This is a genomic window from Mucilaginibacter sp. cycad4, assembly GCF_034263275.1.
Lineage (GTDB): Bacteria > Bacteroidota > Bacteroidia > Sphingobacteriales > Sphingobacteriaceae > Mucilaginibacter.
This window is the reverse complement of record NZ_CP139559.1, coordinates 2,940,078-3,055,420: the sequence shown is the minus strand read 5'-3', so window position 1 is coordinate 3,055,420 and position 115,343 is coordinate 2,940,078. Positions and strand designations below refer to the sequence as shown.

Here is a 115,343-nt window from a genome sequence, read left to right as displayed (position 1 = left end):
TGATGACGACGGCAAGGAAAATATCATTGACGACTATTGTGCCCTGATGGCTGCTACCGAATTGTGGATAGCTACTGACAGTATGCTTTACCGAGATGAGGCCCGTAAACGCGCACAAAACCTTAACAAGCGGATGAGCCCCGCAGGTTATTTTATTGCTGATAACGGCGACAGGCCGTTCTGGCACGCATCTGACGCCGGCTTACCCGTTATTGCACTGTGCAGGTATTTAGATAAGGAAAAAGAAACTAATGACCGGATGGCTGCCTTATCCACCGTAAAAAAAGCTTTGGATTATAACCTGAAGGTAACCGGTAATGTAGCTAACCCGTTTGGATATGCGCGGCAGTCGTTTAAATTCAGGGGTGCTGTAAAAGATGGTTTCTTTGTCCCGCATGAAAATGAAACCGGCTGGTGGTGGCAGGGCGAAAACGCCCGATTGGGTTCGCTGGCTACGGCGGCATTAGTAGGGGGACGATTGGTATATCCCGAGAAGGGTGGCTGGGGAGTAAAAAAGCAACTTGCCGAATATGCATCGCACCAGATAGCCTGGATTTTAGGCTGTAATCCTTACCAAATGTGCTTTATGTACCAGTACGGTAAAAATAATGTGCCGTATATGAGCTCGAACTTTGGGCATGGATCGGGTAAGGGCGGTATCTCCAACGGGGTTACCGGAAAAAAGGAAAATGCTGATGGCAGCGGTATCGATTTTAAAATGAAAGACGACGGCAACGAATGGCGCTGGACAGAACAATGGTTACCACATGCTGCCTGGTATCTGCAGGCGGTTACTGCTATGGCTGTAGAGCAGTAATTGGGAGCTGTCATTTTTTATACCTGAAATTGTCATATTTACTACCCGGTGCCTTATCTTCATACTGCTAAGTTTGTATTGAAATTAAAACCTATGGATATGACACAAATAAATGTTGCCGGTAACTATGCCACCGTTAACGGCCTGAAAATGTATTATGAAATTCATGGCGAAGGCTTCCCGCTGGTATTGATCCACGGAGGAGGTTCTGATATCGGCGTTACCTTTGGCAGGGTATTATCCGCCTTTGCACAAAATCATCAGGTTATAGGGGTAGATCTGCAGGCACATGGCCGGACCCCTGACAGGGGCGTACCTACCTCATTTGAACAGGATGCTGATGATGTTGCAGCTTTGCTTAAACATTTGGATATAAAACAGGCCGATATTATGGGCTTCAGCAACGGCGGTAACACGGCCATGCAAGTAGCTATCAGGCACCCGCAATTGGTTCATAAAATTGTGATCGCTTCTTCGTTTTATAAACGCAGCGGTTTCGACTCCTGGTTTTGGGATTTTATGCCAAATGCCACTTTAGCGAATATGCCCAAACCTTTACAGGAGGCTTTCCTTAAAATAAATAATGATCCTGCTGCCCTGGAATTAATGCATAATCGTGATCGTGACCGCATGCTTGCTTTTCAAGACTGGAGCGACGATGCTATCCGTTCTATCACCATGCCGGCATTGGTTATAGCAGGGGATAAAGACGTAATCAGGCCCGAGCATACACTGGAGCTATATCGAATGTTGCCTGATGCGGAGCTTTGTATTTTACCAGCAGGCCATGGCGATTACATAGGTGAGATTGAAGATATTGGCAGGGATGGAAATTATCCTGCTGTAGCTATTATTGAGGAATTTTTAACCAAGGCAAAAGCTTAAGCTTTTGCCTTGGTTTCTTTGCGTACAACAGGCGCCACTTTTGTACCGTAAAGCTCAATTGCTTTTAAAATATCCTTGTGTTTGGTAAAGCCGGTAACCAGTTGGGCTACGAAACGGGTATTGCCAAAAAGCTCATATTGCTGCATGATCTTGTCAATGGCCTGCTGTGGGTCTCCAACTACCAATGGCCCAAAATCGCGCAGGTACTCAAATTGTTCCCTCGTCATGGGCGACCAGCCCCTGTCTTTGCCAACACGGGTCATGAGGGCTTCGTAGCTTGGATAAAACTCGTCGGCTGCCTGTTGTGAGTTTTCGGCAATATAAAATTGCGAACTGATGGCCAATTGCAGCTTGCTTATATCATGCCCGGCTTTGGCTGCCGATTCGCGGTAAAGCTCAACAAAGGGCACAAAATGTTTTGGTGCGCTGCCCAAAATAGCAATGATCATAGGGAGGTTAAGTGCTCCTGCCCGTTTAGCTGAGGCAGGAGTGCCTCCAACACCAATCCAAACCGGAATTTCCTGTTGCAGCGGACGAGGATATACACCCTGGTTCCTGATTGGTGCCCGGAAATTACCCTGCCATGAAACTACTTCCTGTTTGTTGATCTGTAAAAACAGTTCCAGCTTTTCGGTAAATAATGCATCATAATCATTCAGGTCGAAACCAAAAAGCGGGAAAGATTCAATAAAGGAACCCCGGCCGGCTATCATCTCAACGCGACCGCCTGATACCAGATCGGCAGTGGCGAAGTTTTGAAATGTACGCACAGGGTCGGCCGAACTCAATACGGTAACCGAGCTTGACAGCCGGATGTTTCTGGTAATGGCCGCTGCTGCTGATATCAATATTTCGGGTGCCGAAATCACAAAATCGGGCCGGTGGTGTTCGCCGAAGGCATAAACATCCAAACCAACCTCATCGGCCAGTTTTACTTCTTCCAATAATTCCTGAACCCGCTTGTGGGCGTTTACGGCGTTGCCGCTCGTCCCGTCGGGATGGATCTCACCAAAGGTGCTTATACCTAATTCCATGTATCAATAGTAAAGATCGGCTGCGTTAAGCTCCTTCTTTTCAAAACTTCCGGGTGCGGTAACATATACTTTAAGTGGTGCTACACGTGGCCTGTACCTGCCGGTTGGCGGAGGCGGCGCATTGTATATATACTTTACCTTTATTTGATGAAAACCTTTCGCCAGCGGCAGCGCGTATTCAGCTTCTGTTAGTTGTACGCCATCAATAAATAACTGGCTGGCGGCATAACTTGCAAGGGTAAAGTTATAAGTACCGTCGGCTAAAACGTTCACATAACCGTCATAAACCACGCCGAAGTTAGGATTGTCTTTTTTCAGAGGTTCGACATCCAGTTTATTGGTGGTTGATGAATCCTGTGCGGTAGCGTAACTAAGCTGATCGGGTGAGGTGAACGTGTTTTTTGCCCATTTATATTTAAGCCCCGGCTTATTGGCTGTATAATTTACAGCAGGCATCGGCGCTTTATTATACATTAAAGTGCGGGTGGCTATGCTCCGGCGACCAGATGGTGTGATCACCCTTGTTCTTAATTCCCGCTTTTCATTTTGCGGAATGGAGAAGGTGATTGGTTCGTCATACTGCAGGTCGGTATCCAGGGGATCGCGCCCGTTCAGGGTATAATAGATCTTAGTACCGGGCACCACCGATTTTAGCGTGTAAACAAATTTAGGGCCTACTACCATGGTGTCAATAGTAGTTAAGGCAGTTGGTACACGGTAATTGTAATTCATTGCATCAAGCCTTGCGAAATGTTTGGCCAGCCTTATTTCGGAAAAATTTGTATAGTCTTTGTTCTCCGGCTTACTCCAGGCTACTTCTGAAAGGGCGAATACCCTTGGCATGATCTGGTATTGAAGCTTGGCTACTGTTGGCACATATTCTGTCCAGAGGTTACCCTGGGTACCAATTACATATTTCTGCTCATCAGGTGTTAATTGTTTTGAAACCGGATCGTAGTTGTAAGTTTCTTCCAATGTTGCATAACGGCCAAATGATACCGGCTCCTGAGGCGAACTGCTTTGGTAATGATCAAAATAATTGCCGGTGGTTTGCGGCGTCATGATCACGTTATGCTTTTGACGGGCGGCGTTAATACCGCCTTCTTCGCCCTGCCAGCTCATTACTGTGGCATTGGGGGCGAGGCCGCCTTCTAAAATCTCATCCCAGCCTATAATACTGCGGCCTTTGGAATTGATGAATTTTTCTATTCGCTGGATAAAATAGCTTTGCAGCTCCTTTTCATCTTTCAGCCCTTTTTCTTTCATCAAAGCCTGGCAAAATGCCGATTGCTTCCAGGGGTCTTTACCAGCCTCGTCACCGCCTATGTGGATGTATTTGCTTGGGAATAAAGCCATCACTTCGGTAAGCACATCCTCTAAAAAGGTAAACGTTTGCTCGGTAGGGCAGTAAATGTTGTTGATATCGCGCGGGGCTTTCTGGCCGGCTACAGTATCGCATTTAAACTCCGGGTAAGCACGCAAGGCTGCCTCGGAATGGGCAGGCATTTCAATTTCGGGGATAACGTTGATATACCGGTCGGCAGCAAATTTTACTACCTCTTTAATTTGCTCCTGGGTATAATAGCCGCCATAACTAAGCGAGTCGGGCCAGTCGCGGTTACTGCCAAACATAGTTTGCTGGCGGAATGCGCCCACCTGGGTAAGTTTGGGATATTTTTTGATCTCGATACGCCATCCCTGGCCATCAACCAAATGCCAGTGAAAGGTATTGAGTTTATAGGAGGCTATAAGCTCGATCACCTTTTTTACCTGTGGGATAGTGAAGAAATGGCGCGATACATCCAGCATCATACCCCGGTATCCAAAACGAGGCGAATCTTCAATTACCGCGCAAGGCAATTTGTAAGCAGCCGCATTTTCAACCGGGAAAAGCTGTAATAAGGATTGGATGCCATAAAACAGTCCTGCATCCTTACCAACTATGATGATATTACGCGGGGTGATGGTTAGTTTATAACCTTCCCCGGGCAATTTATTGGCTCCCTTTGCAGTTAAGATCAGCCCCCTGCTTTTTGCGGCTTTAAGCTTTGAATTGTATTTAGCTACTTTAATATTCAGGTGCCGGTTATCCTGCAGATAGCTTTTGAGCCATAAAACAGCTTTATCTTTCGGATTATCAGCCTTGATTGCTGTAAGTTGGCTAAACGTAAACATGCCGCTATTTTTGGTAACGGAAGCAGGGGCAGGGATAATACCCAAATGTGGATCGTCGGTAGTGGCCTGGGCCGATACTTTGTTGGTTTGCCCTGAAAAGATAAAAAAGCTTGCAAGCGTGATGAGTTTTGTTAAATAGTGCGGTTTAAAATTCATACAGGCGTGGGTGATGATGAAAGGATAAATTTAACCATTATCCCATGCTGTAATGATGCTAAAGCTTATGTAACAAACAATTGACGTTTAATCGTAATCCGCGTAGTCCCAGGCGCTTTGATAACCGTTTAATTGCTCTGCATAACTGATCATGTCTGCATAAAAAGCCGAAGATGCCAGGGTTGAACTATCGCCAATCACTACCAGCTTTTTGCGGGCGCGGGTCATGGCCACGTTCATGCGGCGGATATCATTGAGGAAACCTATTTCGCCTTCGGTATTGCTGCGGGTAAGGCTGATGTAAACCACATCGCGTTCCTGCCCCTGGAAACTGTCGATAGTGTTGACTGCAATTTTATCAGCATAAATCAACAACTCCGGTGAATCCAGCAACAATTGATTTAAAATCCTGATCTGCTCTTTGTATGGGGAAATAACTGCTATAGTTGGGAAGTTTTCTGTTGAATAAGATCCTGTGAGTTCGCTAACCAGCTTATGAAGGTGTTTGAGCAGAAATGCGGCCTCTTCAGGATTTGCCGTGCTGGTGCCTTCCTGTTTTTCATCGTAACCACAGCCCGCGGTATCAATAAAGCTTACAGGCAAATCGCCGGGAAATAACAGCTGACGGGCAACAGTGGAGTGCGCCTTTAACCTGCTGTCATAAAACTCTTTTGATGAAAAGCCCATGACGGCTTCATTCATCCGGTACTGTTCTTCGAGCAATATCACCGATTCGGGGTGGAGGGCAGCACATTTTTCGAGCAGGGTAGTGCTAAGGCCATCTTTGGCGGCCTGTTGCGATTTGATGGTAGGCGGGAGCTGCAAATGATCTCCGGCGAAGATCACTTTTTGCGCCTTCGATATCGGGATCCAGCAGGCGGGTTCAAGCGCCTGACCGGCTTCGTCAATAACTACCGTATGGAATTTTAAATTGCGGATGGTATAATGGTTGGCGCCTACAAGGGTTGCCGTAATTATCTGTGCTTTACCAAGCAGGTCCTCCGTAATAAATTGTTCGGTTTTATCCACTTCTTTAATGAGCTGGTGGGCTGCATCAAAAAGTGCTTTGCGCTGGTCGCGTTCGGCTTTGCCAAAATTGCGCTTGTATTTGTGCGCCATGTTCTTATACTCCGAAGCTTGCTTTTTAAGCTTTTTAATCTCTTTCATATCGCTATGGGCACTTATCCTGCTGTCTAAGGTTAAGGCCATCAGCCTTTCGGATACTCTTGCCGGGTTACCTATACGCAGTACATTCAGACCTTCATTGCTCAGCTTTTCGCTTAGCAAATCAACCGCCGTATTACTTGGCGCTACAACCAGGATCTGTTGCTTGTTTTGCTTTATCAGCGCTTTGATAGCCTGTACAAGCGTGGTGGTTTTACCAGTGCCCGGAGGGCCGTGAACTATGGCAAGCTCCTGTGCCTCAATTATTTTTTGAACAGCCTGCTGTTGTGAAGCATTTAAGCTATTAAGCGGGTAATAAATTGTTTCTGGGATAAAAGCCGGCGTACTTTGCCCGGTTAACACCCGCGTGAGGTGGCCTTCTTTATGATCATCAACAAGCCTGGCAGATAGTTTGAGCGCTTTCTGCATCTCGTCATAACTGTTGTCATCAAACAGCAGGTCGATGCCAAGCTTACCATTCCGGCTCCAGTCGGGCAGTTCGTCGGTGTTCAAAGTTAATTTTAGCCGGTTGCCGCCCTGGTATGATACTGTGCCGTTTATACGATCGGCTTTGGGGTCATGGTTGGAGAACAATGCAACTGAAGCGCCGAACCTGAACTGGTGACTAAGGTCCTGGTGAGAAGGCCGTTCTACCTCAACAGTAAGGTAATCGCCGCGGCCTATTTCGGTGCCCTTTATCGCTATGGGGTACCATGTAAGCCCTGCTGCCCGGCGTTCGGCAGTTGAAGATGTTTCAGTTAGTTTGAGATAAGCCTGGCGGTCTTCGTTCTGTTCAGTTTGTAATAAGCTGAGCAGCTTTTTAAAATAGTCCATTTTGCAAAGGTAAAGCTTAACCCCGGTTTTTGCGTAATCACATAAAACACAAAAGGGAACTTGAATGTCCCCTTTTTCATATCCTGATTAACAATTTATTGCTGCCAGTTAGGTGCCGGTTTTAGTTCAAGAGTAACTGCATTTCTTGAAAGTTCTTCATTTATCTTGCCCAAAAAATGCCTTGTTAATGGTTTTGAAATAAAGCTTTTAACAAAGGGGTATGCTTTAGCCCGTTTCTGATCGGCAGGATCAACAGAGTTTGAAATAATATAAACCGAAACAGGTTTTACTAATGAGCTGTAAATATTATTGAACAATTTTAAAAATTCCCACCCATCCATTACCGGCATATCGAGGTCAAGAAAAATAATGTTGGGTATTTCTGCATGTTTATTCTGGTTGTTATATAATGCTTTGTAAACAGGTTCCGGATCCATATAAAAGCTTGCATTTAACCAATTATCTTTCAATATGATTTTAACCGTTTCATGAAAAATAATGTCATCATCAATGATGGCTACCGAACGGTGCTGATCGTCTTTAATAAGATTGAGTATATCTTTTTTGATTTCGATAAGTAACGGAGACAAAAGTTCGGTGCCGCATTCAATACAATTCAGGGTACGTGACAATACAACCTCAAGCGGTACTTGTATCGATAGGCAGGTGGCGTCATGATATATAGAGTTAGCACAATCTTTATTAAAGCAATAACATGTGATTTTTTCGGTGCTGGTCATAGTGTAAAGGTTTTGTTTAGTGTTCATTTTAAATTGCCTCAACATTGATGCCCTTTTGCTGATTTGTAGTTAAATAATTACAAAGTAGCTTCGAATTGTTAAGGTTATAAAATTCAATTCCCTAATGCTGAGTTGATTATAATCATGAATTAAAAATAGTTGTATTTTTAAGCCTTTATAACTGCAGTTGTTAAGCGAATTAATTTAAATATAAAAAAGATTAACTATAAATACAAGTGTGTTTTTTATAACCCATGTGTATGTTTAAACTGACAATCCGTTTCTTTTTGTAGCCGCCATCGCCAGTAAAATATTAACTTTAAATGCCTGTGAACGAGCTGTTTTAAACGATGATTATATTTTGAATTTAGACGAAATAAGGATAAAAAACCACAGCGACTTTTTTTTGTTATATTGAAATATTAAACTATTAACATGAGCCGATTAACCAGCGTTTTATTATTCCTGTTTGCTTTGGTGATGGCACAATCCTGCCAAAGTAACCGGCATGCCAATAATTATAACAAGGCCCTGGTTGATGATAACGGTTTATTGTTCATTAAAAGTGGGGAAGAATCGACCCTCGCATCTGTAAAAGCATCCGGTTTGGCAATCGCTAACTCAAAAAATCAACGCGTTATTCAGTTTGCCAAGCTCATGATTGATGACCATACCATGCTTGCCGACGACTTTAAGAAGCTCAGGACTGATAATTTTATTGCGGATTCGGTTGTTATAAGCCCTATGCATCAACAAATTATCGATGATCTTGACCTGAAGAAAGCGGGGGCGTTTGACAGGGCCTATATCCAATTGGTAATAAATGATCATACCGAACAAATAGCCCTATACAAAACCACGGCAAAAGACAGGAAAAACACAAGCCTCGCCGATTTTGCTGCTAAAATGCTGCCCGGTTTACAGGCCCATTTAGATACCGCAAAGTTTATCAGCACTACCTTAAAATAGTTTTAATTGTTGCTGTACAGGTGGTTGAGCCTTGCCAAAAACGGTACGGCCCCCATATTTCCACGAATCGTTGCGTTCCTTTTCAATAACTTTATCAAAGTTGGCATTAGGCGTGAAATCTTTTTCAGCTCTTTCGGCTATTTGGGAAAGGCGTTTGATGGCTTCGTTTTTATCAGTATTACCCATTTTTGCTCTGTGAATAGCCGTTTGCAGGGTGTTTAATGTTTCGTCATAAACTTTAACAGGCACCGGAAAGGGGGCGCCATCCTTACCGCCATGTGCAAAGGAAAACCTCGCAGGATCCTTGAACCGGGATGGTGTGCCATGGATCACCTCGCTCACTAAAGCCAGTGATTGTAATGTACGTGGCCCTAAACCTTGAAGCAATAGCAGGTCTTCAAAATCTTTGGGCTGTTTTTCATGGGCCAGCCAAAGTACAGCACCGAGGCGTTTAAGGTCGACATCTTTGGCGTACACCTCATGATGGCTGGGCATCACCAGCTTGCTGATCTCCCTGATCATGATACCGGGGTTTTCGGCGGCGATCTGCATAACGCCATTGCGTGAAACATCTGCTTCCTTATCTGTCATGTTCAGGATATAGCCGTTGTTCTTACCATAGATAAAAGTATGCGGATCATCCACAAAGGAGCTTAACTGCTCCGAATGCCAGTGGTACCTTCGGGCGGTGCTGCTGGCATCGCTCATGCCCTGCTGTACCACGGCCCATTTGCCGGTATCGCTTAAAATAAAATTATGGGTATAAAGCTGGAAGCCGTCCTGAATGGCGGTATTATCAACCTTGGCACTCAGTTTACTGCATTTCACCAGGTAATTACCGTCAAGCCCGGTAGTTTCGCCTACTTTTAAAAGCTCGGCCGGGGTTTGTTTGGAGTGTTTACCTTTCCCACCGCAAATATAAATGCCCAATTCGCGGCTGTGCGGGTTAATAGATTTTTTTAAAGCACCCATCACGGAGGTTGTTATGCCGGATGAATGCCAGTCCATCCCCATAACAGCACCTAAACTCTGAAACCAAAAAGGATCGCTCAAACGGCGAAGTACTTCATCCTTACCGTAATCCATCACGATGGTTTCCACCACAGCAAGGCCAAGCTTGGCCATCCGTTCGGCAAGCCACTGTGGCACATAGCCATAATGTAACGGTAAGTCAGCACTGCCTGATCGCTTCATGCTAACAAAGTTAGTAAAAAAAACTAAACCCTGATGCGCTTGATTTTAGGATTTCCTGATGTTGAGTTCAACCAGGCTGAAAGGACTTCTCGACTGCATCACGCTATCAAGAAATCCTTTAATCCTAAAAATCATGGTTCTTAGTCTTCCTCAGTCTCGCCAACATACAATTCATCAATATCGGCAGCGTATTTCTTTTCGATGACCTTGCGTTTGGCTTTCATGGTGGGGGTAATCTCACCTTCATCCATGCTGAAAGGGTTGCGTTTTATCTTGAATGATTTGATACGTTCAAACTTGGCCAGCTCATTGCTGTATTTACGGATGTCGGCGCCTACCCAGTCAACTATTTCTTTATCATCAATAAATACTTCAGGGCGTTCAAAGAAATCATTTTGAAGGTTAAAGGTTTCCTGCAGGGTTTCGCGTGCCGGCACAATAATGGCAGCAATGTATTCGCGTTTATCGCCTACTAAAAACACCTGTTCAATTTTAGGGCTTTTGAGGTAAGTGTTCTCTACCGGCGTTGGGTAGATATTTTTGCCGTAAGCATTCACCAGCATGTTTTTAAGGCGGTCGGTAATTTGGAGGTTGCCGCGGAAAAACCTGCCGATATCGCCGGTATGGAACCAGCCGTGCGAATCAATAACAGTAGCCGTTTCTTCGGGCTTGTTCCAGTAGCCTTTCATTACACAATGCCCGCGAACAATGATCTCGCCTTCTTCGGTCAGGGTGTCTTCTTTAAAGTTATCGTGTGTTTGGATACTATAGATCTGTTTGGTATCGACATTCTGGATAGCCACTTCAATACCGGGAATAATACGGCCAACGGTACCATAAATTACCCTGTGGCGCTCTGTAACTGCCATTACGGGCGAGGTTTCAGTTAAGCCAAAACCCTCTAAAATTACAATGCCCAGGTCGCCAAAAAATTCACCGATGTTTTTAGGTAACGCGCCACCACCCGATACCATGAATTTCAATTGTCCGCCTGTTTTTTCCTTGATCTTGCTGAATACCAGTTTTTCGGCAATGCCATGTTGTGCTTTTAGGACAACATTAGGCGATTTACCGGCTTCCTGCACCAGACGTACTTTTTTACCGATCTCAAATGCCCAAAGAAAGATCTTGGTTTTAAGGCCGCCGGCCGATGTGCCGCTTTTGATGGCTTTGTCGTGGATACGTTCCAATAACCGGGGTACACAGCAAAGTATAGTAGGTTTAACCTCGCCCATGTTTTTCGCCAGCAGTTCAAGACTTTGGGCAAAGGCGATTTGTGATCCCCGGTAAATGGCTATATGGTAAATGGTGCGCTCAAATACGTGCGATAGCGGGAGGAATGATAAAAACCTGTCTGTTTTTTCAACAAACGGAATCTGGATGAGGCTGTTGATGGTATTCTGTGTAAGGTTATGATGTGTTAACACAACCCCTTTAGGTACACCAGTGGTACCCGATGTATAAATAAGGCATGAAGTATCTGTTGTTAAGATGGCTTCGCGCGCTGCGTTAATAGCATGGCGATATTGCTCCACCAGCGTGCGGCCTTCGGCAATTACCTGTTCAAAGCTTACAACCCCGGCATTTAAACTTATCTTGTCACTAAATTTTTCAAAATCATCAAATGCCGGGATCAGGCGGATCAGCTCCGGGCAGTTGTTAGCCACTTTTAAAACCTTTCTGAACAGGAATGGGTTACCACAGATAATGGCACGGGCCCCCGAATCATTCAGAATATATTCGATTTCATTTTCGGTAAGGGTAGGGTATATGGAGGTATTAACTGCACCAATCTGTTGCAGGGCCTGATCGTAATAAACGTAATTTGGACCGTTTTCGATAATCAGCGACAGCCTGTCGCCTTTCCTGATACCAATATGCAGAAACCAGGCCGAAATAGCATCTATTTTTTCCAACGCCTCACCATAACTGATCTCAACCCAGGTGTCTTTAACTTTATGGAGCAGGAACGTATGATCTAAGGAATGAATATTAGCAACGGTATTGCGAATGAAACTCGGAACAGTTGAAAGCTCGGTATTTTTACTCATTTATGTAATTGGATGTTGGAAACAAAGCTAATTCTATTTTGCAAAATAACGAATGAAGCATAAAGCAGTTTTAAACTTCGTTAGCATGATATTTTCAAATTTTCTTTATCTTCACTTTATAATCATTATATCCACATATAAAACAAGGGTCGCTTAAGGCCACGGCCTGTTAATACAGGTTCGGAAACACGCTGCTATTTGCGGCAGTGTTTAGTATTGTCTGAAAATTTCTGATCAATTTATTTAACAGTAATGAAAATTACTCCAGTATTGGCATTGGGCGCATGCTGTATTTTAATATGCTCTGCCCAGGCCGCAAAATCACGTACCTATATGGATACCATAACTAATAAACAAAGAGTACTGTCTTTTTATAAGCAGATAGTAGGGCAGCGTAAAACCGAGCTGATCCCCGAATTTATAGTTGAAGATTATAAACAACATAACCCTACCGTTAAACAGGGGAGGGCAGGCATAATCGAAATGATCAATTACCTGAAAACTCTGCCGCCGCCTCCCGAGGGTGCGAAATCACCAATTGTAAGGTCAATACAGGAAGGCGATTTTGTAGTAACCCACCTTGATGTTCAGTTTATGGGGAAACACATGGCTGTGGTCGACCTGTTTAAGTTAAAAGATGGTATGCTGATTGAACATTGGGATGCTATACAACCTTTGCCGGATGAAAGTGGGAAAACGGTAACCTCAACTAATGGTACAGCCGAAATTGATCATAGTGCTTTGGCGGAAAATAGCAAACTTGTAGTTGCTCAATTTTACAAAGCGATTATAGCTAAGCAATCTGCTAATCAGTTTATCGATACCGCGTATGTTGAGCATGATGGTTCTGTGTTCGCTTCAGGAGGTGGATTAGTTAAATACCTTTCGCAACCTGAACGGGCTATTAAAATTTACAGGCTTATTGCCGAAGGCGATTTCGTTGTAGTTCAGTCACAGTTTAACAGAACGCATAAAACGTTTGTGTTTTATGAAATATTCAGGGTGGCTGAAGATAAAATAGCCGAGCATTGGAGTGTGGAGCAGGCGATACCTGATAGAATACAACCGGAGGATATGTTTTAGGTAATTCAGCTGAAAGCTGAAACCACGTTTAACCGCGGGCTGAAAGCCCGCGGCAGCATACTTTAAACAAAAAGAGGCGCTTATGGCGCCTCTTTTCAATTATTTTAAGGTTGAATTATACCGAAAAACTTTCGCCGCAACCGCAGGTACGGCTGGCGTTAGGGTTGTGGAAATTGAAGCCCTTGCCGTTAAGGCCGTCAGAAAAATCAAGTTCGGTACCGGCAAGGTACAGGAACGATTTCATGTCGAGCGCCATGCGGACACCCTGGTCTTCAAAAAACTGATCGCCTTTTTTCTCTTCGTTATCAAAATCAAGATTGTATGATAAGCCAGAGCAACCACCGCCCTGAACAGATACACGCAGAAAGTACGAGGCGTCAAGGCCTGCATCCTGCATCAGGTGTTCTATTTTGCTTTTTGCTTTATCAGTTACAGTTACCATTTTTAAAAGAGTCAAGATTATTAGATTCAAGAGTCAAGATTTTTCACTCGTCTCTCGTACGCCAATTACTAAAAATTAAGATACAGGGAAAAAGTCTTGTTTTCTTGCCTCCTGCATCTTAAAGTCTTTTTAGTGGTGTACTTTTTCGCTTTCAATTGGCGCTAAGCCGTTTTTAACGCGGAAATCATTGATCGCTGCTTTGATAGCGTCTTCTGCTAATACCGAGCAGTGAATTTTTACCGGTGGAAGGGCAAGCTCTTCAACGATGTCCATGTTATCTATTTTCATAGCGTCGTCAATGCTTTTGCCTTTAAGCCACTCAGTAGCCAATGATGAAGAAGCGATTGCCGAACCGCAACCGAAAGTTTTGAATTTTGCATCGGTGATAACATTGTTATCATCAACCTGGATCTGCAGGCGCATTACGTCGCCGCATTCAGGTGCACCAACTAAGCCTGTACCTACTTTGTGGCTGCTTTTATCCAAAGTGCCCACATTGCGGGGGTTAGTGTAGTGATCGATTACTTTATCTGAATATGCCATTGTTCTTTTAATTATTGAATTAGTGAGTTAGTGAATTATTGAATAATTTAAACTCGTAATATTTATTTTTTTAGTATCTGAAATGAAAAATCCGAAATCGAACCTTCCAAATCCGAAATCAAATTAATGTTCTGCCCACTCAATTGAGTTAAGGTCGATACCTTCTTTAAACATTTCCCATAGTGGTGAAAGCTCGCGCAGGTGGGTAACCGCTTTTTTGGTTACTTCAACGGCGTAATCAACTTCTTCTTCGGTAGTGAAACGGCCCAGGCCAAAACGGATAGAAGAGTGTGCCAAATCATCAGACAGGCCTAAGCTTTTCAATACGTATGATGGCTCCAATGAAGCGGAAGTACAAGCCGAACCTGATGATACGGCCAGATCTTTCATAGCCATCATCAAGCCTTCGCCTTCAACGTATTTGAACGAAATGTTGGCCACATGCGGTAAGCGGTGTTCAACGTTACCATTTACATAGCTTTCTTCCAATACTGTTAAGGCCGATTGCAATTTATCGCGTAAAGCTGAAAGGCGTTTTGCTTCACTTTCCATTTCCTGGCCGCAAAGCTCACAAGCTTTACCCAAACCAACAATACCCGGTACGTTAAGGGTGCCTGAACGCATACCACGCTCGTGACCGCCACCGTCCATCTGGGCAGTAACTTTAACCCTTGGTCCTTTACGGCGTACGTATAAAGCACCAACGCCTTTAGGGCCGTATATTTTGTGAGCTGATAAAGCTAACAAGTCAATACCATCAGCGTTAACGTCAACAGGGATCTTACCAACTGCCTGTACCGCATCGGTCATAAATAATGCACCATGTTTGTGGGCAATAGCCGAAATTTCTTTAATTGGCTGAATAACGCCTATCTCGTTATTGCCATACATGATAGATACCAGGATAGTTTCTGGGGTCATTGCTGCTTCAAGTTCAGCAAGGTCAACAAGACCGTCTTCTTTAACCGGTAAATAAGTTACTTTACCGCCCAGTTTTTCTACATGTTTACAGGCGTCAAGCACAGCTTTATGCTCAGTAACGGCAGTTATGATGTGGTTACCTTTGTCTTTGTACATTTCAAACACCCCTTTAATAGCAAGGTTATCTGATTCTGTAGCACCAGAGGTAAAGATGATCTCTTTTTCAGATGCGCCTATCAATTTGGCAACCTGTTCGCGTGCGTAATCAACCGCCTCCTCTGCAACCCAGCCAAACGCATGGTTACGGCTCGCCGCATTACCAAATTTTTCGTTAAAATATGGTAACATAGCCTCCAGTACCCGTGGGTCCATCGGTGTAGTTGCATTGTTATCTAAATAAATTGGGATATTCATAGTCCTTTTTGAAATATATTAACAAAACAAAGATACGCAAGTTTTTATTGAAATTCAGCTAAAATACTTCGCAAATAACCAAAGCTGACCAATAATTTACAATATTTGGACATGAACAAAGTGGAGCACATTGGCATAGCAGTTAACAGTGTTAAATTAGCAGGGGAAATCTACTCCAAATTGCTGAATACACCTGTATATAAAATCGAAACTGTAGAGAGCGAACATGTGGTTACGGCTTTTCTGCAAAGCGGGCCAAATAAAATTGAATTGCTCGAGGCGCTGAATGATGATAGCGCTATAGCTAAGTTTATAGCAAAAAAAGGCGAGGGGATTCATCATATAGCTTTTGAGGTGGATGATATTGAAGCTGAAATGAAACGCCTTAAAAACGAAGACTTTGTTTTATTAAATGATGAACCTAAGCAAGGGGCAGATAATAAACTGGTTTGCTTCGTACATCCAAAGAGCGCTAATGGCGTTTTGATAGAACTTTGCCAGGAAGTTAGAGATTAAAGATTAGAAAGCAGAGATTAGTTAAGTTATTTTTATTCTAACACATTTATAGTCAATTCCTTCAACTGCTGTTTTTACCCGGCTATAAACCATGAACTATCATCCATGAACAATAATAAACTATTTTTAATTTGCTTTTCCAGTTTTCACTTTTATTATTACATTTGCACCTCTTTTAAGTAAAGTACAGAAGGTAAGTTTATATAATATAATGAAAAAAGATCTGCATCCATCAAACTATAGGTTAGTTGTATTTAAAGATATGTCAAACGACTATTCTTTTATCACTAAATCTTGCATCGATACCCGCGAAACCGTTAAATGGGAAGATGGTAACGAATATCCATTGGTTAAATTAGAGATTTCTCACACTTCGCACCCTTTCTACACCGGTAAAATGAAACTGGTTGATACTGCAGGTCGTATTGACAAATTCCGCTCACGTTACAACAAAAAGTAATTTTTGTTCAATTAATATTTACAAGTCCCGGCTTTGCAGTCGGGACTTTTTTTATTTTTGCGCCATGGCAATTATCCTTTTTGACGATAACGCACACCATTCGCTGCTGCCCCTTACGTATACCCGGCCAGTTGCCGATCTTCGTATCGGGATACTCACCATTGCCGAAAAATGGGCGAAGCATTTAAACAGCGCTTATTCCTTTCATACGCTTGACTACTTAAAAGTAAAGTTCCCGATAAATATTGAGGCCGATAACGTTTTTATCAATGGGGCTGTATGTCCTGACGAAAACCTGGTTGAAGCAATTGACAAATTGCAAACCGGGCAGGCGTTAAAGTATAATGACCAGTTGGTTGCTGTTAAGCTTAATGCCACGGATGCCGAAAGTTTTGATGCAGGCGCTGATTTTGGCGATGTGGTAAACTACCCCAACCTTTTTGTATCGATCAAATACCCGGAAGATATTTTCAGGAAGAATGACATTGAGCTTCGTAAAGATTTTCAGTTGCTTACTAAGGGGCGGACAAGCGCAGCGATTAGTTCGACCAACGTTATTATAGGTGATGATTTTTTTGCTGAAGAAGGTGCTGTTGCCGAATGTTCAACATTTAACACTACCAACGGTCCTATCTACCTTTCGGCTAATACCGAAGTTTGGGAAGGTACCCATATCCGCGGGCCATTTGCTATTTGCGAACATTCGCAGGTAAAAATGGGGACTAAGATTTATGGCGCTACCACCATTGGGCCATATTGCCGGGTTGGCGGCGAGATAAACAATTCGGTGATCTGGGGATATTCGTCAAAAGGTCACGAAGGTTACCTTGGTAACTCGGTATTGGGCGAATGGTGCAATATAGGTGCCGATACCAATAACTCGAACCTAAAGAATAACTATGCCGAAGTAAAACTTTGGGATTACAGTACACAGCGTTTCCGTAAAACGGGCCTTCAATTCTGTGGTCTCATTATGGCCGACCATGCTAAAAGCGGGATTAATACCATGTTTAATACCGGTACGGTAGTGGGGGTAGGCGCCAACGTTTTTGGAGCAGGTTTTCCGCGTAACTTTGTGCCCGACTTTTCATGGGGAGGCGCGCAGGGCTTTGAAGTTTATTTGATCAATAAAATGTTTGAAACTGCGCAGAAAGTATTCGACCGCCGCGATCACCGGGATTTTGACGAAACCGAACAAAATATATTAACATCCATATTTGAACTAACCGAGGAGTATCGCCGGTTTTGACTTTAGGTGAGTAGTTGATTGGCTTAATTAGGTGAGTGGTTAATATCACCATTTAATTGAACACGCAAACTACTCTCTTAATCAACCATTCAAAATAGAATAAAACAACTAAAAATAAAATCATGAGAAAGAAAATCGTTGCCGGAAACTGGAAAATGAACCTTGATTACAATGAAGGTTTAGCTTTATTTTCAGAGATCATCAACATGGTGAAAGATGAGATAACCGGCACGCAGGAAGCAGTGATCTGTAGTCCGTTCATCCACATTCATAGCCTGGTGCAATTGTCAAAAGGTTACAGCAAAATTGCTGTTGGTGCACAAAATGCCCACCAGGAAGAAAAAGGCGCTTACACAGGTGAGATCTCTGCTAAGATGATCAAATCGACTGGTGCGGCCTATGTGATCCTTGGCCACTCAGAGCGCCGCCAGTATTTTGGCGAAACCAATGCGCTGCTTGCCAAGAAAACTGATACCGCTTTAAAAAATGATCTTCGCCCTATCTTTTGCATCGGCGAAACCCTGCAGGAGCGTGAAGCCAATACACATTTTGATGTAATCAAAACGCAACTGGTAGAAGGTATCTTCCACCTCGACGCAGAACAGTTTGCAAAGCTGGTTATTGCCTATGAGCCTGTTTGGGCTATCGGTACCGGTGTAACTGCTTCATCTGCACAGGCACAGGAAATTCATGAGTTTATCCGCAAAGAAATTGCCGTTAAATACAGCCAGGAAGTTGCTGATGCTACTACCATTTTATATGGCGGCAGTTGCAACCCAACTAATGCTGCAGAATTGTTTGCCCAGGCAGATATTGACGGCGGCCTTATTGGCGGTGCTTCCCTGAAATCGCGCGATTTTACGGATATCGTTAAAACATTTAATTAATTTTAGATGTGAGATTTTAGATATGAGATCTGAGACAATGTTCAAACTTAATTTCAAACAGAAAGAAGGTTTGTGCTGTTTATGAAAAATAAACTCTCAACTCTCATATCTCAGGTCTCAAATTAATAAGATATGAGACGTGAGATTTGAGACAGTCTCGGGCTTAATTCCAAACATAATGAGCGTATGTGATGTTTATTGAAAAAATAAAATCTCATATCTCAAATCTCATGTCTCAAATCTAAAAAGCATGAAGCTTTTAAAAGTTCTTTTACCGGTTTTGATCGACTTTGGCGTATTTTGGACAGTTGTGTATTTCAATATGCCCGATCACCCTATGCGCATTGGCGAAATTGGTAATGGTAACCTGTATAGCCTCATGGCCTACTTCAGCCTTTTTTGGGCCTTATTGCTTGCAGATGGAATCCTCACCCAGTACCTGATCATTATACCACTTTGGAATTGGGTTAAACATAAAGGAGCGAGGGCTCGCTTTATTGCCGGCGTTTGCATCGCCATGGTTTGCATATTATTTGCAGGAGCTCTTAGCTACATTATATGGCTGCCCGAAGAAGGTTATAGCCCTTTGTTAAGCTTTTGGTGGTATATGACCGAAATACAGGCTGTTTACTGGATGGTTAACTTTGTTGTACTGTATTTGCTTGACAGGAAACGAACAAATACAGAGAGCGAGCAGATTGAAGTTGAAGTTGCCGGTTAAAACCCCAGTTGGCGGGATATCCGTTGAAAGTTAATGACGAAAAAATCAAAATGAACTATTACGAACTGTTTTTTACTACCATCACTACCGAAGATTATCAGCAGGACCTGCTGATAAATGCTTTGGGCGAGATAGGTTTTGATACTTTTGAAGAGCTTGAGCTTGGTTTTAAAGCTTATATTCCCGAAGATGTTTTTGACCAGCAGGCGCTTGATGAGCAATTATTACCCTATAAAGATCTGTTCACGTTTAGTTATGAGGTAACACTTATCCCGCAAAAAAACTGGAACGAGGTATGGGAAAGCAATTTTGAACCGATAGAAATAGGGAACAAGATTTATGTACGGGCAACTTTTCATGATCCTAAACCCGAGTTTCAATATGAGATAGTAATTGATCCCAAAATGGCATTTGGTACCGGGCACCATCAAACCACGGCCATGATGTTAGGCCTCATGCTGGAGAATGAATTTGCAGGTAAAAAGGTATTGGATATGGGTTGCGGTACGGGGATCCTGGCCATTATGGCTGCCAAATTAGGTGCCGGTGATATAACAGCCATTGATTACGACCCGGTTTGCTACGAAAGTACCATCGAAAATTCGGCTTTGAATAATGCAGACAGTATCAAACCGCTTTGTGGTTCAAAAGAGGTTATCCCTGATGAGCAATATGATACCATCCTGGCCAACATCAACCGCAACATCCTTATCGACCAGATGCAGCGTTATGCCGAAGTATTAAAAACTGATGGTGAGATCTACTTCAGCGGTTTTTATGAATCACCTGATCTGGATATCATTACCGACGAAGCACGGAAGTATGGTTTGAAATATATTACCCATAAAAAAGATAAAGAATGGGTAGCTGCTAAGTTCATAAAGTAAACCTTGATTTTTAGGATTTTAGGATGACATGATGAAAGGAAACTTACGAAGTTTTTAAAACTTCGTAAGTTTTGACAGGTCTCGCCCAACTCATGGTAATCCTGTAATCCCAAAAATCATGGTTCTGACTAATACCCCACAGTAAACCTTCTCTTCACAAACTGGTTGTTTTCCAGCTCATCCAGTATGGCAACCGCTAAGTCTTCTACAGAAATTTCGTGTTCGTGCTTGTCGTTAAATACAGGTTCATCTGTGCCGGTGCGGTATACGCCTGTGCGGGTGCCGGGATGCAGGTGTATGGCAGGGCTCAGGAAGGTCCAGTCTAACCCTTCTTCTTTTTTAATGATATTCAGATAGTCGCGGGCTGCCGTAGCGCCGGTTTTCCACTCGGCAGGGAATTGAGGGCTGTCAACCAGTTGTACTCCTGGAGCAATATAAAGGCTTCCAGCGCCGCCAACAACTAATAAACGTTTTACACCGGCCTGTTTAGTTGCCTGTTGTATTGCTTCAGAACCTTTTATAAAATCATTATATAAGTTGGGGTTTGCCCAGCCTGCATTGAATGAGTTTACTACAGCGTCATGGCCTTTCAATGCTTCGGTTAACTCATCCACATTATATACGTCGGCAGTTTTGAGTGTTAATTTGGAATTTTCAATATCAGTTTTCGGGTTGCGGGCTATGGCGGTTACTTCGTATCCGCGTTGTAATGCTTCGTTTAAAACGGCTTTGCCTACAAAGCCTGTGGCTCCAATTAATGCGATTTTCATTTTTTTTAGTTTTTATATTGTAATTAAATTTGTTACAGTTTGTTTTAAATTTTTTTAATCGAATTGATTTACAAAATCAAAAATGGTTATGGTGCTTAGTTTTTTGATAATGGCTGCTTCAACCTCATCGGCCAAATGATCAAGGTGAGCGCCAATTTGCTTGCCGACAGGGCAGGCAGGGTTGGGCTTATTTTTAGCCTGTCCCAAAGCTGGCGGCAGTTTTACAGCTTTATAAACATCGGCAAGGGTTATTTTTTGCGGAGGGAGGGCAAGGCTATAACCGCCGGTTTTACCTTCCTTGCTTTCAATAAGGCCGCAGGCGCGTAATTTGCGCATTTCTTTACGTACCAGCACGGGGTTCACATTCATGCTGCCGGCTACATAATCAGACGATAACAGCTCGCCCGGTTGCTTGCAAAGCAGGGTTAATACATGGGTCGCTATTTGAAATTGTCCGTTCATTTAATCTGTAATAAAAAATATTACAGTACAAAAATGAAATATAAATTTTAAAAAGAAGAATTTTTTACGCTTTTTTGCGCACTAAATTACAATGGGATGAAAATCCGGGCCTAAATTACTCGAAAAAATACCCTGTAGTAGGTATGTTTTAGGATGATTTATTTGCTTTAATTTAATGGATTTGCCAATCGCAACAATTAACTACACTTCTAAATAAAATATTACGCAAATTAGTTGATAATTAGCGTGATAATAAATATTATTGTAAAGTAATTAACTTTTGCGAAACCTACACTATTAATTTAACCACATGAAAACTCTCGGAAAAAAAATCAGATTATTACGTCATCAAAAGGGGTGGAGCCAGGAGGATGTTGCAAAGAGATTAGATATTTCAATTCCTGCTTTCTCAAAGATCGAAACAGGGATCACAGATATAAATTTGTCAAGGCTTGAGCAAATAGCAAATTTGTTTGAAATGTCGGTAGTTCAGTTGCTTACATTTAATGATACCGAACAGGATCAGAAATTTGTTAACGAACTGGAAACTGTTAACAAACGCCTGATGGACCGCGAGACTGAAGTAATTGATTTGCAGAAAAAAGTAATTGAGCTATTTGAAGAACTTCGACATTCAAAAGTAACCGCATAATTTTTGAGGCCCGGTTTGGCCGGGCTAATCAAAAATGTAACGCATTGTTAAATGCCTTTTGCCAAATGTAGCACCAACTGCTTCATGGATGGCTATCATTTTGTCGTTAAAATCGCCCACCCAGGATAGCTCAAGCTCGTCATAACGCTTGAGAGGCAATACGTATTCCTTTAATTTTATAAACATTGCCGACTCCAGGCCGTGCTTTTGGTACTTTTGTTTGGTGCCCATCACAATAGCGCGCATCCGGGACACGCCTTTCCATCGGTAGTATAAAAATTTGAGCTTACCTATCAGGTTAAGTTTGCCGTTAAGCGGTTTAAGCATTTGATTGGCATCGGGTAAAATGATCATGAAGGATGCCGGTTCATCATCAACGTAAGCAAACCAGATCAATTTTTCATCCATCAGGGGCTTCATTTTTTCAAAGCTTTCCATGATGGTGTTATATGTAATTGGAACAAAGTTTTCAAAATCTTTCCATCCATCATTATAAACCTCGATAAAATCGGCTGCAAATTTCTCTATCTTTTTTATTTCAAAATGCCTGAAATCATAACCCGGTTTTTTGGCTACCCAGTTGGCAATTTTTGTAAACCGCTCGGGGAAAGGCTTATGCGCGTCAACGTGGTTGGTAATTTGCGCATATTGGGTTTTAAAGCCATAGTCCTCAAAAAAAGCCTGGTAATATGGATGATTATAGTTCATGCCGTAGGATGGCGGTGTAAAACCTTCAACCAGCAAGCCCCAAAAATTGTCATTTTCGCCAAAGTTTATGGGGCCGTCCATGGCTTTCATGCCGTTTTTTTTGAGCCAGTCTTTTGCGGTATCAAATAACAGAAAAGCGGCCTCTTTGTTATTGATACACTCAAAAAAGCCCATGCCGCCGGTAGGCTGTTCATAATTGTATGCCTTTTTTTCATTTATAAAAGCAGCAACACGGCCAATCAGCCGGCCATTATCATTGGTCAGGATCCAGCGGGTACATTTACCATGTTGATGAAAGTTGTTTTTTGCCGGGTTAAATACAGCTTCAATATCATTATCAAGCGGGCAAACCCAGTTATCATCATCTTTATAAATGGTACGGACCACATCCAAAAACGCCTTTTTTGTTGCTTTGTCCTTTACTTCTGTTACTTTCATTTATTGTAAGCTACCGGTAGATAATAAAAAAAGCATCCAGAGGCATAGTCTGAATGCTTTATGAAATGTTATGTATTAAAAGAATTAATAATCGTCTTCGTCGTCGTCATCGAATGACTCGTAACCCCTGCCCAGATCATCATCTAATGGTCCGTCAAAATCATCATCATCGTCATCAACTGCCTTCTTTTTCACTTTTGGGTCAAACTCATCATCATCAGGATCATTATCTGAGTTTTCGATCTTTTTAGTGTTCGGTTTCTTTGGCGCTCCCATTGTAATGGATTTTATAAATTAAACTTTGTCAATAATAATAATTAAAATCAGATAAAGAAAAGCGTTTTTAAAATCTTTTACCCTATTGATTCAATAGTAAAAATAATGAAAAATGGTTTTTTTTAAAACAGAAATTAAAATTATTCTGATTGCTCGCCAATGGTAGCGGTATTGTTCGTAAAGTCCTTAAGTTGAGGTAATTCCTCAATACTGTTAATGCCAAAATAATCCATAAACAAAGCACTTGTGCCATAAAGGATAGGTTTTCCAAGCCCTTCTGATTTGCCAATTATAGCTATTAGCTCTTTTTCGAGTAATTTTTGGATGGAATAATCGCAGTTAACCCCCCTGATCTGCTCTATATCGGGCTTGGTTACGGGTTGTTTGTAGGCGATAATGGCCAGGGTTTCCAAAGCGGCCTGGCTCAGTTTTTTCTTTGATCGCTGCAGCTGCAAAAGGTTAATAACAGCGTGATATTCCTTTTTAGTAAGGAATTGATAGCCATTGCCAATTTTAACCAGTTCAATAGCTAAACTATGATGCTGATATTTTTCATGGATCCTGCCTATGGCGTCGGTTACTTCTTCAATATTAAAATCGCGCTCAAAAGCCGCCTGGAGGCAATACATGATCTCTTCCAACCGGATTGCCTGCTCAGATGCAAAAATTAGTGCCTCTATGTATTGTTCCATTTTTTTAAGCCTTAAGTCGAAATTCTATAGTTATAAGTTGAAAGCTTAAGTTTTTAAATATGTGGACTTTGAACTTAAGACTACGGCTTCAGACTCAAGACCTCCGACTTAATACTAATAATTAATAACCTGTTCTTCAATTTCAACGGGGATTTCGCGCCACTCGTATCGCTGGGTACGAAGCTGCGGCTCAAAGCCGGCTTCTTTTATCGATTCCTGGATGCCTTTGGCTGTAAACCTGTGTGGTGCACCTGCGGCCGAAACTACGTTTTCTTCAATCATGATGGAACCAAAATCGTTAGCACCGGCATGTAAACAAATTTGAGCAACCTGCTTGCCCACAGTAAGCCAGGAAGCCTGGATGTTTTTAACGTTAGGCAGCATAATGCGACTCAGCGCAATCATGCGGATATATTCGTCGCCGGTAACATTGTTGGTGATACCGCGTACTTTACGTAAAAGGGTACCATCATCCTGGAAAGGCCATGGAATAAATGCTATAAAGCCATAATGGCCCTCAGGTTTTTCGGCCTGTACCTCGCGGATCCAAACCAAATGCTCAAAGCGCTCTTCAATAGTTTCGATATGGCCAAACATCATCGTGGCCGATGTTGGCAGGTTAAGCTGGTGAGCGGCGCGCATTACGTCGAGCCATTCTTTACCGCCGCATTTGCCTTTTGATATCAGGCGGCGTACGCGGTCATTCAGGATCTCGGCACCTGCACCCGGTAACGAATCCAGGCCTGCTTCCTTCATCGCCCTTAATACCTCAATATGCGGCATGCCCTCTAATTTGGAAACGTGCGCAATTTCCGGCGGGCCTAATGAATGCAGTTTTAATTTCGGATAAAGTTGTTTCAGTTCACGAAACAGGTCGGTATAAAACTTCAGTCCCAGATCTGGATGATGCCCGCCCTGTAACAGCAACTGATCACCGCCGTAACGAAACGTTTCTTCGATCTTCTTTTTATAAGTTTCGATATCAGTAATATAACTTTCCTCATGACCCGGGCGGCGAAAGAAATTACAAAACTTGCAATTGGCTATACAAACGTTGGTGGTGTTAACATTACGGTCTATTTGCCAGGTAACCTTACCATGCGGAACCTGTATTTTACGAAGTTCGTTGGCAGTGTACATCAACTCGGCAGTAGAGGCGTTGTTATACAGGTAAACGCCTTCTTCAAGCGTTAAAAAATCAAACCGCAACGCGCGCTGCAACAGATCGGCTGTATTCATATCAGGCAAATATACGCAAGTTGGTAATTTGATTTTAGCGCCTGTTAAATAATTGACAAATAAATGTAGTGGTTAAAACAATAGGTTACTTAAAGCACTTCCTTTTAACCTTTAACCTTTAACCTCAAGAAACCACTTTCCCCTTATCCAACCGCAAAACCTTGTCAACGCTGTTGGGTATTTCGTGCTGATAGTGCGTTACATATATAAGTGCAACATTACCCAGGCTGCAGATGGTATCAACCAGGTTTTTAAAATGCAGTTGCTGATGATCGTCCATTCCCTGGCAGGGTTCATCAAAAATTAATAGCGCCGGGTTTTTGATGAGCGCACGGGCCAGCAGGCAGAGGCGTTGCGCACTTGCCGGGATATTTTTGAGCAGCACACGGGCATACTTTTCAATCTCTAAAGCCTTCATCCATCGCAAAGCAATTTCTGCACGGCCCTTATTACTCGGTCTGAACAGGCCGAGCGTATCATAATACCCGGATTCAATTACCTGTAAACAGCTATTATCGGTGGGGAAGTACTGGTGCAGCTCGGGGGATACGAAGCCGATCTTTTTTTTGATATCCCAGATGCTTTCGCCTGTCCCGCGTTTTTTATCAAATAAAATGATGTTGTTAGCATAAGCCTGCGGGTTATCTCCGTTGATTAAACTTAGCAATGTTGATTTGCCGGCCCCGTTAGGCCCCAGCAAAGCCCAATGCTCTCCGGGATTGATCTGCCAGTTTACATCATCCAGGATCACTTTATCACCATATTGAATACGTACCTTCTCCATTTTTACAATCTGGTTGTAAGCGGCAGGGTTTTTATCGATGTTGAGTAAGGCACTCAATTCACTTTTATCAATCGTATCACTTTTATCCTGCTCAAAAAGTTCTGCCTTAAAATCTTGTTTTGTGCTTTCATGGATAATAGCCCCTTTGCTTAATACGGCAACATGGGTAATGGCTGTTGGGATTTCATGGATGGAGGTAGCTATTATGATGTTAATGCCCGATGCTACGATTTGTTCAATAATGCCGTTAAATTCTTCGCGGGTTTTAACATCCAGGCCGGTTAGGGGGCTGTCGAGCATTAACAGTACCGGATTTTTAAACAGGGCGGCTGCCAGCATCAGGCGTTTGGTTTCACCATTTGATAGTTTGATGATCTGTTTATTAAGCAGTGCTTCGAGCCTTAATAATGAAATTACTCTTTCAAATGGCCAGGATGTATTGATGCCTGAAAATTGATGTACCGTGTTAAGATAGTTCGCAACAGTAAGTGCATCTTCCGAATCGGAAGAATTATAGCGTTGCTGATAGTAGAAATCAGTAGTGTTTGAAAGGTTGCGGAAATGATGTTTAGGCTCAACCAGGGCAATAAGCTTATGTGGTGTGGCAATATCATTGACATTGAAAAGCTGAGCGTAATCATTCCAGAAATGATAGTCTATTTCACCGCCCGTGATATTAAAACGTCCGGCTATGGTTTGTAACAGGGCACTTTTCCCCGATCCGCTTTCGCCGATAAGGGCCCAGCTTTCGCCTTTTTTTATACTAAAGCTTAAGCCGGTAAATAATGTTGTGTTTAAAAAACGTACAGTCGCTTTATTTATTGATAGAAGTGCATTTGTCATAGCTTAACCAGTAGAGTAGCGCGTAAATGTACTCATCTGAGTTAAAGCCATAAAAATTTTTTGCGGATTTATGGAATTTCCTATTCTTCTCCTTTCAATTAAGCGGTACGTTTTAATGTTTCAGTTGTAGCCGGTATTTCATTGGCCTTTTTGTTGAGCTGGTTCCAGGTGGCAAAGTCGATAGTGAGCGCTTTTACAAAATTTTTGCAGCTCTTGTTAGGGCATGTAAGTACCCAATATTTTTTATGCTGTTCAACATGAGGCCTGTTACCGCATTTAATGCAGTTTTCACATTGAATGTTTGGTTGTACCTGTATTATCATAGTTGGTTGGAGATAAATTGTTAATAAATTATTTTATAATAAAACACAACACCTAACTGCGGTCAGCCGGTATAAACATGTAATCTTCAAGAAGTTGTTGGTACGTTAAATTGGTTTATAACTAATTATGTAATGAACGATTAATAGCAGGGTTTGTTTTTATAATTCAGGGATTATTTAGAAATTATTTCGATGATCAGATTCTGTTTTAAAAACGCCAATTTATTTATTACCAGGCGGGCATGATTGTATACATACCTATACAATTAATTAACTTAAATACTCCGCTATCTAAACAGGTTCCGTTAGCTTAGCCTGATGTTAAAAAGGCCTGATTATTGCATTCCTCCTACCATAAATAATGACGGGATAAGCCGATCATTCTATTAAACATTAACCATGAAAAAATCACACCTTTTATTATTCGTTTTTAGCTTATTAACTATGAGCGGATGCTCGGTTATAGGCGATATTTTTAAGGCCGGTGCAGTAACCGGGATTATAGCTGTAATAATTGTTATCGTCATTATTATTTGGTTGATCTCTGTATTTAGAGGTAAAAATTAATTTTCATTTTGAAATAATTTTTATATAATTAATTAAACAATTTAATTTAAAAAGGGTTGATCATTATATAAAAACATCTAATCATGGAAAATACACAAGCAACCGTACAGATTTTAAATGATCTGATACAGATCAACAATGACAGGATTGAGGGTTATCAACGTGCCTCAAAAGATTTGAAAGATGGCGACACCGAACTGAAGTCGCTTTTCACAAGGCTTATTGGCCAAAGCCAGGGTTACAGACTTGCTTTGGGTACAGAGGTTAGTGCTTTTGGAAAGGATATTGAAACAGGTACAACCACCAGCGGTAAAATACACAGGGCCTGGCTTGATGTCAAAGCTGCGTTTACCGGGCATGATACCCATAATGTATTAGAGGAATGCGAATTTGGTGAAGATGCTATTTTAAAAGCATACCGTACCGCGCTTGAAGACGAAAATTTACCGGCCTACCTGCGCGAAACGATCAGTCAGCAGGAAAGTGAGCTGCTTGATGCTCATGACGAAATCAAAGCCCTGCGTGATATTGTTCACTAAATACTTATTATTCAATTACCATTATAGGGGCAGTTTTATAACTGCTCCTTTTTTATGATTATTTATTAGAGGATAGTTTTTATGGTTTAGGGACAATGTCAATATTTTCAACCTGCCAACTATTTTTATCTGCCCAGTCACCATCCGTATACAACATTTTAACTTCCCAGGCCGATTGTTCCATTTTGCCGCTATCATTCTCAATTTTTAGTGTTGATTGTACCTGGTAACTATTAGTTATTGTATCAATAACCGATTTAAAAGCGGTGTTTGGAAAAACTGCTTTTTGGGGTTGTTTCAGCTTTTCTTTTACAAATAATTTTGCCATGATAAAAGCTTCCTTTGCAGTTGGTTTTCGGTTAAGATGAATCGTGCTGTTTTTGCTTATACCAAGCACTACAATAATAAATGTTATTGCAAAGACCATGGCAAAAAGGGTAGCAGTGCGTATGTGAGGGTGACGATGCCAGCCAACGCTTCTTCGCTCATCGGTACTAAGCGTTTTCCATTCAGAATATTTCATATTTTATTACTTATCACATTAAGCAATACCAATAGAAATTGTTTGGCGATTATTGAGCAAAAAAAAACGCCCTGGAAACCAGGGCGTTTTTTAACATAAAAAGTTAAATTACTTTTTAGTAGTGTCAACTTTAGTAGTGTCAGCTTTAGTAGTATCAGCTTTAGTAGTGTCAGCTTTAGTAGTGTCAGCAGCCATTTTAGAAGAATCAGCAGCAGTTGAATCAGAACCTGAAGCTGAAGAAGAACCTTTACAAGCAGCGAAAGAAACAGCGATAGCTAAAGCTAAAAAGCCTAATTTGAAATTTTTCATGTTTAATTTTTTTAATAAGTGATTTAATAGTTTACAGCTTAATACCAGAAACAAAAAAAGGTAACCCATAATTTTTAAAAAAAAATTACAAGTCACCTTTTTTATTGATGGATAACTAAAAAATCAATAGAAAAAGATTAAAAATGATATTTAACTGCTTTTCTATTTTATCAGAAATAATTATTTCTTAGTGGTGTCTTTTTTAGTAGTATCAGTAACAGCTTTAGTAGTATCAGCAGAAACTTTAGTTGAATCGGTAACAACTTTAGTTGAATCAACTACAGTTGTAGAAGTATCGCCTTCAGTTTTTTTGGCATCACCATTACAAGCTGAAAAAGAAGCTGCAAGAACTAAAGCTACGAATGCTAATTTGAATGTGTTTTTCATTTTCTTAATTTTTAAAATGTTAACGTTTTGTGATCGTTTGTTACTTAATACGCATTAGTGGAAAAGGTAACCCATAAAAATTAAATCTTTGTAAATTCCATAGGATTTATAGTTTATGTGCCGGTTTTTGCAAGCGGTTTTTTTATTGCAGATTTGCCTGTATAGTTTTTAACATTGGGTTACTTTGCTTATGCGCCGGTATTAAACATTAATTTTAACGCAGTACACAATTGTTACAGGCCATGAAATGTAATGCTAATGTTATTAATTTATTTTAGTTTGATTTTTTTTGATAATAGTGGGTTACAATTTGACCTAAATAGTATTAAGAGTGAATAAAGACTTAAAAGCTTCGGCTCCAACAGATAGTGAAATAGTTCTTGGGATACTTAATAACTCGGAAATAGTGCTGAAGAGGCTCTATACAACCTACTTTCCGATGATATTACAGTTGATCATCAACAACAATGGCGATGAGGATGATGCGAAGGATATTTACCAGGAAGCCATTATAGTTCTTTATAATAAGATTAAAGCGGGTGATTTTGAGCTGAACAGTAAGCTTAAAACATACATATACTCAGTTTGCAGGCGGCTTTGGCTTAAAAGGCTTAGCCAAATGAACCGATATGGTGGTGATATCAGGGATTTTGAAGAACACCTGCCCGTTGAAGAAGAAGTTGATAACCATAATGACAGGGATATCCAGTTTGGTAAAATGGAAAGTGCGCTCCAGCTATTAGGCGAACCCTGTAAAACCATTATGGAAGATTTTTATATTAAAAACAGATCGATGCAGGAGATCTGTGAGCGGTTTGGCTACACCAACGCGGATAATGCCAAAACGCAGAAATACAAATGCCTGCAAAGGCTGAAGAAATTATTTTTTCAGCAGAAATAAGGAGATCAAGAGATGAGTGATAACCAACTTACGGAATTTATTGAACGGTACCTTGACGGTAGTATGACCGCCGAAGAACGCGTTCAATTTGAGTTGCTCCGCAAAAACGACGCGGCTGTTGAAAGTAAAGTTACCGAGCACATTAAATTTATAGGCTTGCTTAAGCAATATGGCGAACGCCTTGAGCTTGAAAATCGCTTAAATGCTATTCATGATGAAATTGATGTTCATGCGTTAAAAGAAGAAGTAATGATCCACCCGGTGTGGGTTGTGCGCATGTGGCGTAATCACCATTCAAAAATATCGGTTGCGGCTTCAATTGCTATTTTTGGTGTTTTAACTATCTTAATCCTCACTGGCAAGCTAAATAACGATAGGTCTAAATACGAACGATTGAGCGAAAAGATCAATAAGGTGGAGCAGACGGTAGCCCAGATAGGACATGGCCGTACACCTGTAAAGCCTAAAGTAAACAGGGCGCCGGCCAATTTCAGGGGTACCGGTTTCGCGCTTACATCAAACGGTTACCTGGCTACAGATTATCATGTGATCAAAAATGCTGATTCGGTTTATGTACAAAATTCAGCAGGCGAATCATTCCATGCCAAGGTTATCTATACCGAGCCCCAGTATGACCTGGCTATATTACAGATCAATGATCCATCATTTAAAAATCTTGGCCCTATACCATACAATGTTAAACGATCAGAAGGCGACTTGGGTGAAAATGTATATACACTCGGTTACCCGGCAGATAATTTGGTTTATGGTGCAGGGTATTTAGCTTCTGCGGCAAATTATTCAAATGATACTACAGAGTATGTGACTTCTGTTCCGGTAAACCCGGGTAATTCAGGAGGCCCATTGCTCGACGAGAAGGGAAACGTGATTGGCGTTATCACCGCAAGGCAAACCCAGGTTGCAGGTGCCTATTTTGCAAAAAAATCAATGTACCTGTTAAAAACGATACAAAATATTCCAACAGATTCATTGTCCAAAACACTTAATCTGAATACCAAGAATAAATTAGCTGGCTTAAGCAGCACTCAACAGAGCAAAAAGCTTAAGAACTATGTGTTTATGGTTAAAGTATATAACCAATAAGTATTAGCCCACTCAATAAAAATTAATATATTAAAATGAAAAGAGACGCCGTGAGGGGTCTCTTTTTTGTTTGTCTGAACCGGGATTTGGGTGGGTTTTTGGGATGAGTAGGAAAATGTTTCTGACTCGGATTAAACAGGATTAACAGAATGCAAGGAGAGGTCGATTAATCCGAATAATTTGTTTAATTCCGATTCATCAGACAATATCAGGATATAAAATCCCGTCCATCCCAAAAATCAGCTCAAATCCCGGTTCAGCTTACCTGTCCACCTCGCCCAAAACAAAGTCGATAGAACCAACTATGGCGATTAAATCTGCAATTAATACGCCCTTGGATAGCTCGGGCAGTACCGAAAGATTGTTAAAGCTCGGTCCGCGGGATTTTACGCGGGTTGGGATCTCTGATTTGCCGTCTGTCATAAAATAAAAGCCAAGCTCACCTTTGGCGCCTTCGCAGCGTACATAGTAATCCTGTGCTTTGGGAATGGTTTTGCGGGGCATTTTAGCGCGGGGATCAAAATCGGGCGTACGCTTCAGTTCTTTTTGCAAACGGTCAAGGCATTGTTCAACTATTCTTACTGACTGCTCAATTTCATCAACGCGCACTTTATACCTGTCCCAGCAATCGCCAACTTTGCCCATCAGGCCCTTGCCAACCGGAATTTCAAAATCAATTTCAGGGTAGGCAGAGTAATTGTCAATCCGGCGCAGGTCCCATTTTAAACCCGATGCACGTAACATTGGGCCCGAGCAGCCATAGTTAATAGCTACATCAAGCGGCAAAACGCCTACATTTGCTGTGCGCGAAATAAATACCTGGTTGTCGGTAAGTAATTGGTTTAGCTCAACCATTTTAGGTTTAAAGTACTCAACAAAATCACGGCAGCGTTCTTCAAAACCAACCGGCAGGTCATAAAATAAACCGCCCACCCAAATGTAATTGTATAGCATACGTGAGCCCGATGCCCACTCCAGCATCCCCATAATATGCTCCCTATCCCTGAAACACCACAGGAAGGGGGTAAAGGCGCCTATATCAATGCCGTAAGTGCCAATGGCTATCAGGTGCGATGCTATACGGTTTAGTTCGCAAACCAGCACACGGATGTACTCAACACGTTTAGGGATATCCTTATCAATACCCATCATACGTTCAACACCCATTACAAAAGCGTGGCTGTTGTTCATAGAGGCCAGGTAATCCATCCTGTCGGTAAAAGGAATGGTTTGCTGATAAGTTAATGATTCGGCATGTTTTTCAAAGCAGCGGTGCAGGTAGCCAATATGTGGGATCACCTCTTTTACTATTTCGCCATCGGTAATCAATTCCAGGCGTAAAACCCCATGAGTTGAGGGGTGCTGCGGGCCTACGTTAAGTACCATATCCTCAACGCTGGCCTCGGCTATCTTTTTATTGTACCTGAGGAGGGCTTCTTCGTATTTTGGGTTTGTGATGACCAATTTTATATCCGGTTAAATTTATATCCGGTCACATTCTTTGAGATGTATAGCCGGATACCAAAAATCAGCTTTTTTTTTCATTTATCGGGCCACTTTCGTTGTAAAAATGAAGTAAATAAAGCTGTTATTTACCTGTTTAAATGTCGGTCATTTTGCTCTGTTAATACCACGAAAGTTTATTTGCGATTAATCTATCCTGATGCCTTTATAAAATTCGGCGTTCTGGTAATCTTTACGTAAAGGGAAACCTTCCCAATCATCGGGCAGTAAAATCCGGCGAAGGTCAGGATGCCCTTCAAAGTAAATCCCCAGCATATCATAGGCTTCGCGCTCATGCCAGTCGGCGGTGCGGTAAACGGAAGTTATGCTTTTAAACTCCGGCAGTTCAGGGCTTTCTTTTGGGTGAGGTTTACTAACTTTTAAGGTGAGCTGTGTTTGATAAGGGATTGATGCCAGGTGATAAACTACCCCAAAACGGTTTGCCTCATCATTATAATGTACCCCGCTTAAGTTCGACAGGAAATCGAAATAAGTTTTTGGGTTATTACGCAGCTCCAGGCACACAGCTGTAATATTATCCGGATTAATGAACAGGGCGGGTTGCAGGCCGCCGGTTTCTTCGCCGGCAATTACAGTATCACCAAATTTTTCGATGAGCAATTGTTTAATATCGTCAAAACTCATGGTGCAAGGCGTACTTTTTTCCAGGTTTTTTTATCGGTTTTTTTATACAGGATGCGGTCGTGCATACGGCTTGGCCTGCCTTGCCAAAACTCAACCAACTGCGGGTTTAAGATATATCCGCCCCAATATGATGGTTTAGGCACTTCTTTATCGGCATATTCTGCTTCCAGTTCGTTCCATTTTTGCTCCAGCAATTCCCTGCTTTCAATTTCCTGGCTTTGGGGCGATACTACCGCGCCAACCTGGCTGCCTTTAGGGCGCGAATGGAAATATTTTTCAGATTCTTCCTTGCTTACTTTTTCGATAGTGCCTTCAATGCGTACCTGCCGTTCAAGGCCTCCCCAGAAAAAGGTTAATGCACCCTGCGGGTTTTTGGCTATCTCTTTGCCTTTACGGCTTAAGTAGTTGGTAAAGAATATAAAACCGCCTGTATGAAAACCTTTTAAAAGTACAATACGTGCCGAAGGCTTGCCGTTTATGGTGGCAGTTGAAAGCGTCATGGCATTGGGTTCATGCAATTTTGCCTCCAAAGCTTCGTTAAACCATTGTTCAAACTGTTTAATAGGATCACCTTTAGTGCTGTTTTCTGAAAGGGTGGATGCACTATAATCCTGCCTTAAATTTTGTATTTCCTGCTGATTCATTTTTATGCAAACTTACAAATTAATTAAGCCGTATATAATGATGTAAATCATTATTCATAATTGAACATATTTTTACTATGCTTGTTATGTATTTAAACGCTAAACTTTATGCTTAGTCCTATAGCGGCCGCGGCAGGCCATTTACTTATTTCGGAGCCATTTATGATGGACCCGAATTTTAAGAGATCCGTAATAATTTTAACAGAATACTCTGAGGAAGGGGCTATGGGCTTTATTCTGAACCATCAAAGCGAATATTTATTGGGCGATGTACTGCCCGATGTTTCCTATTCGGAGATGCCTGTTTATGAGGGGGGGCCGGTAGCAAAGAATACATTGCACTTTATTCATTGTGCTCCCGATAAAATAGAGGGAGGAATTGAAATAGCCGATGGTCTTTATTGGGGCGGCGATTTTGAACAAGTGAAATATTTGGTATCCAATTACCAGTTAAGCACCGAAGAAATTAAATTTTTTGCCGGATACTCTGGCTGGACACCGCAACAGCTTGACGAAGAAATAAAAGACGATAGCTGGATAGTAACCAATAAATTTGATATTGAGTCATTGTTCACTCTTGATGAACAAAACCTGTGGCGCCAGGTAGTGATCAGTCTCGGCCAGCGTTATGCCCACATAGCTAATTTTCCGGAAAATCCGGCTCTTAATTAGTGATTAGAGGTTGGAGATTAGAGGTTAGTCGGGAAGAAAGCAAACTGTTAGAAAAACAAAGAAGGCCATGGTTTATCCATGGCCTTCTTGAGTATATGAAGCTAATCTCTAATCTCCAACCTCTAATCACTATCCTCCATTTCCCTGGCCGATTCTTCAACTTTCTTTTTAAGGTTTTCTTTAAAGTCGATAAGGTTTTTTACAAGGTATTCATCTCCTGTTGAGAGGATCTGGGCTGCAAGGATCCCGGCATTTTTGGCTGCATTTAAAGCTACTGTTGCTACCGGGATGCCGTTTGGCATTTGCAATATGGATAGGATAGAGTCCCAGCCATCAATAGAGTTGCTTGATTTTACCGGTACGCCAATCACCGGCAGGTGTGTTAATGAGGCTACCATGCCTGGTAAGTGCGCTGCACCGCCGGCACCGGCTATAATCACTTTTATGCCACGGTCTGCAGCGGCACGCGCATAGCTGAACATCCTATCCGGTGTACGATGTGCCGATACTACGGTTATTTCATATTCAACGCCTAATTCGGCTAAAACATCTGCAGCGTCCTGCATTACATTCAGATCGGATTTGCTGCCCATTATAATGGCGACTTTTGTAGTACTCATGATTTTATTTTATAAGCGTCATTGCGAGGTACGAAGCAATCCCCGATTAGCTGGTTCGCCCTGTATAGTTCGCGATTGCTTCGTACCTCGCAATGACGGGTGGTTATCTCTGTATTAACTAATTACTTTTAGCGTTTTCTGCACAAACCGTGCCTTTTCAATAGCCTTCTCTCTGTCAGCGTCAACAATAGTAACATGCCCCATTTTCCGGAAAGGTTTAGTTAATGCTTTACCGTAAAGGTGGATATATACTCCCGGCACTTTCAGTATTTTTTCAATTCCCTGGTAAATAGCTGGGCCTTCATAACCGGCTTCGCCTAAAACGTTTACCATAATAGCATTGTTAAGGCAGGCGGTATTGCCCAGTGGCTGGTTAAATATCGCCCTTAAATGTTGCTCAAACTGCGATACCACATTACCCTCAATGGTTTGGTGGCCGCTGTTGTGCGGACGAGGGGCGAGCTCATTCACCAGGATGCGGCCGTGTTTATCTAAAAACATTTCAACCGCCAGCAGGCCTACAATTTTAAGGCTGTCGGCAATCTTTTTGGCTATCTGCTCTGCTTTTTGCTGTATGGCGAATGGGAGGGTAGATGGGGCAATCAAAAACTCCACCAGGTTAGCTTTAGGGTTAAACTCCATTTCAACCATCGGGAAGGTGCTGATCTCACCGTTTTCATTACGGGCAACTATTACGGCAATCTCCTTTTCAAAATCTATCCATTGCTCAATCAGGCTTGGCTCTTTAAAAGCTCCGGCAAGGTAACTTTCGTCAATTACTTTATATACGCCTTTGCCGTCATAACCATCTTTACGTAGTTTTTGAATATAAGGAAAAGGGATCAGGCTTTGTTGTAGCTGTTGCGGTGATGATATGATCTGGAAATCTGCAGTAGGGATATCATTTTCTTTGAAAAACTGCTTTTGCAGGCCTTTGTCCTGGATCAGCCGGATAATGCGCGATTGGGGATAAACCAGTACGCCCTCTTTTTCAAGCTGTTCAAGGGCATCAACGTTAACCTTTTCTATTTCAATGGTAAGCAGGTCGACAGTTTTCCCAAAGTTATAAACGGTTTCATAATCACCCAATGAACCTACGGTAAACTCATCACACAGTTTACGGCACGGCGCTTCGCGATCGGGATCAAGTATTTTAACAGTAACATTATAGTTTATGGCTTGCTGTATCAGCATACGGCCTAACTGTCCGCCGCCTAAAATACCCAGTTTTAAATCTCCGTAAAATGCTTTCATATTTTGCAACTGCAAGTTTAGCCTAAATCTTTCAAAAAGCCTATAAATGCTTTAAACAACAATGGTTCAACGCCGTTTTTTGGTCATCAGGTAATAAAAAACGCTGTGTACTACTATAAAACTAATGGCCGTAATAAAGTAAAGCGTTTTGTTTTCGGGGTTTAGCTGTAAACGGAAAGCAGTAATAACAAATACAACAGCGCCTGAAAAATAAAGCACCAATCTTATAGAAAGATTGTTGTAGTAAGCCGGGTTGGCTAAAAACAACATGGGTAAAGTCATTATTAAAATAAAGATGTTGAGCAAAGCCACACTTTCGGATAACGAAGGGAGTATCCCGTTCAGGTCCTGGCTTACACCTTTGTGCTGCAGTGAGTAATAAACCGCACTTGCTACTATAGATATGATTACCGAAAAAAGAAAAGTTTTGAAAAGTTGCCTGGCGAGTGCCTTCATAGTGATATTTATTGATATGGATTACCGCCGATGATGCGGTGTATTATGAATGCAAAGTAACGCATCCGCAGGCAAAATGCCTTAATCCCAATGTCACAAATTGATAGTGCCCGCTGAGGGATGTCCTGAATCTTGCATCTGCAAGTCTCGATTCTATCCGCAAATCTTGATTCTCTTAGCTATCTTTACGCCGCTTATGAAAGTATCCGGTTTTACCTTTATCAGGAACGCTGTACGTAATGATTATCCCGTTGTTGAAGCCATTACATCCATATTGCCGCTTTGCGATGAGTTTATAGTAGTAGTAGGTAACTCTGACGACGGCACCCGGGGATTAATTGAAGCTATTAACTCGCCGGTTATAAAAATCATTGATTCTGTTTGGGACGAATCATTGAAGGAGGGAGGAAAGGTTTTCGCTGCCGAAACAGATAAGGCTTTCGCAGCTATATCGCCCGATGCCGACTGGTGTTTCTATATTCAGGGCGATGAAGCGGTGCATGAAAAATATCATCCGCTTATCAAAAAGGAAATGCAGGACGCTTTAAATAAACCCAACATTGAAGGCCTGCTGTTTAAATACCTGCATTTTTATGGCTCGTATGACTATTACGGGCATTCAAGACGCTGGTACCGCCGCGAGATCCGTTTGCTCAAAAATATTAACGGCATCCATGCTTATCGTGACGCTCAAGGCTTCAGGCTTAACGATCGTAAAATAAACGTAAAGCTTATTGACGCCTACATTTATCATTACGGCTGGGCAAAACCGCCACAGGGACTGAATAACAAAGTGCGCAACTTTAACCAGTTTTATCATGATGAAAACTGGATGGCACAAAACCTGCCCGAAACTTATGAGTTTGACTACAGCAATGCCGACCGCCTCATCCGATTTACCGGAACGCATCCGGCGCCAATGCAAAAACGAATTGCAGCCACCAACTGGAATATCGATTTCGATTCTAAAAAGCTGAGGGCCGGCATGGATTTCCGCCGTAAGGCACTGCAAAAAATTGAAGACGTTACAGGCTGGCGAGTTGGCGAGTACAGGAATTATAAGATAGTGGAGCGGTAGATAATTAAATGCTGTTCAGAAAATAATTATCCATGCGGCGACCCGGCTTTAGCCGGGTCGCCGCATGCAAGATCGGTATTTACGCTCATAGTTTTGGTGGTATTATTTTGTCAGCGCCATTCATTGCCGATGGGATCAATTTCAAAAAAATCAAAAAAAGCTTAAAAATAGAACGAAATAAACAAGGTGTTTTAACCCGCCTGTGAAACGGATAGTTTTTACTCCTAATGGTTTTAATTGTTGATAATCAGATGTTTAATAGTGTTTCACGCAGAAGGTGATGTATTTGATAATCAGCGTGTTTCATTTTTAAGGTGTTCCGCGTTTTCACTCTCAAAAAATGGAACAATCCTCTTTTTACAAAAAAGAACAGCGGGAGTTTTTCCAATTTTTTTTTGAGAATCAAAAAATTGGGACACCCGATTTGTTACAATTGAGGAGAGGATTTTATTGGAAGATTTTTTAATTCCCTCCTTGGGGAGGGGTGCGGCGGGAGTTGTGTAGTGGCAGGGAGGGGTTTATGCACCATTTTAACGAATAGCCCTATCGGTGAAACCCCTCCCTGCACCCTCCCAGGGGAGGGAATCGCACAATCCCGCGCTTTTCCATTTCTCCCGAACACCTGTGGGCTGGATTTAAGCGACGGCAAATGGACGATAGGAGGATGATTACTTGGTTGACAATATCATCAACGAAATCAACGTAATCAAAAAAATCAACGGTCATATGTTTTGCGCAATAACAAAGCCGCTTGCCCAGGCCCATTGAAAGTTATAGCCGCCGAGCCATCCGGTAACATCTACACACTCGCCGCCAAAATATAAGCCGGGTACCTTTTTAGCTTCCAGTGTTTTGGACGACAGCTCATCGGTAGCTACGCCGCCGCGCATTACTTCAGCCTTATCATAACCTTTATCGCCGGCAGGTTTTACCTTAAAATCATGAATGAGGGTACTGATGTTTTCGATATCGGTTTTGGTGAGTGATGCCATGTTTTTTTCGGCGGGGAGTTTATCGCTCAAAGCCTCGGCAAACTTGCGGGTATATAAAGATGCTATGTATGCAAGCAGCATTTTTTTGCCGTTAGTTTCTTTTTCCTGCTGAATAAGGTCGGCTATATTTTGATTGGGGAGGAGATCGATGTTAATGGTTTCGCCGGGTTTCCAGTAGGAGGAGATCTGTAATATGGCTGGTCCGCTGAGGCCCCAGTGGGTAAACAGGATATTTTCTTCAAAACTGGCCTTATCATTCCAAACCCTGCAAAAAATACTGTTACCCGATAATTGCTCATACCAGGGCTGATCTTTGCCGGTAATGGTTAGTGGTACAAGGGCAGGGGCAGTATCGGTAACTTTTAAGCCGAAATTACGCGCCGTTCGTAAGCCGAAATCGGTTGCACCCATTTTGGGGATGGGTAAACCACCGGCAGCCATCACTACGCTGGCGGCGCTTATATACTCCTGTTTGCCATTTACTTCGGCGCGCACTGTAAAACCATCGTCAGTTTTTTCAACTATTTTAACTTCAGCATTAACCCAGATCTCCTGCCCAAGATCATCGCACAGGTTAGTAAATACTTCAACTACATCTTTCGCTTTATCACTTATCGGGAAAAGCTGGCCTAACGTTTTCTCTTTACCAGTAATGCCATACGTTTCAAAAAAGCTTAGGGTATCATCAACAGTCCATTGCGAAAAGGCTGATTTACAGAAATGTGGATTTTGCGAAATGAATTGCTGATCGGTAGCGTAAAGATTGGTATAGTTGCAACGCCCGCCGCCGCTGATGAGGATCTTAGCGCCAACACGGTCGTTTTTTTCAAGTACCAATACCCGCTTGCCTAAAAAGCCCGCCTGTACGGCGCACATGAGGCCGCATGCACCTCCGCCAATTATTATAGCGTCAAAATCTGTTTGTTTTACTAAATTTGTACTCATGACGGATGTTTCGCAAATATCAGAATTTGGAAAGATACTCATCTTTATTATTACGGGGATAATAATGGTGTGCGTGATATTTTTTATCAACAAACTTTTGGCCCCCAACAATCCCAACGCCGAAAAATTGAGCTCGTACGAATGCGGTGAAGAACCTACCGGCAATGCCTGGTTGCCATTCAATCCGCGTTTTTATGTAATAGCCCTGGTTTTCCTGCTGTTTGATGTGGAGATGGTATTTATTTTTCCATGGGCAACGGTATTTGGCAGTCATGAACTTGCAGCGCAGGACGCGCGCTGGGGCTGGGTTTCACTTACCGAGATGTTTATGTTTTTAGGTATCCTGATTATAGGTTTGATATACGTTTGGCGCAAAGGCGACCTGGACTGGATCAAGCCTACACCTGTTGTACCGCATACCGATGTACATATCCCGCCATCTTTGTACCAACAGTTGAACCAGGAACAAAGCATGTTTACAGTAAAAGCGTTCAACGCTGATGTTGTATCAACTGCTGCTGCAACTGCTATTGCTCCTGCAACTGCCGCTCCATCAACAGAGCCCGCCCGCAAACCTATGTTTAAGCCAACTTTTAAAAAGCCTGCAAATGAGTAACGATATAACAAGCGAGAATGGTGGTGTAGTGGTAACCAAAATGAACGATTTGCTCAACTGGGCTCGTTTATCGTCTTTGTGGCCGCTAAGTTTTGGCATAGCCTGCTGCGCCATTGAAATGATGGGCTCTATGGCCTCCACTTATGACCTGGACCGTTTTGGTGTTTTCCCGCGCCCTTCCGCCCGCCAGGCCGATGTGATCATTATTGCCGGTACAGTTACCTTTAAAATGGCCGAACGTATTAAACGTCTGTACGAGCAAATGCCTGAGCCTAAATATGTGATCTCGATGGGGTCATGCTCCAACTGTGGCGGCCCGTACTGGCAATATGGTTACCATGTGGTAAAAGGGGTTGACAGGGTAATCCCGGTTGATGTATACGTACAAGGCTGCCCGCCACGACCTGAAGCGCTTATTGGCGCCATTTTAGAATTACAGAAAAAGATTGAAGGGGAGCAATTGATAAAAGCCTGATACCCGATATTTATTTTAATCCTTATGAAAGTCCTGCTCGTTCTCATCATAAGCTTTATTCTTACTGCCATGGTCTCCCGCCTTTTTATGGGCGACTGGAATCTCATGCTCTGCGGTAATGTTGCCATGATGCTGATGCTTTGGTTTGCATCGTTAGGGCATTTTATGTTTACCAAAGGCATGGTCATGATGATGCCAACATTTATTCCGTTTAAAGGGACGCTGGTTTACTTAACCGGCGTGATGGAGATAGTGCTCGGACCTTTATTGATTATCAACGCTACAAGGCATATCGCCGGGATCATTTTACTCATCATGTTTGTAATAATGCTGCCTGCCAATATCAATGCCGCCATTAAACATGTTGATTTTGAAAAAGCCACTTATAACGGCAGTGGTACCGGCTACCTGTGGTTTCGTATTCCTTTACAAGTGTTATTTATAGCCTGGGTTTTATATTTTTCAATCGGGATTTAATTGTTGATTTTTAAGGATATAGATTATCTTTAAACAATTAACCAATTATGAAAAACACAGCCTATCCTATACTTATCGCTTTGATCTGTATGATCTCCTTATCAGCAAAAGCGCAAACCTCATCCCCTAAACAGCCATTTTTTCCAAAGGGCACCATATTGTATGGTGATATAAATTATGCCGGTGATACCTTAAAAAAGCACTTGTTAGATGTTTATCTGCCGCCGGCTGTAAAAGAAAGCTACCCGGTTATTATCTGGATCCATGGCGGCGCCTGGATGATGAATGACAAGTATGCCGATATGGGTTATATGCAGAAAACCGTTCAGGGTTTTATCGATAATGGTTATGCCGTCGCCTCTATCGATTATCGCTGGAGCACCACCGCACCCTTCCCGGCGCAGATCCAGGATTGTAACCAGGCCATTGAATTCCTGTATCAAAACGCTTCGAAATATAAGCTTAATAAGGATAAGTTTGGGGTAATAGGTTTTTCGGCCGGTGGACATTTGGCATCGTTGCTGGCGCTGTCCAATAACAACAATATTAAAGAGTTTTATCAGGGAGGAAACAAGCCTCATTTTAAAATAAAACTGGCGCTTGACTTTTATGGGCCATCAAATTTCCTGTCGCTCAAAGGTACTGATGTTAATGATCCTAAGAGCCCGGTTAACCTGCTGCTTGGCGCTTATGCTGTTGAGCGGCCCGATCTGGCCAACATAGCCAGCCCGGTTACCTATGTTGATAAAAACGACCCGCCATTTCTCATCGTGCAGGGCGAAAAGGATGAATCGGTAAATTATACCCAATCGGTTTTGCTAAGCTCATACCTTAAGCTTGCAGGTGTTAAAAATGAACTTATCATTGTACCCAACGCACCTCACTACGGGGTGATGTTTGATGCCGAAGAGATCAGGAAAAGGGTGATTTATTTTATGGACGAGTATTTGAAGTAATAATCTGATTGCAGAATGCCTATATTGAAGTTTTTTTGGTAATCAAGCTGTGTAGGTAAAAAATATGTTTCACACATCGTTTATCAAGCCATAAAACTATAAATTTATCCTCTTGTAATTTCTACCCATGCTAACAAAAGTAAACCCGAAGAAGAAAAGTAAACTTATCAATATCCTTTTTGCAGGGTTTATAACGGGTACGCTCGATGGCTTTGCAGCCATGATCCTGAATTATAAAGTAAATCCGGGCGTTATTTTTAAGTTTATTGCCAGTGGCGCATTTGGCCCGGCAGCCTTTGCAGGCGGGGCAGAAATTATAGTTGCCGGGGTGATTTTTCACTATGTGATTGCCTTTTTATTCAGCGCGGCATTTTTTTTGCTTTATCCCTTTTTTTATAACGGGTTACGCAATAAATATTTTGTGGCGGTTATATACGGAATAGCGGCATGGCTCATTATGAATTTAGGTGTAGTGCCCCTGAGTAAAATAACCATGAAGCCCGGATATCATATTCCTGTTAGCACTATCCTTATTGGGATGCTTACACTGGTTATCTGTATTGGTTTACCTGTGGTTTTCATTGCCGACAGGGAAAATAAGAAAATTGTATAGCCATGCATATATCTGAACTGCCTTTGCTCACTACCGACCGTTTACGCTTACGCGGATTGCTTGATTCGGATGCCCCGCAGATCCTGGCTATCCGCTCCAATGCTGAAGTAAACAAATATCTGGACCGGCCAAATAATACTACCATTGATGAAGCATTATCATTTATTAAGAAGATAAAAGAAATAGTAAGTGGGGGCGAAGGGTTTTACTGGGGTATAACATTAACAGATAAAGAGGAACTGATTGGAACTATTTGTTACTGGAACCTTGAACCTACCGATAAAAAGGCAGAAATAGGCTATGAACTTCACCCGGATTATCATAGGCAGGGCTTTATGCAGGAGGCCATTTCTTCAGTGTTAGCTTTTGGTTTTAATGACCAAAATTTTGAATTGGTAACCGCTTGCCCGAAACAGGGGAACGAAAGTTCGGTAAAGCTGTTAAAAAAGACAGGCTTTTCACTTGCCGGAGATTTTACTGACGAGGAAACTAAAAGTAAATATCTTGATTTTAGATTGACCAAAGCCGATTATTTAACAAGATCATCTTAAATGAAAAACCCGGCCTTAACAGCCGGGTTTTTCATTGATTTAAAATTAAACTAAGTATTTTGTGATTAAGGCATCATGATGCCATTAATGCCATGTACAACACCGTTGCTGGCCTCGGTGTCAAATGCGGTAACCAACACAGCATTGCCTTTGGCATCTGTGATCTGCAGGTTGCTTTTATCATTTACAGATAAATGCAATGTTTGCCCATCGATGGTTTTCAGGTCGGCCTTGCCTTTGCCGGCACCTAAGGCCTTAATGATATCGGCTTTAGTGTATTTGCCTGCTACCACGTGATATTTCAGTATAGGGGCAAATTTAGCCGGATCTTTCATCAGGGCATCAAACTGTGCTTTTGGCAATTTGCTGAAAGCAACATCATTTGGAGCAAATATGGTGAACGGGCCGGGTGCCTGCAATGTTGGCTCAAGCTGAGCTGATTTTATTGCAAGGGCCATTGGCGCGTAGTTAGTTGAGGTTGACATCACACCAACCACATCGCCTGATGCGGCAGCTGTTGATGTTGCAGGAGCGGCAGTTGCTTTAGTAGTATCTTTTTTGGTTGTATCCTGTGTTTGGGCTATTGCCTTGTTTGATAAAAAACCAATAGCTAATGAAGCAACGGCTATTAAAACTGACTTTTTCATGTTCATCTTTCTTTCTGTTTTTGTTAGTGAATTAAAGTGTAATGAGTAGCCGTTTTTGTCGATATAAATTAATTAAAAGTTATTTATTTGGTGAATTACTATAGTTTAATAACTTTTAATTATGCTAAATAGTTTTGATTTATTAACATTTGTGGTTAAACACGTGATGTTCAGGAGGAAAAAAAAGAGCGAGATAACAGATTTGGGACGTGAGAGTTGAGACAAATCGTTACGGGAAAAGTAAATTATACGTCTTTATAAACGGAAATGACTATCTGAATGTATCAGGTAGTCATCGATCGTTTTTTGCTTGATAAAGAGATTTATTGCCTTGCTTTTTGCAGTTCATCAAATTTAGCAATGAGCTTATCGATATTCTTAAGATTGAATTTATGCTCGTGGATCTGATCGACCAGGTCGGGTTCATCGCCCATGATATCGCTCATAATATCTTCAAAGTTTTCATCGGTGAGGCGTTTCATACCGGCAGTGGTTTCACCATAATAATAGGTTGTTTTTGAACTGCCGCCCCGGCCGCCGCCACCGCCAAGGTTAATACCGATGCCGCCGCCAATTCCGCCGCCGTAACCACCGCTTCCGTAGCCTGCTGATATCCCCGGTGTAATGCCAAAACCACTGCCGCCGCCGCCTTTGCCGCCCTTTGCCATGAATAATTTCACCGGCTCATCAAGCACCACTTTTACAAAGTCGGTTTCTTCCTTGCTCCATGACTCATTTGCCGGGGCATGTGCCACAACAAAGCTGTCCTGGCCAACAACAAATGATCTTAAATCGCTGGCGCTTAGTTTGTATGGATTAGTTTTTTCGTTCTCCTTAAACTCAATGAAACCTTCGCCTTTTATTGGCCCCTTTCCCGAAGGATTAGTGCGGATCAGGCCAGTTTCCCGGTTACCCTTTACATCGGTAAAGCTACCTTGCTGCCATTTTTGCGATTTTGCTGATACAAAACACAGCATAAAAAATAAAATGATTAAAATTGAGCGCATAACATGTTCAGAATACTGATACAAAGAACGCAAATTTTATAACTTTAATATGACGACTGTTGATTTCCGAAGCGATACTGTAACCAAACCAACGCCCGGCATGCTCGAAGCCATGTGGAGCGCCAGGGTAGGGGATGATGTTTTTGGCGAAGACGAAACTATAAATGCCCTTGAAGCTAAAGCCGCTGCTATGTTTGGTATGGAGGCTGCTATCTTTTGCCCATCGGGCACCATGACCAACCAGATAGCTATTAAATGTTTTACCCAGCCGCTTGATGAGCTTATTGCCGACCAAACCGCGCATGTTTACAGGTACGAGGGCGGTGGCATTGCTTTTAATTCGGGCGTATCAACCAGGTTACTGAATGGTTATAGAGGTATTCTTACGCCCGAAATGATAGAGCCTGAAATCAATGCTGAAAATATCCATTACCCGCACACCAGTTTGGTAGTGCTGGAAAATACAGTTAACAAGGGTGGTGGCAGTTGCTATACACTTGAACATATCAAACCCATTACCGGCTTGTGCCGGGAGAAAGGATTAAAGCTTCACCTTGATGGCGCCCGGATCTTTAACGCGCTTACCCATACAGGTGATGCAGCTGTTGATTACGGCCAGTATTTTAATGGGATCTCGGTTTGCCTTTCTAAAGGATTAGGTGCACCTGTAGGCTCGGTTTTATTAGCTGATAAGGAAACTATCAAATATGCCCGCCGTATCCGCAAGGTACTGGGTGGCGGTATGCGCCAGGCTGGGTTTTTGGCCGCTGCGGGAATCTACGCGCTTGATCATCATGTTGAACGCCTGAAAATAGACCATGCCCACGCCCGTATCCTGGGTGAAGAGCTGAGCCGCCTGCAATGGGTAAGCAATGTAATCCCGGTTGAAACTAATATTGTTTTGTTTGATACAGTTGAACCTGCTGCTACCGTGCTTGCCAAACTTACAGAAAAAGGCATCAGGGCCAGCGATACAGATAAAAACCGGATCCGTTTTGTAACTCATTTAGATGTGCATGCCGAACAGGTGGAATATACGATAGAGGTGTTGAAGAGATTGTAAATTTCTTCCAAAATGCACTGTCACGAAAGTTTGAAAGTATGGTGAACCCGCGAAAAAATGAATGCGTAACCGGGGACTTCAGCCTAAATATTCCATCGGAATTTTGGTTAAAGCACCTTGTTTCTCAAAATGCTAAAACGATTATGCTTATATTTGAGTATCGTTAATTAAAACCTTTCATTATGGGTAAGTTTTTTAATGAGATACTCGATCATCACAAGGATTTTATAGCTCATCAAAAGATATTTTTTGTGGCAACGGCCCCGTTAAGTCCCAACGGGCATGTAAATCTTTCGCCAAAGGATAATGCCAGTTTTCGTATTCTTTCCAATAATCGTGTAGCATATATGGATATTATTGGCAGTGGTAATGAAACTGCTGCCCATCTGCTCGAAAACCAACGCATAACCTTTATGTTCTGCGCTTTTGACGGGCCACCTAATATCCTGCGGCTATACGGAAAAGGCTACAGTATTTTACCCGATGCCGATAATGAAGAGTGGAACGGGCTTTCGTCGTATTTCAACATCCATATGGCCACCCGGCAAATTATAGTGGGAGATATTGATATGATACAAACCTCGTGCGGCTTTAGCGTACCGCTTTATGAATATTTAGGCGAGCGGGATTATGCTATAAAATGGGCTGAGAAAAAAGGCGAGCAGGGTTTGGCTGATTATAAGCAGGAAAAAAACAGGGTTAGCTTAGATGGTTTGCCAACGCCACTGTATTGATAGTCTTTTATTTAATACATACTTAATAGTTAAACAACTTTAAGAAATGTGAGCGTTTTGCATTTTTTCAAACATTTTCAATTTCTTTACAGTTATACGTTGGTTTCATCGATATAATTATTAATGCTGCAAATACTGCGAATTTTATAATATTTGCAGCACCATACATTAGCCTATGTTTGAATTTACTCAATCAAATGAGAAGGAACTGCTTATGCAAGTGGCTCAGGGTAATGAGTTTGCTTTCCGGCAATTGTTTTCAGCCTATCACCAGCGTTTAGGTGTTCATATTTTGCGTATAACCCATTCTGTCGAACTGGCTGAAGAGGTTGTGCAGGACGTTTTTATGAAGATCTGGATGACCCGTGAAACGCTTACCGGTGTTGATAATTTCAAAGCTTACCTGTTTGTAATTTCAAAAAACCACGCTTTAAATTGTTTACGTAAAGTTGCCCGCGAGCAAATGCAGCTTAAAAAATTGGAGGAAACCCGCATTGTACCTTTTATCGCCGAAGCGCAGGAAACAGACCATTATTATAATTTGATTGATGAGGCCATTGATCAGTTGCCGCCCCAGCAGCAAAAAGTTTACCTCATGAGCAGGCATAACCGTTTAAAGTATCATGAAATTGCCGATGAGCTGGAGCTATCCCGCGAAACCGTCAAAAAATACCTTCAAATTGCCACCACATCTATAAAAGATTACGTGCATGAACATATGGAGGCTATAGCATTGGTAACGGCGTTGATTCAATTTTTTATTTTTTTTAAAAAGTAATACCCCCTTTTTTAATCTGGCAGGTGTCATGTATATGAGATCTGCCCCAACTCACTGTAGCCAATTACAGTTATACCGAAAAACATTTACTATGAGCGAACTTTACGCCCGGCTTGATTATCTGTTTAGCACTTATTATAACGGCACCGCCACCCGGGCCGAGCGTGATGAGCTATTTGAGATCATCAACTCATCGGCAACAGATGCAGAGCTTGCCTCGCTCATACATCATGCCTGGGATAAGCTTGACGATAATGGGCCGCTTTTTGACCGCTCAAAAAGTGAGGATATGCTCACGCAGATTTTAAGGACTAATATTGAACAACCTGTTGCTGCACCGGTAAAGAATAATAACTTACCCTGGAGAAGGTTAGGGGTTGCCGCTTCATTTTTATTCCTTGTTGGGTTTGGCGCTTACATTTATAATCAAAAAAAGCAGGTTGTTACAAAAAAAAGTATAGTCAAAACTCATCCTAAAAATGATGCTTTACCAGGTGGCAACAAAGCTATTTTAACCCTGGCCAACGGTAAAACCATTACACTTGATAGTGCCCAAAACGGTTTGCTGGCACAACAGGGTACCACCAGGATCAATAAAACCCGCAACGGTCAACTGGTTTATGAAGCTGGCAACAATTCTGATGCTCAGGCTTCGGTTATAAATACTATTTCAACTCCTCGTGGCGGCCAATATCAGCTGGTTTTGTCGGATGGGAGCAAGGTTTGTCTAAATTCGGCATCATCAATAAGTTTTCCAACCAGGTTTACAGGCAAAACGCGTGAGGTCACCATTACAGGTGAAGCTTACTTTGAGGTTGCTAAAAATCCGCAGATGCCTTTCAGGGTTAAATCCGATAACACAACAGTTGAGGTTTTAGGTACGCATTTTAATGTCATGGCTTATAATGATGAAGCCGAAATGAAAACTACCTTATTGGAAGGCTCTGTAAAAATAAGCAACGGCACTGTAAACGGCATTTTAAAGCCGGGACAGCAGGCTGTACTCAATAAAGCGGGCAGGCTGAAAGTACTTGACGATGTTGATGTAGATGATGAAATAGCCTGGAAAGATGGCATTTTTCAATTCAGAGATGCGGGAATAGATGCCATTATGAGGCAGGCGGCCCGGTGGTATGATGTGGAAGTAACCTACGAAGGTAAGGTACCGCAGCGCGAATTTACAGGCCGGATCTCCCGAAATGTAAAAGCATCGCAATTAATGAACATGCTTGGCTACGCCGGGGTGAAATTTAAGATTGAAGCTAAGCGCATAACCATACAGCAATAGCATAATTATTATACCTACTATATTAAACAACCAATTGTTAACAATTTAAACAACCCTATGATGGAAGAAATACCTGAGATAAGTTAGCCGCCGTACAGGAGCCTTATTGGTAAAACGGTTTATCATGCGTTTAAACATGTATACAACCTCAAAAATTACCATATAAAAAACCGGGAAGTATTCGCAGTACTTTCCCGGCTTAAACATCTGGGCCCCAAAAAAGTACAATCGATGAATTGAAAGTTAATGTTTAACCCAAACTCTACAAACTTATGAATTTTAATTCTAAGGCCACGCCTTTGGCATGGCCTCAATTACGCAAATTTATATTGGCCATGAAGCTAACTGCCTTTATTATAATTGCGGCCCTTACCAATGTAAGCGCCAAAAGTTATAGCCAGATAGTTACTTTGCACCAAAAAAACACTACCGTTGAAAAAGTACTCCGCTCAATTGAAAAACAAACAGGCTATCATTTCATGTATGATAAGCAGGATGTATCAAAAGCCGGAGCAATCAACATTGAAGTTGCAAACGTATCTATAGAAAATGCGCTTGATCAGTGCTTTAAAGATCAGCCGCTTACCTACAAAATTTTTGATCAAACCATTGTTGTAAAAAAGAAGGATGAACCGGTTGTCTCGCAGGTAGCCGTCGCCCCGATTAAGGTAACTGGCACAGTAAGCGATGCCAAAGGTCCCCTTCCGGGTGTTACTGTTAAGGTAAAAGGTACCAATGTTGGTGTACAAACCGATATTAACGGTAAATACAACATTAATGCGCCTGATGGTAATGGCACGCTGGTATTTACTTTTATAGGATATACCACCAAGGAAGTACCTATTGGCGGTAAAAGCCAGATTGATGTTGTTTTGACAGAAGAGCCAAAAGCATTGAGCGAGGTGGTTGTGGTTGGTTACGGTACTGCAAAAAAGGTCGATCTTACCGGTTCGGTAGGTAGCGTAGGTGCAAAACAATTACAGGAGCGCCCGCAAACCAATCTTGAGCAGGAATTGTCTGGCAAAATTGCCGGTGTGAACGTATCAAGCAACTCCGGTGCGCCAGGCGGTGCAACCAAGATCAGGATCCGTGGTTACAGCTCTATCAACACCAATACCGATCCGTTATATGTTGTAGACGGTGTGGTTTGGACAGAAGGCGGTAACGCAATCAACCCGAACGATATCGAATCTATCGACGTTTTGAAGGATGCTTCATCAACAGCTATTTATGGTACCCGTGGTGCAAACGGCGTAATTTTGGTTACCACTAAAAGAGGTAAAAAAGGCGGTACTATTTCATACGATGCCTATATGGCCGTAAACCATATGTTTAAAGAGATACCTGTTCTTAACTCAAAGGAGTTTATGCAGATTGAAGATGTTTCTTACGCCAATATCAAAAAGTATGACCCTACCGGCTGGGCTGCAGGTGATTATACAGACCGTAACCCGGTAACGCAAAGAACAGCCCTGATAGGTAAACTGTTCGATCAAAATCTGAACCCATTGTATGACGTTGACTGGCAAAAAGCTACAACCCGTACTTCGGTAAGCCAAAACCACAACGTTTCATTCACCGGCGGCGCCGAAAATGTGAACTATGGTTTGTTCCTGAACTATGCCGACGATGAAGGTATCATCCTTAACAGTTACCTGAAACGTTATAATGTGCGCTTAACAGTTGACAACCAAATTAAGCCATGGGTAAAAGTTGGTGCCACGTTAAACTATAACTATCAGGATGGCCGTAACCAGGATCAGGGTACCGGTGGTAACAACATTCCTCGTATGTTGATTGAGATGGTTCCATTTATTCCCATTAGATACCCAGACGGAACTTATGGTAAACGTACCGATTATCCAAACCTTGAAGGCGGTGATAACCCGGTAGCACGAGCCAACGAAATTCAATCACTTACCCGTAACCGCATATTCAGTGGTAATGGTTATTTGAATTTAAACATTATCCCTGGTCTGGAATTCCGCAGCGTTTTGGGCGTAACTACATCAGCCAATTACAATCCTGCTTCGCAAAGCGGCCTTGTTGGCGGCCCTGTTGCCGGACAAAGCTATAGCTCGGCTTCAATAGAGGAGTTTAACAGAACGTTTTGGCAATGGCAAAACTATTTTACCTACAACAAAACCTTTAACAAGGTACATACCATAAACCTTGTTGCAGGTGCTGAACGTCAAAACTACCAGCAACTTCGTTTAAAAGGATCAACAGGTACTTTGTCTGACGATTTTTATGAGTATTATAACTTATCTGCCGGTATTGTACCTAATAAACCAGAGTCTGATTATGATGCATGGCAAATGCAGTCGTTTTTTGCCAGATTGAACTATAACTACAACGAGAAATATCTGTTAACTTTAACAGGACGTGAAGACGGCTCCTCACGTTTTGGTACTAACAAAAAGTACGGCTTTTTCCCTTCTGCAGCGTTTGCATGGCGCGTATCTCAGGAAGATTTTTTAAAAAACAATAAAACTATATCCGACCTTAAATTAAGGTTGAGCTATGGTTTAACCGGTAACTCCGAAATTGGCGAGTACCGTTCGCTCGCAAACATTAATACGGTTGGCTATGCCTTTGGCGGTAACAGTGCCGTAGGTACTACGCAAACCTCCATAGGCAACGAGGATCTGCAATGGGAAAAAACAGCCGAATATGACTTGGGTTTCTCATTAGGCTTATTCAATAACCGCTTGAATATCGAAGCGGATGCTTACCTGAAAAAAACAAAGGCATTGCTGTTAAATGCACCATTGCCCGAAACAAGTGGTTTTAAAACGGTATATAAAAACATTGGCAAGCTGCAAAATAAAGGTTTAGAGTTTACCATAAACGCTACTCCGATAAAAACTCAGGACTTTACCTGGAATTCTACGTTTAATATTTCATTCCTGAAAAACAAGATCCTTCAGTTAGGTGCCTCTAATGATGATATTTTCCTGGATCCAACCTTTCTGTCGCAATTTAACCTGATGCGTGTTGGCCTTCCGGCCGGTAGTTTTTATGGTTACAAAGTATTGGGAACCTGGGGTACCGCTGAGGCTACCGAAGCTGCTAAATACGGCTTGCTGCCGGGCGACCTAAAAATACAGGATACCAATGGTGATGGCAAAGTTAGCGCGGACGATAAAGTAGTATTGGGTAAATCAATACCTGATGGTTATGGTACTTTAAGCAACAACTTCCGCTACAAAAACGTTGACCTGGGTGTTGATCTGCAATTTAATTACGGTAACCAGATCATGAACCTTACCCGCCACTCGGGCCAGGACCGCACTGGCCAGGCAAACAGCTATGCTACCGTACTTAACGCCTGGACACCAACTAACCAAAACACCAGTATTGCTGAAAGCAGGCCCGCTTATGTGCGTTATCAAACCGAGATCTATTCAACCAAAGTTGAAAGCGGTAATTTTATTCGCGGCAGGGCGGTAACACTTGGTTATACTTTTAATGACAATATCCTTAAAAAGTTAAAATTAAGCCGTTTACGGGTTTACGCACAGGCACAAAACCTGTTCCTGATAACCAAATACACTGGTTATGATCCTGAGGTATCAACCTACAATGCCTCAAGCAACTTTACACAGGGTATCCAGTTTTACGATTATCCAAAACCACGTACTTTCCTGTTAGGTGTTAATGTTAGTCTTTAATTAAAAAAATGTTAAAACATCATATTATGAAATTTAACTTTAAAAAATACCGGGTAGGTGGTCTTTTACTTATCCTTGCTGCTACTACAGGCAGTGGTTGCAAAAAATATCTCGATGAAAAAAATAAGAGCAACTTTGTTAAGGATAGTTATTTTGCCAGCTCAAACCAGGCCCAAACCTTTGTAAACGGTTTGTATAACGTAATGTATTTTTTCCAAAATGGAGATGCCTATGGTGAAAGCCCTTTTATTACACTGGAGTTATTTGCCGGCCATGCCACTTCGTTAGGACAGAGCGTAAACAATGGTAACGTGATCCATCAGCGTACCGATGCAGTTAATCCAGGTTTTGAAACTGTATGGTACAACTGCTACAAGGGTATTGCCAATGCAAACCTTGCCATCGAAAACATCCCCGGCATATCGCCAATGGATGATGGGCTGAAAAAGAAACTGATAGGTGAGGCTTACTTTTTCAGGGCATTTTATTACTACCACCTGGTGCGTTTATATGGCGATGTTCCGCTGATTACCGCGTCGCAAACAGTCAGCAGCCCTGATCTGTATCCTTCACGTACACCTGTGGCAGATGTTTATAAACAAATCATCAGCGATTTACAGGCAGCTGAAGCTTCAGGCATGCCAAATACAGATGCAACCGGCCGTGTTTCGTTAGGTGCGGTAAAAACATTATTGGCCAGTGTTTACTTAACAACAGCAGGCTTCCCGCTAAAACAAACCGAAAATTATGCTAAGGCGGCATCAGAAATTGAGCCGGTTTTAGGTTGGTATTCGTTGTTTACTGACTACGCCTATCTGCATGATAACGCTCATAAAAATCAACAGGAATTAATTTTCCAGATCAACTACCTGGTGGGCACTCAAACCAACGCTATCCCTCAGTTAACTATTCCGTTTAACCTGTTGGTTGGTGCATATGGAGACCACCTTGGTGCTATGATCCCCACCAATCAGTTTGTAGCAAGCTATGAAGCGGGTGATCTTCGTACGCAGGAGCGCCAGTTTTATTTCTCAAGCTATCCGCAGTATGGTAACCCAAACAACATCATTCAGTTTGGTGAACACGCGCTTTATAAATATTTCCAGGTTGAAAGTGCTGCACAAAGCGGTAATAGCGACGAGAACTGGACTTTATTGCGTTTGCCCGAAGCTCAGTTGATCTATGCTGAAGCAACTAACGAGGTAAGCGGCCCAACTGCTGAAGCTTATGCCGCTGTTAATGCCATCCGGGCACGTGCTAAACTTGCGCCATTAAGTAATTTAACTAAAGATACCTTCCGCCAGGCAATCTGGAAGGAGCGTTATCATGAGCTTGCCTATGAAAATAAGGCATACTTTGATATGCAGCGTACCCATATGGCCTACCTGCCGCAATCAAACACCTTTGCCGATCCTACTGCTTCGCAAACAGAGCAGGGCGTAACCTTTAAAACACAATACTACCTGTGGCCTATACCGCAGCGTGAGATCAGCACTAACAGTAAGTTAACCCAAAATCCGGGTTGGTAATTGTATAATGCAAATAATACAATAAAAGACTGGCTATATCAAGCCAGTCTTTTATATTTACGGCTGGTAAAACGTTTCATCAAAAATCAAATATTTAAATAATGAAAAAAGCCCTGGTACTTATCACATCCGTGTTACTGGCCTCGGGTACTTTTGCTCAACAGGTTAATAAAGTTACCGATCCTGTTGAATACATCAATCCGTTGATGGGTACCGATTCGCACTACGACCTTTCGAATGGTAACACTTATCCCGCTATTGCCCTTCCCTGGGGTATGAACTTCTGGACACCACAAACCGGTGTTATGGGTGATGGGTGGGCATATACTTATGATGCGCACAAGATCCGTGGATTTAAACAAACCCACCAGCCTTCACCCTGGATGAACGACTACGGGCAGTTTACCATTATGCCGGTTACCAGGCACGCAGCAGTATCACAAAATAAGAGAGCGAGCTGGTTTTCACACAAGGCCGAAACTGCCAAACCATACTATTACAGTGTATACCTGGCCGATCATGATGTAACTACCGAAATTACGCCAACAGAGCGTTCGGCCCAGTTCAGGTTTACCTATCCTAAAACTGATAGCTCATTTGTTGTAATTGATGCGCTGAACAAAGGCTCGTATGTCAAGATTATGCCCGATCAGAAGAAGATCGTAGGCTACTCAACCAAATACGCGCGTGGACCGCTTAAAAACTTCAAAAACTACTTTGTTATTTATGTAGATAAACCGATTACGTATGCGCATACTTTCAGCGATACTACCCAGGCCGACGGCCTGGAGCTGAAAGCTGAGCATGCAAGTGCTCTGATAGGTTTTAAAACTGTGCAGGGCGAAAAAGTTCATTTGCGCGTAGCATCGTCATTCATCAGCATTGAACAGGCTGAACTTAACCTGGAGCGTGAGCAGGGTAAAGACAGCTTTGATGTAACTTGCCAAAAAGCCAAAGCAGTTTGGAACAAAACCCTTAACCACTTACAGGTTGAAGGTGGCTCTGTCGACCAGATGCGTACCTTTTACTCATGCTTTTACCGCATGGTGTTCTTCCCGAACAAATTGTATGAGATAGACAAGGACAACAAGATCGTGCACTACAGCGCATCAACAGGTAAAGTGTTCCCGGGTTATAAGTTTGCCGGTACCGGCTTTTGGGATACCTTCAGGGCTTTATACCCGTTCCTGAACTTGGTTTATCCATCTATCAATAAAGAAATGCAGGAAGGGTTAATCAACGACTATAAAGAAGGTGGCTGGTTGCCTGAATGGTCAAGCCCGGGTTATTCGGCGGTAATGATCGGTAATAATTCGGCATCTGTTGTTTCTGAGGCTTATTTAAAAGGTCTGCGCGGGTATGATATCAGTACTTTGTGGGAGGCATTAGTACACGGCGCAAATAATGCCGGTCCGCAGGCTACAGGAAGGCAGGGAGTAGAGTACTATAACAAATTAGGTTATGTGCCTTATGACGTTAAGATTAATGAAAATGCAGCCCGTACTTTAGAGTATGCTTATGATGATTTTGCTATTTACAAATTAGGTAAGGCGCTGGGCAAACCCGAATCAGAAATTGGCATTTATAAAAAGCGTGCCATGAACTATAAAAACCTGTTCGACCCTGAAACCAAATTGATGCGCGGTAAAAACCAGGATGGTACGTTTGAAAAACCATTCAGTCCGTTTAAATGGGGGGATGCTTTTACAGAGGGTAACAGCTGGCATTACAGCTGGAGCGTTTTCCAGGATATGCAGGGACTGATTGATTTGATGGGCGGCAGGCAAAAATTCATTGCCAAATTAGATTCGGTATTTACCATGCCGCCGGTATTTGATGATAGTTATTATGGCGAAACCATCCATGAGATCCGCGAAATGCAGATTATGAACATGGGGCAGTACGCACATGGCAACCAGCCTATTCAGCACATGATTTACCTGTATAACTACGCAGGTGAGCCATGGAAAACCCAGTTTCACGTGCGGGATGCGATGAGCAAGCTGTATAAAGCTACACCTGATGGTTACTGCGGCGATGAGGACAATGGTCAAACATCAGCCTGGTATGTGTTCTCGGCTATGGGTTTTTACCCGGTAACCCCGGCCAGCGATCAGTATGTGTTAGGCACGCCGCTGTTCAGGAAAATTACTTTGAACCTGGAGAATGGTAAAAAGGTAGTAATTAACGCTGCCAATAACAGCCTGGCTAATAGATACATCAATACCTTAACTGTTAACGGTAAATCATATGATTATACCTGGTTAAGCCACTCTGAACTAAAAAAAGGTGCGGTGCTTAACTTTAACATGGCGCCACAGCCTAATAAAACGAGAGGTGTGAAAGTGAGCGATGTTCCGTATTCGTTGAGCACCGAATAGCCTCCTAACCCCCTAAAGGGGCAACAATGGTGTGGATAAAATATAAAATGGGTCATGCTGAACTTGTTTCAGCACCTCACATGCTGGGTGTAAACCATGCATGCAGGCTTAGCAAGTGGGATCCCGAAATAAATTCGGGATGACGTTTGGATACAAAATGGCAAAAGCGAGGTAAAACCTCGCTTTTTCTATTTTAAAAAAATCACTGCCGCGGGCTTTCAGCCCGTGGTGAGCCATGATGTCAGCTTTCAGCTGACGTAAAGCAAAATCCGAAATCGAAAATCCCAAATCAGGCCTAATGCCATTCTTCCCGGTACACAAACTTGGGCATTTGCCAGTTGTATCTGATAGAGAGCAGACGCAAGGCCAGGCCAATAGCACAAGCTATTACAATGGATACCCCGGAGGGGGCACCTAAATGTTCAATCCCCAGATAAAACGCTCCGGTAACAATGGATGCACTGGCATAAACTTCTTTGCGGAACAATAGGGGGACCTCATTACATAATACATCGCGCAGTACGCCGCCGGCACAGCCGGTAATCATGCCGCTTAGCAAAATGATGATAATGGGCAGGCTGATCTGTTCAGCTATCTGACAGCCTATGATGGTAAATACCACCAGGCCCAAAGCATCCAGGTACAGGAACAGCGTTTTCATTTTGGTCATGAGGCGGGCAATAATGGCGGCCAATATCGCTGCTACTGCAGTGATTACTAAATATTCGGGGTGTTCAACCCAGCTCATTGGGTAATGATTAAACAATATATTGCGAACGGTGCCGCCGCCTAATGCTGTAACCCAGGCTATGATACAAACACCAACCCAGTCCATATCCCGCCGCCCGGCTGATAATGCAGCTGTCATTGCTTCGGCAATAATGGCTATAATGTAAAGAATGTGAAGCATACAGGTAGTGTTAAAGGTTTAAGGCAATTTATAAACAATAATTGAAACATCTACAGTTCCCCCTTTAGGGGTTAGGGGGCTTCATCCAGTCCTTTCCTTCGGTAAACCGGGCCACCAGCATGGCGGCAGCCGTATCGCCGGTTGCATTCAACAATGTAGCCATCGGGTCAACCAGCGTACCGATGATAATGGCAGGGGGGAGCGCTTCGGGCGGAAAACCATATGCCGAAATAAAAAGCAGCTCTCCAATGTAACCACCGTTAGGTATACCTCCTTCAACAAGGCTTACCAAAACTGTCATGACAAGGGCTATGATAATAGTTTCGGCGTTGTCAAAGCTTTTACCAAACAGCGCAAATACCACAGCCATTTTTACTATAGATGAAATGCTTGAACCATCTTTATGCAAAGTGCCACCCAGCGGGATAGTAATATTAGCAATAGCATCAGAGATTCCCATCTTTTTTGCGGCATCCAAATTTGCCGGTATGGTAGCAATGCTGCTACAGGTACCTACGGCCGTAGCCGATGGTATAATATTATTTTTCCAGTATCGCTTAAACGCGCTTACACCACCGGCAATAAAGGCATATAAGCTAAATATTGCCAGGTAATAAAAAGCGCCTACGCCATAATATAAGGCCATGGAACGCGCATAACCTCCAAACAACTGCGGACCGAACACCCCAACCTGGTAGGCAAAATAAGCGCCCAGACCAATAGGGCCAATTTTCATAATAAGGCTAAAAATATTCTTGAACACCTCGTTGCCGCTATGCAGAAAGCCGGCAAACGCTTTACCTTTTTCGCCTGCATGCAGGGTAGCAAAGCCGGTGATCACCGCAAAAATGATCATGGCCAGCATGCTTTTGCGGGATAGCAATTGATAAAATTCGCTGGTGGTAAAAAGGCTTGTTAGCTGATCGCCGAAGGGTTTTTTAGTGATGGCTTCGGTGATAGGGCTGGCTACCAGGTGCTGATGAATAGGGAAGATCCAGATGGCAATAATGGTAACTATAGCAGCTACTATCACAGTTGATACAAACACCAATGATGTTACGCCTAAGAGTTTTCCAAGCCTTTGTGAGCTGTCCAGCGCAGCAATAGCTGATGCTATAGCAAAGAAAACCAGCGGCACAACGGCAGTGAACAGCAGGTTCAGGAAAATATCACCAATGGGTTTGATCACCCCCACTTTATCGCCCAAAACAGCCCCGGCAATGCTGCCAATGATGATACCTGTTATTAGTAGAATGATGCCTTTATAGTTTTTAAACCAGCTGTTCATTGTGCTAAGATAATTGTTAGGTTTTGCTTTTACTGTAGAGAGGTATAATTGCTTCTCCAAATATTTATTTCGATTATGCAATTTTGACCTGCATAAGGGATACGCAATTATGCGTCCCATATATTCGCATCCTTCTTAAATTAATATATTAGCGCCATTATAAATACTGAATGCAAGTAGAACAAGCCGGGGCCTTCATCCTCGACAAAATAAAAAAGGAACTTCCTGAACATTTTCATTACCACAATGCCGATCACGCCCTTGATGTTTATACCGCCGCAAAGCAAATTGCTGCAGGCGAGGGAGTGAGCGGGCACGAATTAAAGCTACTGCTCACCGCTGCTTACTATCATGATTCAGGTTTTTTGTTCGGGCAGGCCAATCATGAGGCAGGTTCCTGCAAAAATGCCCGGGAGTACCTGCCGGCTTTTGGTTATACCAGCGATGAAATTGGACAGGTTTGCGATATTATTATGGCAACCAAAATGCCGCAAAACCCTCACAATCATTTGGGCCGGATAATTTGTGATGCCGATTTGGATTATTTGGGCCGAAATGATTTTTTTATCCTCAGTAAAAGGTTATTTTCGGAACTTGTAATTACAGATCACCTTGAATCGGAATTGGAGTGGGACAGGCAGCAGGTGAAGTTTCTGCAAAGCCATCATTATTTCACCCAAACCTCGCTTAGGCTCAGGGCTGAAGGTAAAAATGAGCATTTGAAAATTATCACAACAAAAATTTAAATACTGCTATTAATGACACAACCGGGTTTAAAAATTGAAGAAATTTTAAAAGACGTAGTAACAGTAATTATCGGCATTTTATTCTGCGGGTTCGCGCTTAAAGGTTTTTTGGTACCTAACAGTTTCTTTGATGGCGGGGTAACGGGCATCTCTTTGCTTATTCATGAGCTTTATCATTTTAATATAGCCTATGTAATTATTATTGCGAACATACCTTTTATTATCATGGGGATGTTCCAGGTTAATAAATCATTTGCGCTAAAAACGCTTGCCTGTGTAATTGGACTTGGCCTGTGCCTGCAATTTATAGAATATCCGGTTATAACTCAGGATAAACTGTTGGTGTCTATTTTTGGTGGCGTGTTTATGGGCCTGGGGGTAGGCTTATCAATTCGCGGAGGTTGTGCTTTAGATGGTATCGAGATTTTAGCTTTATACACTTTGAAGCGCAGTAGTTTCACCATTAGCGAGATTATTTTAGGTATCAATATCATCATCTTTCTTATTGCGGCAGTTGAGCTGGGTTTACAAACAGCATTATATTCTATTTTAACTTATTACACTGCATCAAGAACAATAACATTTGTGATAGATGGCCTTGAAGAGTACACCGCAGTAAATATCATCTCGGGCCAAAGTGAGATCATTAAGGAAAAACTGGTTATGGAACTTGGTCGTGGTATTACCATTTACAAAGGCGAACGCGGTTTCATGAAAGAAAGCTTTGATGTTCATCAGCCGGTAGATATCATCTTCACCGTGATCACCCGTCTTGAAGTGCGCCGATTAAAAAATCTGGTGCACAGTATCGATCCCAAAGCTTTTATTTTTACCAATAGTATTAAAGAAGCTGCCGGCGGTGTGTTAAAGAAAAAGGTAAGGGATCATTAATTGGAAGTTCTAAGTATTTAGTTGCAAGTCATAAGTCGTTTACCGCGAAAAACAGCGATGCCATCCTTTTGGGATGGCATCGCTGTTATATAACAAAACTACTTCGGGTTTAGCGGAGCATAACCCGGAGTGGGCATTACTTAAGCTTCCAGCTTAAGTGCAAAAGATTAGAACACCAACAACGGCAGATTCTCGCCCTGTGTTTGTTATCTCTGCCATTGTTGGTGTTGTCACCAACAATTCTGCTTTGTTTGAGAAATCCGTTTTGCATACCATACCACATGTTGTTGGTGACAACACCAACAACGGCTCAAACTTTCGACTTAATACTAAACTAAGCCACTACCTCGTAAATCTCCACCGGATTAGCCTTATTCTTCAAACTTACCTCACCAATTTTATTGAGCGCGAAGGAGCCTTTAGCCTGTTCATATACATCGGCACTTACAATAATTTGGTTGGCTTGTGCCACGGTTTGGAGGCGCTGGGCCAGGTTTACAGCATCGCCAATAACCGTATAATCCAGGCGTTTTAAGGTAGCCGAACCAATATTGCCCGAAATCATTTCGCCCGAATTGATGCCGATAGAAACAGATGGTTTGAACGTTTTTTCACCGGCCTGGATCTCATCTGCCCCGTGCATTTTATCGCGCACGGCAAGGGCAGCGTCAATGGCGCGGTCAAGGTGGTATTCGCCACGGAAAACCGCCATTACGGCATCGCCCATAAATTTATCTATGTGGCCATTTTGAGCAATGATCTCCTGCACCATTACATCAAAGTACTTATTGATCATCCCTACAACGGTGTTGGCCGCAACATGCTCGGTAATAGCGGTAAAACCGCAAATGTCAATAAATAGTACGGTAGCTTCAATGGTTTCGTTACTCAGAAGACTGTTCTCAAACTCCTTGTGGGTCATGAAGTTAAGCACGTTCTCATCTACATACATGCGCAGGATGTTGTTTTCCTTAATGGCCTGCATGGTTTTTTTGAGCTCGATAACATGTTGAAGCGTTTTTTCAATAGTAATATCAAGGTCTTCAAAATTTACAGGTTTGCATACAAAATCAAACGCGCCGCGGTTCATAGCCGTGCGAATGTTATCCATATCGCTATAGGCTGATACCATCACCGCTTTTAATATCGGGTTGGCATCGGGTAGCTTGGTAAGCAGCGTGAGGCCATCCATCTCGGGCATATTGATATCGCTCAGCACTACGTCAATATCCGGATGGTCCTTTAGCTGGGTCAACGCTTCAAAACCATTTTGGGCAAACACAAATTCATATACGCCTTCCCGTATCTTTTTCCTGAATTTTTGCCTGATCAGTAATTCCAGGTCCTGTTCGTCATCTACTACCAGTATCTTGGCCATTATTGTTCTAAGTGTTTAAGTTTGTCTTTCAAATTGTTAAAATCAAGCGGTTTGGTTAAAAAGTCATTGGCTCCAAGCTCCATTGATTGTTTATAGTTTTCATCATCGCCGTATGCGGTGATCATCATCACTACCGGCGGTGGTTTTTCATAATGCTGCCTGATGTTGCGCAATAGTTCAAGCCCGCTCATACCCGGCATATTGATATCAGATAAAATTAGTATTACCTGCGAGTGATGGTCCTCCAAAAAATGAAGTGCCTCTTCACCTGATAGTGCGAAATTGAACTCTATTTCACCGCTTTTAATCTCTTTCCGGAAACGTTGTAAAAATAAGGGTTGTACATCTGCCTCATCATCAACAACAAGTATTTTCATAGCTTTTCAAAGTTAAACGTTTGTTAGGTTTTATTGGGGGTTAAACGCAAAATTACGGGCGTTTAACTTTAGGCAACATTGCCAACAGGTATACAGATCACAAAGCGGGCAAATTCGCCTTCGGCAGTTTCAACTTTAAGTTCACCACCATGCCCCTTGGTAATAATATCATAGCTCATGGAAAGCCCGAGGCCGGTTCCCTGACCGGTAGGTTTGGTAGTAAAAAAGGGTTGGTAAATTTTATCCAGAACTTTTTGAGGGATGCCCGTACCATTATCTTCCACCGTAATTTGCACCATATTGACACCTGATGCCGACCGAACCTTTTGGGTATTAACGGTTACTGTTGGCTCATAGCCCTCGCCCAAAACCCGTTTCTTTTCGGTAACCGAGTAAAACGAATTATTGAACAGGTTAAGCAGTACGCGGCCCAGGTCCTGCGGAATAGCTTCTATTTTACCCAGATCTGGATCAAAGCTGGTTTTCATGCCGGCATTAAATGATTTATCCTTAGCACGCAGGCCATGATAGCTTAGTCGCAGGTATTCATCGGCAAGGGCGTTGATATCTGTGGGCTCTTTTTTACCGGTTGTAGCCCGCGAATGTTGAAGCATCCCTTTAACAATGGCGTCGGCACGCTTGCCGTGCTGGTTTATTTTGCTCAGGTTTTGGGTGATGTCGTTAATGATATCGCCGGCATCTTCCTTTACTTCGTCGGGCAGTTTATCAAGCACTTCGTCCTTTAGTTCTTCAAGCAGTTCGATACTCACCTCGCTAAAGTTGTTTACAAAGTTCAGCGGGTTCTGGATCTCGTGGGCGATACCAGCGGTAAGCTCGCCCAGTGAAGCCATTTTTTCTGATTGGATCAGTTGCGCCTGGGTGCTTTTAAGTTCGGACAGCGCCTGCTGTAATTCTTCTGTTTGGCGAATAAGCTCAGCTGTGCGCTCACGAACCTCACTTTCAAGGTTTACCTTCATGGCGGCCATCATGCGGTTTTGTTCCTGCTCGGCAAAACGTTGTTTACGCTCATTTTCGAGGGCCTTAGTTTGTTTCCTGCTGATGAGCCAAAGTGAAAATGCCCAGATTAAGGAAAATACTACCAGGCTTTGTATGGTATTATCATGGTTATCATAAAAATTAGGGAACCATTTTTCCAACACATCCTGTATTAGCCCTGCGATAGCATAAGGGATCAAGGCAAAAGCAAGTTGCTTGCCGGATTTCAGATCATCGATATAATAAGGCGCCACTACAACACCCAAAAAATACAAGTGGGCAACAACAATAGCCAACTTGTGCGCATGATCAAAGCTTACATCAAATATGAAAATAGCAATGGCTATATAGTAACCAATGTTAAGGTATTTGTTCCATTTGGTTAGCAGGTCATCATTTTTCAAATGTCTCCTGTATTGGGTGATCACAAATACGGCAAGGAAAGGTTCTAAACTCATGAAGGTTGTTTTACATCTTTTATAAATGCGAAGCCGAAATTTAACAATTTTACACAGAATATTAAACTATACCCATAATTTATCAGGGCAACGTATTAAAATAACGGTTTCAGGTCTTGTATCTTCAAATTCACAAAGCAACCATTAAACCAAAAAAAACGTAATTTAAAATGAAGCCAGTGATGAACCTGGCTTTGTTATTAATATCCCCTTGAAGCAAATTTTAAAAGGTATTCTGCTTATCCTGAACCAACATGAAAAAGCAAGGCTTGTCAGGTTAATTATTGCCGATATTGTTATCGCCATGCTGGATGTTGCTTTTTTAGGCTTGCTGCTGTTAATGGTTAATTTTTATACGCAGCAGGGATTGGCGAACAATTATCATTTTTTACCGGCCGGCCTCGCGAATAAAAAATCATTGTGGCTTATTGGTATTTTCCTGGTGCTTTTTGCGATGAAAAACTGTATCGGTTTCTTTGCGCAAAATGCGCAGCAGCATTTCTTTTACAAGGTGGCGTCAAGGCTATCCGAACGTAATATCAGGAATTATCTTGATGCAGATTTTGATCAGTTTATTCACGTTGATTCATCTGTCCATACCCGGCGAATTAGCCAGCAGCCTATCGAGTTTGGCCATTACATACTCACCAATTTTCAGCAAATAGTATCTCAAACGGTATTGATCTTTTTTACTATTGGGGCTATTATGTTCTATCACCCAGCCTTGTTTGTTTTGCTGTTTGTGTTGCTGCTGCCGCCTGTCGCGGTTTTGGGCTGGTTCATCAAAACCAGGCTAAAATCCATCCGGGGGCAGATCAAAATCGTGAGCGAAAAAACGCTTCAGCATTTAAACGAATCCTTATCTGGTTATGTAGAAAGTAATATTTATCAAAAAAACGATTTCTTTAGTCGTCGGTTTTTTGGCTACCAACTACAGTTAAACCAAAATATAGCTTCACAGCAAACCTGGCAAAACCTGCCTTCACGTTTAATGGAAGTATTTGCCGTTCTGGGTTTTTTTATCCTCATCGCTGTAAATAAATTAATGGGCGATACTCCTGTGGTTAGTATCCTCACCATCGGTATTTTTGTGGCGGCCGCGTACAAAATCATCCCCGGTATTGTAAAGATCCTGAACAGCGGCGGGCAAATGAAAACCTATGAATTTATCCTGGCCGACCTGGTTGTTGAACAAAATGATGAACCCCGGGTTAATGAAGTTGTTGACGAACAGATTTGGTCATTGAAATTTGAAAAAGTAAGTTTCAGCTACCCGGACAAAACTGTTTTGGATCAGCTTTATTTTGAGATGACTCCTGGTGATATTATGGGTATTTCGGGGAACTCGGGCAGGGGGAAAACAACCATCATTAACCTGTTAACCGGTTTTTTAGAGCCGGAGAAGGGGGGCATTTATATCAACAATAAAATTGCTGCTACGCCAATGCGCCGGCTTTACCGTAAAAATATCTCCCTGGTTAAACAACAACCTTTTTTTATATATGATACCATCCTGAAAAACATAATGCTTGATGATAAAACTGCGGACGAGCAAAAGCTGATGAGTGTACTGGAGTTTTGCGGCCTAAATAAGCTGATTGCAGGGTACCCCGAAGGCACAGCTAAAGTTATTACCGAAAATGGTAAAAACATTAGCGGCGGTCAGCGCCAAAGGATCATGCTGGCCCGGGCGCTTTATCATAATCACGATCTGTTAATTTTAGATGAGCCGTTCAGTGAAATGGATGCAGATGCCGAAAATGAGCTTTTAACCAAATTGCAGCAACTGGCCCGGCAGGGAAAAATGATCATCCTGATCACCCATAACAAAGCCAGCCTGGCTATCTGTAATAAAGTGATCTCGCCCAATGGATAACCGTAAAAAAACATTGCTTATCCTAAGCCCCGGTTTTCCCGAAAATGAAGCCGATACTACCTGTTTACCGCCTCAGCAGGTTTTTGTACGGGCGTTAAAGGCCGAAAATCAGGAACTGAATATCATCGTGCTAAGTTTTCAATACCCTTTTTCTGCCGCGGAATATGATTGGCATGGTGTAAGGGTGGTCAGTTTTGGAGGAAGGGGCCGTGGTAAATTATTCAGGCTGAATACCTGGCTAAAAGTATGGCAAACTTTAGGGCATTTAAACAGACAATACCAAATAGTGGGCTTATTAAGCTTTTGGCTTGGCGAATGCGCTTTGGTTGGCCATTATTTCGCCCGGATAAAAAATATTAAGCACCGCTGCTGGATGCTTGGGCAGGATGCTAAAGCGGGGAACAAATATGCTAAGTGGATAAAGCCAAAAGGAGATGAGCTGATAGCGCTGTCGGATTTTATAGTACGGGAGTTCATCAAAAACTACCATGTGAAACCACTTAATATTATCCCGGTGGGGATTGATACCTCATTATTTGATGTTTTATCTGCCGAAAATGACATTGATATTTTAGGGGCGGGATCACTTATTCCCTTGAAACAGTTTCACCTGTTTATTGAAGCTGTTGCCATGCTGAAGCAATATTATCCGGATATAAAAACGGTAATATGCGGCGATGGCCCGGAAAAGGAAAAATTATTAGGCCAAATCAAAGCAAAGCAACTTGAAAGTAACATAACCCTTGCAGGCGAATTACAGCATCACGAAGTGCTTAAAATGATGCAGCGCTCAAGAGTGTTATTTCACCCTTCGGAATACGAAGGTTTCGGCGCTGTTTGCCTTGAAGCCCTGTATTCGGGAGCCGAAGTAGTAAGTTTTGTTAAGCCGATGGATGATGATATTACCAACTGGCATATTGTAAATAACATGGAAGAAGCCTGGCAAACTATCCGTTGTATTTTGGATAAACCAGATTGCGGGAAGAAAAATGTTTTGGCTTATGAGATCAGGGATAATGTGAGGAGGATGATGGAGGTTTTTGAGCAATAGATTTTATCCGAGACAGGTAATGGCGAGCAAGCAATATTTAAAGGCTTTGCACTATGCTCTCAATCCTCTCTGCAATAGCCTCAAATGATAAGTTTCGCTTATAATATTCGATGGATAATCTCCGTTTTTCTGCAATATCCATTTGTTTTGTTTGCATGAGAGCTTCAAGCAACGCAGCTTCATTTCCCGGTTTATACAATATACCACATTCCCCATTGTTAGTGATCATCCTGAACGAAAGGATATCTGTAACCAGCGGCACGCATCCGCATGACATAGCTTCGCAAATGGCGGTGCCGCTGCCTTCATAATGTGAGCCGGAGAGAATAAAATCAGCACTGTTGTACCAGTACAATAAATCGGCGTGCGGCACTTCGCCAATTAATTCAATCGCTTCTTTATTTGGAGACGAGTTTAACAATTGGTTGATCTTCGGCAGCAAATCTTCGGTATGATAGATCATAAAGAGTTTTGCCCCGGACGAACTTTTGGCGAATTTCAAAAAGGCTCTCACCACATTTAAAGGATCTTTATTTTCGTTTAAACGGCCTACCCATAAAAACACCGGGTTGCCTTTTGCGCCTGTTTTGGACTTGGCTTCCAGGCGGTCTATAGAGTAAAAAACAGAGGAAACTTCCATTACTTCATGTATTTTACCCGGCGATTTCAGGTTACCGGCGGCAATCCATTCCATACCCATATCATGCGATGCAAATAAGTTGGCATCAACCATCTGGTCGGCTGCCCGCTGAAGTAGTTTTTTTAAACCCGTGAAAGGCTTTTCTGCATGATTTTGTACAATGATCTTTACTTTGCGGCCAAGTATAAGGCGCAGCTGGATAACCTGCAGGGGGAAAAGCAAGCCATGAACTATTACCACATCGGGTTTCAGGCTTTTAATATACAAGTGCAAATCCCATGGAAAATATTTGAGCGCTGCTTTTGGGTATCTTCTGAAATGGTAATTAACGCCGTTTTGTGTTAGCTCACCTTCGTAATTGATTTGTTCAATGCTGATCGCCTCGTTGCTCTTAGCCAGGGCATCTAATATGCCGGTATACATGTTAATGCGCTTTAACCAGGCCTGTGGCTGATTAAACTCTTTGGTGTACACATAGCTGGCTAAAACGTATCTCATTTAAAAAACATCAATGGAGGCAAAAGCAAATGTCATTTTATTTAGCGGTATCCCGGCGTCCGGGTGTTTATGCAACCCCCAAATATGGCATGCACCACCGCTTAAATAAACCGCTTTGCGTTTCGATTTTGACCATATTTTTTTTGTGGCACTCATGCTGCAGGCAGGGCTGAATAGGGTATGGGGAAACCGGCATCCGGCTTGTATCGTTTTATTTCGGCTATCAAACCAGGGATATCGCCCATCACATATTTGAAATGATTGCCGGTAAAAACCTTGCTGTAATTTGGGGTAATGATACCGGTAAGCTGGTGATAAAGCGACTCATCAAACAGCAGGATCACGCCTTTATGCATCACCAGTAAAATATCATTTGGTGTTATATCATAAAAAGCCTGTAAACCAGCTTTGCCTTTTGTTTTAGCTATTACAATATCGGCATCAAATCCGCTGGTAATGCTGCCGGTATTCAGTTTCCAGGTTTGGGCAGGAGATGAAGTAAGAGAGCTATATAGTTCATCATCACTAAGCATTTGAGTTTTACGCGCAAGGCGAATGTGATGCCAGATGTCCCAATGCCCGGTAAGTGTGCTATCTGTGCCAAATAAAATGGTTGTTTTCGTTTTCAGCTCATCAATGGCCGCTGTTTTATTAAGCAGGAAATAGTTTGATTCGGGACACCAAAGCAGGGCTTCGAAATGTTTGGCCTGTTTAGCATCCATAGCTACTCCATGGATCCCGATGAGTTTACGCTTAAGGATATTCCATTTAATCAGCTCATTTATTTCGGCATGGGCGGTATCGTTTGTGCCCTCGCCTGTATGGATCACCGCCGGCTTATTTATTTTAAGCGGGTTATTGAGCCGTTTTTTCCAGTTTTTTTCAAACCGGACCGAGTGGATACTCTGGCAATTATCAAATATAGTGATGAGAGGATCATTTATGGTAGCTTTTTCGCCATGGTTTACTACTGTAGTAACGCCGCAAAGCAGGTTTTTATAAACACCCCAGCGTTCACGCAGGGCAATAGGGATTTTTAGCACAGATGCAATCTCACCGGCATAAACGCGGTGAATGTGTTTTCCCCATTCGGTGTAACTTTCATAGGTTTTATTGCCGAGCTGCGGAAAAAGATTAAAATCAAGATGGTCGTGCGAGTTGATCAGGCCGGGAAAGGCAATGGCATTCACAAAGGTCAGCTGTTCGCGGTCATCAGTATGTGAGGGGGAAACCTGTTGTATTTTACCCTCGCTTATACTTATGCTCACCACGGCATCGTTTCCCGGTATCATCACATTATTCAGTACCATCATTTCTCCTCAAGTGCAACCCGTAAATAATGGGGAAGCCTTTATACTTATCATAAACATGAATGGCGTTTTTATTGGCATAATAATGCTTCATGGTTTCATCTATTTTAATTTCTTCTTCGGCAACCAGCTTAAAGTTATTGTTCAGCAGCACATTTTTAATGGTATTTACAGGGTGCACATAGTTTTCTACAGCTATAAAGCTGCTGCCATGCTTAAATGTCCGCTTGCCGCCGTTTGCCAGTGTCTGCGGATGGAAATCGGTAATAATGATATCGCCGGTTGGTTTCAGGATCCGCATCCACGCCTGCAGGGCAACTTCAATATTTTTGATGTGTGCAACTGTAAGAGTTGAAACTATGGTGTCAAAACTCCCCGATGGCATGTCACTGAACAGGTCGTCGGTAATGCGGTAAATATTTGCCGATGGAAACTTTTGCTGTAAACGGGCCAGCATCCCGCCCGATGTGTCAAAGCCCGTTAACCGCCCCGGATTTAGCGCAAACATCTTTTCCCAATGCCTGCCGGTACCGCAGCCAATATCGGCCACATTTTTACCGGCGATGCTTGTACTGTTCACTAATCGCGGGAACAAGACCTCATCCAGGTCAAGCATGAGGTTGCCGGGCTGCTCATCATAGTTTTCGGCCCAGATGTCGTAGGCATCAACCGAATTTTTCTCCAGGATGTTAGGCGGGAAAAAGCACTGCCTGATATAATTTTTTACAGTTTGGATCACAGTTCCGGGGGTATTTAATTAAAACCTTATATCAGCAGATACGGCTGTTAAATAATAATGGTTGCCAGCCATTTTATTTATAAAGGCAGGCAACCTGTGTTTAAATGAGGGCGTATTCACTAATGTGAAAGCGATGTTGTAACGTTAAGTAAACGGTACTAAGTCGGAAGCCACAAGTCGGGGTTTTCTCTTTCTATACTTGAGAACTTATGACTTTGGACTAAAGAAAAGCGTTAATTTATCGATGACACGACAGTAGAGGTTCAGAGATAAATTGTTGTATGGGCAATCCCCCCGCATTTGTGATTGGGTATGGCATTGGGTATTATTTTGAATGTTTTTCTGCTTTGTGAGAAGGCGGCAGGCTATGTAAATAACAGGGGTGTATTACAGGCCGTATTAAACTGAAAAATAAACCCATTGCCGGGGGGATTAAAGACAAAAAGTATTAATACTAACAGATGAACAAAATATTATTATTCAATCCGCGCAGCGCCAATAACAAGTACCGCATACCGAATTCGATCTTGAATATAGCTGCATCGGTTGATGGGAAATATGACTGGGTTATTGTTGACGGCAACTGCGAGATTGACCCTATGGTGAAGATTGACAGTTATTTAAGCACCGGTGAATTTAGATACTTTGGATTTACAGTTATGCCTGGCCCGCAATTAAGGCAGGCTATTACAGCCGCTAAAACTATCAAACAGAAATATCCTGATACCAAAATGATCTGGGGCGGATATTTTCCCTCAAATCAGCCCAATGCGGTTTTATATTCGGGTTATGTTGATTTTATTATCAATGGCCCCGGCGATCATGCTTTCCCCGCCCTGATAGATGCCCTGGAGAAAAATGAACCATATGAGTTTATCCGCAACCTGATCTATAAAGCAACCGACGGCAAGATCATCAAAACTGCAAAGGAAGACCTTTTAGACCAGGATAGCCTGCCGCCCTTGCCATATGATAAGCTGAATACTTTTTACCCCATCACCAAATTTTTAGGCAAAACCTACCTGGGCGAAAAAACGATGGCTTACCATTCCAGTATCGGTTGCCCTTTTACCTGCTCCTTTTGTGCTGTAGTCCCCATTTATGAGGCAAGGTGGAAGGCGAAATCGGCCCAGAATGTCTACAAGGATGTAAAGTATATTAAAGACAAATGGGGTGCCGATGCTATAGAATTTCATGATAACAACTTTTTTGTATCAGAAAAGCGTGCCGTTGAATTTGCCCGTTTAATAAAGCCCGAAAACATGACCTGGTGGGGCATGGCCCGCATCGATACCATGTCGAAATTTAAAGATTCATCCCTGGCCGCAATCCGCGAATCAGGATGTAAGATCATCTTTTTCGGTGCTGAAAGCGGGAATAACGCCATTTTGGAACAGATGGATAAAGGGGGCACCCAAACCGGCGACCAGATCATTGAATTTGCCGAACGCCTGAAAAAGTTTGACATCATACCCGAATATTCCTTTGTATTAGGCACTCCGGCGCCAACCCAGGAGCAGGTACAGTCGCAAATTGATTTTGAGATAGATTTTATAAAAAAGGTAAAGGCTGTTAACCCCAAAACCGAGATCGTAATTTATACCTACAGCCCTGTACCTACAGAAGGGTCGGAATTGTTTAAACAGGTAATGAAAAGCGGCTTCCGTTTTCCCGAAACACTGGAGGACTGGATCAGTCCGGCATGGGAAGCCTTTGATCTTCGGAAAAATCCGCTCACGCCATGGCTTACGCCGGAGATGATTGATAAGATCAGGAATTTTGAAACGGTGCTGAACGGGGTATATCCAACGGTAACGGATATCAGGCTCAATATGATTAAACGCATGGCCATTAAACTGGTAGCAACCATGCGCTATAAGGCGAGCATGTACCATTATCCTTATGAAATAAAGCTGCTGCAAAAGGTTTGGCGCTACAGGCAGCCCGAAATACAGGGATTTTAATTTATGCAGATGACAGGCCAATCGTTATATCATACCTTTCAGCGTTTCCGCACACTGCAAACGCACCGCATTGCTGCGCTGCCCATAGTGATTTTGATGCCGCACAGTGCCTGCAATTGCCGTTGCGTAATGTGTGATATCTGGAAGGATAACAAAAACCTGAAGCAGCTTACCGAAGCAGATGTAACTCATTTATTAGGTGCTTTACGAAAATTCGGTACCAAACAGGTGTTAATGTCGGGCGGGGAGGCGTTGCTGAATACCAATTTTTTCAGGCTTTGCGAGATTTTGCGCGCTGAAAAGATCAAAGTTACGCTGCTGTCGACCGGCTTGTCTATCAGGAAAAACGCATTCAATATTTTAAAATGGGTTGATGACCTCATTGTTTCTTTAGATGGCGATGAGCTTTTGCATGATGCTATCCGGAATGTGCCCGGCGCATTCAATAAGCTGCGGGAAGGGGTGAAATTCATTAAATCTATCGAACCAAAATACCGCATCACAGCCCGTACGGTGATCCACCGGTTAAATTACAGGAATTGGCTGGCTATTATTGAAGCGGCAAGGCAAATGGGGATAGACCAGGTAAGTTTTTTACCGGCCGACGTTAGCAGCCATGCCTTTAACCGCCAAACAGCATGGGCCGAGCCGCGACAGCATGAGATACTGCCGACTGAAAATGAACTTGCTGAATTTCAGGAAACAGTAAGTCGGGTTCTTGCCAAAAAAAATGATTTTGCCGCCAGGTTTATCGCCGAATCGCCGGCTAAGATCCAGGATATTTATGGGTATTATGCTGCCTTCTACGGGCATAATGCATTCCCGTTTAAAAAGTGCAATGCGCCATGGGTATCGGCGGTAATTGAGGCTGATGGTGCGGTACGTCCCTGTTTTTTTCATGAGGCGATAGGCAACATCAGGGATAATGCATTGGATGATATTTTGAACAGCAAAGAAGCGATCAATTTTCGCAAAACACTGGATATGGCTAATGACCCTACCTGTGTTAAATGTGTGTGCTCGCTTAATTTATCGCCGCTGGCGAGGTTGGATTGATAAAATAGAAATAATAAAAGCGCTGGATTGTGCGATTCCCTCCCTTAGGAGGGTGTAGGGAGGGGTTTCATCTACAAGCTTAACCGTTTTGAAAAGGCGGATAGACCCCTCCCTGCCACATCACAACCCTGCACACCCCTCCCCAGGGAGGGAATAGAAATAACAATGAACAATATACTGTTTACACATTCTTACTTTTTACGGTTCGATCCAAAGCAATGGGGTATAGGGCAACCTTATGCGCCGCTGGGCACTATATATGCAGCTGCTTTAATGCGCGAACATGGCTATGATGTAAGCTTGTTTGATACCATGTTTGTGAGCAATCCGGATGAAGTGATAGCTGCCATTGAGTTAAATAAGCCCGATTTTTTTGTGGTTTATGATGATGGGTTCAACTACCTGACCAAAATGTGCCTCACCAATATGCGCGAAGCTGCATTTAAAATGTGCAAGCTGGCTAAGGAACGTGGCTGTACGGTTATCGTTTCCAGCTCAGACTCAACCGACCGGTATGCAGCGTACCTTGCCGAAGGAGCCGATTTTGTGATATTGGGTGAAGCAGAACAAACACTGGCGCAACTTACCGAACATATCCGAAATGGTAATACTGATCATTTTGAGATAAAAGGATTGGCCTATATGAACGGCAACGAGATTATTAAAACGCCCGGCCGTGCGGTAATGAAGGAACTGGATAGTTTGCCCATGCCAGCCTGGGATTTGGTGAATATGAATACCTACCGCGATATGTGGATGAAGAATGCAGGCTATTTTTCAATTAATGTGGTAACCACCCGCGGCTGTCCGTTCAAGTGTAACTGGTGCGCCAAGCCTATTTATGGCAACCGGTATAACTCCCATAGCCCGCAGTATATTGTTAATGAGCTTAAAATGCTTAAGGAGCGGTACCAGATGGACCATATCTGGTTTTGCGATGATATTTTTGGATTGAAACCCGGCTGGGTACAGGAATTTGCCAACCTGCTGGCACAGGAGGGAATTAAGGTCCGCTTCAAGATCCAGTCGCGGGCCGATTTGTTGGCCGAAGAAGAAGCCGTAGCAGCCCTGGCCGCTGCCGGTTGTGAAAACGTATGGATAGGGGCCGAAAGCGGATCGCAGAAGGTACTGGACGCCATGGACAAAGGTATCACTATCGATCAGATCCATACGGCTACACACCTCATGAAAGCGCATGGCATTAAGCCATCGTTCTTTATCCAGTTTGGCTACCCCGAAGAAACGCGTGATGATATTACGCTTACTATAAATATGATTAACCGGTTGCTGCCGTTTGAGATAGGTATTTCGGTATCGTATCCGCTGCCGGGTACCGGTTTTTACGAGCGCGTTAAAACCGAGCTGAAAAAGAAAACCAACTGGACTGACTCCGACGAAATGGCACTGATGTTTAAAAACACCTATCCGCCTTTTTACTACAAGCAATTGCACAAATATGTGCACCGCAACTATCACAAGCACCTGGCTAAAAACAGCTTCCAAAAACTGCTTAAAGATCCATTCGGGAGTTCGGTAAACAGTATCAGGAAAGCATTATCGGTGTTTTATTACGCGCCGCTCACCTATTTTGAAAAGTTGAAGCTGGAGAAATTTGAAAAGGCCATATGAACGCGGGGGCATCACATATAAACGAACAATTTGCCGAGGCGGCGTTCAGCAACCAGTCGGTGATCTTTGATGAACTTTATTCTGCCGACACCATTATCGGCTATAAACGTAAACGCGTACGCGATCATATCCTTCAATATTTAAAGCCCGGTGGTAGCATTCTGGAATTGAACAGCGGTACCGGTGAAGACGCCCTGTTTTTTGCACAAAAAGGATTTAAAGTGCATGCTACCGATATTTCAAAAGGGATGCAGCAGCAACTGCGTGAAAAGGTGGTAAAGCACAGTATGCAACATATAGTAAGTAATGAGCTGTGTTCATATACACAACTTGAGCAATTGAAAAACAGAGGGCCTTATGACCTGATCTTTTCCAATTTCGCAGGCCTCAACTGTACCGGCGAACTGGATAAGGTATTGAACTCATTTGCGGGGTTGCTTAACCCTGGCGGTATGGTAACTCTGGTGGTGCTGCCAAAATTTTGCCTTTGGGAAACATTGCTGGTATTTAAAGGGAAATTTAAAACTGCTTTTCGCAGATTTTTTAGCAGTAGAGGCCGCAGGGCCCATGTTGAGGGAGTGTACTTTGATTGCTTTTATTACAATCCATCATACATTAAAAAACGTTTAAATCCTGGTTTTGAAGTATTGAGTGTTGAGGGATTGTGTACCATAGTGCCGCCCTCATACATAGAGGGCTTTGCCGAAAAATATCCCCGTACTTACAAAGTATTGACCGGTTGGGAAGATAAGCTGAAAAGCACCTGGCCGTTTAAGTATATAGGGGATTATTATATTATTTCGTTGAGGAAAAGGTATCTAAAAACGTCATCCTAAACTTGTTTCAGGATCCCATAAGACAGGTATCACATGCTGGGTTTAGACTTAGCCTGTGGGGTGCCGAAATAAATTCGGCATGACGATTAGAAATAACCTCACTGCGCCACCCGGTCTTCCGATTCCTGGAGCAAATTCGCAACCTTATTCAGATACCTTTCTATCAGCTTAACCTGGAAATTTTCTGGAGCCGGCTTGGCGAAATGTTTGCTTGTGGCCATACTCATTATCGCCCCTCGCATGTTCAGCCTTTTCATTGCTGTTTTCTTGTTCCATCGGCCGGCAGTGATCCTCATCAGTGTATTATCCAGCCAGTTGCCGAACAGGTTGTTGAACAGCTTTTCTATCAGGGCTTTATACCATGGTTTTTTTAATGGTTTGGCCGTGGCCAGGCGCATGCATTTATTAGGCAGGAAATCGTGCATCCAGGCATTGGTCTTAAAAAAACTCTCAAAGGTAGTATCTCCCTCCAATGGGATAATAGTTGCCACTTCAATTGCCGTATAAATGTTTTTTTCAACTATCTGCAACCGGGCCTCGTCAATATAATAGTTCATGCAGTAGTTGTGTTGTTTACCAACCAAAAAGGTGAGCTTTTTGAATATATGCATAAACGTACGTGCAAGCCAGAGCCTGTTACGTTCGGTAATGATGAAAAAATCAATATCTGAATTGTCATCGGCGAAGTTTTTGGACAAAGAACCCGAAATGCCAATGCCGCGCACGTAAGGAAACCGGCTCAGGAAGGCACCCACCTCTTTAGCTTTATTGATCAGCCCGGTAGCTTTTTTGTTTCCTTTATTACGCCTCACCGCTATCATATAATCGTTTTTGAGCGAATAAAACCTGTCGAAATGGAACACCAATTTATTGGCGATAAGTTGATCAAGCGCTTCGGTGAAATCGTGCTGGCCATACTTGTTTTCCAAAAACAGGAATATTTCGCCGTAGGTTAACGGGTAGTCCCACATGTCAAAATAGGCAAGGGTAGCTAAAATATTATTCCGGGTATTTAACAATCGTTTATTGTTTTGTTCAACTAAGATGACTGTACTTTTCACGTCTTTGTATATATAATGATGACGTACCCCTAATGGCTTTGGTTGCCTGTGAATAAACTAATTACACAATATTTTTGACCGTGTTCTCAGCCGACTGTGAGGCGGTGGGAAATATTAATAATGAGAAAAATACACCGTAAAAAAATATGCCTTTATCCACATCTAAAAAGTTTTCGGAAAAGGAAACGGCGGTTATAATAACCATAAAAGCCATCAGCAATAAATCACGTTTTGCAAGGGCTGTTCTGATGCCAAATACCAGCACGCACAGGTAAACCAGTAAACCGGCAATGCCCGATTTAATAAAAAAGCTGATAAACTGGTTATGTGCATTTAACCCGGCCAGGTACGACCGGTAAAATTGATGATCAAAAAATGGGTCTTTGAGCAAACCGATTTCAGTACCTGCGCCATGACCTATAACAGGCGATTGTGCTCCTACGCTAATAGCCACGCTCCATCTCGCTAATCGCGGATCGGTGAGTTCAGCATCGGTTGATTGGCTTAGGTCTTTTTTTAGCTCGGTTACGTATCGTTCTTTAAAAGTATCCCTGGTATAAATGCCCGCCATCACCACTATAAATAGTGCCGTGCTAATGGTTATGAACCTGAACCGGCTTCGCCCTTTTAGCAGGAACCAGGGCAGCGCGATATTTATAATAAGCAGCAATGCTATAAATATCGATTTGGAACTAAGCTGCAGGATTCCCATCGCTAAAATACCACAGCAAATGAGCCAGAAAAATTTACGGGCCTTTACTGTTTCCCTTACTAAAACATACAGCAGATAAACCAGCGCTATGGCTATCTGCATGGAGAAAAATGTAGCATGGATTTCCAGCGGTTCCGAAAAATTGTGGTTTGTGAACGCAGGAGAAGCCAATGCTTTTAAAGGCAGGTGATAATATTTTATGGTAAAAAGCGCCTGTAAAAAAAGGTAAGTGATAATGATGGTGCAGCCTAATGAAAATACGAGTAAAAAATTATGCCGGTATTTTTTCAGATCGAGTGGGTTAAAGCAAAAGATTAGCGGGAAAAGCAAAATGGTAACCTGCCTGCCTAACTCCGTAAAAGCCTGTGGTTTATTGGTGGTGTAAATAATGCTCAAAAGCGTTACCAAAAAAACAGCAGCCAGGGCAAAGTTAGCCCTTGTTAATAGTGGCTTTATAGCAGTTTTGCGAATTTGTATAATAGTATGCAAGGATAAACCTATTAAAAACAGGTGACTGTAAAACAGGTTGAACGGCAGGCTCAGCAATAACAGCATCAGCAGGTAATAGCTTATCCTGTTATTCAGCGTATCATCAGGCCTTAATAGCTTTTCCATGTTGCTGATGATAGCATTCCAATATAAAATCCTCGTAATCGTTGATCACTACCTCCCAGTTAAACTGGTATTGTATTTTGTGAAGGTTGTTTTTTACCATTTCGCGTTCGGTATCCTTGCGCTGTACATTCTCAACCAAATGGCGTACCTCGTTAGCATTATCAAAATAAAAAGCATCTGAGTTGAGTACCGATTTATTGAAAGGGTTATTATGGGCGGCAATCAGGGCTTCGCTGGCCATAGCTTCAAGCAGGGACGGATTAGTTCCTCCTACGCTATGCCCGTGAAAATATAGGTAGCTGTTGTTTTGAAGCGCCCTTACAACCGAATTATCAAAATTAGCGCCTTTAAACTGGATGCGGTCGTCGTTTTTAAACCGGTGAGTTATGAATTTGCCAAAGCGGTTACTGGTATCGCCCAAAACCATAAAGCTTTTTTTTGATGAACTGTTGTTAAAACCTTCTAAAATAGTTTCGATGTTGTTTTCGGGTTCCATACGGGCCATCAGCAAAAAATAATCTTCCTTAAGTACCTCACTTTTATCAAACTGCTCACGTTCCTGGTCTGAAAACAGATCGGCGCCATAGGGGATATAGCGGCTGTCGACCTGGTACTTATCCTTAAGGTATGACCTGATCACCCTTGAATCGGAGATATAATATTGGCTATGTTTCACGGCCAGCTTTTCTGCGTATTTCAAAAATTGTTGTACCGGTTTTGAGTATTTGGAGCGTTTCCACTCCAATCCATCCATATTGGTAATGATAACGCTGTTGGACGGGTAAAGGTGCCCCCAAACCGAGCTGCTGGTGTAGCCCATAAGCAGTACCACATCAAACTTACGTTTACGGGCATCCATAAGGCAGTTAAAATCATAGGCAAACTGCCCGGCAGTGCCTATCAGATACTCCGGATCGTAACAATGTACAATGTTAACGCCGTTCCAGGTATCGGCTTCATAAGGGTGGTTGTGTGAGTTATAAACGGTAACTGAATGCCCTTTTTTTACCAAACCGGCCGATACATATTCGGAAATATGCTCAAACCCGCCATAGTAGTTCGGGATGCCCCTCGTGCCTAAGATCGCTATTTTTAGTTTCATGACAATGAAAATTTGCTTGTAACAAGTTGTAAAATATGGTGCTGCTTTTTTGCCAGTGGTATTGCTGTTCAACATGCCGCGCTACCCGGCTTGTGAAGGAATCGCCGGGTGGTTGCTGTGCGGCAAGTAGTAGCTTTTGCTCAAAATCGGTATGGTTGGCCGGGTTAAAAGTATATGGTGCAAAAAAGTAGAAATTTTTCATAGCCGTTTCTGCCGAGCATAATACAGGTGCGCTACAAATGGCTGCTTCAAGCGGCGGGATACCAAAGCCTTCGGCTTTTGAGGGATATACAAACAGCCTGCAGGCCCGGTAAAAAGCCGCGAGGTCGGCCTGCTCTGCCTGCGGTACCCACCTGAAAAAACGCCGTTGCTCAGGCGTAAGGCTCTTGATGAGCCTGGCTAAGCCCGGCGTTTTTATGGATGCTTTACCAATGAACACCAGGCCAATGCCTTTTTCGTACAGTTTCAGTTTTAAATACTTTTGCAGTAACAAAAGGTGGTTTTTGCGGGGTTCAATACGGCTGGTATACAGGATGAAATTTCTTATACCGAATTTTTCTGCTACCCAATCTTCTGCCTCCTGTTTTGATGCCTGGTATTGCAGCAATGAGTTGCTTACCCCGTTTTGGATGATATGCACCTCATGGGCCGGGATCTGGTAATAATCACAAATTCGCTCTTTTGAGTAATCGGATACAGTAGTTTTGACATCGGCATTTTTAATGCTGCGGCCAAAAAGGTAATTGCGCGGTATGCTGAACAGGATGGGAAACTCCTTCCCGAAATCGTTAAACAGCATATCGTGCATGGTTACTATGTACCTGCAGCCAACTATTTTTTTAGGGCTGATGTATTGAAAATGTGCAAAATCAAACCTGTATTTTTTGATGTAGGCCGGTATATCAAAAACAAAGCGCAGGATGTTGACTCCCCGGTTTTTATAAGGCAATATGTTTTGCGGGGGCAACAGCGGGAACAATCTGCGGATATTATCGGTATCGCGGGCGCCGATGTAAATATCTATGTCCGGGCGTTCGGCCAGCAGGTGGTTATATAATTCGCGTATAAAAGTTTGCGCCCCCTGAAATTCTTTATCAAAGGAGTGCGCATCAACAAACACTTTTATCTTTTTAGCTGCCATAATTTAATTCCTTTTGATTTAAAACAGCAGTTGGCAGTTCGGCTTCAGGTAAACGGAAATTGCGCTTACCTAATTGGTATAACCTGGTCAGTGTACGTTCGGGCAAGAATGACATCAGCAGTAAAAAATAATTTTTGAGATGCAGCGGACTGATGGATAGCGTTTTGAGCAGGTTTTTCCTTGCCTTTTCCGGCTGATAATTATTCCATAGATATTTTTTGCCGAGCAGGGCATAATAAGCTCCCCTTTTGATGCGTGGAGATAACTGTTTAATACCGATCTCGGATAACTGCCTTCCTTCGGCTTCGGTAATGTTCCCCTTGCGTAGGGTATTGTATTTAATCTGCCTGAATTTTCCTGTACGCCATTTTTCATCAATGGTAACAGACTCGGCATTGAGCCTTACTTTGATGAGCGGTTGATTAAGGTTAAAAGCCTTTTCGTGCTTAAGGATACCTGCCCACAAAAAATGGTCTTCAAAAGTATAGGCCAACTCATTATAGCCACCCGCATTTAAAACGGCATCACGCTTATAAAACACACTGGAGTGAATGAAAGGACAAATCCTGTAACTGAGCTGCCTGATCTCGTTATGGCTCAGGGCATCAGGCTGCCAGGTAAATATCAGGTTGCCGTTAACATCAGTATAATCAACACCCGAACCAATAATGCTATAATAAGGATGTGATGTGATGAAATCATACTGAACCTGCAGGCGGTAAGGATAACATACATCATCGGCATCAAAACGGGCAATATAAGGTGCCCGGGCGTGGTTTAAACCGTTATTGAGGGCAGCAGCTACGCCTTTGTTTTCCTGGCTCAAAACCACTATACGCTCATCGTTAAATGATTTAATAATATCAAGCGTATCATCAGTTGAGCCATCATTTACAATGAGCAGCTCAAAATCAGTAAACGATTGTTCAAGTACCGATGTAATGGCTTCGCGGATATATTTACCGGCATTATAAGCAGGCATTAAAACAGTAATTTGAGGGTTATGCATACGCAAGTTCCTCCTGCACTGTAGTTTTTGTTTTCAAATCGGGGGGAGTAGTTTCTTTTATATTGAGGAATAACATTAATTCAAAAATTACCAGTGCCGAGAGTTGCTCAAACCAGTAATCAAGAAAAAATATGCCCGTTACCATCATCAGTACAGGCAAACCATAACTAAGCTTTTTATAATGCCGGGCAAAAAAGCCAATGTAAAATATAAGCAGGGCAAGCAAGCCGAGGATACCGTATTCACTCAGCATTTGATCGTAAGTGGAGTAGGGGTTATTACGTACCGAACGGAAACCAGCATCCTTGCTGAAAAAGCTCAGGTACAGATCTAAATGGTTATGCATAAACGCCGGGTTGATATAGATGTATTTGGGGGGATAATTACCCCTGATACCGGCGCCAACCGCCCTGAAAGCTATTTTGGATGAAAAATTTCCGGGAGCTAAGCCTACTATACTTTGTAAGGGATGACTGGTAAAATAGTTAAAGGTTTGTATAGCGCCGGTGATCTTTCCAGGCAACGCGGGGTTGAAGGGCTCAAGCCGACAAAGTGGTAGCTGAGCCTTGTGAGCAGTTATACAATCGATAAGTTGCTGTCTGTCGGACGTCATTTCGCCGGTGTTATAAAATTCCGCAAAGTGAGTATTAGGGCCGGGAATGTACAGCCTGCCATCATCGGTAAGCGGTAAGCCTTTGATCTTTTTATCAAGCTCGTTTAGTTTTTCCTTTTTTGCCTGAATCTGGCTCAGGCTGTCCAGGTAGTTCTGTGCAAATTTTCTTCTTTGTTCATCCCTGGTCATCAATTGCCCGCCGGGATTGGCAGTTGTTGCCTGCACTGGCGCCTGGCCCTGTTTTTCAATACGGTTTTCCTGCAGTGTACTTGCAGTAACCTGGTTAATATACTTTTCATTTTGCGGCGATATTTTGACCATGGAGATCACATAAAGCATCAGGGCCACTACTATCAAGCTTTTTTGATTGCGCGTGGTTTTAAAAACAAAAATGAAAATGAGGATCAGCAGTACCAAAATGCTGATGAGGTTACTGTAGGTAAGTGCCAGTGTGCTCATGCATACGATCATCATAGGCAAACTATTCTTATAAATGAAGTAAAACACACCGAAAGCACAGATAACAGCATTGGTTGATGAAATGTCAAAGCTTATGCCCATTATATCATCGCCGGTATTGATATAATAGTGTTGATGCATGCCCATAAAAGCATAGGGGTTAATGCTTTTGGTTATCCACATGATATGCATTAGGTTACCTGCCGAGAAAATTGCGTTTATGATAAAAAAAATGATCAGTGTCCGATAAATGGTTTCTGCATCTGTTTTATCAATCATCAGCTTAACCTGGTGAACCGCCAGCAGGGCCAGCGCCCAGCATATCAATGCCCAGCCAAAAACGGGTATGTAATACAGGTTGGCAAAATTTTGGTTGATGACGGCTGCAGCAATAGCTATCGGGAAAACGAGCAGATAGAATAACGGGATCCTTGAATTGCGTAGCTTAAAGCCAAATTGAAAGTTAAACTGACTTATGTAAACAAAAAGCAACGCCACTATCTTAAATGGGATCCGCACGTTGATAAACAGCAGCAGGAAGATCAGCAGCCGCCAATCGGCATAAGTTTTCCATCTCTTAATATCAAAACCCGGCAAACTGATTGTCATTATTCCTTTATATTTATTGATGTTCATTTCCCGGATTTGCCGGCCTTGTTGCAATTGTTTTGTTTAAATAGGTTACGTGCCAAAAAATAGAATGGTTGCCTCGTTATTGTGCTGATATATGCAGATATTTAACCGGCATATAAAAATGTTACAGGCAACCGGCCGGTAAAAACAATAGTATAAGAGTATAAACATATACGGCGTTGCTCAGGAGTAAAGTGTTCATCAGGTTTTTTTCATCAGGTTTGCAGGCACTTGCATTGCAGGTGCTTGGCAGTATCTTTTTTTACGTTATTTCTGTTTACCTGAGTAAAGACAGCTTTGGGGCCATTAGCTGGATGAATGCCTTATCGATATTTGTTACTACCATCCTGGGGTTTGGACTGGAGCAGGTAGTGATCAGGCGTATAGCAGCCTCACAACGGTCGGATTGGACGGCAGCGGCATTTTTGTTCCATTCACTCGTTACTTTTTTTGTAACCCTGGGCGTGCTGTTATTACTAAGTTTAGTCTTGCGTGACAATATTTACCAGGCGCTGCCTTGGTTTTTTATAGCGCAGGGTTTGCTTTTCCTGGGTATTCCGTTAAAGCAGTTTTTAAACGCAAAGGAAAAATTTACGCCCTATGGCATAATCGCAATTATAAGTAACAGCTTAAGGGTTTGTGGGGCGTTTTATCTTATTGCGGTACATCAGCTACAGGTTTGTTCTATCGTTATGGTAATGATAGGTACAGCCGGGGCCGAATTACTGGCTTTACTCATCTATGTTATCACGAAAACAGATTTTAGCTTTAAATTTCAATTTCGGGCTTATAAAAAGTTGCTTAAAGAGGCCACGGCGCAGTATGTATCAGTAATATTTGATATGAGCCTGTCGCGAATGGATTGGCTGCTGCTGGGTTTTATGGCAAGCAAAACGGTCCTGGCCGACTATAGTTTCGCTTACCGGGCCTATGAGCTGTCCCGTTTGCCCATGCTTATCATAGCCCCCGTTATTTTGCCGCGCCTGTCACGGTTAATGGCCTTAAAGCCACCTAATCAATTGCAGGAGCAGGTAAATTCCTTTAATACTGCCGAGTTGCTGTTGGCTATGCTATTACCCCTCATCTTTAATATACTTTGGACACCTGTTGTAGGAATGATAACCGGCGGTAAATATGGCGCTGCCAACGCTACCGAGTTTTTGATCCTGTCGTTGTGTATCCCCTTGCAGTTTTTTATAAACCTGCTTTGGTCGTTAAGCTTCAGTGTTAAAAAGTACAGGGCCGTATCATCTGTTACTGTAACCTGTGCTATAACAAATATTACCCTTAACCTGATATTGATCCCGCTGTTTAATGGTATTGGTTCGGCTGCGGCATTTTTAATTACCAATATATTGCAGGCGGTACTCTATTACAGGTTGGTGAATAAAAATATTATGTATATCAGCCTACGCCCATTTATAATACTGCTCCCCACTGCTTTAGGCGGCTGGTTTATAACAGCCTCAATAAACATACATTTCTTGTTCAGGCTTTTATTGGGGATAGTTTTTTATCTGTTAATAGCTTTAGTGTCAAAACAATTGAGCAGTCGTAATATTCAAAACAGCAAACAGTTTTTAGCGCAATGAACATTTTATACCTGTGTGATGAATATCCTCCCGGACCGCATGGCGGTATTGGAACCTATGTGCGGCTCATTGCCGGGCAAATGGTAAAGCTGGGGCATAAGGTAATTGTTGCCGGATTGTATAGCCGCGGATACGGAGGCGCAGATGAATTTGAAGATGAAGGTGTAAAAGTTTTGAGATATCGCTGGGGCATTGATGACAGATGGTTTGAAAATCAGCGGTCGGCCGGGGTACGGATGCTTAACAGGATATTACTGGATACGGGTATTACCCAACGGGATATAAAAAGAAGCCTTGCCGCTTATCAAAAAAAACTGGAGCATATCATTACCATTGAGCAGATCGATATTATTGAAATGCCCGATTATAATGATTATATCAGGTTTTGTAAAACATATGTACCGTTCCTTGCATTACCTGTTCCTTTAGTTGTTAAATTGCATGGTTCCATTACCTACTTCAATACCGAGGCAGGGATAACGATTGCGCCGCATGTTTTAAAAATGGAGCAGGATATTTTAAACCGCGCGGCAGCCGTCAGCAGTGCAAGCGCCTATACCGCAGGGAAAAGTGCTGATTACCTGTCGTACAACAAGCCCATCACGGTGTTGTATAATGGTATAGATACAAGCATAGCCACTGGAGGCAGCAACGTGCGGGGGGCAAAACAGGTGGTATTTACAGGTAGCCTTGTTCAAAAGAAGGGTGTTTTTCAGTTAGCTGAGGCCTGGAATATAGTTATAAAACAGGTTCCCGATGCCCGATTACTGATATTAGGGAAGGGCCCGGTAAATAAAGTAACTGCCCGTTTGCATAAGGATGCAAAAAGTAGCGTTGAGTTTAAAGGACATGTTGAGAGGGATGAACTTTATAACTGTTTAAATAATTCGGCAGTGGCGGTATTCCCATCATATGCCGAAGCTTTTGCACTTGCGCCGTTAGAAGCTATGGCATGCGGAACGGCGGTGATCAATTCAAACCGTACATCCGGTCCCGAACTTGTTGATGATGACGTTAATGGCTTGCTGGTAGATCCCGACGATGTTGAGCAATTGGCATCGGCAATAATTACGCTGCTCAATGAGCCTGAAAAACGGTTGCGACTTGCTTTAGCAGGCAATGAAAAGGTAAAACGATGTTTTGATATCGATATAGTGGCGAGGCAAACGCTGCAGTTTTATCAACAGGTGCTGGACAAATAGTCTTCAGTCGATAGTACTTAGCCGCAAGTCAAAAGTCCTATTTAATTTTTGACTTCAGACTGCCGACTAAACAATACGATATCTTTGTTAGTTAACCTGTTCTATAACTAACTCGTTGCGATAGGTGTTTTGTGTTTGAGGTAACTCTTTATATTGTTTCAGGTAAGCGTATTTAAGTCGGGTGTTTTTATAAATAACACGCGCTATAGCCAGTCCTTCGGCACCATCTAAAAAACCAAGCCTGATAATGTAATTGCGCAAAAAGCCAAAAGCAGGCGAAAAATATAGCTTGATAAATGTTGCCTTTTTACCGGCTTTGTAATATTTGGCCGCACTTAGCTGAGCATAAAGAATAGCTTTACGCTCAAAATCGTCAATATCGGTTACGGAGTGGTGATGGATATAACCCGCTATGCTTTTAATCTCGGCACCGGAAGGTAAAAACAAGGTTTCGTGTACTTCGGTTTCGCCCCATTTTACCAATGAACGGTTAAACAAGCGCAGGTGGTGATCATTCCCCCAATTACCAAAGCGGATCAGCTTTTTACCAAAGTATGATTTGAATTTGATATCGTAAACAACGTTCGGTTCATCAAAGGTTAAATTATGAAGCGATTTAATAAGCTCCAAATCCGGCACTTCATCGGCATCAATACTTAAGATCCAGTTATAGCGGGCCTGGGCTACCCCTTTATTTTTATTTGCGCCGTATCCGCTCCAGCTTTTTTGAAACACCCTGCAGCCATAACGGGAGGCAATAAGCGGGGTGCCATCGGTACTGTCATTGTCAATCACAACAATATCATCCGTAATTAAAGAAGCCATTTTTATACAATCTTCAATTAAGGCAGCTTCGTTTTTAGTAATGATCACAACAGACACTGGTACCATGCAGCAGTAGTATTAGTATATAAATTATTAAAGACCTGTTACAGCCTTTTATAATATATATCGTGCATGTTCCGGGGATGGTTGCCTTAAGATAAATAAACCGGCGAAAAAACATTATGGATTTTGCTTATTCCATTCTGTTACATTGATCAGTTTATCAGAAATGGCATTTCGACAATTTGGATTAGGGCATAGAATGGTCCATCGATTTTTAGATTGCTCAACTACCGGGCGTGTCCCGCAGGTTTTACAATTTTTTACGGGGAAATTTGGGTTTATATCGATTCTCATAAAAGGCCTTTAAAACAGGCGGGATTTATATGGCATTACGCTATAAACACACGTACCGGTTGCCTCATTATCAAAAATATAATTATTTGTGAGGATTTATTCAGGATGGATTAACTTGTGCATATTTTGTATAAATGATTGCCGTAAGTGAGAAAAGTGTGCATGATTTTATCCAACTGTGTGAAAAATTTAAATTATTTTGCACAACAGGCAACCTTTTAATAATAGTTGCCGTGATGTGCGTAGATAAGGTTAAATTTATGTGTTTGATTCTGAGTTTATAAACCCCATATGGGCGAAGAAGAGTTACATCAACTGATCAATGGCTGCGTAAAGCAGGACAGGAAAAGTCAGAAAATGCTCTATAAGGCGTTTTATGGCTTTTCTATGGGTATTTGTCTCCGTTATGCGGGTAACCGGGATGAGGCTGCAGAAGTTATGAACCAGGGTTTTATGAAGGTATTTACCCATATTGACAGGTTTGATACTTCAAGGCCGTTTAAAGCGTGGATTGGCCGCATTATGATGAATGTTTCTATTGATTATTACCGGGCCAATTTAAAAATGGCTTATACCGAGGATTTGGAGAAAGCAGAAAATGTGAGTGAAGGAGACCTGACAGATAAAAATTTAAATTATGAAGACCTGCTGGCTATGATACAGCAATTGCCGCAGGCCTATCGTACTGTTTTTAACCTTTTTGCGATTGACGGGTATTCGCATGAGGAGATAGGGGAAATGTTAAATATTAATCCGGGTACATCAAAGTCAAACCTGCACAAAGCACGTCAGAAACTAAAGCAAATGATATTAAAAGCAGAGGAAACTGCTAACAAAACCAATTACAACAGGGGTATGGATTTTAACCCGATTGTGGCCTATAATGGCATCGATGTAAGGAACACTTTTTTAAATAATGGTATCAGGGGATGAAAAGCGAAGAGGATTTAGATAACATTTTTAAGAAGGGGCTGGAAGACCCGGCAAATCATCGCGCGTTTAACGAGGATGACTGGGATGCGCTTGAGCAAATGCTTGACAAGGGCAAAAAACGCCGTGGAATTGTTTACTGGTTGCCAATTGCAAGCGGAATAGCGGCAATGCTGCTGCTGTTTTTAGGATGGTGGTTCTTTAAACCTAACGTAAAGGATGATAATACAACGGGACAACAACAGGTTAAGGTTAAGCCCGCTGCGCCTAAAACAAATCCCGGAACCAGCGGCAGGGTTACGCAGCAACCACAAGCAGACAGCTTATTAACACCCCGGTCGGCAAGTAACAGCAACATAGCTGCCAACAGCAATACCGGCAATCATGTTAATACAGGTCAAATAAACTTAACACCATCTGCCAACGGATCCCATCGTAATGTTCCCGGTGCAAACAAAAAGGGAATTAGCGGCCTTGATACCATTATGCGGCATAATCCCGCCCTGATGGCAGGTGCCGATCCGGCAGGTAATAATGGTGCTATTTCAAATTTGCAGGCAAGCAGGACGCTATCACTTGATACACGACCTTCTCCTTTAATTGTTCCCGATTTTAAAACAAATATTGAAAGGCAGCCTTTTCAAGCACCTATATCCAAACCTAATAAAAAAATAAACAGGCAAGGTTTTGGTTACCGGCCGCAATGGGCTATTACGGCGCTGGCATCATCTGACGTTAACGGTACAAATTCCTTTCAGGGTAAAGTTGGCAGTAACTATGGTTTACTGCTTTCATTTGGGCCTACAAAAAAATTAACCATTACAAGCGGCGTTGTTTATTCGTCAAAACCATATAGTACGAGCTTTGCTAACTATAACACAACATATAACTTTAAGCATGATCCAACCGAAGTAACTGCCGATTGTAAAATGCTTGATATTCCTATCAATATCGGCTACCAGGTATATGGTAATTTTCGTAATAAATTATCTGTCGGAACAGGGTTATCGTCATACCTGATGCTGCATGAAAAATATACTTACAACTATGCCGACGCTGCTAACAGCGCAGCATGGCCTCAAACCTATACTGTGCCCAACAGCAAAGGATATCTATTAAGTATAATCAATATTAACGCTACATACGAACATAAAATAAACTCAAAGTTTGGTGTAAGCGTGCAGCCATATATGAAAGTGCCAATTTCCGGGGTTGGATATTCTGATATCAAATTGCAATCGACAGGTGTAGCAGTAGGTGTAACTTATAACATCAATTCGTTTAGAAAGCCTTAAATGGTTTCCGGCACGCTGCTTCTGTAAGGGTTGTATTCACTTTATACTAAATGGAATTATTATCTTGCGCCACATTTACGCGCACAAGATCATTCGCCATGAAAAAACTACTGTTTTTTGCACCTCTGTTGTTATTGTTTTCATGCGGGCAGGGCCCGGCGCAGCAGCTCGAAAATAAGAAACTCAACCACCTCGCTGTCGAATATGTAAAACTTGGTTTAACTATAGGACAGTATGACGGTGATTTTGTAGATGCTTACTATGGCCCTGATTCATTGAAGCCTAAACAGGAAGCGCTGAAAACTTTTCCCAAGGATAGCCTGCTGGCATCGGCAAACAGCCTGATGAATGACCTGCGTACCATCGCCAATACTTCAAAAATTGATACAAATAAAATTCGCGCCAACTGGATGTCCGATCAGTTGATCGCTTTCAGTCGCCGGATCCGTATTTTTTCGGGGGAGGAGAGGCCTTTTGATGAAGAGTCGCGCGAGTTATTCGGTGTAGCTGCCCCGGTTTATACCGATGACTTTTTTAAAGGGCAGATAGCGCTGCTCGATAGCATTTTACCCGGTAAAGGCAACGTGAACGACAGGTTCCAAAAACTGGCTAATAAGTTCATTATCCCAAAAGATAAATTAGACCCGGTTATAAAAGCAGCTATTGCAGAAGCCCGAAAGCGTACGCTTGCCCATTACCAATTGCCTGCCGGCGAAACATTTACGCTGGAGTATGTAACTAATAAGCCATGGTCGGGCTATAACTGGTATAAGGGGGGATATAAGAGTACTGTACAGATCAATACCGATCTGAAGATTTTTATTGACCGTGCTATTGACGTGGGCAGCCATGAAAGCTACCCGGGACATCATGTATACAACATGCTGCTGGAGAAAAACCTTTACCATGATAAAGGCTGGGTTGAAATTTCTCTGTACCCGTTGTTCAGTCCGCAATCGCTGATTGCTGAGGGTAGTGCCAATTATGGTATTGAAGTAGCCTTCCCCGGCGATGATAAAATAAAGTTTGCCAAAAATGTATTGCTGCCGCTGGCTGGTTTGGATACCTCCGGTGCCGATCTGTATTTCAAAGCCCTCGCCATAAAAGGTACTTTAAATTATGCCCGTAATGAGGCTGCCAGAGGGTTGATCAATAATACCATGAGCCAGGATAAGGCGCTGTCGTATCTTAGAAAATACTGCCTCATGAACGATGAGACAGCTCAAAAATCAATCAGCTTTATCAAAAAATACCGCAGCTACGTTATCAACTATAATTACGGCCAGGACCTGGTAAAAAACTACATTGAATCAAACGGAGGTACGGCCAAAGCCCCTGCAAAGCGCTGGGAACTGTTTGGGAAATTGTTGAGCCAGGAAGTCGCGCCGGTTAGTTTGGTGAAAAAGTAGGGACGTATCACTTTCGGGATATTAAATCAATAATATATAAGAGGCTGTATCATAAATCAAATTGACCGGTGTTGTGTTACTTATGCATTGAAATTTAGCCGGTAATATTTAACAAAAAGGGGTTAACACATTTTTGGTATAAAAAACACTTAATTTTCTGATTATTAACTACATAACAGAATGTTAACCCTGAATTGTGTTAACCCTGTTAACCCCCCCTTGTAGAGTCAAACCAACCTAAAACTATATATCGCTTAAGTATCTGAATAAGTCAAAAAAAGCGGCTGATCATGATTTATGATACACCCTCTTTTTATTAAATGGCATGCTCAGGTAAATGAAATGAATATTTGTAAAATAATTTTTATTCATACATTTAACGGGCATCATCACCCCAACAGCTGGATACATGCTGAAAAATGATCTAAACCCAATTTAATACCAAAATTGCCTTGTAAATGATTAAGCTCCAGTACTTTATAGCCATGTGTTTTGCGGCAGGTATTTATGCGTCCTGTAAAAATCAGCAAGGCAATCAAAACAACAGTTATAGTGGCTGGCCCGCCTATGCAGGTTCAAAAGAAGGGCTGCGATACTCATCGAACCAGGAGGTCACTTTAAACAATGTAAACAAGCTAAAAGAGTTGTGGACTTTTAGCACCGGTGACAGAGATACTGCCAACCGCAGCCAAAATCAGTGTAACCCGATTATGGTTGATGGTATTTTGTATGGTACCAGTCCTAAACTGAAGCTGTTTGCCTTGAATGCCGCCACAGGTAAGCAAAAATGGCTGTTTGACCCTGCAAAAGATGATACCACTAATAACGGTGACCCGATGGCCTACTATAAACTGAGCCGTGGTGTAATTTACTGGCAAAATGAAGATGGTGGCGAAAAAAGGGTTTTCTACAGCGTTGGTGCTAAAACCTGGGCAATTGATGCAGAAAGTGGAACTCCGGTAAGGTCATTTGGTAAAGGTGGATACCTTGATCTCACTAAAGATCTGGACAGGGACACTAAATCATTTGTGGCCGGTACTACGCCGGGGGTAGTTTATAAGGATGTATTGATAGTGGGTGATCGTGTATCCGAATCAGCCGATGCTGCTCCGGGGCATGTACGGGCCTATGATGCCCGTACGGGTAAATTACGATGGATTTTCCACACCATACCGCATCCTGGCGAAGTAGGTTACAATACCTGGAAAGATACTGCTGCTTACAAAAAATTTGGCGGGGCCAATAACTGGGCAGGGATGGCTTTGGACGAAAAGCGGGGGATCGTGTACATTCCAACAGGCTCTATAGGCGGCGACTTTTATGGTGGGTTCAGGAAAGGGCAAAACCTGTTTGCAAATTCATTGCTGGCACTTGATGCGTCTACGGGTAAATTGAAATGGTATTATCAGTTTGTACACCATGATCTTTGGGACCGGGACCTGCCCGCCAATCCAAACCTGGTAACCATTGTTAAAGGCGGTAAAAAGATAGATGCCGTAATACAAATAACCAAGCATGGTTATGTATTTATGTTCGACAGAACGAATGGCAAACCTATATTCCCGATAGTAGAAACAACTGTGCCAACCAAAGCCCTGCCCGGCGAAGAGGTTTGGCCTACGCAGCCCATTCCATCTTTGCCGCAGCCTTTTGCCCGGCAAATGTTTAATCCCGAAGATGTTACCGACCGTACGCCCGAGGTGCACCGGGAAATGCTGGCAAAATATAACCAGGTTAAAAACCGGATCATGTTTACCCCGCCAAGCAAGGAGGGAGGCTGGATCTTCCCCGGTTTTGATGGTGGGGGCGAGTGGGGTGGAGCCGCCGTTGATCCTGAAAGTAAGATACTATATATAAACTGCTCAGAGATGCCATGGGCACAGGTAATGATCGATGTACCTAAAACAAATACTAACGATCATTCGCCGCAGGCATTGGGCCATGTGGTATATAACACCAATTGCATCGGTTGTCATGGCGCCGGGCTGAAAGGTAATGGCACATCCTATCCATCGTTGGTAAACATTGGCAAAAAGTATACTGCTGATCAGGTGAGTGGTATTATAGCCGGCGGCCGCAACATGATGCCTTCTTTTAAACAAATTTCGCCTGCGGATAAAAAGAACCTGCTTGCTTTCCTGCTTAAAATCCCGGAAACTAAGGCAGCGAAAGAAGTAGCCAAAGAGCCAACCGGCAATGGCGCTGCCAGCTCGGAGGCTGAAAAGAAGTTGCTTGATGAGGTACCTTATGTCATGAATGGTTATAACCGCTTTTTAGATAAGGATGGCTATCCGGGTATAAAACCACCATGGGGCACACTCAACGCTGTCGACCTGACATCGGGCAAGTTGCTTTGGAAAGTGCCGCTGGGAGAGTATCCGGAGCTAACCGAAAAAGGGATCCCCGTAACCGGCACCGAAAACTATGGCGGTCCGGTGGTTACCAAAGGCGGCCTCGTATTTATCGCGGCAACCAAAGATGAAAGGATCCGTGCATTTGATAAACGTACCGGCAAAGTAGTTTGGGAAGCTAATTTACCGGCAGCCGGTTATGCCACCCCTGCAACTTATTCAATTGATGGTAAACAGTATGTTGTAATTGCCTGCGGCGGTGGAAAAATTGGAAGTAAGTCGGGAGATAGTTATGTTTGTTTTGGATTAACCGACTAACACCTCATTATGGATTTATTTGAAGCAGTTTTTGATTTGTACGAGCAAATACGGTTAAAGGCCGAAAATGATTTTCAGGATCTGATCAAATGCCAGTACACGCAGCAATGTTACAGCGATAATGGCGCTTTTTGCCTTGTATTGGAGGTCACTGTTTTAAAAAATATCTCTGATGATGATTACGGGCTGGTGTTTGCCATCAACGCCCAAACAGAACCTAATCACGCGAATTATAAGAGCGATGCTAACGGCATATTTTTAATAGCTGATGTACACCATGGCGATAATAAGGTGATCAGCAGTTTGGATGAGCTTGTTTTTAACCCTCAAAACGATGCGGAAGTAAAGGAAGCTTATGGCAAGATTGAATATTTTATAAAGCCATTTACCGGCAGTGTGAGTGATTTGCTGGTTAATGACTATGATCTAAAGCTGGTTGATAATTCGATAAATTGATTTATAGGAAGTCTCCTTATTTACGTTTGTTTTAATGACATAGTGTATTTAGTTTCAATAATACTTATCTTTATATCATGACAACGATGATATTACAAGTTCCTTAGGCGTTGGAAAAAGAACATGATGAAACTGTTCGTCTTATAGCAACTAAGCTTTATGAGGCGGGAAAGCTATCTTTGGGGCAGGCCGCCGAGATGTGTAGTATGAGAAAATGGGATTTTGCAGAGATACTGATCAATTTTGGCATTAGTTATCTTGATCCAAGTGTAAAAGCTGATTTAGATCGTGATTAAGAAGGTCGTTGTCATTACGGATACAAGCTGTTTTATTATTTTAGATAAAATTAACGCATTACATTTACTCCCATTCCTATTCTCTAAAGTAATCACAACTCCTGAAATAGCGGATGAATATGGTAAGGAATTACCTGATTGGGTAATTGTCCAGCATGTTCAAGATTTAGATTTGCAAACTCAAATAAAAGAAATTGTTGATCCAGGAGAAGCAAGCGCGATAGCTTTAGCGGCTGAAATTAAATGTGACTATTTGTTGACAGATGACCGGGCCGCCAGAAAGCTTGCCGAGCAAAGAGGTATCATGGTTAAAGGCTCGGCAGGGGTTTTACTTTACGCCAAGCAACAAAAAGCAATTCCGCTAATCCGTCCTTACCTCGATTGCATTCAGCAAACCAATTTTCGGATATCACAAATCACTTATTGATAAGCTACTTTTAGAAGCATGTGAATAAGAGATGAATTAAATACTTTACAAACTTAAAACTGCTCCTCATAAACAGCTCCTCCGGGCGTTTGTAGCTTATAATGTTTTACCTGCCCCGGCCCTTCAAATTCAAAACGGATGCCTACAATACGGCCCATGGTATGGGCCTGTTTAAATTCAAAGATCTGTTTGTTATTAAGATATATTTTCAGGTAATGGTCTTTAACGCTGCATCTCAGGTTTTGAAATTGCGACATATCTGTGCCAAAAGCGCTCAGATCATGGTTTTTGCCGTCAACCCATTCTTCACCGGTTAAAATGCCCATATCGGCGATGCATCCTTTGTTAACTATAGGGATAACAATAGCGGTACCGTTACCTAAAATGGTAAGGTCGGCTTTGGCGCAGGCTGATTGGCCGGGCGTTGATGTGTTTCGAAGGGTGCAATCCATTGTAAAGTTGTCGGCATTGATGCCTGGAAATTCGCGGATGTTGGCAAACTTTACCCAGGTGTTGTTAAAAACGGGCGTTCCTAACTTTTGCTGCATCTGTTTGGCATCAATCCCCATAACCCCTTCTCTTTTAATTTCTTCGGAAGAAAGGTAAACAGGTATAGGCTGATGATCAAGGATACCTTTCCAGCCTTTGGTCTTGATAAATACCGATGTTTCCTTTCGCACATGTTTGTCTACAATGAGCTTAGCTATAAAATAGCCTGGATCATAATAGATAGAGGTATATTGTTTGCCATCGCCGGGCACTTGCTCGCGGCGGTTAGGGTCCCAGGATTGCTGGATAAAAACACTATCAGAATGAAAAGCAGAAACATCGTAATTAAATACAACCGAGTTAGGCAAATCGTCAGAAACTTTCTTGCTGGTGAATTTTATTAAACCGGGATCAATTGGTTTATTGCGCTTGCTGCTCATGAAAAACAATGCGCCCAATACCAGCAGCAATGCGCTGCCAAACCATATATAACGTAAACCGGGTTTTGAAAGGGGAACTACAATTGGGGTATCTGAATCATTTATTTTAACCGGCTGCTCAATTACGCCGTTAACCTGGTGGTGCTGCCTGAAATCGCGCCAGGTGGTATAGTCAAGGAAACGGGCAAGGGCGTTTAGTGTAGCTGCATTGGGGAAGCTTTCGTAGCGCACCTTGCCCCAGATTCTTTTGAGGGTTGATACACTGAGCTGTACCCGTGTTTTATCAAAGATCTGCTGGCTTAGCTGCTCAAAATCATCATTACCCCAAATACTGCTATCGCCCCAGTTTAATGTTCGCTCAATAAGCTGCCGGCATAACAAAAGCAATTGTTTTTCCTTTTCCATTGATCTACAGGTAATAATGTGGTTTAAAAATACCTAAAATGCTTTGAACAAACTTGAACTTAACTTGAAATGCCGCCTGTGCTTTATTGTAATGACAATTTGCAAGTTTTGATTAAAGTTAAAATCAAAACCCATGAACAACAAGATTTTATGGTTTGCCATACTAAGCATGACGCTTGGTAGCGGCTTTTGTTACAGTCAGCAAAAAAAAGTTACATATGACATTAATCAATTGCTGAAGGAAAATAAACTGGTGAAAGCCTACACCCGCCAAACTGTTAAAGAACTTACCGATGGTAGTAAACAAGGTCTTACATTAGATGGTATTTTATGGCTTAAGGGTGTTGATTTTAAAACGGGCACCATTGATGTTGATTTGAGGGGCAAAGATGTTTTTCAGCAAAGCTTTTTAGGCATAGTCTTTCACGGGATTGATACCACAACCAATGATGTTATCTATTTCCGCCCTTTTAACTTTCAAACCACGGATACACTTCGCCGCAAACATACAGTACAATACATCAGCGAGCCGGATTTTCCATGGGATAAACTCCGTAAGGAACACCCATTGGTTTATGAAAATGCTGTAAATCCTTTTCCGCTGGCCACGGCCTGGTTTCATGCACGCATAGTAGTTAATGCCGATGATATTGTTGTGTATGTTGACCATTCAGATCAACCATCGCTTACTGTGAAAAAACTGAATAACCGACAAGGCGGGCTCGTTGGCCTTTGGTCGTCCGGGCTGCCCGGTGATTTTGCCAACCTTGTTATTACTCAATAAGTATAAATTAACCATCATCATGAAAAAGTTAGTCTTAGTATTAACGCTGTTTGCTGCTGTAAAAACACAGGCGCAACAAAAGCACCAGGTAAACAACCTTTCGGTTGTAAACCCTAAACAATGGATAATACCTAAAAACGATACGCTTGATTATGAGCTGGGCACTTTTCAGGGACAAAAGGCGCTGCTCATCAAACGGAAAATCGGCGACTACAAATCGGCCAGTTTAGCGTATAAACCGGGGTTAAATTTTAAGGATGGTATTATTGAAATGGATGTAGCTTGTGTAAACCCCAAAGGAGGCTTTGTTGGTTTGGCTTTTCATATCCGGGATGCCCATCATTATGAAACAGTTTATTTCAGGCCGGGATCATCTGGTACCATTAACGCTATCCAGTACATGCCCGAAAAAAAGGCCGAGTTTAACTGGTGGGACTATGAAGCAACAACCTACCAGGCTAAAGCTATAATTCCGCAAAATAAATGGTTTCACATCAAAGTGCTGGTTCAGGGCAGTAAAATGGAGGTGTATGTTGATAATGCCCCCAAGCCGGCTATGGTTTACACAGCACTTTACCCGTCGTTGAAAAGCGGTGCAGTGGGTTACTGGCATGGCAACTGCCCCCAGGGTGCTTATAAAAACCTTGTTGTAACGGCTTTTAACTAAGAAATGACGGTGACCGTAGAAAATCACCCTAACTACATCGATGTAGTAGAAATATATAGTCAAATGGCTGTCCGGTGCTTGTTTTTATTGAACCAAAATCTGCACTTTTATAACTTGAAATGTGCCCTGCATAAGCACTCTAACCAGTTATTTATAGTCTATGAAATTTAAACACCTGTACAAATCAACAATTACTGCATGTTTATTAGCGCTGAGCCTCAATTCTTTTTCGCAAAATAGCTTTAAACCCCAAAAGGATGTATTGGCAACCATCAAAAAAAACTTTGCCGATGCCGATGTTCAATATAAGTACATGGCCAAACAATTTGGGCCGGAGCAATTCCCGAAAACCTATCATCCTACTACCGATAAGTTTGAAACAAGCAACAGCAGCTGGTGGTGCAGTGGTTTTTACTCAGGTACGTTATTGAAAATATATCAGCAAACCAAAGATGCTGCAATGCTTAGCGATGCTAACAATAATTTAAAAGGCCTCGAAAAAGAACAATATAATAAAGGTACACATGACCTTGGCTTTATGATGTATTGCAGCTTCGGTACTGCAAACCATCTTGAGCCAAAACCAGAATACAAAGAAATACTGGTTAACGGTGCTAAATCGCTTTCAACCAGGTTTAACCCAACAGTCGGCTGTATCCGCTCATGGAATTCAAAGGCTAATGATTTCCTGGTGATTATTGACAACATGATGAACCTGGAATTGTTGTTTTATGCTACAAAAGCGACCGGCGATTCAAGCTTTTATAAAATAGCGGTTACTCATGCCAATACTACCATGAAAAACCATTTTCGCCCTGATTTTAGTTCGTATCACGTGATTAATTACGATGAACAAACCGGAGCAGTAAAAGAAAAGAAAACAGCACAGGGTTTCGCCAACGAGTCGGCATGGGCAAGGGGGCAATCATGGGGCCTATATGGCTTTACTGTGATGTACCGCGAAACAAAAGACAAAAAATACCTGGAGGAGGCAAAAAATATTGCTCATTTTATATTGACCAATCCGAACCTGCCGGCCGATAAAATACCTTATTGGGATTATAACGCGCCAAACATCCCTACCGCGCTTCGTGACGCTTCTGCCGCATCGGTTATGGCCTCAGCCTTGTTGGAACTTTGCCGTTATGTTGATAAAAAAGATGGCCAGGAGTATTTTAACGTTGCCCAAACTATAATTAAAAACTTATCGGCACCTGCATATAAAGCCGATTTGAATACCAACGGAGGCTTTATTTTAAAACACAGCGTTGGCCATTTCCCGGCAGGTACAGAAATTGATGTACCGCTAACTTATGCCGATTACTACTTTGTTGAAGCTATGCAGCGTTATAAGGCTTTTGCCAAATAATGCTATATTTAGCGCATGGCATTAGGTAAAGGCAGATTAGAAGCATTTAGTGATGGCGTAATAGCCATCATTATTACCATTATGGTGTTGGAGATGAAGGTTCCGCACGGCGAAAGCCTGGAAGCTTTGAAGCCGCTTATCCCGGTTTTTCTAAGCTATCTGCTCAGTTTTATATACGTGGGTATTTACTGGAACAATCATCACCATACCATGCAGGCGGTACGCTCGGTAAATGGTAAAATATTGTGGGCTAACCTGCACCTGTTGTTCTGGCTATCGCTGATACCCTTTGTAACCGGCTGGATGGGGGAGACCCATCTCACCCAATGGCCGGTTTTCTTTTACGGTGTGGTGCTCATCATGAACGGGATTGCCTACCGCATCCTGGCATTAATGCTCATTAAACATCATGGCGAAGGTTCATTGATTGCCCAGGCCTTTGGCAGTGATTTTAAGGGGAAAATTTCTGTGGTGCTTTATGCGGTGGCTATTTTATGTACCTGGTTAAACCCTGTTATCAGCGTTATAATTTATGTGGTAGTAGCCGGGAGCTGGTTCATACCCGATAAACGTTTCGAACGCCTCCTCGAATCGGAATAATTACCTGTATGCAGGTGATAATGTATGACAGCACTAAATGAAAACCGGTAGCTTTGGTATGTCTCCACAGTTCCAGCGATTTTACCGGCTTACTTCTTTGGCTGGTATAGCTGGTTGTAAAAGATGCTCAATCCATACTTTGCCGATTTCCATTTTTCATCAAGCGGTTCCGGAGCGGGGCCAGGGCTTTGGGCAAAGTTGCCGGTAATGATGTCCATATCCCCATCGCCGTCAATATCTGCTTTCTCGAGAGTGAGGGTTTTGATCGGTACCTCACTTTTTTGAATGCACGGTTTAAAAATAAACTGGTCTTTATTAATGTTTTCGAGATAAATGAACGATTCGTCAACCAGCTTGCCAAACCCAGGAAAAAAGGCTGTTGCCACAAAATCAATATCTCCGTCCTTGTCAAAGTCTTCGGCCAAAACCCTGGTTACGCCATATATCGGATAAAAGAACCTTTCTTTAAAAACATCGGCGCCCTGGTTTATGTGCAGCCTGATGCCATGGTATGCTTTCAAAATATTGGAGTAATCGGCATTATCGCCATGCACTGTTACAATATCATTAAGGCCATCATTGTTATAATCAACCAGGTCCATATCGGTAGTACCGTAATCAGGCGGGAAACGTAACACACGTTTAGCTTTAAATTTAAGGTTGTCCTTTTGATAAAATATATAAACGCTTTCGTCTCCCTGCGAAAACATGGCCACAATGTCTTTTTTGCCATCGCCATCCATGTCTTTTATATAGCACTTGATGGCACCGGGCAGGGGTAACAGTATATCCTCAATGTATTTACCCGATTTGTTCTTTTTAAACAGCGATAAGCCTCCCGTTTTATTGCCAAAGTTACATACCACAATTTCGGGTGTGCCGTCATTATTAAGGTCGTTAATTTTGGTACATACCGGGCGGTGCAATTGCGTAAGGATAGGGACGGCACTGGTATCTGCCAGTTGAGCGTATGAGCCGGTGCTGAGTTCGGTAGGGTATAGTTTGCCTATCTGGGTAAAGTAGGTGTTATTCTTATAAAAATTGAAATCAACAACCGGACTTTGGCTTTTTATGGTTTTTATTGCCCCTTTACCATATTGCCAGTTTAGCACCTGGTTGTAAAAATTACCTATCCAAAGGGTTTTGGTTGTACTGTTATATTTAAGTCCTGTAATGAGTGAAGGAGCTTTATTATCAATTTGCACATCCTGTCTTATGAACTGTGTAAGCGGCCCGTTCCGGGTAAGGCGTTTTTCATCTGCACTTACACTATCAGGAGCGTTGCTAATGATATAATCCCTGATCTTAGCCCAGTCGGCATCAGTACAAACCGGCTCTTCGGGGATAATATTGTGCTTTTTAACAATAGCTTGCTCTTCATCGGATAATCCTTTGAGCGGATCGTAATTGGGATAAATGATTCCCATACGGGCCGCCATAACGGGAAGCACATGGCCTGCCCAAACCTCTTTGGTAAGACCGGCTGGATCGGGTGCCAAATGGCAAACCGTACAATGGCGTAAAAACAACACGCGGCCCTCTTCATCCATTGTTGCAGCAGATTTTGTTTTTACAATGAATGAATTAAGGCCGAGGATCCCGGTAATGATGAAAAATAATAGTAAAACCGTTCCCCGGGTCCGCATAATTAAAAGCTGTTTGCTTTTAACTACGTTCTAATTACCCAAATAGTTTACTCCGGCTGCTTTTAATTTTTTTATAACCGCCGTTGCTACATCGCGCCCCTGCTGATTGCCGTTAACAATGGCGTCATTAAAATGAATACCGCCATAAAAGCGGGACAAAGAAGCTTCTTCGGCAGCTTGCTTAAATGATTTGAAGTCGCGGGGGCCAACACCGTAGGGGATTTCCGAATCATCAGTGTAAGCAAAATTGTCGCCCAACAAATAGCTCAACACACCAGCCGACGAATTTGACAGCACAGCATGACCACTTGGATATTCCGGGAATGGCGGGGTTTGCAGCATGGGCACCCATTTAATATCGATATATTTGTTAATGTAGGTTTCGGGGCGGATGCCGTTACTGCGATATTTTTCGTCCCAGCAACTAATAAAAGCATCCATTTCGGTCATGGCAACCAGTGTTGCTACCTGTATCGATTTATCAAAACTAAGCCCGGCTTTTTTTACTGCAATGCCAACAATATTCATCCAGTGCCCACCCGGACTGATTTTTTTAAAACCGATCATCATGTGGCCCGATGTGGTAACTGCAAAGGGGTTGCAATCCCAAAAGTTGGCAATCATGATTTGCTCTGCCGACAAGTTTTTGGATACCTTGTAAACAGCATAAGCCTCTTTATAAAATTCGCTGGTACTGTCGGTGCTGAAAGCGGCAGGCCTTACCGGTACAAATTGATCAGAAGAGTCAATAAACATTGGGCGAATGGTTTTCCAGTTAGGCTCAACGGCCTCCATGTACATTGGTGGGGTTGGGAACCAGTTTTTCCCCCCTTTTATGGGCGAATATCTGAGCCGACCGCTCAGTTTGTTGTAATTATCAGATTTGGAATATTTAATAACCTTAACAGTCATTTCAGTTGCGGCAGCCACAGATTGTTTGATTATATCTTCGCTGATGCCGTTCTCTTTAAGAAGGGCTATATACTTATCCTCATCGTCCTGCAGCATAAAACCCGATGGAAGCATTTGCTTACCTGTTTCCAGTATGCAATACATAGCGGCTATGCGATAATCGTACTTATCGGCCGGGATGCTGATCTGGGTATCCTGTGTGTAGCTTTTAATAAAATTACTAACCGGCATTACCTGTTTATTGTTGAGGCTAACCAAATTATAAGCCCCCAGGGTTACATAAGCATAATAACGGGAAGCGGCAGGCGGGTTTACCACATCATGGATCATAACCGCCGAAATTGCGTTTACGGCCTTATCAATATGCAGGTATGGAAGAACGTTTTTCTTACTCTTTTGCGCATAAGCTGTTGTGCCTACCAGCGCTAAAAACAATATGGATATTTGTTTGATCATTTGTTTTAATTTTTGTTTCGGGTTCCAAGCCTTAAGTCAATAGGTATTTAAAATGATAAAGGCTTTCAATTCAAGACTTTAAACTGCATACTTAAGGCTTAAGATTTAGTACTTATAAAACTGTAGCGCCTGTCCCGATGCACCAATCAATACATAATTTGCACCATTTATTTTTATTTCCGTGGCCGATTTTACGTCACCGTTTACCGATAGCCCGGCAACCGGTTGACTTTGGTACGTGAAATTGCCTTTACCGTCGCCGGTAAGCAGGCAACCATAGTTTGCATCAAAGCTTCCCAATTTCAGGCGGTTATCCGAATGGTTGCCCAGCAACAGGAGGTCTGTTTTGCCGTCATGATTAAAATCGCCGGAGAGGACCTCTGATACCGATGAATATTGGGCCTGTAAAGGCAGCTGACCTTTTACAAACTTACCACCATGGTTCAGGAACAGGCATGTTTCAACCTCATTAGCTGTAAGCTTAGTGGCTTTAGCAAGTTCTTCGGGCGTGAAAATATCCTTCATGGTAGCGTCGCAATAAGCTTTGTATGAGGCAAACCTTTTACGCATCGGGTAAATCTGGTCGTTCAGTTCGTCGCGGCTTACAAAGGGGTAGCTTACACCCTGTATATAAAAGTTAAAGAACGGATCTATTGAGCCATTCCCGTCAAAATCGGCAAAATACATTTCGGCAGGCTCTGTTTGGCTGGCGTGGATCTGCGTATTTTCGCCAAGGTTGCCAGCAATGATATCAGGCTTGCCGTCGCCATCCACATCAGCAATGGTTAGCGTGTTCCAGAAACCGCTCACGGGATGATCAAAATATTTGGCTGTTTCATCAACAAAACCGGCTTTGGTGTTAGTAAATACCATGATGGACATAAACTCGCCGCATATCACCAGGTCTTTACGGCCATCGCCGTTTAAATCAACCCATTGGGCGTCTTTGATCATCCCTATGCCGGTAAATGGCGCATTTGTAATTTCAAAATGACCGCCGCCCGTATTGGTAAGCAGGTAGCTTTTGGGTGCAGATGGATAAGAACCCGGTGTAACGTCCGATCCAACAAACAGGTCCGTTTTCCCATCGTTGTTATAATCACAAGGGCATACACATGATTTACTGCTGCCGGTTAATATCGGGAGGGAAGTACTTGAAAAACTGAAGGTGCCTTTACCATCGTTCAGGTAAAGTTTATCCTGCAGCTCATTGGCGCCGGGTTCTAATAGTGAATAGCCGCCTTTGGCTATGTACAGATCCGGGAAACCATCGCCATTGGCGTCAAAAAATGCCGCTGCTGAGGTGTTTTCTTTGTTAACATCTGATATTTCCTGAATGGTATAATTGCCGCCTGTTTTTTGAATAAATATCTTGCTCGATGTATTTTGATCGCCAGCAATAAATAAGTCTTCAAGCCCATCTTTGTTTATATCAGCCTTAGCTATTACCGGTCCTGTTTTTGAGCTCATGAACAGCATCAAAGGCTGGCGCTTAAAATCATTGATACTGTTTTCGGTATGGGTGTAATCAATGGCTGGTTTAGCTAAACTAAAAACTGATTTGGTAGTGGTTTTGCCGTCGGTTTTAAATACAGGATTGCCTGTTTTATAGATGATATTTAAGCGTTGATTTGCTTTAACGCCGGTAAGCAATTGTGAGGTTTGATCGGGCCAGATGATCCGTACTGAATCTGCCTGCTGCTGATCCCCCAATCCAAAATTTAAAACTGTGGATACGCATGAAAGATATCCCCTGTTAGGGTTAACCTCCTGGTATTGCACCTGTTTGCCATTGTATACAAATACCTTTGAACCTATGGCGTTTGTGTTCCCTTCGGGTTGTTTAAGGTTTACGGCCAGGTAATTCTTTTTGCCGGTTTCCACGGTCATATTTTGCAATATGGAAGCCTCGCTGTTGATATTGTTGGTAACCAGGTCAAGGTCGCCATCGTTGTCAAGATCGGCATAAACTGATCCGCTGGAAATACCGCCTTTGCTGATCCCCCAATCCTGTTTTTTATCGGTGAAGGTGAGGTTATGATTATTTTGGAAAATATAGTTTGACAGGGTAGTAGAGGGCATAGCTTTAACCAGGTCCATGAGCAGGAACGGTTCGCGGTTCATGGCTTTTTTGAGCTTATAATCGCCCCAGTACCGTAAAAAGTCCTTGTTGGTATAATCGCGGAAGTAACCGTTGGAGATGAAGATGTCCTTATAGCCGTCGTTGTCAAAATCAGCAATTAACGGGCACCAGCTCCAGTCTGTATTGGAAACACCTGCCAGCTGACCGATTTCGCTAAAAGTACCATCACCATTGTTAACCTGCAGCATGTTACGCATATATTGTTTGTACAGGTTCTGGTTCAGCATCAGCTCAAACGATTCGTAGTTTTCCTGTAGTTGCAACAGCTTTTGACGTCGGTTATCGGGTGGCAGCATGTCAAGCGTCATCATATCGGGAAGGCCGTCGTTATTGATGTCGGCGATATCAACCCCCATCGAAAATTGTGACAAATGCTTGAAGCACTTTTTACTGTCTTCGGTAAAAGTTCCGTTTCCGTTATTTATGTATAGGTAGTCGGGCTCGTTGTAATCGTTGGTTACATAAATATCCTGTAATCCATCTTTGTTCATATCAGCAATGGCAACGCCAAGGCCAAAGGTGAGGGGATTTTGAATGATGCCCGCTTTTTTGGATACATCAACAAAATGACCATCCTGGTTTTCAAAAAGTTTATTGCTGGCCAGTTCGTCGGTTTCGGCTTTGGCCTGTGCAAATTCAAGGTTGCTTATCTTTTTAACGTTATGGTTAAGCAGGAACATATCCAGCTTGCCATCATTATTATAATCAAAAAATACAGCCTGGGTACTGTAGCCTGGATCATCAAGGCCATATTGTTTGGCCACTTCAACAAATTTGCTGTTGCCTTTATTGATGAACAGCTGGTTACGGCGTTTGGCATTATCACCAAGGCCCGAGTAACAAACGTAAATATCTAAAAGGCCGTCACCGTTAACATCGGCCATGGTAACGCCGGTTTTCCAGTCGCCTGGCCTGCCCGCGAGACCGCTGCCGGCTTGCTGGGTAATGTCTTTAAATTTAAGGTTGCCTAAGTTGAGATAGAGTTTATTTTGACCAAGGTTACTGGTAAAAAACAGGTCTTCGAGGCCGTCATTGTTGATGTCGCCAACGGCAACACCACCGCCATTGTACAGGTACTCATAAGAGAGCACATTGAGCTTTTCGTCCTCAACCAAATCATTGCGGAATTTGATGCTGGTTTCTTCGGGGGTAAGCAACTTAAAAAGCGACTGCTGCGCATTACTGTACATACTTTGTAATGTAAGCAGGGCAACAGTACAAAATGTAAAAGTGTTTAATCTTTTAAGTTTAAAATTAACGAGGGGAGAAGAACAACACATTATCAACAGATTTTATTTTTCCGGGGCGCAGGGGATTTAAAATTAATTATTTGTATTGATAATTACCACCAGATTATTAATCCTTTTTGGTGTAAAAACTAAAAAACAAGGCTATGAAGCCATAGCCTTGTTTTTTAAAAGGAATTTATATTAGGGGTATTATTTATCCCACCATACGCGTGCTGTAAAAGTATCACCGCCTGAAAGGTTAGCAACAGCGGTTTTATAATTAGCAGCATTTGTTGTGATCAAGCTAAGCGGATACGCAATACGGCGCGGGATAGAACCGTCAGTGAATTGACCAACATATTTAACCGGCGTAAGTACCGGGATACCTGTTCTTCTCCAGTTTGCCCATGTTTCGTTATGGATAAAGGTTGATGATGTTTCAACATAATATTCCATATTAATTTGCTGTAATGCAGTTGCTGAAACAAGTGGGTGAGCCGCAACATAAGTGGCAATATCACTTGTACTGATAGCAGCAGCAGAATTAAATTGAGCTAAAGAACTCATATCGGCAGCCAAAGCGTTTGCGTAGTGTGTAGCTGCGCTACCGGTGTTCCATCCTCTGGTAGCAGCTTCTGCTAATAATAATTCAGTTTCGCCGTAAGTTAAAAGCATATTAATACCACTCTTATCAACCGGGTTAATGCTTGATGTTGATGTATAATAAACCTGTAACCTTGGACGTGAATATTTACCATCAGGAGCAGGTGCATCATCTTTAACAGACGGATCTGCAGGGGATGTACCAGGATAACCCGGAGCTTTGCTGATATCAGTAGCACCGCCATTCAGGTCATAGCCATTTGGCATACCATGTTGAACAGCAGCGGCATTATTACCAGCTACGGTTTCGTTTGAGTTAGCTGCTTTACCGGTTCCGGAGGAAATCTCAGCGATGGCTGAAATTCTTGGATCGGCAGTAGTTTGCATGTAGTCGATTAGGGTCTTTGACCAGCGTACTTCCCTAAAATCATCAGGAACGGTTAACGCATTGATGGTACTGTTGCTGTTACCGTTAGCATTATCAGTTTTTACCTTGGCATTATCAGCAATACTGGTCATGGTACCGCCTGCATAAGCTTTCTCCACATATTTTTGAGCAGTAGCCGCATCAACTTTAGTTAAACGCATAGCAACCCGCACCATTAGTGAATAGCCTAACCTTTTCCATTGCGCAATGCTTCCACTGTAAAACAGATCAGAGCTTGGTTTGTCTTTCGCTGCGTCAAGTCCGCTTGTTGCACCGTCAAGATCAGTAAGCATAGCGTTGTAAATATCCTGCTGCTTGTCAAACTTAGGGGTAAAGATCCCTTGCTTAGCCATACCTGCCTCTGAGTAAGGAACATCGCCATAGGCATCGGTAACACGCTGCATTATGAACACTTTCATGATTGTGGCAATTTTGTTCAGGTTAGCATACTCAGCTTTACCATCGGTAAGGTTTTTCATTTCCTGAACAAGGGTTTCGGCACCGTAGCCGCTGTTGTAAACCCTTGCTTTGTAATCATTGAATGAACCTTTATAGATGTATTTATCACCGTTACCATAATAATCGTAAGTTGAAGCTAACGATTGTGACCACATGCTTTGGTAAAGCAACTGATCGTAACCAGTTTGTGAATACTGGATCTGGGCTTGTGCTAAAAGAAAATTCGGATTAAACACAGTTGCTGAAGTAGCATTTGGGTTTGTGTTTATCTTGGTGAAATCTTTTGTACAACCCGAAACAAGAGCCGCGGCTAAGCAAAAGCCGCTATATATGAGTCGTTTTTTCATCTCTCTGTTATTTTTTAAGTTTAAAGTTAACATTTATACCGTAGGTACGCACGCTTGGTAAGCTTGTTCCCTCAATACCTGCATAAGCTACACTGTTAGCGAAACCTGATTCAGGATCGATGTTGTTGGTATGTTTCATGATTGTCCAAAGGTTACGGCCAACCAATGATACAGCTATACCACTAAATGGCGTACCTGTAAGGAAACCTTTGGTAAAAGTATAGCCCAAAGTAACCTGGCGTAGTTTAATGAAGCTGCCATCAAGTACGTTCATTGCTGATACTCTTTGGGCCTGGGCCTGGTAGTAAGTTTCAGCATCTACTGCTTTAGTGTTTTTCTGGCCATCTTCAGTTACGCCATCTCCTACAACACCACCTTCACGACCAGGTAAGGTTGCTTTGTTTAAACCACGGTACATACTGTAGTAGTTGGTTGCTGATAAAATTTTGTTGCCGAACCTGTAATCTACAAGGAATGATAAATTAATGTGTTTGAAGCTGAAATCGTTATTTAAACCACCATAGATCTTTGGTACTGTTGTACCGTGTGGTGTACGAACGCCGTCAGACTCCGGTAAGCCGTTTGAGTCAAAAATGATCTGACCTGAAGCATTGCGTTTGAAATCAGTTGCCATAATCTGCGGGCCTGGTAAACCAGGTACAAATGCAAGGTTTGCATTCAATGGCCTGTAAGTACCCAATGTTTGGGTTGTTCCGAGATCATCAGTTGTCAATACTTTGTTTTTAACATAAGTAAAGTTGATTGATGGCGACCAGGAGAAAGACGAGGTTTGAACCGGCGTGCCTCTCAACTCAACTTCCACACCGTTGTTTTGGAATGATTGGGTACCGATATAACGAGTGCCATAACCGGCTGCAACATCCAATGTACCTTTCAGGATATCATTTTTAGTTTTACGACGGAAGTAAGCAAAATCTAAACCGGCACGGCCGTTAAGGAATTTTAACTCAGTACCAATTTCTGTTTCGGTAAGTGTAAAAGGTTTCAGGAAGTAGTTAGGAAGTACGTTTGAAAAACCGCCTGTTACAGTACCATTAACCGGGTTATTGATGTTGTAGTATTGCTGTGTGATGTATGTATCTAACGGCTCACCACTGGTTTTAGCGTATGAAACCCTTAATTTACCAAAATCAAGCCAGTTTAGATGGGTAAATTCTGAGAATATAAAACTTGCAGCTGCAGACGGTGTAAATAATTCGCCATTACCTTTTACTACTACGGGGTATAATGTTGAGTAGGTGTCATAACGACCGGTTGTACTCAATATCAGGTAGTTTTTAATTGAGAAGTCGGCAGTGTAATAAGCTGAGTGTACTTCCCTTTGATTAAATGTGTAGTTAGCCGCATTTTTGGTTTGCAGGTTTGAGTAGCTGTAGAAGTACGGTAAAATAAATGGTCCGCCGCTTAAGCTTGTAGAAGTTAAGCTGTTTTTGCGGATGTTACCACCACCTGTAAAATCAAAAGATAACAGATCTTTCACAATGTCATGCTTCACACCAAACAATACATCATAGTTTATTTCGTATTGTTGTGCAGTTGATTGCTCATCTAAACCGCCGGCACCATTGCTTGAGTAAGCTGTACCGGTAGGGGTTACTTTAAAGCGGCTGTCATTGATGTTATCATAACCGATACGGCCTTGTGCATAAATCCACTTGGTGATATCGTAACGGGCAGTTAATGAAGTTATTAAACGTTTTCTGCCTGTGTTGTTGATGAAGTTGTTTGCAGCAAAGTAAGGGTTGGTAACATAAATGTCGTTATTCCATTGTTGCTCGGCACCTGAACTGGTTGAACCTGGCTTTAAAGCAGCCTGGTCTTCGTTGGCAGCCAGGAACAGGATATTGTTCGGGTTACCCGGACCATCGCTTAGGCTTGGCCTGTTTTTTGAATCTTCAACCAGGTAGTTCGCTACTACCGCGATATTTAACTTATCAGTAACGTTTTGATTAGCATTTAAGTTGAAAGTTTTCCTGTCTAAACCGCTGTTAGGCACAATTGCATTAGCATGTGCGTTTGACAACGATAACCGGAAAGCACCAGTTTCATTACCACCATCAAAAGATGCTGTATTGGTAAATGTATTTCCAGTACGGTAAAAATCAAGGTAATTGCTTTTGTTTGAATATGGATACATTTTACCATCAAACTGAATTGTAGGTTTACCATCCAGTTTTTCACCCCAGCCTAAGTTACCTGTTGATACTGCAGCGGCAACGTTTGCCGGCCTTACACCATGTTCGCCCTGACCATATGTGGTTTGGAAATCCTGGTTGTTAACTGGCTGATCTGCCTGGAAGTTACTGTTAAACTCAACTCCAAAGCCCGAATTCTTCTTACCACTTTTGGTGGTGATCAAGATAACGCCATTAGCTGCACGTGCACCGTATAATGCCGACGCCGACTGGCCTTTTAATACAGTCATGGTTTCAACATCATCGGGGTTGATGTTGGAAATACCATCACCATAATCCGCGCCACCCCATTCGCCCGAAGTACCGCGGGTTGTATTATCCATTGGTACGCCGTTGATAACGAATAAAGGAGAACCTGCGCCACCGCTGGTTACACCACGTAATAGGATCCTCGCTGATGAACCAGGACCGCCATTTACGCCGCTGATACTTAAACCGGCTACGCGGCCTTCCAATGAGTAGGCAATGTTTGATTCTTTTGCTTTATCAAGCAGGTCGCCTTTTACTGTGGTTACTGCGTACCCTAATTTTTTTGACTCTTTTTTGATACCTAAAGCCGTTACCACTACCTCATTCAGGTTTGTGTTGGCATTTAAAGTAATAGTTATTGTTGATTTACCTCCCACCGCAACTTCTTTGGTACCGTAGCCAATATAGCTTACAGTTAACACGGTGTTTGGTTGTACATCAAGTGTAAAGTTACCGTTTGCATCGGTTTGGGTACCGGTGGTGGTGCCTTTGATCCTAATGCTTACGCCTACAAGTGGTTCGCCTTTTTCATCAACTACCTTACCGGTAAGCTTAGCGAAGTTTAAGTTAAAATTAATGTTTGATTTAGCTTTTGCTTTTGGCGCTTCAGCAGCCGAAGCCTGCATGTTCAAGAGCACCATACCTGCAAGGGCAAATTTACACAGGTTAAGGGATTGTGATACCCACGGCCTGTGTACACCCACCGGGTGGTTGAAAAATTTCATATTTTATTGAATTTAAAGGGAGTTAATAGCGAAGTACCCTGGAAGCACCGCGCAGTTATAAACATTCAAAAATTTTTTTCGGGGCAGTAATTCCCTCCGGGTAATTATTGCCTGTAGCGGGGAGAGTAAGCTTTTTTTACATAGGCATCAGTTTTCCTGGGTTTATTAATAATGTCATATAGTTTGGTTAATGATCACCGTGCTAAAGGAAAAATTATCCATTGTAGGGGTGCACTATGGTGATTTAAAGGGAGGACAATTAAATTTCAGCGATTGCCTACAAACCCATAAAAAATATTTTGTAATTATTAATTACCAGTATTTTAAACTGCGGTAAGAAGGAAAGGAGTTCAATAAGAGGGGATTAGTACTGTCCGCTGCCTGACATGATCATGGATGCAAGCTGCTCGTCGCGGTCATAAATATCTTTGCGGAAGTTGAGAAGGTTATTCCTGTCGGTAAACGCGGTAAAATAGGCTATAAATACAGGCATTTTTTGTTTAAGCGTAACCTGTTGTTCTTTACCGAGATGCATGGCTTTATTAATACGGGAGGTTGTCCATGTGCTGTCGTATTTTAAAAGGAATGAAGCCAGTTTGGCCGGTTCGCCTACACGAATACAACCGTGGCTGAATGCCCGCGACGATTCGCCAAATAACGACCTTGAAGGCGTATCATGCAAATAGATACTGTAACTGTTGGGGAACAGGAATTTTACCAGCCCCAATGAGTTTGCCGGCCCCGGTTTTTGCTGAATTACCGGAAGGCCGTTTTCCTGACCGGTAATAACCATATTGTGCTCATTAAGATAGTTACGGTTGCTGCGCATGGCTGGTAAAACTTCATTACGAACTATGCTTTCGGGCAGGTTCCAGTATGGGCTGAATACCACATACTGCATTTCGCCGTAAAATATAACGGTTTGATGTACTTTTTGACCAACTACTACATTGCAGCTCCATAATAAGCTATCGGCATGGTAAACATGTAGCTTAAATTCGGGGATATTCACGGCAAGGTAGTCGGTAGTTAAACTTACCGGCAGCCAGCGGCAGCGCTCCATGTTTACAATGATTTGTTTGATCCGGGACTTGAGCGGCACGTTCATTTCGGCCATAGTTCCCGGACCGGGCAAGCCATCGGCGCTAAGGCCGTGCCTGAGCTGGAATTGGGTTATGGCTGCTTTAAGCTCATCATCAAACTTGTTGTTGAGCGTATCGCCTTTAAAATCTTCCAGTTTATAAAGGCGGGATTTTATGCGGGCAACTATGGCCGACGAGTCGCCGGGTTTAAGTTTTTTGCTAAGGGCAATTGGTTCCCAATTTTCATGGGCATCAAGCTGGCGGTATTTTGCCAGGAAACCTTTCAGCAGGTCGTACTGACGGTATACTGGTTCGCTTATAGCAGGGGCTTGTTTTGAAGGTTTTTTTAAAAGCGTATCCAGGTAATCATCATATGCTATCTTTTTACGCGGCAGAAACCAGTTTACTGCACGGCTAACCGAATCGCTCATACCCCGGAAAGCCAGTTTTGAAAACGCAAAATACTGGGCAGTGAGCATTAACTCGGTGCCTATATCAGGCTTTTTAACCCTGGTTTTTGAATGATTGTCAAAAATCAGGGAGTCTAAATCTTTTTGATAAGGAATGCCTTTATATATGCCTTCATTTTGAAGGTTCATCAGCCTGTCGTTCAGGTTACCGGCCTGTTCAATTAAGGTGCCTTTTTCATACCAGGCATAGGCAAATTTACGCTTACGGTAAAAACTCCGCAGATCCCGCTCATAGGGAGCCAAAGCGGGGTGATTTTGAAGAAATGTGACGATACGGGTACTGTCAAATACAAGTTCAGTTTGATCGCTGAAATTGCCGGGAATGGTCTTTGTCCACTCCTTGACCATTTTCTTTTTAAGGGAATCTGCTTTAGAAAGCTGGTGTTTTTTACCGATATTTTTACAACCGGAAAGGGCTAAAACGCTTACAATAAATATGAGGATATATGGTGCTTTTAGCCTGGTTTGCATAGTTGAGTAGTGGTTATACGGAACGTATGGAACAAAGTTATAGTTTTGATGGGAGGGATATACTATATAAACCGTTTAAAAACGAGCAGCGTGATGATGGAAATTTGATTGTAATTAGAGGTTAATGTTTTTTTAATAAATTCTACTAAGTTTATAGATATTATAGTATATTTGTCCTGTAACATTCAAAAACACATGACAGGCAACAGTTCAATGATCAGCAACAAGTATACACCGCCTCAAAGCAGGGCCGGAGTATATATACCCATGTGTTGCTGTTGTTGAAATTCTCTCCCGCATACGCTACCGCACACCTTTAAATTTACTGACCTCATTATAAATAATTAATATACTTTTATGAACACCTCCCGTAATAAACAAATAAGCAATGCTTCCCCGCTGGGCCTGCTGACGCGTTACAGGGTAATTTATGGATTATGCCGTTGTTGTTGACCAGTTAAAATTTCAGCATACAATTACCTAAAAAACATTATCCATAACATCATAAATCTATTTTAAAATGCAAACCACAAATAATAATAAATACCCTTTTTTTGACCTGCTTGAAGTTGTTGCCGAACCCGATCTTAAATTTCGTAAACTGAAATCATTGCATCCTGTAAAAGCGGGCAATTTGGTTCCCGAATTTAAGTTAAGTAACGATTATAGCCGCTGGCAGCAATTTTACAATGGCGCCGAAACACATGGCCCAATTTCACAAAGGAATTTATTGAATAAGCCGCTGGTTATTTCTTTTTATTCGCGCCATTGGGGGCAGCAAGGCCTGGCGCAGCTTAAGCAGCTGAATAACCTTCAGCATGAGGTTAAGGCAAGCGGTGGTAACCTGCTTATCATCAGCGATGAACGTACCGAAGATCTTGAAAAATGGGCGTGGGAGCAAAGCCTCACCCTTAATTTTTATCATGACACCGATAAAGAAATAGCACAACAATTCAGGGTATACTCTGATGATTATCCGGTGTGGGACAGGTTTTCGGGCATTGACGAAAACGCGCCGTTATTGGCTACCTATATTATTGAACCATCAAAGCAGGTTATATACAGTCATATCGACTGGGATTTCCTGGGCACCTTTTCGACAGAAGACATCATCAGCACGGTTTATGAATCGGCATTGATCAGCAACAGCCGCAGATCAGCATAAATAACCAAAGAGTTAAGCATCAGGTGAAAAGAGATCTTATACGTGGTTACTATGATGCACGTATAAGATCTCTTTTTTAAGTTGAAATGACCACTTTCTCTTTGCTTTTTTAATTCAAATGCCCTCTCTGCGACCTGGCTTTATAATAACTTGGCGTAGTCCCCTCTATTTTCTTAAATGCGCGGCTAAAGTAATTGAGGTTATTGAATCCGGCTTTAAAGCAAGCTTCAGAGATACTGTTTTGCGGATTGTTCATGAGCTGTTTGGCTAATTGCAGGCGCTCTTTAATAATATAGTCAACCGGCGAGATCCCCAACTCGTGCCTGAATGCCCGGAAAAAGCTGGCTTTGCTCATGAAGGCCATCTGGCTCAGGGCATCAATATTAAGCTTATCACTTAAATGCACCCTGATATATTCCAGTACATAGGCAAAACGGCTGCTGCTTGACAGCTCATGCAGGTTATCGCTGATCTCGTTGAGGTTCTGCATCTGCATGATGCGGATCAGCAATTCTTTTAAAGTGAGATTGGCAAGCACATCTTTGGTCAGTGCATCGCCGGTACTGATCCGGATCAGCTTGTTGATCAGTTGTGCCAGCTCGTAATTATTAAAAAAATGGAACTGATTATAGTTCAGCTGCCATACCCGCTTATCTTCCCTCGGGTAATTCTCATTTAAAAAATCAAGCGTATTGGTAATTTCGTCGTGATTGATAGCCAGGGCTGTACATTGAGAGGGCTGGTTAATAGTGGCCTCCGGGAAATCTATCTTCATCGTAATATTCGGTGGAACAATCACTGTTTCGCCAGGCAGGTAGTCGAAGCCAGGTTTATCAAACAGGTGCATCACCTTTTTGCCGCGCAGCATGCTGGTAATTACCAGGTCGCTAAAAGTTAAAGGCACCAGTTCGCTGCGCTCAAAAGTTTCAAAAACGTTGAGCTCACACTGATTCATGGTGTAAGCCTTGCGGTTTTCAACCAGGGTATTCAGTTCTTTTCCGTGTGAGAGGCTTAGCGGAGATAACAGGGTTTTGTTATTCATAGCCGTTTATAATTTATACCAAATTAGGTATACTTATCCTGATTAACAAGCAGGTGCAAAAAATGCGACCATTGTGCTACCATTTGAGAGCATAATGCAAATACCTTACAGCTAGGTAGCTCTACATTAGTGTTACCAAAAAACATAAAAAATTATGAGCGCTGTTTCTAAACCATCCTTCAAGGATAAGTACGACAATTTTATCGGCGGCAAATTTGTTCCGCCCGTTAAAGGCGAATATTTT

At 42.5% G+C, this 115,343-nt stretch carries 105 protein-coding genes (2 of these 105 cut by a window edge); 53 read left to right on the top strand and 52 right to left on the bottom strand.

All coding sequences use genetic code 11. The features are described 5' to 3' along the window. Positions 1-817, top strand: the final stretch of a protein-coding gene (locus SNE26_RS12285; RefSeq protein WP_321559649.1) for a glycoside hydrolase family 9 protein. The gene continues 959 nt to the left of window position 1, outside the view; only the last 817 of its 1,776 coding nucleotides appear in the window; its start codon lies beyond the left edge, outside the window; its stop codon occupies positions 815-817. A 99-nt stretch (positions 818-916) separates the two neighbouring features. Next, positions 917-1,702: an alpha/beta hydrolase gene (locus tag SNE26_RS12280; RefSeq protein WP_321559648.1), complete on the top strand. Its 786-nt coding sequence runs from the start codon at positions 917-919 to the stop codon at positions 1,700-1,702. On the opposite strand, the gene SNE26_RS12275 is transcribed toward SNE26_RS12280, so the two are convergent. The 4 genes from SNE26_RS12275 to SNE26_RS12260 form a co-directional block, all read right to left on the bottom strand. Beyond that, positions 1,699-2,736, bottom strand: coding sequence for an Atu2307/SP_0267 family LLM class monooxygenase (locus SNE26_RS12275; protein WP_321559647.1), 1,038 nt, complete (start codon positions 2,734-2,736; stop codon positions 1,699-1,701). The genes SNE26_RS12280 and SNE26_RS12275 overlap by 4 nt on opposite strands. 3 nt (positions 2,737-2,739) lie before the next feature. After that, entirely contained in the window at positions 2,740-5,067 is a 2,328-nt protein-coding gene (locus tag SNE26_RS12270) for a family 20 glycosylhydrolase (RefSeq protein WP_321559646.1), read from the bottom strand. 87 nt (positions 5,068-5,154) lie between these two features. After that, on the bottom strand, positions 5,155-7,065 hold the full coding sequence (locus SNE26_RS12265) for an AAA domain-containing protein (RefSeq protein WP_321559645.1): 1,911 nt from the start codon (positions 7,063-7,065) through the stop codon (positions 5,155-5,157). Between the two features lie 95 nt (positions 7,066-7,160). Beyond that, a complete protein-coding gene (locus SNE26_RS12260) occupies positions 7,161-7,832 on the bottom strand; it encodes a response regulator (RefSeq protein ID WP_321559644.1) in 672 nt (223 codons plus the stop codon). A 408-nt stretch (positions 7,833-8,240) separates the two neighbouring features. On the opposite strand from SNE26_RS12260, the gene SNE26_RS12255 reads away from it, so the two are divergent. After that, positions 8,241-8,774: a DUF4142 domain-containing protein gene (locus SNE26_RS12255; protein ID WP_321559643.1), complete on the top strand. Its 534-nt coding sequence runs from the start codon at positions 8,241-8,243 to the stop codon at positions 8,772-8,774. Here SNE26_RS12255 and SNE26_RS12250 read toward each other — a convergent pair. Both SNE26_RS12250 and SNE26_RS12245 read right to left on the bottom strand, forming a co-directional pair. Next, positions 8,766-9,968 (bottom strand): DUF763 domain-containing protein, encoded by a 1,203-nt coding sequence (locus tag SNE26_RS12250; RefSeq protein ID WP_321559642.1) that lies wholly within the window; start codon positions 9,966-9,968, stop codon positions 8,766-8,768. The two genes, SNE26_RS12255 and SNE26_RS12250, sit on opposite strands and share 9 nt — an antisense overlap. Positions 9,969-10,108: 140 nt before the next feature. Further along, positions 10,109-12,019, bottom strand: coding sequence for a long-chain fatty acid--CoA ligase (locus tag SNE26_RS12245; RefSeq protein ID WP_321559641.1), 1,911 nt, complete (start codon positions 12,017-12,019; stop codon positions 10,109-10,111). 252 nt (positions 12,020-12,271) lie between these two features. Here SNE26_RS12245 and SNE26_RS12240 point away from each other — a divergent pair, with 252 nt between their 5' ends. Next, positions 12,272-13,102, top strand: a complete 831-nt coding sequence (locus SNE26_RS12240; RefSeq protein WP_321559640.1) for a nuclear transport factor 2 family protein — start codon at positions 12,272-12,274, stop codon at positions 13,100-13,102. Between the two features lie 115 nt (positions 13,103-13,217). Here the strand turns inward: SNE26_RS12240 and SNE26_RS12235 are convergent, their stop codons facing one another. From SNE26_RS12235 to SNE26_RS12225, 3 genes are all read right to left on the bottom strand, one after another. After that, a complete protein-coding gene (locus SNE26_RS12235; protein WP_090526181.1) occupies positions 13,218-13,544 on the bottom strand; it encodes an iron-sulfur cluster assembly accessory protein in 327 nt (108 codons plus the stop codon). A gap of 129 nt (positions 13,545-13,673) precedes the next feature. Next, on the bottom strand, positions 13,674-14,087 hold the full coding sequence (gene iscU, locus SNE26_RS12230) for a Fe-S cluster assembly scaffold IscU (protein WP_076378185.1): 414 nt from the start codon (positions 14,085-14,087) through the stop codon (positions 13,674-13,676). 123 nt (positions 14,088-14,210) lie between these two features. After that, a complete protein-coding gene (locus SNE26_RS12225) occupies positions 14,211-15,422 on the bottom strand; it encodes an IscS subfamily cysteine desulfurase (RefSeq protein WP_321559639.1) in 1,212 nt (403 codons plus the stop codon). A gap of 111 nt (positions 15,423-15,533) precedes the next feature. Between SNE26_RS12225 and mce the strand changes: the two genes are divergently transcribed. From mce to prmA, 6 genes are all read left to right on the top strand, one after another. After that, positions 15,534-15,938, top strand: coding sequence for a methylmalonyl-CoA epimerase (gene mce / locus SNE26_RS12220; protein ID WP_321559638.1), 405 nt, complete (start codon positions 15,534-15,536; stop codon positions 15,936-15,938). A gap of 211 nt (positions 15,939-16,149) precedes the next feature. Continuing rightward, positions 16,150-16,398, top strand: a complete 249-nt coding sequence (locus SNE26_RS12215) for a type B 50S ribosomal protein L31 (protein ID WP_090524811.1) — start codon at positions 16,150-16,152, stop codon at positions 16,396-16,398. 64 nt (positions 16,399-16,462) lie between these two features. Then, positions 16,463-17,647, top strand: a complete 1,185-nt coding sequence (locus SNE26_RS12210) for a GlmU family protein (protein WP_321559637.1) — start codon at positions 16,463-16,465, stop codon at positions 17,645-17,647. A gap of 122 nt (positions 17,648-17,769) precedes the next feature. Further along, a complete protein-coding gene (gene tpiA / locus SNE26_RS12205; protein WP_321559636.1) occupies positions 17,770-18,534 on the top strand; it encodes a triose-phosphate isomerase in 765 nt (254 codons plus the stop codon). A gap of 250 nt (positions 18,535-18,784) precedes the next feature. Further along, a complete protein-coding gene (locus tag SNE26_RS12200) occupies positions 18,785-19,255 on the top strand; it encodes a hypothetical protein (protein WP_321559635.1) in 471 nt (156 codons plus the stop codon). Between the two features lie 50 nt (positions 19,256-19,305). Then, positions 19,306-20,142, top strand: a complete 837-nt coding sequence (prmA, locus tag SNE26_RS12195; protein ID WP_321559634.1) for a 50S ribosomal protein L11 methyltransferase — start codon at positions 19,306-19,308, stop codon at positions 20,140-20,142. Between the two features lie 128 nt (positions 20,143-20,270). Here the strand turns inward: prmA and SNE26_RS12190 are convergent, their stop codons facing one another. Both SNE26_RS12190 and SNE26_RS12185 read right to left on the bottom strand, forming a co-directional pair. Beyond that, entirely contained in the window at positions 20,271-20,912 is a 642-nt protein-coding gene (locus SNE26_RS12190; protein WP_321559633.1) for an NAD(P)-dependent oxidoreductase, read from the bottom strand. A 54-nt stretch (positions 20,913-20,966) separates the two neighbouring features. Then, positions 20,967-21,374 (bottom strand): Rrf2 family transcriptional regulator, encoded by a 408-nt coding sequence (locus SNE26_RS12185; RefSeq protein WP_321559632.1) that lies wholly within the window; start codon positions 21,372-21,374, stop codon positions 20,967-20,969. A gap of 310 nt (positions 21,375-21,684) precedes the next feature. Here SNE26_RS12185 and SNE26_RS12180 point away from each other — a divergent pair, with 310 nt between their 5' ends. Then, the gene (locus tag SNE26_RS12180; protein ID WP_090524822.1) at positions 21,685-22,026 is read left to right on the top strand and encodes a helix-turn-helix domain-containing protein; all 342 of its coding nucleotides are present in this window, start codon (positions 21,685-21,687) and stop codon (positions 22,024-22,026) included. 24 nt (positions 22,027-22,050) lie between these two features. On the opposite strand, the gene SNE26_RS12175 is transcribed toward SNE26_RS12180, so the two are convergent. The 6 genes from SNE26_RS12175 to SNE26_RS12150 all read right to left on the bottom strand — a co-directional run bounded on the left by SNE26_RS12175 (position 22,051) and on the right by SNE26_RS12150 (position 27,329). After that, the gene (locus SNE26_RS12175; protein ID WP_321559631.1) at positions 22,051-23,172 is read right to left on the bottom strand and encodes a GNAT family N-acetyltransferase; all 1,122 of its coding nucleotides are present in this window, start codon (positions 23,170-23,172) and stop codon (positions 22,051-22,053) included. Between the two features lie 84 nt (positions 23,173-23,256). Continuing rightward, positions 23,257-23,448 (bottom strand): hypothetical protein, encoded by a 192-nt coding sequence (locus SNE26_RS12170; RefSeq protein WP_121227236.1) that lies wholly within the window; start codon positions 23,446-23,448, stop codon positions 23,257-23,259. A gap of 140 nt (positions 23,449-23,588) precedes the next feature. Further along, positions 23,589-24,140 (bottom strand): SMC-Scp complex subunit ScpB, encoded by a 552-nt coding sequence (gene scpB / locus SNE26_RS12165; RefSeq protein WP_321559630.1) that lies wholly within the window; start codon positions 24,138-24,140, stop codon positions 23,589-23,591. 114 nt (positions 24,141-24,254) lie between these two features. Next, complete coding sequence (gene mqnC / locus SNE26_RS12160; RefSeq protein WP_321559629.1) at positions 24,255-25,379, bottom strand: cyclic dehypoxanthinyl futalosine synthase; 1,125 nt, start codon at positions 25,377-25,379, stop codon at positions 24,255-24,257. A gap of 124 nt (positions 25,380-25,503) precedes the next feature. Next, complete coding sequence (locus SNE26_RS12155) at positions 25,504-27,006, bottom strand: ATP-binding cassette domain-containing protein (RefSeq protein WP_321559628.1); 1,503 nt, start codon at positions 27,004-27,006, stop codon at positions 25,504-25,506. 98 nt (positions 27,007-27,104) lie between these two features. Then, positions 27,105-27,329 (bottom strand): hypothetical protein, encoded by a 225-nt coding sequence (locus SNE26_RS12150; protein ID WP_321559627.1) that lies wholly within the window; start codon positions 27,327-27,329, stop codon positions 27,105-27,107. Positions 27,330-27,728: 399 nt separating this feature from the next. On the opposite strand from SNE26_RS12150, the gene SNE26_RS12145 reads away from it, so the two are divergent. Both SNE26_RS12145 and SNE26_RS12140 read left to right on the top strand, forming a co-directional pair. Next, positions 27,729-27,896 carry a hypothetical protein gene (locus SNE26_RS12145; protein WP_321559626.1) on the top strand — a complete coding sequence of 56 codons (168 nt, stop codon included), beginning with the start codon at positions 27,729-27,731 and terminating at the stop codon, positions 27,894-27,896. Positions 27,897-27,979: 83 nt separating this feature from the next. Then, a complete protein-coding gene (locus SNE26_RS12140) occupies positions 27,980-28,435 on the top strand; it encodes a PA2169 family four-helix-bundle protein (protein ID WP_321559625.1) in 456 nt (151 codons plus the stop codon). A gap of 79 nt (positions 28,436-28,514) precedes the next feature. On the opposite strand, the gene SNE26_RS12135 is transcribed toward SNE26_RS12140, so the two are convergent. The 3 genes from SNE26_RS12135 to SNE26_RS12125 form a co-directional block, all read right to left on the bottom strand. Next, positions 28,515-28,958, bottom strand: coding sequence for a hypothetical protein (locus SNE26_RS12135; RefSeq protein WP_321559624.1), 444 nt, complete (start codon positions 28,956-28,958; stop codon positions 28,515-28,517). Positions 28,959-29,066: 108 nt separating this feature from the next. Then, complete coding sequence (locus SNE26_RS12130) at positions 29,067-29,267, bottom strand: hypothetical protein (RefSeq protein WP_321559623.1); 201 nt, start codon at positions 29,265-29,267, stop codon at positions 29,067-29,069. A gap of 180 nt (positions 29,268-29,447) precedes the next feature. Further along, the gene (locus SNE26_RS12125; protein WP_321559622.1) at positions 29,448-29,654 is read right to left on the bottom strand and encodes a hypothetical protein; all 207 of its coding nucleotides are present in this window, start codon (positions 29,652-29,654) and stop codon (positions 29,448-29,450) included. 331 nt (positions 29,655-29,985) lie between these two features. Between SNE26_RS12125 and SNE26_RS12120 the strand changes: the two genes are divergently transcribed. Next, the gene (locus SNE26_RS12120; RefSeq protein ID WP_321559621.1) at positions 29,986-30,555 is read left to right on the top strand and encodes a sigma-70 family RNA polymerase sigma factor; all 570 of its coding nucleotides are present in this window, start codon (positions 29,986-29,988) and stop codon (positions 30,553-30,555) included. A gap of 12 nt (positions 30,556-30,567) precedes the next feature. Continuing rightward, positions 30,568-31,659: a serine protease gene (locus SNE26_RS12115; protein WP_321559620.1), complete on the top strand. Its 1,092-nt coding sequence runs from the start codon at positions 30,568-30,570 to the stop codon at positions 31,657-31,659. Between the two features lie 261 nt (positions 31,660-31,920). On the opposite strand, the gene SNE26_RS12110 is transcribed toward SNE26_RS12115, so the two are convergent. The 3 genes from SNE26_RS12110 to pdxH form a co-directional block, all read right to left on the bottom strand. Then, on the bottom strand, positions 31,921-33,045 hold the full coding sequence (locus SNE26_RS12110; RefSeq protein ID WP_321560031.1) for an NADH-quinone oxidoreductase subunit D: 1,125 nt from the start codon (positions 33,043-33,045) through the stop codon (positions 31,921-31,923). A gap of 264 nt (positions 33,046-33,309) precedes the next feature. Further along, on the bottom strand, positions 33,310-33,807 hold the full coding sequence (locus SNE26_RS12105) for an NADH-quinone oxidoreductase subunit C (protein WP_321559619.1): 498 nt from the start codon (positions 33,805-33,807) through the stop codon (positions 33,310-33,312). After that, a complete protein-coding gene (gene pdxH / locus SNE26_RS12100; protein WP_091210457.1) occupies positions 33,804-34,451 on the bottom strand; it encodes a pyridoxamine 5'-phosphate oxidase in 648 nt (215 codons plus the stop codon). Before pdxH ends, SNE26_RS12105 begins: the two co-directional genes overlap by 4 nt. A 108-nt stretch (positions 34,452-34,559) precedes the next feature. On the opposite strand from pdxH, the gene SNE26_RS12095 reads away from it, so the two are divergent. Continuing rightward, on the top strand, positions 34,560-35,123 hold the full coding sequence (locus SNE26_RS12095; RefSeq protein WP_321559618.1) for a YqgE/AlgH family protein: 564 nt from the start codon (positions 34,560-34,562) through the stop codon (positions 35,121-35,123). Between the two features lie 122 nt (positions 35,124-35,245). Here SNE26_RS12095 and purE read toward each other — a convergent pair whose 3' ends face one another. From purE to SNE26_RS12080, 3 genes are all read right to left on the bottom strand, one after another. Further along, a complete protein-coding gene (gene purE, locus SNE26_RS12090; RefSeq protein ID WP_243486905.1) occupies positions 35,246-35,743 on the bottom strand; it encodes a 5-(carboxyamino)imidazole ribonucleotide mutase in 498 nt (165 codons plus the stop codon). A 114-nt stretch (positions 35,744-35,857) separates the two neighbouring features. After that, positions 35,858-36,997 carry a 5-(carboxyamino)imidazole ribonucleotide synthase gene (locus SNE26_RS12085; RefSeq protein WP_321559617.1) on the bottom strand — a complete coding sequence of 380 codons (1,140 nt, stop codon included), beginning with the start codon at positions 36,995-36,997 and terminating at the stop codon, positions 35,858-35,860. Positions 36,998-37,063: 66 nt separating this feature from the next. Further along, positions 37,064-37,453 carry a hypothetical protein gene (locus tag SNE26_RS12080; protein ID WP_321559616.1) on the bottom strand — a complete coding sequence of 130 codons (390 nt, stop codon included), beginning with the start codon at positions 37,451-37,453 and terminating at the stop codon, positions 37,064-37,066. Between the two features lie 196 nt (positions 37,454-37,649). On the opposite strand from SNE26_RS12080, the gene SNE26_RS12075 reads away from it, so the two are divergent. Further along, the gene (locus tag SNE26_RS12075; protein WP_321559615.1) at positions 37,650-38,531 is read left to right on the top strand and encodes a glycosyltransferase family 2 protein; all 882 of its coding nucleotides are present in this window, start codon (positions 37,650-37,652) and stop codon (positions 38,529-38,531) included. A 722-nt stretch (positions 38,532-39,253) separates the two neighbouring features. Here the strand turns inward: SNE26_RS12075 and SNE26_RS12070 are convergent. Then, a complete protein-coding gene (locus SNE26_RS12070) occupies positions 39,254-40,468 on the bottom strand; it encodes an NAD(P)/FAD-dependent oxidoreductase (protein ID WP_321559614.1) in 1,215 nt (404 codons plus the stop codon). Positions 40,469-40,532: 64 nt separating this feature from the next. On the opposite strand from SNE26_RS12070, the gene SNE26_RS12065 reads away from it, so the two are divergent. The 6 genes from SNE26_RS12065 (at position 40,533) to SNE26_RS12040 (ending at position 44,156) form a co-directional block, all read left to right on the top strand. Further along, on the top strand, positions 40,533-41,084 hold the full coding sequence (locus tag SNE26_RS12065; protein ID WP_321559613.1) for an NADH-quinone oxidoreductase subunit A: 552 nt from the start codon (positions 40,533-40,535) through the stop codon (positions 41,082-41,084). Continuing rightward, positions 41,077-41,559 carry an NADH-quinone oxidoreductase subunit B family protein gene (locus SNE26_RS12060; RefSeq protein ID WP_321559612.1) on the top strand — a complete coding sequence of 161 codons (483 nt, stop codon included), beginning with the start codon at positions 41,077-41,079 and terminating at the stop codon, positions 41,557-41,559. Before SNE26_RS12065 ends, SNE26_RS12060 begins: the two co-directional genes overlap by 8 nt. Positions 41,560-41,583: 24 nt before the next feature. Further along, the gene (locus tag SNE26_RS12055) at positions 41,584-42,036 is read left to right on the top strand and encodes a hypothetical protein (RefSeq protein WP_321559611.1); all 453 of its coding nucleotides are present in this window, start codon (positions 41,584-41,586) and stop codon (positions 42,034-42,036) included. Between the two features lie 47 nt (positions 42,037-42,083). Then, on the top strand, positions 42,084-42,992 hold the full coding sequence (locus SNE26_RS12050) for an alpha/beta hydrolase (protein WP_321559610.1): 909 nt from the start codon (positions 42,084-42,086) through the stop codon (positions 42,990-42,992). Between the two features lie 127 nt (positions 42,993-43,119). Further along, complete coding sequence (locus tag SNE26_RS12045) at positions 43,120-43,605, top strand: hypothetical protein (RefSeq protein WP_321559609.1); 486 nt, start codon at positions 43,120-43,122, stop codon at positions 43,603-43,605. A gap of 2 nt (positions 43,606-43,607) precedes the next feature. Next, on the top strand, positions 43,608-44,156 hold the full coding sequence (locus SNE26_RS12040; RefSeq protein ID WP_321559608.1) for a GNAT family N-acetyltransferase: 549 nt from the start codon (positions 43,608-43,610) through the stop codon (positions 44,154-44,156). A gap of 65 nt (positions 44,157-44,221) precedes the next feature. On the opposite strand, the gene SNE26_RS12035 is transcribed toward SNE26_RS12040, so the two are convergent. Together SNE26_RS12035 and SNE26_RS12030 are read right to left on the bottom strand one after the other, a co-directional pair. Then, on the bottom strand, positions 44,222-44,803 hold the full coding sequence (locus SNE26_RS12035) for a fasciclin domain-containing protein (protein WP_321559607.1): 582 nt from the start codon (positions 44,801-44,803) through the stop codon (positions 44,222-44,224). Positions 44,804-45,126: 323 nt separating this feature from the next. Further along, a complete protein-coding gene (locus SNE26_RS12030; RefSeq protein ID WP_321559606.1) occupies positions 45,127-45,780 on the bottom strand; it encodes a hypothetical protein in 654 nt (217 codons plus the stop codon). A gap of 79 nt (positions 45,781-45,859) precedes the next feature. Between SNE26_RS12030 and SNE26_RS12025 the strand changes: the two genes are divergently transcribed. The 7 genes from SNE26_RS12025 (at position 45,860) to SNE26_RS11995 (ending at position 57,257) form a co-directional block, all read left to right on the top strand. After that, complete coding sequence (locus tag SNE26_RS12025) at positions 45,860-46,873, top strand: GntG family PLP-dependent aldolase (RefSeq protein WP_321559605.1); 1,014 nt, start codon at positions 45,860-45,862, stop codon at positions 46,871-46,873. A 182-nt stretch (positions 46,874-47,055) separates the two neighbouring features. Continuing rightward, positions 47,056-47,607, top strand: coding sequence for a pyridoxamine 5'-phosphate oxidase family protein (locus SNE26_RS12020; protein ID WP_321559604.1), 552 nt, complete (start codon positions 47,056-47,058; stop codon positions 47,605-47,607). A 175-nt stretch (positions 47,608-47,782) separates the two neighbouring features. Further along, on the top strand, positions 47,783-48,385 hold the full coding sequence (locus SNE26_RS12015) for an RNA polymerase sigma-70 factor (RefSeq protein ID WP_321559603.1): 603 nt from the start codon (positions 47,783-47,785) through the stop codon (positions 48,383-48,385). A gap of 91 nt (positions 48,386-48,476) precedes the next feature. Continuing rightward, positions 48,477-49,673 (top strand): FecR domain-containing protein, encoded by a 1,197-nt coding sequence (locus SNE26_RS12010; RefSeq protein ID WP_321559602.1) that lies wholly within the window; start codon positions 48,477-48,479, stop codon positions 49,671-49,673. Between the two features lie 272 nt (positions 49,674-49,945). Next, complete coding sequence (locus SNE26_RS12005; protein WP_321559601.1) at positions 49,946-53,347, top strand: TonB-dependent receptor; 3,402 nt, start codon at positions 49,946-49,948, stop codon at positions 53,345-53,347. 26 nt (positions 53,348-53,373) lie between these two features. Next, positions 53,374-54,876 (top strand): RagB/SusD family nutrient uptake outer membrane protein, encoded by a 1,503-nt coding sequence (locus tag SNE26_RS12000; RefSeq protein WP_321559600.1) that lies wholly within the window; start codon positions 53,374-53,376, stop codon positions 54,874-54,876. 101 nt (positions 54,877-54,977) lie between these two features. After that, positions 54,978-57,257, top strand: coding sequence for a GH92 family glycosyl hydrolase (locus SNE26_RS11995; protein WP_321559599.1), 2,280 nt, complete (start codon positions 54,978-54,980; stop codon positions 57,255-57,257). Positions 57,258-57,552: 295 nt separating this feature from the next. Here the strand turns inward: SNE26_RS11995 and SNE26_RS11990 are convergent, their stop codons facing one another. Both SNE26_RS11990 and SNE26_RS11985 read right to left on the bottom strand, forming a co-directional pair. Then, on the bottom strand, positions 57,553-58,167 hold the full coding sequence (locus SNE26_RS11990) for a trimeric intracellular cation channel family protein (RefSeq protein ID WP_321559598.1): 615 nt from the start codon (positions 58,165-58,167) through the stop codon (positions 57,553-57,555). A gap of 64 nt (positions 58,168-58,231) precedes the next feature. After that, positions 58,232-59,455 carry a dicarboxylate/amino acid:cation symporter gene (locus SNE26_RS11985; RefSeq protein ID WP_321559597.1) on the bottom strand — a complete coding sequence of 408 codons (1,224 nt, stop codon included), beginning with the start codon at positions 59,453-59,455 and terminating at the stop codon, positions 58,232-58,234. A gap of 170 nt (positions 59,456-59,625) precedes the next feature. Between SNE26_RS11985 and SNE26_RS11980 the strand changes: the two genes are divergently transcribed. Together SNE26_RS11980 and SNE26_RS11975 are read left to right on the top strand one after the other, a co-directional pair. After that, positions 59,626-60,201: an HD domain-containing protein gene (locus SNE26_RS11980; RefSeq protein WP_321559596.1), complete on the top strand. Its 576-nt coding sequence runs from the start codon at positions 59,626-59,628 to the stop codon at positions 60,199-60,201. Positions 60,202-60,213: 12 nt separating this feature from the next. Continuing rightward, on the top strand, positions 60,214-61,092 hold the full coding sequence (locus SNE26_RS11975) for a YitT family protein (RefSeq protein WP_321559595.1): 879 nt from the start codon (positions 60,214-60,216) through the stop codon (positions 61,090-61,092). Between the two features lie 334 nt (positions 61,093-61,426). On the opposite strand, the gene SNE26_RS11970 is transcribed toward SNE26_RS11975, so the two are convergent. The 3 genes from SNE26_RS11970 to SNE26_RS11960 form a co-directional block, all read right to left on the bottom strand. Continuing rightward, on the bottom strand, positions 61,427-62,470 hold the full coding sequence (locus tag SNE26_RS11970; protein WP_321559594.1) for a response regulator: 1,044 nt from the start codon (positions 62,468-62,470) through the stop codon (positions 61,427-61,429). Next, on the bottom strand, positions 62,470-62,847 hold the full coding sequence (locus SNE26_RS11965; protein WP_321559593.1) for a response regulator: 378 nt from the start codon (positions 62,845-62,847) through the stop codon (positions 62,470-62,472). Before SNE26_RS11965 ends, SNE26_RS11970 begins: the two co-directional genes overlap by 1 nt. Before the next feature lie 68 nt (positions 62,848-62,915). After that, on the bottom strand, positions 62,916-64,301 hold the full coding sequence (locus SNE26_RS11960) for an ATP-binding protein (RefSeq protein ID WP_321559592.1): 1,386 nt from the start codon (positions 64,299-64,301) through the stop codon (positions 62,916-62,918). A 211-nt stretch (positions 64,302-64,512) separates the two neighbouring features. Here SNE26_RS11960 and SNE26_RS11955 point away from each other — a divergent pair, with 211 nt between their 5' ends. After that, positions 64,513-66,177 (top strand): ABC transporter ATP-binding protein, encoded by a 1,665-nt coding sequence (locus tag SNE26_RS11955; protein WP_321559591.1) that lies wholly within the window; start codon positions 64,513-64,515, stop codon positions 66,175-66,177. Continuing rightward, positions 66,170-67,228 carry a glycosyltransferase gene (locus SNE26_RS11950; RefSeq protein WP_321559590.1) on the top strand — a complete coding sequence of 353 codons (1,059 nt, stop codon included), beginning with the start codon at positions 66,170-66,172 and terminating at the stop codon, positions 67,226-67,228. The genes SNE26_RS11955 and SNE26_RS11950 overlap by 8 nt, the downstream gene beginning before the upstream one ends. A gap of 37 nt (positions 67,229-67,265) precedes the next feature. On the opposite strand, the gene SNE26_RS11945 is transcribed toward SNE26_RS11950, so the two are convergent. The 3 genes from SNE26_RS11945 to SNE26_RS11935 form a co-directional block, all read right to left on the bottom strand. Beyond that, on the bottom strand, positions 67,266-68,366 hold the full coding sequence (locus SNE26_RS11945; RefSeq protein WP_321559589.1) for a glycosyltransferase family 4 protein: 1,101 nt from the start codon (positions 68,364-68,366) through the stop codon (positions 67,266-67,268). A 152-nt stretch (positions 68,367-68,518) separates the two neighbouring features. After that, the gene (locus tag SNE26_RS11940; protein ID WP_321559588.1) at positions 68,519-69,679 is read right to left on the bottom strand and encodes an amidohydrolase family protein; all 1,161 of its coding nucleotides are present in this window, start codon (positions 69,677-69,679) and stop codon (positions 68,519-68,521) included. Then, positions 69,663-70,415, bottom strand: coding sequence for a methyltransferase domain-containing protein (locus tag SNE26_RS11935; protein WP_321559587.1), 753 nt, complete (start codon positions 70,413-70,415; stop codon positions 69,663-69,665). The genes SNE26_RS11940 and SNE26_RS11935 overlap by 17 nt, the downstream gene beginning before the upstream one ends. A 461-nt stretch (positions 70,416-70,876) precedes the next feature. Between SNE26_RS11935 and SNE26_RS11930 the strand changes: the two genes are divergently transcribed. The 4 genes from SNE26_RS11930 to SNE26_RS11915 all read left to right on the top strand — a co-directional run bounded on the left by SNE26_RS11930 (position 70,877) and on the right by SNE26_RS11915 (position 75,900). Then, a complete protein-coding gene (locus tag SNE26_RS11930) occupies positions 70,877-72,379 on the top strand; it encodes a B12-binding domain-containing radical SAM protein (RefSeq protein ID WP_321559586.1) in 1,503 nt (500 codons plus the stop codon). 3 nt (positions 72,380-72,382) lie between these two features. Next, a complete protein-coding gene (locus SNE26_RS11925) occupies positions 72,383-73,435 on the top strand; it encodes a radical SAM protein (RefSeq protein WP_321559585.1) in 1,053 nt (350 codons plus the stop codon). A 165-nt stretch (positions 73,436-73,600) separates the two neighbouring features. Continuing rightward, complete coding sequence (locus tag SNE26_RS11920; protein ID WP_321559584.1) at positions 73,601-75,064, top strand: B12-binding domain-containing radical SAM protein; 1,464 nt, start codon at positions 73,601-73,603, stop codon at positions 75,062-75,064. Further along, complete coding sequence (locus SNE26_RS11915; protein WP_321559583.1) at positions 75,061-75,900, top strand: class I SAM-dependent methyltransferase; 840 nt, start codon at positions 75,061-75,063, stop codon at positions 75,898-75,900. The genes SNE26_RS11920 and SNE26_RS11915 overlap by 4 nt, the downstream gene beginning before the upstream one ends. Positions 75,901-75,998: 98 nt before the next feature. On the opposite strand, the gene SNE26_RS11910 is transcribed toward SNE26_RS11915, so the two are convergent. The 6 genes from SNE26_RS11910 to SNE26_RS11885 all read right to left on the bottom strand — a co-directional run bounded on the left by SNE26_RS11910 (position 75,999) and on the right by SNE26_RS11885 (position 83,221). Continuing rightward, complete coding sequence (locus tag SNE26_RS11910; RefSeq protein WP_321559582.1) at positions 75,999-76,961, bottom strand: nucleotidyltransferase domain-containing protein; 963 nt, start codon at positions 76,959-76,961, stop codon at positions 75,999-76,001. Between the two features lie 61 nt (positions 76,962-77,022). Further along, a complete protein-coding gene (locus SNE26_RS11905) occupies positions 77,023-78,288 on the bottom strand; it encodes an O-antigen ligase family protein (protein ID WP_321559581.1) in 1,266 nt (421 codons plus the stop codon). Beyond that, a complete protein-coding gene (locus SNE26_RS11900; RefSeq protein ID WP_321559580.1) occupies positions 78,266-79,390 on the bottom strand; it encodes a DUF1972 domain-containing protein in 1,125 nt (374 codons plus the stop codon). Before SNE26_RS11900 ends, SNE26_RS11905 begins: the two co-directional genes overlap by 23 nt. Further along, positions 79,329-80,531 carry a glycosyltransferase family 1 protein gene (locus SNE26_RS11895; RefSeq protein ID WP_321559579.1) on the bottom strand — a complete coding sequence of 401 codons (1,203 nt, stop codon included), beginning with the start codon at positions 80,529-80,531 and terminating at the stop codon, positions 79,329-79,331. Before SNE26_RS11895 ends, SNE26_RS11900 begins: the two co-directional genes overlap by 62 nt. Continuing rightward, on the bottom strand, positions 80,521-81,540 hold the full coding sequence (locus SNE26_RS11890) for a glycosyltransferase (protein ID WP_321559578.1): 1,020 nt from the start codon (positions 81,538-81,540) through the stop codon (positions 80,521-80,523). The genes SNE26_RS11895 and SNE26_RS11890 overlap by 11 nt, the downstream gene beginning before the upstream one ends. Beyond that, positions 81,533-83,221 carry a hypothetical protein gene (locus tag SNE26_RS11885; protein WP_321559577.1) on the bottom strand — a complete coding sequence of 563 codons (1,689 nt, stop codon included), beginning with the start codon at positions 83,219-83,221 and terminating at the stop codon, positions 81,533-81,535. Before SNE26_RS11885 ends, SNE26_RS11890 begins: the two co-directional genes overlap by 8 nt. 203 nt (positions 83,222-83,424) lie before the next feature. Between SNE26_RS11885 and SNE26_RS11880 the strand changes: the two genes are divergently transcribed. Beyond that, a complete protein-coding gene (locus tag SNE26_RS11880) occupies positions 83,425-84,837 on the top strand; it encodes an oligosaccharide flippase family protein (RefSeq protein ID WP_321559576.1) in 1,413 nt (470 codons plus the stop codon). Continuing rightward, the gene (locus tag SNE26_RS11875) at positions 84,834-86,039 is read left to right on the top strand and encodes a glycosyltransferase family 4 protein (protein ID WP_321559575.1); all 1,206 of its coding nucleotides are present in this window, start codon (positions 84,834-84,836) and stop codon (positions 86,037-86,039) included. Before SNE26_RS11880 ends, SNE26_RS11875 begins: the two co-directional genes overlap by 4 nt. 87 nt (positions 86,040-86,126) lie before the next feature. Here SNE26_RS11875 and SNE26_RS11870 read toward each other — a convergent pair whose 3' ends face one another. Next, entirely contained in the window at positions 86,127-86,930 is an 804-nt protein-coding gene (locus SNE26_RS11870) for a glycosyltransferase family 2 protein (RefSeq protein ID WP_321559574.1), read from the bottom strand. Positions 86,931-87,512: 582 nt separating this feature from the next. On the opposite strand from SNE26_RS11870, the gene SNE26_RS11865 reads away from it, so the two are divergent. The 7 genes from SNE26_RS11865 (at position 87,513) to SNE26_RS11835 (ending at position 94,703) form a co-directional block, all read left to right on the top strand. Then, on the top strand, positions 87,513-88,154 hold the full coding sequence (locus tag SNE26_RS11865; protein ID WP_321559573.1) for a sigma-70 family RNA polymerase sigma factor: 642 nt from the start codon (positions 87,513-87,515) through the stop codon (positions 88,152-88,154). Beyond that, positions 88,151-89,446, top strand: coding sequence for a hypothetical protein (locus tag SNE26_RS11860; protein ID WP_321559572.1), 1,296 nt, complete (start codon positions 88,151-88,153; stop codon positions 89,444-89,446). Before SNE26_RS11865 ends, SNE26_RS11860 begins: the two co-directional genes overlap by 4 nt. Before the next feature lie 98 nt (positions 89,447-89,544). After that, complete coding sequence (locus SNE26_RS11855) at positions 89,545-90,855, top strand: hypothetical protein (protein WP_321559571.1); 1,311 nt, start codon at positions 89,545-89,547, stop codon at positions 90,853-90,855. A 458-nt stretch (positions 90,856-91,313) separates the two neighbouring features. Beyond that, complete coding sequence (locus SNE26_RS11850; protein ID WP_321559570.1) at positions 91,314-93,524, top strand: PQQ-binding-like beta-propeller repeat protein; 2,211 nt, start codon at positions 91,314-91,316, stop codon at positions 93,522-93,524. 9 nt (positions 93,525-93,533) lie between these two features. Further along, entirely contained in the window at positions 93,534-93,980 is a 447-nt protein-coding gene (locus SNE26_RS11845; RefSeq protein WP_321559569.1) for a hypothetical protein, read from the top strand. 110 nt (positions 93,981-94,090) lie between these two features. Further along, positions 94,091-94,276 carry a UPF0175 family protein gene (locus SNE26_RS11840; RefSeq protein ID WP_321559568.1) on the top strand — a complete coding sequence of 62 codons (186 nt, stop codon included), beginning with the start codon at positions 94,091-94,093 and terminating at the stop codon, positions 94,274-94,276. Then, positions 94,269-94,703: a DUF3368 domain-containing protein gene (locus SNE26_RS11835; RefSeq protein WP_321559567.1), complete on the top strand. Its 435-nt coding sequence runs from the start codon at positions 94,269-94,271 to the stop codon at positions 94,701-94,703. Before SNE26_RS11840 ends, SNE26_RS11835 begins: the two co-directional genes overlap by 8 nt. A 53-nt stretch (positions 94,704-94,756) precedes the next feature. Here the strand turns inward: SNE26_RS11835 and SNE26_RS11830 are convergent, their stop codons facing one another. Further along, positions 94,757-96,037 (bottom strand): hypothetical protein, encoded by a 1,281-nt coding sequence (locus SNE26_RS11830; RefSeq protein ID WP_321559566.1) that lies wholly within the window; start codon positions 96,035-96,037, stop codon positions 94,757-94,759. Positions 96,038-96,170: 133 nt separating this feature from the next. Between SNE26_RS11830 and SNE26_RS11825 the strand changes: the two genes are divergently transcribed. From SNE26_RS11825 to SNE26_RS11810, 4 genes are all read left to right on the top strand, one after another. Beyond that, positions 96,171-96,821, top strand: coding sequence for a hypothetical protein (locus tag SNE26_RS11825; protein ID WP_321559565.1), 651 nt, complete (start codon positions 96,171-96,173; stop codon positions 96,819-96,821). Between the two features lie 19 nt (positions 96,822-96,840). Beyond that, positions 96,841-97,488, top strand: a complete 648-nt coding sequence (locus tag SNE26_RS11820; protein WP_321559564.1) for a hypothetical protein — start codon at positions 96,841-96,843, stop codon at positions 97,486-97,488. A 160-nt stretch (positions 97,489-97,648) separates the two neighbouring features. Further along, a complete protein-coding gene (locus SNE26_RS11815; protein WP_321559563.1) occupies positions 97,649-98,857 on the top strand; it encodes a glycoside hydrolase family 88 protein in 1,209 nt (402 codons plus the stop codon). A 15-nt stretch (positions 98,858-98,872) separates the two neighbouring features. Then, positions 98,873-99,457, top strand: coding sequence for a TMEM175 family protein (locus SNE26_RS11810; protein WP_321559562.1), 585 nt, complete (start codon positions 98,873-98,875; stop codon positions 99,455-99,457). Positions 99,458-99,546: 89 nt separating this feature from the next. Here the strand turns inward: SNE26_RS11810 and SNE26_RS11805 are convergent, their stop codons facing one another. The 6 genes from SNE26_RS11805 to SNE26_RS11780 all read right to left on the bottom strand — a co-directional run bounded on the left by SNE26_RS11805 (position 99,547) and on the right by SNE26_RS11780 (position 112,892). After that, the gene (locus SNE26_RS11805) at positions 99,547-101,103 is read right to left on the bottom strand and encodes a VCBS repeat-containing protein (RefSeq protein ID WP_321559561.1); all 1,557 of its coding nucleotides are present in this window, start codon (positions 101,101-101,103) and stop codon (positions 99,547-99,549) included. A 30-nt stretch (positions 101,104-101,133) separates the two neighbouring features. Continuing rightward, entirely contained in the window at positions 101,134-102,471 is a 1,338-nt protein-coding gene (locus SNE26_RS11800; RefSeq protein ID WP_321559560.1) for a vanadium-dependent haloperoxidase, read from the bottom strand. 105 nt (positions 102,472-102,576) lie between these two features. Next, positions 102,577-105,804 (bottom strand): VCBS repeat-containing protein, encoded by a 3,228-nt coding sequence (locus SNE26_RS11795; protein WP_321559559.1) that lies wholly within the window; start codon positions 105,802-105,804, stop codon positions 102,577-102,579. A 249-nt stretch (positions 105,805-106,053) separates the two neighbouring features. Then, complete coding sequence (locus SNE26_RS11790) at positions 106,054-107,679, bottom strand: SusD/RagB family nutrient-binding outer membrane lipoprotein (RefSeq protein ID WP_321559558.1); 1,626 nt, start codon at positions 107,677-107,679, stop codon at positions 106,054-106,056. Positions 107,680-107,686: 7 nt separating this feature from the next. Next, positions 107,687-110,869 (bottom strand): SusC/RagA family TonB-linked outer membrane protein, encoded by a 3,183-nt coding sequence (locus tag SNE26_RS11785; RefSeq protein WP_321559557.1) that lies wholly within the window; start codon positions 110,867-110,869, stop codon positions 107,687-107,689. 364 nt (positions 110,870-111,233) lie between these two features. Further along, the gene (locus SNE26_RS11780) at positions 111,234-112,892 is read right to left on the bottom strand and encodes a L,D-transpeptidase family protein (RefSeq protein ID WP_321559556.1); all 1,659 of its coding nucleotides are present in this window, start codon (positions 112,890-112,892) and stop codon (positions 111,234-111,236) included. A 520-nt stretch (positions 112,893-113,412) separates the two neighbouring features. Here SNE26_RS11780 and SNE26_RS11775 point away from each other — a divergent pair. Next, the gene (locus SNE26_RS11775; protein ID WP_321559555.1) at positions 113,413-114,057 is read left to right on the top strand and encodes a redoxin domain-containing protein; all 645 of its coding nucleotides are present in this window, start codon (positions 113,413-113,415) and stop codon (positions 114,055-114,057) included. A 109-nt stretch (positions 114,058-114,166) separates the two neighbouring features. On the opposite strand, the gene SNE26_RS11770 is transcribed toward SNE26_RS11775, so the two are convergent. Then, positions 114,167-115,099 (bottom strand): AraC family transcriptional regulator, encoded by a 933-nt coding sequence (locus SNE26_RS11770; RefSeq protein WP_321559554.1) that lies wholly within the window; start codon positions 115,097-115,099, stop codon positions 114,167-114,169. A gap of 154 nt (positions 115,100-115,253) precedes the next feature. Here SNE26_RS11770 and SNE26_RS11765 point away from each other — a divergent pair, with 154 nt between their 5' ends. Further along, positions 115,254-115,343, top strand: partial view of an aldehyde dehydrogenase family protein gene (locus SNE26_RS11765; protein ID WP_321559553.1) — the start only. 1,413 nt of this gene lie beyond the right edge of the window; only the first 90 of its 1,503 coding nucleotides appear in the window; the start codon lies at positions 115,254-115,256; its stop codon lies off the right edge, out of view.

Excerpts from the sequence above, each read along its gene's own strand:
- SNE26_RS11950 (WP_321559590.1), top strand. The coding sequence starts at position 66,170 with ATGGATAACCGTAAAAAAACATTGCTTATCCTAAGCCCCGGTTTTCCC.
- SNE26_RS12015 (WP_321559603.1), top strand. The coding sequence starts at position 47,783 with ATGTTTGAATTTACTCAATCAAATGAGAAGGAACTGCTTATGCAAGTG.
- SNE26_RS12245 (WP_321559641.1), bottom strand. The coding sequence starts at position 12,019 with ATGAGTAAAAATACCGAGCTTTCAACTGTTCCGAGTTTCATTCGCAAT.
- SNE26_RS12225 (WP_321559639.1), bottom strand. The coding sequence starts at position 15,422 with ATGAATATCCCAATTTATTTAGATAACAATGCAACTACACCGATGGAC.
- SNE26_RS11795 (WP_321559559.1), bottom strand. The coding sequence starts at position 105,804 with ATGTACAGTAATGCGCAGCAGTCGCTTTTTAAGTTGCTTACCCCCGAA.
- SNE26_RS12070 (WP_321559614.1), bottom strand. The coding sequence starts at position 40,468 with ATGAGTACAAATTTAGTAAAACAAACAGATTTTGACGCTATAATAATT.
- SNE26_RS12250 (WP_321559642.1), bottom strand. The coding sequence starts at position 9,968 with ATGAAGCGATCAGGCAGTGCTGACTTACCGTTACATTATGGCTATGTG.
- prmA (WP_321559634.1), top strand. The coding sequence starts at position 19,306 with ATGAACTATTACGAACTGTTTTTTACTACCATCACTACCGAAGATTAT.
- SNE26_RS12265 (WP_321559645.1), bottom strand. The coding sequence starts at position 7,065 with ATGGACTATTTTAAAAAGCTGCTCAGCTTATTACAAACTGAACAGAAC.
- pdxH (WP_091210457.1), bottom strand. The coding sequence starts at position 34,451 with ATGAATCAGCAGGAAATACAAAATTTAAGGCAGGATTATAGTGCATCC.
- SNE26_RS12135 (WP_321559624.1), bottom strand. The coding sequence starts at position 28,958 with ATGAAATATTCTGAATGGAAAACGCTTAGTACCGATGAGCGAAGAAGC.
- SNE26_RS12110 (WP_321560031.1), bottom strand. The coding sequence starts at position 33,045 with ATGGTACTTAACGTAGGCCCGCAGCACCCCTCAACTCATGGGGTTTTA.
- SNE26_RS12200 (WP_321559635.1), top strand. The coding sequence starts at position 18,785 with ATGAAGCTTTTAAAAGTTCTTTTACCGGTTTTGATCGACTTTGGCGTA.
- SNE26_RS11770 (WP_321559554.1), bottom strand. The coding sequence starts at position 115,099 with ATGAATAACAAAACCCTGTTATCTCCGCTAAGCCTCTCACACGGAAAA.
- SNE26_RS12255 (WP_321559643.1), top strand. The coding sequence starts at position 8,241 with ATGAGCCGATTAACCAGCGTTTTATTATTCCTGTTTGCTTTGGTGATG.
- SNE26_RS11780 (WP_321559556.1), bottom strand. The coding sequence starts at position 112,892 with ATGCAAACCAGGCTAAAAGCACCATATATCCTCATATTTATTGTAAGC.
- SNE26_RS12235 (WP_090526181.1), bottom strand. The coding sequence starts at position 13,544 with ATGGTAACTGTAACTGATAAAGCAAAAAGCAAAATAGAACACCTGATG.
- SNE26_RS12005 (WP_321559601.1), top strand. The coding sequence starts at position 49,946 with ATGAATTTTAATTCTAAGGCCACGCCTTTGGCATGGCCTCAATTACGC.
- SNE26_RS12010 (WP_321559602.1), top strand. The coding sequence starts at position 48,477 with ATGAGCGAACTTTACGCCCGGCTTGATTATCTGTTTAGCACTTATTAT.
- SNE26_RS12025 (WP_321559605.1), top strand. The coding sequence starts at position 45,860 with ATGACGACTGTTGATTTCCGAAGCGATACTGTAACCAAACCAACGCCC.
- SNE26_RS12170 (WP_121227236.1), bottom strand. The coding sequence starts at position 23,448 with ATGGGAGCGCCAAAGAAACCGAACACTAAAAAGATCGAAAACTCAGAT.
- SNE26_RS11805 (WP_321559561.1), bottom strand. The coding sequence starts at position 101,103 with ATGCGGACCCGGGGAACGGTTTTACTATTATTTTTCATCATTACCGGG.
- SNE26_RS12270 (WP_321559646.1), bottom strand. The coding sequence starts at position 5,067 with ATGAATTTTAAACCGCACTATTTAACAAAACTCATCACGCTTGCAAGC.
- SNE26_RS11995 (WP_321559599.1), top strand. The coding sequence starts at position 54,978 with ATGAAAAAAGCCCTGGTACTTATCACATCCGTGTTACTGGCCTCGGGT.
- SNE26_RS12150 (WP_321559627.1), bottom strand. The coding sequence starts at position 27,329 with ATGATAATACAGGTACAACCAAACATTCAATGTGAAAACTGCATTAAA.
- SNE26_RS11850 (WP_321559570.1), top strand. The coding sequence starts at position 91,314 with ATGATTAAGCTCCAGTACTTTATAGCCATGTGTTTTGCGGCAGGTATT.
- SNE26_RS11920 (WP_321559584.1), top strand. The coding sequence starts at position 73,601 with ATGAACAATATACTGTTTACACATTCTTACTTTTTACGGTTCGATCCA.
- SNE26_RS11965 (WP_321559593.1), bottom strand. The coding sequence starts at position 62,847 with ATGAAAATACTTGTTGTTGATGATGAGGCAGATGTACAACCCTTATTT.
- SNE26_RS11775 (WP_321559555.1), top strand. The coding sequence starts at position 113,413 with ATGCAAACCACAAATAATAATAAATACCCTTTTTTTGACCTGCTTGAA.
- SNE26_RS11985 (WP_321559597.1), bottom strand. The coding sequence starts at position 59,455 with ATGAACAGCTGGTTTAAAAACTATAAAGGCATCATTCTACTAATAACA.
- SNE26_RS11990 (WP_321559598.1), bottom strand. The coding sequence starts at position 58,167 with ATGCTTCACATTCTTTACATTATAGCCATTATTGCCGAAGCAATGACA.
- SNE26_RS11975 (WP_321559595.1), top strand. The coding sequence starts at position 60,214 with ATGACACAACCGGGTTTAAAAATTGAAGAAATTTTAAAAGACGTAGTA.
- SNE26_RS11820 (WP_321559564.1), top strand. The coding sequence starts at position 96,841 with ATGAAAAAGTTAGTCTTAGTATTAACGCTGTTTGCTGCTGTAAAAACA.
- tpiA (WP_321559636.1), top strand. The coding sequence starts at position 17,770 with ATGAGAAAGAAAATCGTTGCCGGAAACTGGAAAATGAACCTTGATTAC.
- SNE26_RS12075 (WP_321559615.1), top strand. The coding sequence starts at position 37,650 with ATGAAAGTATCCGGTTTTACCTTTATCAGGAACGCTGTACGTAATGAT.
- SNE26_RS12000 (WP_321559600.1), top strand. The coding sequence starts at position 53,374 with ATGAAATTTAACTTTAAAAAATACCGGGTAGGTGGTCTTTTACTTATC.
- SNE26_RS11875 (WP_321559575.1), top strand. The coding sequence starts at position 84,834 with ATGAACATTTTATACCTGTGTGATGAATATCCTCCCGGACCGCATGGC.
- SNE26_RS12085 (WP_321559617.1), bottom strand. The coding sequence starts at position 36,997 with ATGAAAGCATTTTACGGAGATTTAAAACTGGGTATTTTAGGCGGCGGA.
- SNE26_RS12105 (WP_321559619.1), bottom strand. The coding sequence starts at position 33,807 with ATGAGTTTTGACGATATTAAACAATTGCTCATCGAAAAATTTGGTGAT.
- SNE26_RS11790 (WP_321559558.1), bottom strand. The coding sequence starts at position 107,679 with ATGAAAAAACGACTCATATATAGCGGCTTTTGCTTAGCCGCGGCTCTT.
- mqnC (WP_321559629.1), bottom strand. The coding sequence starts at position 25,379 with ATGAATACAGCCGATCTGTTGCAGCGCGCGTTGCGGTTTGATTTTTTA.
- SNE26_RS12125 (WP_321559622.1), bottom strand. The coding sequence starts at position 29,654 with ATGAAAAACACATTCAAATTAGCATTCGTAGCTTTAGTTCTTGCAGCT.
- SNE26_RS11940 (WP_321559588.1), bottom strand. The coding sequence starts at position 69,679 with ATGATGGTACTGAATAATGTGATGATACCGGGAAACGATGCCGTGGTG.
- SNE26_RS12115 (WP_321559620.1), top strand. The coding sequence starts at position 30,568 with ATGAGTGATAACCAACTTACGGAATTTATTGAACGGTACCTTGACGGT.
- SNE26_RS11810 (WP_321559562.1), top strand. The coding sequence starts at position 98,873 with ATGGCATTAGGTAAAGGCAGATTAGAAGCATTTAGTGATGGCGTAATA.
- SNE26_RS11830 (WP_321559566.1), bottom strand. The coding sequence starts at position 96,037 with ATGGAAAAGGAAAAACAATTGCTTTTGTTATGCCGGCAGCTTATTGAG.
- SNE26_RS11885 (WP_321559577.1), bottom strand. The coding sequence starts at position 83,221 with ATGACAATCAGTTTGCCGGGTTTTGATATTAAGAGATGGAAAACTTAT.
- SNE26_RS12130 (WP_321559623.1), bottom strand. The coding sequence starts at position 29,267 with ATGAAAAATTTCAAATTAGGCTTTTTAGCTTTAGCTATCGCTGTTTCT.
- SNE26_RS11970 (WP_321559594.1), bottom strand. The coding sequence starts at position 62,470 with ATGGCCAAGATACTGGTAGTAGATGACGAACAGGACCTGGAATTACTG.
- SNE26_RS11900 (WP_321559580.1), bottom strand. The coding sequence starts at position 79,390 with ATGAAACTAAAAATAGCGATCTTAGGCACGAGGGGCATCCCGAACTAC.
- SNE26_RS11945 (WP_321559589.1), bottom strand. The coding sequence starts at position 68,366 with ATGAGATACGTTTTAGCCAGCTATGTGTACACCAAAGAGTTTAATCAG.
- SNE26_RS11845 (WP_321559569.1), top strand. The coding sequence starts at position 93,534 with ATGGATTTATTTGAAGCAGTTTTTGATTTGTACGAGCAAATACGGTTA.
- SNE26_RS11815 (WP_321559563.1), top strand. The coding sequence starts at position 97,649 with ATGAAATTTAAACACCTGTACAAATCAACAATTACTGCATGTTTATTA.
- SNE26_RS11960 (WP_321559592.1), bottom strand. The coding sequence starts at position 64,301 with ATGAGTTTAGAACCTTTCCTTGCCGTATTTGTGATCACCCAATACAGG.
- SNE26_RS12175 (WP_321559631.1), bottom strand. The coding sequence starts at position 23,172 with ATGAAAGTAACAGAAGTAAAGGACAAAGCAACAAAAAAGGCGTTTTTG.
- SNE26_RS12030 (WP_321559606.1), bottom strand. The coding sequence starts at position 45,780 with ATGCTGTGTTTTGTATCAGCAAAATCGCAAAAATGGCAGCAAGGTAGC.
- SNE26_RS12275 (WP_321559647.1), bottom strand. The coding sequence starts at position 2,736 with ATGGAATTAGGTATAAGCACCTTTGGTGAGATCCATCCCGACGGGACG.
- SNE26_RS11915 (WP_321559583.1), top strand. The coding sequence starts at position 75,061 with ATGAACGCGGGGGCATCACATATAAACGAACAATTTGCCGAGGCGGCG.
- SNE26_RS11800 (WP_321559560.1), bottom strand. The coding sequence starts at position 102,471 with ATGATCAAACAAATATCCATATTGTTTTTAGCGCTGGTAGGCACAACA.
- SNE26_RS11785 (WP_321559557.1), bottom strand. The coding sequence starts at position 110,869 with ATGAAATTTTTCAACCACCCGGTGGGTGTACACAGGCCGTGGGTATCA.
- SNE26_RS12180 (WP_090524822.1), top strand. The coding sequence starts at position 21,685 with ATGAAAACTCTCGGAAAAAAAATCAGATTATTACGTCATCAAAAGGGG.
- SNE26_RS11855 (WP_321559571.1), top strand. The coding sequence starts at position 89,545 with ATGAAAAAACTACTGTTTTTTGCACCTCTGTTGTTATTGTTTTCATGC.
- SNE26_RS12240 (WP_321559640.1), top strand. The coding sequence starts at position 12,272 with ATGAAAATTACTCCAGTATTGGCATTGGGCGCATGCTGTATTTTAATA.
- SNE26_RS11890 (WP_321559578.1), bottom strand. The coding sequence starts at position 81,540 with ATGCATAACCCTCAAATTACTGTTTTAATGCCTGCTTATAATGCCGGT.
- SNE26_RS12080 (WP_321559616.1), bottom strand. The coding sequence starts at position 37,453 with ATGAAGGCACTCGCCAGGCAACTTTTCAAAACTTTTCTTTTTTCGGTA.
- SNE26_RS11870 (WP_321559574.1), bottom strand. The coding sequence starts at position 86,930 with ATGGTACCAGTGTCTGTTGTGATCATTACTAAAAACGAAGCTGCCTTA.
- SNE26_RS12095 (WP_321559618.1), top strand. The coding sequence starts at position 34,560 with ATGCTTAGTCCTATAGCGGCCGCGGCAGGCCATTTACTTATTTCGGAG.
- SNE26_RS12045 (WP_321559609.1), top strand. The coding sequence starts at position 43,120 with ATGCTAACAAAAGTAAACCCGAAGAAGAAAAGTAAACTTATCAATATC.
- SNE26_RS12190 (WP_321559633.1), bottom strand. The coding sequence starts at position 20,912 with ATGAAAATCGCATTAATTGGAGCCACAGGCTTTGTAGGCAAAGCCGTT.
- SNE26_RS11980 (WP_321559596.1), top strand. The coding sequence starts at position 59,626 with ATGCAAGTAGAACAAGCCGGGGCCTTCATCCTCGACAAAATAAAAAAG.
- SNE26_RS12055 (WP_321559611.1), top strand. The coding sequence starts at position 41,584 with ATGAAAGTCCTGCTCGTTCTCATCATAAGCTTTATTCTTACTGCCATG.
- SNE26_RS12140 (WP_321559625.1), top strand. The coding sequence starts at position 27,980 with ATGGAAAATACACAAGCAACCGTACAGATTTTAAATGATCTGATACAG.
- iscU (WP_076378185.1), bottom strand. The coding sequence starts at position 14,087 with ATGGCATATTCAGATAAAGTAATCGATCACTACACTAACCCCCGCAAT.
- SNE26_RS12280 (WP_321559648.1), top strand. The coding sequence starts at position 917 with ATGACACAAATAAATGTTGCCGGTAACTATGCCACCGTTAACGGCCTG.
- SNE26_RS12050 (WP_321559610.1), top strand. The coding sequence starts at position 42,084 with ATGAAAAACACAGCCTATCCTATACTTATCGCTTTGATCTGTATGATC.
- SNE26_RS12060 (WP_321559612.1), top strand. The coding sequence starts at position 41,077 with ATGAGTAACGATATAACAAGCGAGAATGGTGGTGTAGTGGTAACCAAA.
- SNE26_RS11925 (WP_321559585.1), top strand. The coding sequence starts at position 72,383 with ATGCAGATGACAGGCCAATCGTTATATCATACCTTTCAGCGTTTCCGC.
- SNE26_RS11905 (WP_321559581.1), bottom strand. The coding sequence starts at position 78,288 with ATGGAAAAGCTATTAAGGCCTGATGATACGCTGAATAACAGGATAAGC.
- SNE26_RS12065 (WP_321559613.1), top strand. The coding sequence starts at position 40,533 with ATGGTGTGCGTGATATTTTTTATCAACAAACTTTTGGCCCCCAACAAT.
- SNE26_RS11865 (WP_321559573.1), top strand. The coding sequence starts at position 87,513 with ATGGGCGAAGAAGAGTTACATCAACTGATCAATGGCTGCGTAAAGCAG.
- SNE26_RS12155 (WP_321559628.1), bottom strand. The coding sequence starts at position 27,006 with ATGACAAATGCACTTCTATCAATAAATAAAGCGACTGTACGTTTTTTA.
- scpB (WP_321559630.1), bottom strand. The coding sequence starts at position 24,140 with ATGGAACAATACATAGAGGCACTAATTTTTGCATCTGAGCAGGCAATC.
- SNE26_RS12185 (WP_321559632.1), bottom strand. The coding sequence starts at position 21,374 with ATGAACGGACAATTTCAAATAGCGACCCATGTATTAACCCTGCTTTGC.
- SNE26_RS12215 (WP_090524811.1), top strand. The coding sequence starts at position 16,150 with ATGAAAAAAGATCTGCATCCATCAAACTATAGGTTAGTTGTATTTAAA.
- mce (WP_321559638.1), top strand. The coding sequence starts at position 15,534 with ATGAACAAAGTGGAGCACATTGGCATAGCAGTTAACAGTGTTAAATTA.
- SNE26_RS11860 (WP_321559572.1), top strand. The coding sequence starts at position 88,151 with ATGAAAAGCGAAGAGGATTTAGATAACATTTTTAAGAAGGGGCTGGAA.
- SNE26_RS12260 (WP_321559644.1), bottom strand. The coding sequence starts at position 7,832 with ATGAACACTAAACAAAACCTTTACACTATGACCAGCACCGAAAAAATC.
- SNE26_RS11825 (WP_321559565.1), top strand. The coding sequence starts at position 96,171 with ATGAACAACAAGATTTTATGGTTTGCCATACTAAGCATGACGCTTGGT.
- purE (WP_243486905.1), bottom strand. The coding sequence starts at position 35,743 with ATGAGTACTACAAAAGTCGCCATTATAATGGGCAGCAAATCCGATCTG.
- SNE26_RS12210 (WP_321559637.1), top strand. The coding sequence starts at position 16,463 with ATGGCAATTATCCTTTTTGACGATAACGCACACCATTCGCTGCTGCCC.
- SNE26_RS12145 (WP_321559626.1), top strand. The coding sequence starts at position 27,729 with ATGAAAAAATCACACCTTTTATTATTCGTTTTTAGCTTATTAACTATG.
- SNE26_RS12020 (WP_321559604.1), top strand. The coding sequence starts at position 47,056 with ATGGGTAAGTTTTTTAATGAGATACTCGATCATCACAAGGATTTTATA.
- SNE26_RS12040 (WP_321559608.1), top strand. The coding sequence starts at position 43,608 with ATGCATATATCTGAACTGCCTTTGCTCACTACCGACCGTTTACGCTTA.
- SNE26_RS11895 (WP_321559579.1), bottom strand. The coding sequence starts at position 80,531 with ATGGCAGCTAAAAAGATAAAAGTGTTTGTTGATGCGCACTCCTTTGAT.
- SNE26_RS12035 (WP_321559607.1), bottom strand. The coding sequence starts at position 44,803 with ATGAAAAAGTCAGTTTTAATAGCCGTTGCTTCATTAGCTATTGGTTTT.
- SNE26_RS11930 (WP_321559586.1), top strand. The coding sequence starts at position 70,877 with ATGAACAAAATATTATTATTCAATCCGCGCAGCGCCAATAACAAGTAC.